Raw genomic sequence first — 111,808 nt, forward strand, 5'->3', positions numbered from 1 at the left:
CTCTCGCTGCCCCGGTACGTCGCCGCCACCCGCCCCGGCTCCCGGCAGGACGTGGTGGAGGCCGACCGGGGGCTGCTCGCGCTGGTGACCGAGCATCTGCCGCTGCCCGGGGACGGCGCCGGGATCTCCGTGTACGGGCAGGACGGGCGGGTCTGGCTGGAGCAGGCGGGCGATGCCTGCGCCGACGTGCTGATCACGGACGTCTTCGGCGGGTCGAGGGTGCCCGCGGCCTTCACCTCGGTCGGGTACGCCCGGGAGGCGGCACGGGTGGTGCGGCCGGGCGGGATCTACGCGGCAAACCTCGCGGACGGCGCGCCCTTCGACTTCCTGCGTTCCCAACTCGCGACGTTCCGTGACGAGTTCGCGGAGCTCGCGCTGATCGCGGAGCCCGGGGTGCTGCGCGGGCGGCGGTTCGGGAACGCGATCCTGGTCGCCTCGCAGGAACCCATCGACACCGGCGCGCTCGCCCGGCGCACCGCAGCGGACGCCTTTCCCGCGCGTGTCGAACACGGGGCGGCGCTCGGCCGGTTCGTCAAGGGCGCGACAGCGCTGTCCGACGCGGACGCGGTGGCGTCACCGGTGCCGCCCGACGGGACCTTCGGCGTGGGCTGAGACCGGAAACCGGCCGCGAACGGATCGCACGGGGGCCCGCCGCGACCGCGGCGGGGCCCCCGTGGGCCGGAGGAAAGCCTCCGAGGGGCGGCTATCCGGCGGCCAGACGGACGGTGCTGAGGATCTTCTTGACCGTCGCGTCGGGCACCTCGTCCGGGACTCCCTTGGCGCTGTGCAGGATCCACGTCCGGAAGTCGCCCTTGGCGTTCTTGAAGCTGAAGGCGTACGCCTTGCCGTCGGTGACGCACTTGGAGGTCTTCTTCACGCCGGTCGCGGTCGCCAGTGAGAGGCTTCCCTCAAGGCCCGAGGCCGTGGTGTAGGGCTCGCCCTTGCCCACCTTGACCTTGTCCCTGGCCTCCTGTGCGTACCCGCCGAACACCCAGTTGCCCGCCTGGCCCTGGGCCACATCGGCGGTGGTCTTGGCGCCCGTGATGGTGCCGGTGGTGCCGGACTGGGACAGGGTGGTGTCATCCTGCTTCCCGTCCTTGTCGCCGTCGTCGGTGCACCACTTGTCCTTGAGCTCCGCGACCGAGGACATGATGGCGAGCGTCTTGCCCGCCTTGTCCTCGAAGCCCATCATCGTGTCCGTCGATCCCACCTTCCACTCCGGCGGAACCTCGAACACGGAGCCGTGCTTGGGGTTGACGACGACCTTCCAGCCCGGAACGGTCGGTTTGACGTCGGCACCCGCGCGCGGGTTGGCCACGCTGCCGCCGGGGGCGGGCGCCGCCGGGTCGGAGGCGCCCGCGCCCGGCTGCTGCGAGGCGGCGGCGGTGGGCGACTGCGACGGGCCCCTGCCGTCGGCCCGGTCCTGCGTATCGTCCTTGTCCCCGAGGACGAAGATGCCGGTGGCGGCGAGGGCCGCCACCACCACGACGCCCGCCACCACCGCGGTGATCATGTTCTTCTTCTTGTCGTCCGGCGGGCCGCCGGGCCCGCCCGGGCCGACGGGGCCGGGCTGCATCGGGACCGTGTAGTGGTCCGCGTACGGGTTGGCCCCGGGCGGCGGCGTCGGCACGGAGCCCGGCGCGGGGTATCCGTAACCGGGTGCCGGAGCGGGCTGCTGGTAACTGCCGGGCATCGTCGGCGGCTGACCCGGCGGAGGGGTCGGCTGCGGGCCACCGGCCGGCGGCTGACCGGGCGGGTGCGGTGTCTGGTACCCCGGCTGCTGGTACGGATTCTGGTCCTGCGGGTTCTGCTCGCCCCCGGGCGGCTGCTGTCCTGGCCACATGGCGAGTAACCATAGAGGGGAGGGGGCGGCAGGGCCACCGCCGCCCCCGGCGCAGACCGGGGGGACCTCGGGGAGGGATGGCCAAGAACTGCTACCCGTGGGTAACATCCCTGTCCATGAGCGCAGATCAGATGTCCGTCGGCGAGATGCTCGCCGCCACGGTTCCCATGGCCGCCACGCTGGGCCTTGAGTTCCTGGAGACCACCCCTGAGCGGGCCGTCGTCCGGCTGCCGGACCGGCCCGCCTACCACAACCACGTCGGCGGACCCCACGCCGGAGCGATGTTCACCCTTGCCGAGTCGGCGAGCGGTGCGATCGTGATCGCTGCCTTCGGCGACCAGCTGACGCGCGCCGTGCCGCTCGCAGTCAAGGCCGAGATCGGCTACAAGAAACTCGCCATGGGCGTCGTCACGGCCACCGCGACCCTCGGCCGCCCGATCGCCGACGTCGTCGCCGAACTCGACGCGGGCGAGCGTCCGGAGTTCCCCGTCGAGATCGCGATCACCCGCGACGACGGCGCGGTGACCGGCGAGATGACGGTCGTCTGGACGCTGCGGCCCAACAAGTAGGCAGCAGCGGGATTTCTGCACGGGGCCGGCGTCCCGCCTCGGCGGAGGCGGGGCGCCGGCCCCGTGCCGTGTGCGCCCCGCGTCTGCGGGCGTTCGCCGGCCCAACGCTCCCGACGCCGAGGTCGGATCCGACCGCAGCGCGCCCTTCCGGGACGCCGCCGTGACGGCCCTGACCAGCGGGGTAGGCTGCCGGGCGCGCCGCGGGCCGGGCAGCCTGCCCGGCCACCCCGGGTCGGCGGTACGAGTACGCACGAGGGAGTACGCAATGACAGCACCAGCAGACCGCTCGGACCGCCCCCTGGTCATGGGTGTCGGCGGCAAGCAGCCCCGCCTGGCGCCCGGCGCCTTCGCCGCCCCCACCTCTGTCGTGGTCGGCGAAGTCACCATGGCCGAGGGGGCGAGCCTCTGGTACCACGCGGTACTGCGCGCCGACTGCGGCCCGATCGTCCTCGGTGCCGACTCCAACATCCAGGACAACTGCACCGTCCACGTCGACCCGGGCTTCCCGGTCACCGTCGGCGAGCGCGTGTCCGTCGGCCACAACGCTGTCCTGCACGGCTGCACCGTCGAGGACGACGTCCTGATCGGCATGGGGGCGACGGTTCTCAACGGGGCCCACATCGGCGCCGGTTCACTGGTGGCCGCCCAGGCGCTGGTCCCGCAGGGCATGCGGGTCCCGCCGGGCTCGCTGGTGGCCGGGGTGCCCGCGAAGGTGCGACGGGAGCTCACGGAGGAGGAGCGCGAGGGCCTCAAGGTCAACGCGCTCATGTACCGCGACCTGGCACAGCAGCACGCACAGGCGGTCCGGGAACAGGGTTGAGACGCTGGGCCGCGCCCACGACGATGAACGGAGCCGCGGGGAGCACCGCACGACTTTCGTACGCCCGCAACCGGGACTGCTGCGTACGGCCGCGCCGCGGATCCGAAGGGACGTAACGAGGACGGCTCCGTCATGGGGCGGGCGGCGCACGGTATGCCTACTTGCGTCCTATCACTCCTCGACAGGAGAGCAAATGCGCACCATAGTCGGACGTGCGGTGGCGGCTTCGGCCTTGGCTGTCATCGCGATCACGCCCCTCGCCGGGACGGCTTCGGCGAGCACGGTGCAGCAGAAGGCCCCATCGACGGCAGTGCTGGGACATTGCCGGAACGACCACGGCCCCCGGTGCTGCGAGGACCGTCCGTAGCCCCGGACCACGGGTTCCCGGCCTCGGTCCGGGTCCTCACCGCTGACCCGCGTGCCACCGCAGGGACTCCACCCCTCGTGCGCAGCACGACCGGAAACAGCCGAGGGCCGTAGGGCGCACCGTCCCAGTGCGCCCTACGGCCCTCGGCCTGTGCCGCACCGGTGGGGCAGATCACAGGTCGTCCCCGTGATCCGCTCCGCCCCGACGACTACCGTGTGCGCGTGCCGAAGAACAGAAACACGTTCTCCTTCTCCGCCTCCCGCGCCGCCCTCACCGCCTGGCGGCGCCGGACGACGACCCGCGCCGTGCACGACGGCTGGCGGCTGATCCAGCAGGCCGGAGCGGTGAGCGCGCAACGCCCGGGGAAGCTGCGGTTCGGGTCGATCGGGCACGGCACCAAGCTCGCCTTCCCTCAGGGCACCGTCTTCGGCGAACCCTGGATCCGCCTCGGTGACTACTGCATCATCGGCGAGAACGTCACCCTCACCGCCGGGATGATGCCCGACCTGGACCTCGGCCCCGACCCGATCCTCACCCTCGGCAACGGCGTCGTCCTCGGCCGCGGCAGCCATGTCATCGCCGACACCACCGTCACCATCGGCGACGACTGCTACTTCGGTCCGTACGTCTACGTCACGACCACCAACCACAGTTACGACGACCCCGACCAGCCCGTCGGCAAGCAGTGGCCGCGCATGGAGCCCGTGGAGATCGGTCCGGGCTGCTGGGTCGGCACCAACGCGGTGATCCTGCCGGGCGCCCGGCTCGGCCGCAACGTCGTCGTCGCGGCGGGCGCGGTCGTACGGGGCGACGTGCCCGACCATGCGGTGGTGGCGGGCGCTCCCGCGCGGATCGTACGCCGCTGGGAGGGGGAGGACGGCTGGCAGCCACCGCTGCGCACGCCCGCCCCGGTGCCGATCCCCGCGGACGTCACTCCGGAACAGCTCGTCGCGCTGGCGGAGTTGGACAAGGAAGCGTCCTGAGCGAGCCGACCCCGCTGGCACGGCCCAGTAAACTGAACCTTCCGTCCACCCTGCTGGACGGAGTGGGCCACCTCGCACAGCGGACGGACGGAACGTGTCGGACCTCGACCAGCTCACCCAGTCGCTCGCCCGCAACCTCAAGAGGTGGCGGTCGGAGCGCGGGTTCACCCTCGACGCCCTGGCCGCCCGCGCGGGCGTCAGCCGGGGCATGATCATCCAGGTCGAGCAGGCCCGCACCAACCCCAGTGTCGGCACCACGGTGAAACTCGCCGACGCCCTCGGCATCAGCATCGCCACCTTCCTGGACCAGGAACAGGGCGCCCGGGTACGCCTGGTGACGCCCGCTCAGACCGTGACGATGTGGTCCACCCCGGCGGGCAGCCGTGCCACGCTCCTCGTCGGCACCCAGAGCCGCGGCCCCCTCGAACTGTGGTCCTGGCTTCTGATGCCCGGCGACGCCTCCACCTCGGACCCGCACCCCACCGGCACCACGGAACTTCTGCACGTCACCGCGGGCGAACTCACCCTCGTCGTCGACGGCACCTCCCACCCGATGCCCGCCGGGACGTCGGCGACCTTCGAGGCCGACGTCCCGCACGCCTACCGCAACGACGGCCCGGAACCGGTCGAGATGACGGTCGCCACGGCCATCCCGCCCGCGAGGTGACCGCCACCGGCCGCCAACTGCCCCACACCCCCCGCGACGGTGACCTTCGCCGCTCCCAAAGGTGACCCGGACGCTCCCCATCCCTACGATGGCCGTCAGTGGTCGCGGAACTTGAACGGGGGACCCATGGACGAGAACACCCACCCGGTGCGGCCGGGAGCGCCGGCGCTCCCGGCACAGGTGCAGGGCCGGGCCCTGACACCGGCTCAGGCCCAGGCGATGGCCCAGGCCCAGGCCGGACCGCCGTGGGGCCCGCTGGACGACCATCTGCTCTACACCTGCGGCGTCGTGCACGACCTCACCCAGGGCCGCCTCCACCACCGGCCGCCGCTGCCCACCACCGCCCGGCTGCACCCCGGTGAGCTGTCCCTCGCCTCGGGCCCGGCCGCCCGCTCCACCTGGCGGGCCCTGGGCGACGGCTCGTACAACCGGTCCAGCACCATGGCCATGGGGTCCACCGGCTTCGTCGTCGGCGCCCTCGCCGTGAACGCGATGGGCAACGCCTCCCGCAGGAACCAGGCGATGGCCGCCGCCCAGCCCCGCTGGGTCGTGGAGGGGCAGGGCGAGGTCACCGTCACCGACCAGCGGGCGATCTTCTCGCACCCGCAGTCCTGGCTCGATCTGCCCTGGAACGGCCTGGCGACGATGGACCTGGCCGGACCCGACACCATCGAGTGCGCCTTCCACGACATCAACGGCAAGGGCTACACCACGGTCCGCCTGCACAGCCTCTGGGCGTCCCTGATCTTCGTCCTCGCCGCCCACGCGGCCTTCCCCGCCCACCCCCGGCTGCTCACGCACGGCTGGCTGCCACCGGGCTTCGAAGCCCGCGCGGCGGCATACGGCAGGCCCTGCCCGTCGGTGCGGTGACGGCCCGTTCCGTACGCTGACGGCGGGCCCCGCGCGTACGGCCGAGGCCGCCCCCGCCCTCAGCCCAGCCGCGGGATCTCGATCGCCGGGCAGCGGTCCATCACCATCTCCAGGCCCGCCTCCCGCGTCCGTTCGTACGCCGCCGTGTCGATCACCCCGAGCTGGAACCAGACCGCCTTCGCGCCGACGGCGACGGCCTCGTCGGCGACCTGGCCCGCGAGGTCGCTGTTCACGAAGACGTCCACGACGTCCACCGGGAAGGGGATCTCCGCCAGCGAGGCGTACCCGCCCTCGCCGTGCACCGTCTCCGCCTTGGGGTGGACGGGGACGATCCGCTTGCCGAAGCGCTGGAGGACGGCCGCGACGCCGTAGGCCGCCCGCGCCTGGTTGGCGGAGAGGCCGACCACCGCCCAGGTGTCGCCGCTCTCGGTGAGAATCTTGCCGACGGTCGCGCTGTCGCCGTACATGCGGTGCCTCCCATGGGTGCGTGTGCTGGGGAGAACGTACCGGTGGGGCGGGGGATTCCCCCTTCCGCTTAGGGTGGGTGAAATGGCAGAGCAGTACCGGACCGTCGCCCAGGAGGGCGTGCACGAGGCCGAGATCAACAGATCCCGTTTCCTGTGCGCCCTCGCGCCCGCCGCGACCGAGCAGGAGGCGCAGGACTTCCTCGCCCGCGTGCGCAAGGAACACCCGGCCGCCTCCCACCACTGCTACGCGTACGTGGTCGGGGCCGACGCCGGGATCCAGAGGGCCAGTGACGACGGCGAGCCCGGCGGCACCGCGGGAGCGCCGATGCTCCAGATGCTGATGCGCCGCGAGATGCGCTACGTGGTCGCCGTCGTCACCCGCTACTACGGCGGGGTCAAGCTCGGCGCGGGCGGACTGATCAGAGCGTACGGGGGTGTGGTCGGCGAGGCCCTGGACGAGCTGGGGACGATCACCCGGCAGCGCTTCCGGCTGGCGACCGTGACCGTGGACCACCAGCGGGCGGGAAAGCTGGAGAACGATCTGAGGGCGACGGGGCGGTCGGTGCGCGAGGTGTCGTACGGGGAGGTTGTGACCATCGGGATCGGGCTGCCCGACGCCGATGTGGCGGCGTTCCGCGGCTGGCTCGCGGATGCGACGGCGGGGACGGCGGCGTTCGAGCTGGGCGGGGAAGCGTACGGCGACGCCTGAGGAACCGCGTCAGCAGGGGTGCGCGGGATCTGAGGGGGAGCGGATTCCTCCGTTGCCGCCCTGGTTGTCGGACCCTGCCTTTACTCTCGTGAACCATGAGGCTTCTGCACACGTCCGACTGGCACCTGGGCCGGTCCTTCCACCGCGTGGGACTGCTCGACGCCCAGGCCGCGTACCTCGACCACTTGGTGGCGACGGTCCGCGCGCACGAGGTGGACGCCGTGCTGGTCGCCGGGGACGTGTACGACCGGGCGGTGCCGCCGCTCTCCGCCGTGGAACTCTTCGACCGGGCCCTGCACCGGCTCGCCGCGGAGAAGGTGCCCACGGTGATGATCTCCGGCAACCACGACTCGGCCCGCCGGCTGGGCGTCGGCGCGGGCCTCATCGAACGCGCGGGGATCCACCTGCGCACCGACCCGGCGAACTGCGCCACCCCCGTCGTGCTGTCCGACGCGCACGGCGAGGTCGCCTTCTACGGGCTGCCCTACCTGGAGCCCGCCCTCGTACGGGACCTGCTCGGCGCGAGCCGAGCGCGGCACGAGCAGGTGCTGGCCGCCGCCATGGACCAGGTCCGCGCCGACCTCGCCACCCGGCCCGCCGGCACCCGCTCCGTCGTCCTCGCGCACGCCTTCGTCGCCGGTGGCGAACCCAGTGACAGCGAGCGCGACATCACGGTGGGAGGCGTCGCCGCCGTTCCCGCCGGGGTCTTCGCCGGCGTCGACTACGTCGCCCTCGGCCACCTGCACGGCGCACAGACCGTCACCGAACGGGTCCGCTACTCCGGCTCGCCCCTCGCGTACTCCTTCTCCGAGGCCACCCATCGCAAGACGATGTGGCTGATCGACCTCGGCCCGGCGGGCGAGATCGCCGCCGAGCGCCTCGACTGCCCCGTTCCCCGTCCGCTCGCCCGGCTCCGCGGCACGCTGGCGGAACTGCTCGACGACCCCGCGCTGGCCAGGCACGAGGGCTCCTGGGTGGAGGCGACGCTCACCGACCCGGTGCGGCCCGACGACCCGATGGCCCGGCTCTGCGCGCGCTTCCCCCACACGGTCAGTCTGGTCTTCGCACCCGAACGTGCCCCCGAGAGCGAGCACCTCTCGTACGCCCAGCGCCTCAAGGGGCGCGACGACCGGCAGATCGCGGAGGACTTCGTGGCGCACGTACGCGGCGGCAGCGGGCCCGACGGCCCGGAACGGGCCGTGCTGCGGGGCGCGTTCGACGACGTGCGCGTCGACCAGGACGTGCGCGAGGTCGCCCGATGAGACTGCACTCCCTGCTCCTCACCGCCTTCGGGCCCTTCGGCGCGACCCAGAAGGTCGATTTCGACGCACTGTCCTCCGGCGGTCTGTTCCTGCTGCACGGGCCGACCGGTGCGGGCAAGACCTCCGTTCTGGACGCCGTCTGCTTCGCCCTGTACGGCTCGGTGCCGGGTGCCCGCGAGGGACGCGGCCTCACCCTGCGCAGCGACCACGCCCCGCCCGGCGTGCTCACCGAGGTCGTCCTCGAACTGACCGTCGGCGGACGGCGGTTGGCGGTCACCCGGCGTCCCGCGCAGCTCCGTCCCAAGAAGGGCCGGCGCACCGGGTTCGTCACCGAGAAGGCGCAGAGCTGGCTCAGCGAGTACGACGCGCAGACGGGGCAGTGGCAGGCGCTCAGCCGTTCCCACCAGGAGATCGGCGAGGAGATCACCCAGCTCGTCGGGATGAACCGGGAACAGTTCTGCCAGGTCGTGCTGCTTCCGCAGGGGGACTTCGCGCGCTTCCTGCGCGCGGACGCCGAAGCCCGCGGCAAGCTCCTCGGCAAACTCTTCGACACCCGCCGCTTCGCCGCCGTGGAGGAGCGCCTCGCGGACCTGCGGCGCACCGCGGAACAGCAGGTCAAGGCGGGCGACGACAGGCTGCTCGCGCTCGCCGAACGGACCGCGGAGGCAGCCGGACCGGCCGCCGCCGACTGGCCACGCCCCGAGGAGCGGCCCGGTGACCCCGGGCTGGCCGCCTCCGTGCTGACCTGGGCGGCCGTCGCCCGCAGCGGCGCGGTCGAGCGCCGCGACATCGCCGCCTGGGCGGTCGCCGCCGCCGAAAGCAGGCAGGCCGCCGCCCGCCGCGCCCTGGAGGAGCAGCGCGAACTGCTCCGGCTCCAGGAGCGGTACGCCGACACCCGGCGCCGCGCCGACGCCCTGGACTCCCGCCGGGAGGAGTACGAACGGTGGTGCGCCCGGCAAAAGCAGGCCCGCGCCGCCGACCGGGTCGCCCCCGCCCTGGCCGTGCGGGATGCCGCCGACCGGGAACACCGCGCCGCGGCACGGGCGTACGAAGACTCCCGCGCCCAGTTGCCGCCCGCCCTCATGGACGCCGGAGCCGACCAACTGGCCGAACGGGAACGGCGGATACGGCAGGAACTGGGCGGCCTCGACGCCGCCCGCCGGGCCGAGCGCCGCAGCGCCGACATCGCCGCCGAACGCGCCGCCCTGGACCGGGAGGCCCGCGCCGACGACGAACTCCGCCAGGACGCCGACGACTGGCTCGCCGAGTGGGACTCCGTACGGCAGCGTCACCAGGAGCGCATCGAGGCCGCGCAGGAGGCGGCCACCCGGGCCGGCCACCTGGAGTCGCAGCTGGAGCCCGCCCGCGCCCGGCTCGACGCGGCCCGCCGCCGCGACGGCCTCGCCGAGCAGGCCGACCTGGCGGCACAGGAGCTGCAGGCCGCCGGAACCGCGGCGGGCGACGCCCGCGAACGCTGGCTCGACCTGCGCGAACGCCGGCTGAGCGGCATCGCCGCCGAACTCGCCGCCCAACTGGCCGACGGCGAAGCCTGCAAGGTCTGCGGCGCCACCGAACACCCCGCGCCCGCCCGCGCCGGGGCCGGTCACGTCGACCGCACCGCCGAACAGGAGGCCGAGGCGGAGTACGGCCGAGCCGACGAGTCCAGGGCCCGCGCGGAGAGCGACCTGTCCCGGCTGCGGGAGAACCTCGCCGCCGCGCAGGCCGCGGCCGGTGACGCGAGCGTCGCCGAACTCGCCGCGCACGCACAGGAGTTGCAGCGCGATTACGCGACGGCGCACGCGCGCGCGGGCGACATGCACGCCGCGCGGGAAGCACTCGACCGGGCGGAGGGGGAGTACACCCGTCGGCTCGAAGACCGCGAACAGGCAGCACGCCGCAGCGCCGCACGGACCTCGCACCGCGAAGCCCTCGACCGCGAACTGGCCGCCCTCGCCCAGGAGCTGACCCGGGTCCGCGGCGAAGCCGGCAGCGTGGAGGAGCGCTTCGGGCTGCTGCGCCACCGGGCCGAACTGCTCGCCGGGGCCGCGGAGACGGTACGGGCCTACGAGGCGACGGCACAACGGCTCAAGGAGGCCGACGGCGTACTCGCGGACGCCGCGTTCAAGGCCGGCTTCGTCACCCCCCAGGACGCCGCGGACGCCCTCCTGGACGACGTCGGGCACCGCGACCTCCAGCACCGCATCGACGCCTGGCAGTCCGAACGGGCGGCCGTCGCCGAACGGCTGCGGGAGAGCGACGCCGCCGAAGCCGCCGCACGGCCGGCCGCCGACCCGCAGGAGGCACGGGTCGCACTCGACGCCGCCGAACGCGCCCAGCGCGACGCCACCTCCGCGTACGACTCGGCCCGCGAACGCTGCGCGGCTCTGACCCGCCTGGCCCGGCAGGCCGAAGCGGAGGCACACCGGCTCGGCCCGCTGCGCGAGGAGTACGAACGCGTGGCCCGCCTCGCCGGACTCACCGCCGGCACCTCCGCCGACAACGAACGCAGGATGCGCCTGGAGTCCTACGTCCTCGCGGCCCGCCTCGAACAGGTCGCCGCTGCCGCGACCGCCCGCCTGCACCGCATGTCCGACGGCCGCTACACCCTCGTCCACTCCGACGAGCGGACGGCCGGCAGCGGCACCCGCAGGGCCGGACTCGGACTGCACGTCGTCGACTCCTGGACAGGCCGCGAGCGCGACACCTCCACCCTGTCCGGCGGCGAGACCTTCTTCGCCTCGCTGGCACTCGCGCTGGGCCTCGCGGACGTGGTCACCGACGAGGCGGGCGGGGTGCGCCTGGACACCCTCTTCATCGACGAAGGGTTCGGCAGCCTCGACGAGGCGACCCTGGACGAGGTCATCGACGTCCTCGACGCCCTGCGTGAACGCAACCGCAGTGTGGGCATCGTCAGCCACGTGGCAGACCTGCGGCAACGCATCGGCACCCGGCTGGAGATCGTCAAAGAGCGCAACGGCTCGGCGGTGCGTCACCACCTCTGACGATATGTGGCCCCCCTCTCGCAGGGAGACCCAGCCGCGTCGTGCCGACTGTGTGAGCACACCGGACGGCCGGACGCGTACGCGTCCACCGGAGCGGTGCAGCGAAGACCACGCGCAGCTCCGTGGCGAGCAGGGGCCGACCCGCGTCAGGGGCTTATCGCGCGCCGCGGCAGCGGCGAGGAGTATACGACGCTCGTCGTCACCGAGCCGAGCGCGCCGATCCGGCCCGACACCTCCTCCAGGTGCTGCATGGAGCGGGCCGCGACCTTCAGCACGAAGCAGTCGTCGCCCGTGACGTGGTGCGCCTCCAGTACCTCGGTGGTCGCGTCCAGGAGATCGTGGAAGGGCTTGTAGTTCCCGTGCGGATAGCGGAGCCGGACGAATGCCAGGATCGGCATCCCGAGCCGCTCGGGCTCGACCACGGCCGAGTACCCGGAGATCACACCCGCCTCCTCCAGCCGGCGCACCCGCTCGGTCACGGCGCTCGACGACATCGAGACGGTACGCGCCAACTCGGCGAAAGTGGCACGCCCCTCCCGTTGCAGCGCTTCAAGAATGCGCCAGTCCGTGGCGTCAGGTGAATATCCGGTCATGCGCACAGACAACAGGGGAATCCACGGCAGATCAAGAGATGTTCCGGGGCAATCCACTTCAGCCCTGCGCTCATCGCTCGTAGATTTTCAGCCATGACCCACACCACGGCACAGCCTGCGGCTTCCGCTTCCCACCCCGTTCTCCGTGTCCCGCCGGCGTCTCCCGCTGCCGCCGCCGCGTACTTCGGGGCAAGCCTCGCCTTCTACGCCGACGTTTCGGACGTCGCCGCCGCACTCGCCCCGGGCACCGACCCCGGCTTCGTGCTCATCGACTCCCGGTCCCCGGAGTCCTGGGACCAGGGACACATCCCCGGCGCCCTCCACCTGTCCACCGCCCTGATCCCCGAGCAGGCCGGGCGTCTTCTCGACAGGGACGTCCCCGTCGTCACCTACTGCTGGGGCCCCGGCTGCAACGGCGCCACCCGCGCGGCCCTCGCCCTCGCGCAATTCGGTTACCAGGTGAAGGAGATGCTCGGCGGCATCGAGTACTGGATCCGCGAGGGCTTCGAGGTCGAGACGTGGCAGGGCCGCGAGCAGCGTGCGGCGGACCCGCTGACCGCACCGGTCGGCGCGGACGACTGCGGCTGCTGAGACCCCACCGGGAACGGTGCACGCCCCGCGCACCGGAGCGAAATTCCGCGGCGCCGGAGCGCCGCGCCTGCCAGGATGGCGGACCGTGCCCAGGTTTCCGCAACCCGCCCCCGAGGACCTGCGCCGCGATTCGCGGCCCCTCCTCGGCCGTACCGCACTGGTCACCGGCGCGAGCCGCCGCGACGGCATCGGATACGCGGTGGCCCGCCGCCTCGCCGCGTACGGTGCCGGTGTCTACCTCCACCACCACGTCCCGCACGACGTCGCACAGCCGTGGGGCGCGGACCCCGAAGGCGCCGAAGGAGTGGCCGCGGGCGTCCGCGAAGCACGCGCCGACCCGGAGGCCGTCGTCGCGCACGGCCCCGGCGACCTGACCGGCCCCACGGCCCCCGCCGAGCTGATCGCCACCGCGACCGGAGCACTCGGGACCGGCCGCCTCGACATCCTCGTCGCCAATCACGCCCTGAGCGGGCACGACGGACCCCTCGACCACATCGACGCGGCGATGCTCGACGCCCACTGGGCGACCGACACCCGCTCGGTGATCCTCCTCGTCCAGGCGTACGCACGCCTGCGGGCCGCCCTTGCGGACCGCCCCCCGGGCGGCCGGATCCTGATGATGACCTCGGGGCAGGACCTCGCGGGCGGCATGCCGGGGGAGGTCGCGTACGCCCTGGCCAAGGGTGCGCTCGCCTCCGCGACCCGCACCCTGGCCACCGCCCTGGCCGACCTCGCGGTGACCGTCAACACCGTCAACCCGGGTCCGGTGGACACCGGTTACCTCGACGGCGAGGCGCACGACGCCGTCGCCGCGAGGTTTCCGTCCGGGCGGTGGGGAACGCCCGACGACCCGGCCCGGCTGCTCAGCTGGCTCGCCACGGACGAGGCGCAGTGGGTGACGGGACAGGTCATTGACTCGGAAGGCGGCTTCCGCCGGGGCTGACAGCTGCGCGAACCGCGGTGGAGGAGCGGTGCGAGCCGCCGGTCAGGAGCGGACACCGGGCCCGGCCGAAGCGCGTCCGGACCCGGAACCCGCATCCCCCCGAAACGCGATCAGAGCCGCGACAGCTCGTCCACCAGGTCGTCCAGGCCCAACGACCCCTGTGACAGCGCCGCCATGTGCCACGCCTTCAGGTCGAAGGACGCGCCGTGCGCCTTGCGGGCGTTGTCCCGGCCCAGCAGCCAGGCACGCTCACCGAGCTTGTAGCCGATGGCCTGGCCCGGAATGGACAGATAGCGGGTGATCTCACTGTCCACGAAGTCCGCCGGACGCCCGCTGTGCATGCCGAAGAACTCCTGCGCCAGTTCCACCGTCCACCGCTCGCCCGGGTGGAACGGCGAATCCGCCGGGATCTCCAGCCCCAGGTGCATGCCGATGTCGACGATGACGCGCGTCGACCGCATCATCTGCGCGTCCAGGTAGCCGAGCCTGCGCTCGGCGTCCGGGAGGAAACCCAGTTCGTCCATCAGACGCTCGGCGTACAGCGCCCAGCCCTCGCAGTTGGCGCTGACCTGGCCCACCGACGCCTGGTACCGGGAGAGCCGGTCGGCCACGTGCGTCCACTGCGCGAGCTGGAGGTGATGGCCGGGAACGCCCTCGTGGTACCAGGTGGTCACCAGGTCGTACACCGGGAAGCGGGTCTCGCCCATGGTGGGCAGCCAGGTGATGCCGGGACGGGAGAAGTCCTCGGAGGGTGCCGTGTAGTACGGGGCCGCCGCGCCGCCCGGAGGGGCGATGCGGGACTCCACCTTGCGCACGCGCTCGGCGAGTTCGAAGTGGGTGCCGTCCAGCGCGTCGACCGCCTCGTCCATCACGGACTGGAGCCAGTCGCGGACCTCCTCGACGCCCTCGACGTGGGTGCCGTGTTCATCGAGCCAGGCGAGCGCCTTCCACGGGGTGGCGGCCCCCGGCAGTACCTTCTGCGCCTCCTCCTTCATCTCGGCGAGCAGGCGGTGGTACTCGGACCAGCCGTACGCGTACGCCTCGTCCAGGTCCAGGTCGGTGCCGTTGTAGGCGCGCGACCACAGCGCGTACCGCTCCCGGCCCACCGCGTCCGGCGCGCCCTCGACGGCGGGTGCGTACACGTCGCGCATCCAGTCGCGCAGCGCGGCGACCGCCGCGGTCGCCGCCCGGCCCGCTGCGTCCAGCTCCCCGCGCAGGGCCTCGGGGCCCGGCGCCACCAGTTCCTCGAACCAGCCCACCCCGTCACCCGCCCATTCGGTGAGCTGCTCGACGAAGGTGGCGGTCGGCCGCGGGCTGCCCAGCAGGCCCTTCGCCAGGCCGAGTTCCAGCGACGCGCGATAGCCCTCGAACGCCTTCGGGACGCCGCGGAGCCGCTCCGCCAGGTCCGCCCAGTCCTCCTCGGTCTCGGTCGGGGACAGCGCGAAGACCTCGCGGACGCTGTGCGCGGGTCCGCTGAGGTTGCTCACGGTCCGCAGGTCCTCCTGGGCCGCGTGCACCGCGAGTTCCGCGGTCAGCCGCTCGCGCAGCAGCCGCCCGCACCGACGCTCGGCGTCGCTGTCGGCGCCGGGCAGCTGCTCCGCGTCGGCCAGGGCGCCCAGCGTGCGGCGGGCCAGGTCGGCGACGGCCTGCCGGCCCTCGGGGGAGTAGTCGGGGAGGGCCCGGGCGCTCTCCTTCACCCCCAGATAGGTACCGAGGACGGGGTCGAGGGCGATGAGGTCGTCGACGTACGCGTCGGCGACCTGGCGGGGCAAGGGCTTGCTGATGTCTGACATGCGGACATCCTCGTACGGGAGGGGCCTCCGCGTCACTGGCGTTCCTGGCCGGAACCGCGGTCGCCGCGGGCACGGCGGCCCGGGGATCCGGGGATCCGGGACCGGAGGGGCGGACGCTGTTCAGTTTCCCGGCTCCGGCGGCAGCAGCGGCCCGCAGTCCCACTGCTGGAAGATCAGCCGGGTCTCCACCCGGGCGACCTCGCGCTGCGAGGTGAACTCGTCCAGCACGAGGCGCTGGAGGTCGGCGGTGTCCGCCACCGCCACCTGCACCAGGTAGTCGTCGGGGCCGGTGAGGTGGAACAGGGCCCGCGACTCCGGCAGTGCCCGGATCCGCTCCACGAACGGGCCGATCAACTCACGCCGGTGCGGGCGCACCTGTACGGACAGCAGCGCTTCGAGTCCGCGTCCGAGCTTCGCCGGGTCGAGCCTCAGCTGGTGTCCGAGGATCACCCCGGAGCGGCGCAGTCTGCCCACCCGGTCCAGGCAGGTGGAGGGCGCGATGCCGACCTCGGCGGCAAGCTCCCGGTACGTCGTCCGGGCGTCGTTCTGCAACAGCCGCAGAATGTGCAGGTCGACCGTGTCCAGCGCGACGGAATCAGCCATTTGTCGAACGTAGCACGGGTATCCTCCACCGCACCCCGATGGATGTTCAGACTGCGAACCATGAGAGACGCTTCCGCGCCCACACCCCGGGCCCCCCGCTCGCAGGCCGCACCCCAGGCCCGCGCCCCGCAGTCCTCGCCCCGCATCCCGGCCGCCCCGCACACCGTCCCGCACGCCCTGGCCACTCGGGCGGTGCACGCCGGCCGTGAGGACCTCGCCGCGCTGGGCGTGCACGCGGTGCCGCTCGACCTGTCGACGACCTACCCCTCGTACGACAGCCGGGCCGAGGCCGCGCGCATCGACGAGTTCGCCACCACCGGCGCCCGGCCGGACGGTCCGCCGGTGTACGCCCGGCTCGACAATCCGACCACCGCCCGCTTCGAGGACGCCCTCGCCCGCCTCGAAGGGACCGAGAGCGCGGTCGCCTTCGCCAGTGGAATGGCGGCGCTGACCGCCGTCCTGCTCGTACGGTCCTCCCAGGGCCTGCGGCACGTGGTGGCGGTCCGGCCGCTGTACGGATGCAGCGACCACCTGCTGACGGGCGGGCTGCTGGGCACCGAGGTGACCTGGGTGGACCGCGGCGATCCGGCCGCCGTCGCCGAGGCGATACGCCCCGACACCGGACTCGTCATGGTCGAGACCCCGGCCAACCCCACCCTCGCCGAGATCGACATCGCCGCCGTCGCGGACGCCTGCGGACCGGTGCCGCTGCTCGTCGACAGCACCTTCGCCACGCCCGTGCTCCAGCGGCCCGCGGAGGACGGGGCACGGCTGGTGCTGCACAGCGCGACCAAGTACCTGGGCGGTCACGGCGACGTGCTCGGCGGCGTGGTGGCCTGCGACGAGGAGTCCGCGGGGCAGCTGCGCCAGGTGCGGTTCGCCACCGGCGGTGTACTGCATCCGCTGGCCGGATACCTGCTGCTGCGGGGCCTTTCCACCCTGCCGGTACGGATGCGGGCCGCCTCGGCGACCGCCGCCGAACTCGTCCGCCGCCTGGCGGCCGACCCTCGCGTGTCCCGCGTGCACTATCCCGAACTCGGCGGGGCGATGATCGCCTTCGAGGTGTACGGCGACCCGCACGAGGTGATCGCCGGCGTCCGGCTGATCACCCCGGCGGTCAGTCTCGGCAGCGTGGACACCCTCATCCAGCACCCGGCCTCCATCAGCCACCGGATCGTGGCCGAGGGAGACCGGCGGTCGGCGGGCGTCAGCGACCGGTTGCTGCGGATGTCGGTCGGCCTGGAGGACGTCGAGGACCTGTGGCGGGACCTGTGCGAGGCGCTCGCGGCGGCCGGCGGGGCGGCGACCGGAAGCGTGACCGCCGCGAACACGTGCACCGCGGGTGCGACGGCCGCCGTCAGCTCCGGCCGGACCGGTGCTGACCGGTCGCCGTCGTCCGCTGCCCGTACGGAAGCGGCGGCACCTGCGCCCCTACCGGTGCCGGCTGCGGGCTGAGCCGGGCCGTGACGACGAGCGTCCCCTCCTCCACCTGGTAGTCCAGGGGCAGCCCGAGCCCGCGCATCGCGGCGACCATCCCGGTGTTGGAGGCCTGGGTGACGGCGTACACGCTGCCGCAGTGCGCCTCGACGGCGAGCGCCACCAGCCGGGACAGCAGTTCGGCGCCGATGCCGCGCCGCTGCCAGTCGTCCTCCACGATCAGCGCCACCTCCGTCTCGTCGCCGTCCCACAGCAGGTGGCCCAGGGCGACGAGACGGCCGGAGGCGGTCTGCACGGCGAGGGTGCGCCCGTAGCGGGGGCTGAGAAGGTGGTTGAGGTAGCGGTCCGCGTCGCCGACCGGGCCGTGGTAGCGGAGGTTGAGGGTCCGCTCGGAGCAGCGCTCGTGCATGGCGAGCGCCGCCTCGACGTCGTCGGGGCCGGCCCGGCGGATCGTGATCGCATTGCCCTCGGGCAGCGTCAGCACGTCCTGGCTGCGGGGGAGCCGGGGCCCGAGCCGGGCGTCCAGCTCCACGAGAGCCCGTGCCCGCGCGAACTCCGTCGGTGTGAACGGGAGGTAGGGGCGGTCCACGGTGATCGCCCCGCCGGACGGGTCGCGCAGCCGCATCACCGTCCCCTCCAGTACGCCTTCCACGGGTGCGTCCTGCCCGGTCGGCCGTCCGGTGAGGGTGGTCGCGGGCAGCGAGTGAATGGTGCAGCGACCGAGCAACTGGCGCAATGCGAGAGGGAGTTCGGCTGCGTCGAGCGCCGTGCGGGTGGCAAGTCCGAGCACCCTGGTCGGCGCGTCGACGAGGTCGTGCGCGTCGGCCCGCTCCAGCCAGGTGTCCCGCGCGCCGACGCCCGCGATCTCCCGCGAGAGGTCCCGTGCCTGGAGGGCGGCCGGCGCGCGGAGCAGGAGCTCGTCCACCGTGCCGTCGCCCAGCGGGTGCGTCTGGAGGGTCAGGATGTCGACCCGCAGCCCGGCCAGGACGGTGCACAGCGCGGCGAGCGACCCCGGCTCGTCCTTGACGGTCGTGCGCATCCGCCACAGGGAGGTCTCCCGGAGTTCGTCGTCCGCCAGGTCCGTTGCGGACGCCCCGGTATCCGCGGCGGAAGGCGGCGGGGGAGGTGCGTGGCTGTGCCTGCGTGCCCACCAGGTGTGGAAGCCGGCGGTGGCGGCCAGGGCCACCGCCGACACGATGAGCAGCACGGGGCCCTCCGGACCATGCACGATCATGTTCGCGACCGAGTCGGCGACCGCCACCGCCGTGAACAGGGCGGCGAGTTCGACGAGATCGCGGCGCCAGTGATGCCGGTGGTGGCGGGGACGAGCCGGCTTCTTGGTGGCGGCGGCGAGGTCATTCGTGTGGGTCATGACCCCACTGTGGCTGAGCGGTGTTGCGCGATCACGAACGGTTTGTGACTGACGGGTTAAGCGTGCTTCCGGTCGATTCGCTGCGATTTCCCGTCCGCAGGAACCGTTGCCGGCCGTTGCCGGCCGTTGCTTCCGTCTGCCGGCGCGGTGCAGTGCGCGGCGCGGGCAGTGCGCGGCGCGGGCAGTGCGCCTGGTTCAGGTACCCGCGATTGCCGATCACCGCCCCGTGCAGAATCCCGAAGCCCCGGCGGAGCGTGCGCTGGCGTGCCATGCAGACGCTCAGTGCGGCGATGACCACGGTGTTGACCCCGACGGCCAGGGCCGTACCCGCGTCAGGGTGCTGTCGCCGCCGTCGGCGGCCCCACTCCGGAGGTGGCGTCAGCGACCGGTGTTCAGAATGACCCGGGCCACCAGTGCCGGATCGTCGCTCATCGGAACGTGCCCGCAGCCGGGCAGCCTGACCAGCCGGGCGCCCGGTATGACGCCCTTCGCCCTGACCCCCTGCCGACGCAGCAGCAGCCTGTCGCGGGTTCCCCAGGCGATCGTCACGGGAATGTCGGTGATGTCGTCCCGGTACTGGACGGTCAGCCCGGCGCGCAGCGTCGGCTCGAACCCGGCGGCCCCCCGCAGGGCGAGGGTCTCCGCGACGACGGCCTCGGGGGAACGCCGCCCCGGCTTCGCGTAGATCGCGCTGGTCAGCGCGGACCGCCCGGCCCCGCTCCGGGCCAGCCGTTCGACCAACGGCAGCGGCATCCCCTTGGCCACCGCCCGCAGTCCGCGCAACGTCGCGTAGGCGTAACGCCGTTCGGACTGCGTCCAGAACCCGGCCGGCGACAGCGCCGTTACCGACCGTGCCAGCTTCTCGCGGGCCATCCCCAGGGCGAACAGCCCGCCCAGCGAGTTCCCCGCCACGTGCGGCCGCTCGACGCCCAGCGTCTCGCACAGTGCCCCCAGGACGGGCACCATCGCGTCCATGTCGTACGACATCCCCTCGGGCAGAGCGGGTGAGGCCCCGAAACCGGGCAGGTCCACGGCGATCACGTCGCGTTCGGCCGAAAGCGCCGACAGCACGGGCTCCCAGGCCTGCCAGTGGTGGCCTATGCCGTGCAGCAGGAGCAACGGCTCGCCGCGCCCCGCCCGCTCGTACACGGCGGAGACGGTGCGCGGTCCGCGCCGGGACGGGACGGTGAACTCGACGGTGGTGCTCATGGGGCTGCTCCTCGGGGTCGTGAACGGTCGGTCGGTCATCACTACCCGTCAGTAGCGCAGTGTTCAAGGGCGCGGACAGGAGTGCGCGCGCGGAGCCCGTCGGGGGTGGACATCGTCGGGACCGTGGGCTGGGATGGACCGGTGAAAGCCGACACCGCAGACACCCGCAACGACCTGGCCGCCGTCTTCGAGGAGCACCGCCCCGTGCTCACCGGTGTCGCCTACCGCATGCTCGGCCGGGTCGCCGACGCGGAGGACGTCGTGCAGGAGGCCTGGCTGCGCTGGTCCGCCGAGAGCCGCGAGGACGTCCGGACGCCGCGCGCCTTCCTCGTGCGGATCACCACCCGGCTCGCCATCGACCGGCTGCGGCACGTGCAGTCGCGCCGCGAGGCGTACGTCGGACCCTGGCTGCCCGAGCCGTACGAGACGGACTTCGGCGCCGGCGTCCCCGACACCGCCGAGCGTGCGGTGCTCGCGGACTCGGTCTCGCTCGCCGTCCTGGTCGTCCTCGAATCGCTGTCGCCGCTGGAGCGTGCGGTGTTCGTCCTGCGGGAGGCGTTCGGCTTCCCGTACGGGGAGATCGCCACGGTCCTCGACAGGGCCGAGCCGGCGGTCCGCCAGCTCGCCGGGCGGGCGCGCCGGCACGTGGAGGAGCGCAAACCGCGTTACGAGGTGGACCCGGCGCAGCAGCGCGACCTCACCGAACGGTTCCTCGCCGCGGCCGCCGGCGGGGACCTCGCCGAACTGCTCTCGCTGCTGGCCCCCGGAGTGCGCCTGGTCGGCGACGGCGGCGGCAAGGTGCGGCTGGCGCTGCGGGTGGTGGAGGGTGCGGACAAGGTGGCGCGCTTCCTGCTGGGCGTGGCGAAGAAGGCCGTCCCGGGCACGGAGCTGCGCCTCACCGAGCTCAACGGCGGGCCCGCCCTGCTCACCCTGGTGGACGGAAAGCCGGACAGCGCCTTCCAGCTGGACGTCGCCGACGGCCGCATCCAGTGCGTCTATATCATGCGCAACCCGGACAAACTCGCAGGAATCTCACGCTCATAGCACGAATCAACCCGCGAGTACCGCGAACCGCCCCGCATTCGATCCCGAACGCGGGGCGTTCTGCTGTCTCGTGGCGGATTGGTCTTGACCAACCAGATGTGCCGTCCTATGGTCGCAGGGTTAGTGAAAGAACCTTTAATAAACAAAGGCGCGGAACACGGGATGCCGCGGGCCACGCGGCGATGCGGAGGATCAGGGTGGGGACCACGCAGCTCGAAACGGTGCCGGAGCCGAAGTACTGGCACCTCAAGACCGTGCTCAGCCAGGCACTCGACTCCGATTTCTCGGTGGGCGAGGTCCTGCCCAACGAGCGCGACCTGGCCGCCCGTTTCGGCGTCGCCCGCGCCACGCTCCGTCAGGCGCTCGAACAACTGGAGCTGGAAGGCCGTCTCCAGCGCCGCCGAGGGGTGGGCACCACGGTCGCCCCGCCCCGGGTCGACGTCTCCACCGCGCAGTACGCCTGGCCCGGTACGTCCGGCGACACCTGGCAGCCGGTCGACTGCACGAGCGCCGTCGCTCCGGTCGCGGTGGGCCGCATGCTCGGCACCGACCCCCGGGACGAGCTGCACACGGTACGGCGCATCCGCACGACGCACGGCCAGCCGGTCGCCGCCGAGCTGCTGTACGTACCGGCCGCCTCGGTGCCCCAACTCCCGGCCGCGGAAGCCCCGTCCGGACCCGCCCGCGCCCGTATCGTGCTGCGCGAACTCCAGCGGCTCGGCCTGGAGGGTCAGGACCGCGCCGTCGAGCTGGGCTCCGCGCGCGCGGACGACGCCAGGGAACTCGACCGGCTGCCCGGCGCACCCGTCCTGGTCGTCACCACCCGCTACTTCGCGGCGGGCCGAACGGCCGCCGTCTCCGTCGCCACGTACCGGGCGGACACCTGTCGCCTGACCTTCGGCGACTCCGGCGACCTCGAAATCACCCACCCCGCCCCCGCCTGACCCGGCGAGGCATCCCCGTTTGATCCCCTGCAAGAGCGAAGTGGAGTGCTCGGGGGAGGGCGGGCAAGGGAACGGCCGCACGGGACGCGCACCCGTGGCCGCTGCCTCCCGCCCCGCCCCGTGCCCCACGCCCGGCCGAGCAGTCCCTCACCGCCGCGCCGTCACCGTGGTCTCCACCGCGAACATCTGCTCCTCCACGTGGTCCAGCGCCAGCCTCAGCGCCCCCGTCGCCACCGAAGCCTCGCCCAGCAGCGACAGCGCCACCCGCGGCGGCCGCAGGCAGTAACGCTCCAACTCGCTCCGCAGCGGCTCCAGTACGCCGTCGATCCCGGCCGCCCACCCGCCGATCACCACCAGTTCCGGGTCGAGCGCGAGCACCAGCGCCGCCACGTCGTGCACCAGCCGCTGCAGGAATCTCTCGACCGCGGCCTGCGCCTGCGCGTCGCCCCGCCTGGCCTCCGCGAACACCACGGCCACCGCCTGCTCGTCCAGCGGGTGCAGCGGTTCGCCCGTGGTGGACAGCAGCTTCTCGGGCGTGGCCTCGCGGCCCAGCAGGTGCAGCGCACCGATCTCGCCCGCCGCACCGCCGTATCCCCGGTGCAGTCGCCCGCCGATCAGCGAACCGGCTCCGGGGCTCAGTCCCGCCAGGACGAACACCAGGTCGTCGGTGTCCTGACCCACGCCCTTCCAGTGTTCGGCCACGGCCGCCGCGTTGGCGTCGTTCTCGACCAGCACCGGGCACCGGAACGAACGGCGCAGACGCTCGCCGAGCGGCAGCCCCGTCCAGCCGGGCAGCGCCGTACCGAGCCGTACGGTCCCGCCGGCCTCCACGATGCCGGGGGTGCCGACGCCGACCGCCCGCAGCGAACTGCGCGGCACGCCGGTCCTGCGCAGCACGTCGGCGACCACCTGGCGCACCCGCTCCAGGCGGTCGTCCGCACCCAGGCTCTCGTCGACCTCGCGCGACCCGGCCCCGACGATGCGGCCGTCGAGCCCGGACAGGAGTGCCGCGATCCGGTGCGGACTGATCTCGACACCGAGCAGGTGGCCCGCCTCGGCCCGGAACCGGAACCGTCGCGCCGGCCGTCCCTGCCGCTTCGCGCCGCCCTCTTCGGCCGCGCTCTCGACGACCACCAGGCCGGCTTCGATGAGCCCCTCGACCACGCCTTCGACGGTGGGCCGGGACAGCCCGGTGACCCGGGTGAGGTCGGTCAGCGTGGGGCAGTCCGTCGTGTCCGAGGAGAAGGAGGTGCCCGCCCCGCGCAGCGCGTGCAGGACCACCGAGGAGTTGATCCGCCGCAACAGAGAGGGGTCCCCGCCGGTCAGTCGCCCCAACGTGTCCTCCCAGCTCGTACGCGTGTCTGCGGATCGTACTCGGTGCCGACACGCCGGAGCGAGCCGCACCGAACGCGGCCCGCTTCCGTCCGCTCCGCGCGCCGGCCCGGGGTGTGCGCACGTGCGGCCCCGGTCGGTCCACCGCCGTGCGCGAGGCGGTGGACCAAGGGCGTCACGGCAGCTCGACGGACGACCGCAAGCGCCCGTACTCCTGCGCCATCGTCTCCAGCGTCCAGTGCGCGTTGAGGCCGCTGGGGCTGGGCAGCGCCCAGATCCGGGTGTCGCCGATCCTTCGCTCCTGCGGGCCGATCCGCGCCTTCTTCTCGCCGAAGGCCGCGCGGTACGCCGTCACACCGGCCACCGCGAGCCACTGCGGGCGCAGCCGCTCGACTCTGGCGGTCAGCTGCCGCCCGCCCTCCTCGTACTCCTCCGCCGTCAGTTCGTCGGCGCGGGCGCTGGCCCGGGTCACCACGTTGGTGATGCCGAGCCCGTACGTGAGCAGTTCGTCCTGCTCCTCGGGGCGCAACTGCCGGGGGGTGAAGCCCGAGCGGTGCAGCACGGGCCAGAACCGGTTGCCGGGCCGGGCGAAGTGGAGGCCTTTGGCAGCGGACATCAGGCCCGGGTTGATGCCGCAGAACAGGACGCGCAGACCGCCCGCGACCACGTCGGGGACGACGCGGTCACGGGCGGCCAGAAGTTCCTCGGGAGTCATCCGAAAACCGTACCCCCACGGCTTTTCGTACGACCCGCCGCACTCCTCCTCCAAGGATTCAGAGAATGGAGCCCGGTGTGTAGCCCGCCGCCTCGGGGTGCTGCTTGGCGATCTCCTCGATACGGGCGACGAGCGCGGCCACCTGCCGGCCGGCCGCACCGGTGAACGACAGCTTGTCCGCCATCAGTGCGTCCAGCTGCGCGCGGTCCAGCGGCATCCGGTCGTCGGCGGCGAGCTTGTCGAGGAGTTCGTTGCGCTCGGCACCCTGCTCGCGCATGGCGAGGGCGGCGGCGACGGCGTGCTCCTTGATGACCTCGTGCGCGGCCTCCCGGCCGACACCCGCCCGTACGGCCGCCATCAGGACCTTCGTCGTGGCGAGGAACGGCAGGTAGCGGTCCAGCTCGCGGGCGACGACGGCCGGGAACGCGCCGAACTCGTCGAGGACGGTCAGGAAGGTCTCCAGCAAACCGTCGAAGGCGAAGAAGGCGTCCGGCAGGGCCACGCGGCGGACCACGGAGCAGGACACGTCGCCCTCGTTCCACTGGTCGCCCGCCAGCTCGCCGGTCATCGACGCGTAGCCGCGCAGGATGACCATCAGACCGTTCACACGCTCGCAGGAACGGGTGTTCATCTTGTGCGGCATCGCGGAGGAGCCGACCTGGCCGGGCTTGAAGCCCTCGGTGACCAGCTCGTGACCCGCCATCAGGCGGATCGTCTTCGCGACGGAGGAGGGGGCGCCCGCGAGCTGCACGAGCGCGGTCACCACCTCGTAGTCGAGGGAGCGGGGGTAGACCTGGCCGACCGAGGTGAAGGCGTGCGCGAAGCCCAGGTGGCCCGCCACGCGCTGCTCCAGCTCGGCCAGCTTCCCGGCGTCGCCCCCGAGCAGGTCCAGCATGTCCTGAGCGGTGCCGACCGGGCCCTTGATGCCGCGCAGCGGGTAGCGGCCGAGCAGCTCCTCCAGACGGCCGTACGCGACGAGCAGCTCGTCGGCGGCGGTCGCGAAGCGCTTGCCGAGGGTGGTGGCCTGCGCGGCCACGTTGTGCGACCGGCCCGCCATGACCAGTTCGGCGTACTGCGCCGACAGCTTGCCCAGGCGCGCGAGCACCGAGACGGTGCGGTCGCGCATCAGCTCCAGGGAGAGCCTGATCTGCAGCTGCTCGACGTTCTCGGTGAGGTCGCGGGACGTCATGCCCTTGTGGACCTGCTCGTGCCCGGCGAGGGCGTTGAACTCCTCGATCCGCGCCTTCACGTCGTGGCGGGTGACCTTCTCGCGCTCGGCGATGGAGGCCAGGTCGACCTGGTCGAGCACGCGCTCGTAGTCGGCGAGTGCGGCTTCCGGCACCTCGATCCCGAGGTCCTTCTGCGCACGCAGCACGGCCAGCCACAGCCGGCGCTCCAGCTTGACCTTCTGCTCGGGGGACCACAGGTCGGCGAGCTCCGCGGAGGCGTAGCGGCCGGCCAGGACATTGGGGATGCGGGGCTTGGCAGTCACGTAAACGGATTCTACTGGCGGTTCGTGCAGGCCAGAGCCGCGGGGCGGTTCGTAGGTTGCTACGAGGCGGCGGCCGCGGGTGCCGCATGGGGAGTGGCCTTCCGTACTACGTGACCGGGCCGTCGCGGGTGACCTCCCGCATGCTCTCGTACGGGAGCAGCTCGGGCCGCTTCGCCGGGCGGCCGTCGCCGGAGGAGCGTCCCGTGAGCCTGCGTCCGATCCATGGCACCAGGTGCTCGCGTGCGAACCGTGCGTCGTGCACCCGGCGCGCGACCCACCTCGGCGGCAACGCGGCCGGCAGCGGGGACAGCCAGTCTTCCTCGGCCTCCAGTCCGAGTGCCTGCCAGACGGCCTCGGCGACCCTGCGGTGCCCCTCTGCGGTCAGGTGCAGCCGGTCCACGTCCCACATCCGACGGTCGCTCAGCACGGCCGCCCCGTACAGGTCCACGACCAGCGCGTCGTGCTTCGCCGCCAGGTCGTCGACGATCGTGAACAGCTCCTCCATGCGGGGCCGGAACCGTTCCATGACCGGGCCGCTGCGCCCGGGACTGCGCATCAGCACCAGCCGCTTGCAGGACGGGGCGATGTGCTCGACCGCCTCGGTGAGCTTCGCGCGTACGTGGCCCATGTCGACCTTGGGACGCAGCGTGTCGTTGAGGCCGCCCACCAGGGTCACCACGTCCGCCCGCATCGCCGCGGCGAGCGGTGCCTGCTCGTCGGCGATCTGGGCGATGAGCTTGCCGCGCACGGCGAGGTTCGCGTACCGGAAACCGGGTGTGCGCGTGGCCATCCGGGCGGCGAGCAGATCGGCCCAGCCGCGGTAGGAACCGTCGGGCAGGAGGTCGGACATTCCCTCGGTGAAGGAGTCGCCGACCGCGACAAGACTGGTGTAGGTGACATTCATCTCCATGGCGGAGCGATCGTACCCGGTCGCCGCACGACGTGCCCGGCCGGGAAACGACGACCGCCGGGCCGCTCCCCTTCGAGAGCGACCCGGCAGTGCGCGTGCCAGTGGCGGGCTACGGCATCAGGCCTGCTGCGGCGGTCCCACCAGCTCCCGCAGCACGTCCTCCATGGTCACCAGACCCGCGGGCCTGCCGCCCGCGTCCGCGACCGCCGCCAGGTGGGTACGGCTGCGGCGCATCGCGGTGAGCACGTCGTCCAGCGGGGTCTCCGCACGGACCCGGGCGATCGGCCGCATCGCCGACACCGGGAACGGCAGATCCCGCGGCGTCGCGTCCAGAGCGTCCTTGACGTGCAGGTAGCCCAGGATGCGACGGGTGGAGTCCAGGACGGGGAAGCGGGAGAACCCGGACTCGGCGGAGAGTTGTTCCAGCTCCTCCGGAGTGGTGCCGACCGCCGCGTACACGACCCGCTCGACCGGCATCACCACGTCCCCGACCGGGCGGCGGCCCAGCTCCAGGGCGTCCCGGAGCCGCTCGGCGGCCCGGTCGTCGATGAGGCCGGCGTCCCCCGCGTCCTTCACGAGCCGCGCCAGTTCGTCGTCGGAGAAGGTCGCCGACACCTCGTCCTTGGTCTCCACCTTCAGCAGCTTCAGCAGCAGGTTGGCGAAGGAGTTGATCGCGAAGATCACCGGGCGCAGCGCCCGGGCCAGGGCCACCAGCGGCGGGCCGAGGAGCAGCGCGGTCCTGGTCGGCTCCGCCAGGGCGATGTTCTTCGGCACCATCTCGCCCAGCAGCATGTGCAGGTACGTCGCCAGCGACAGCGCGATGACGAACGAGATCGGGTGCGTCAGCGCGTCGGGCACGCCCACCGCGTGGAACAGCGGCTCCAGCAGGTGTGCGATGGCCGGCTCGGCGACCACGCCGAGCACCAGGGTGCACAGGGTGATACCCAGCTGGGCGGCGGCCAGCAGCGCCGAGACGTGTTCCAGGCCCCAGATGACGCTGCGCGCCCTGCGGTTGCCGGCTTCGGCCTCGGGTTCGATCTGACTGCGCCGCACCGAGATCAGCGCGAATTCCGCACCGACGAAGAAGGCGTTGACGACCAGGGTGAGCAGGCCGATGAGGAGTTGTACGGCGATCATCGTCCAGCCTTCGCATCGTGGGACAGCACCGCTTCGGCGGTCGCGCTCTCGGACTGCAGGGGCGCGTGCATGAGCACCCGCGCCGCCCGGCGTCCGCTCGCGTCCACGACGTCCAGCTTCCAGCCCGACAGCTCCACGCAGTCACCCACCTCGGGGATCCGGCCCAGCTCGGTGGCGATCAGCCCGGCCAGGGTCTCGTACGGGCCTTCGGCGACCCGCAGCCCGATCCGCTCCAGCTGGTCGGTACGGGCAGCGCCGTCCGCCGACCACAGGTCGCGGCCGTCGGTGTCCTCGCCGGACCGGGCGAGGTCGGGGGTCTCGTGCGGGTCGTGCTCGTCGCGCACCTCGCCGACGACCTCCTCGACGATGTCCTCCAGCGTGACGACACCGGCCGTGCCGCCGTACTCGTCGATGACGACCGCCATGGTCCGCTTGCCGGACAGGCGGTCCAGCAGCCGGTCCACGGTGAGCGTCTCGGGGACGAGCAGCGGTTCGCGGATCAGTTCGGTCACCGGATGCCGGGGCCTGCGGGCGGCCGGTACGGCCAGTACGTCCTTGATGTGGACCAGGCCGACGACCGAGTCCAGGCTGCCCCGGTACACGGGGAACCGGGACAGGCCGGTCGCCCGGGTGGCGTTCGCGACGTCCTCGGCGGTTGCCTGTACGTCCAGCGCGGTGACCTGCACGCGCGGGGTCATCACGTTCTCCGCGGTCAGCTCGGCCAGGTTGAGCGTACGGACGAACAGCTCCGCCGTGTCGGCCTCCAGCGCGCCCGCCTTCGCGGAGTGGCGGGCCAGGGCGACCAGCTCCTGAGGGCTGCGCGCGGAGGCCAGCTCCTCGGTCGGCTCCATGCCGAAGCGCCGCAGGATGCGGTTGGCCGTGTTGTTGAGGTGGCTGATCAGGGGCTTGAACGCGGCGGTGAAGACGCGCTGCGGGGTCGCGACGACCTTGGCGACGGCCAGCGGTGAGGAGATCGCCCAGTTCTTGGGGACAAGCTCGCCGACGACCATCAGGACGACGGTCGACAGTGCCGTGCCGAGCGCCAGGGCCACCGAGGAGGCCACGGCGGACGGCAGACCGACCGCCTCGACCGGGCCCTTGAGCAGCTTGGCGATCGACGGCTCGGAGAGCATGCCGACGAGGAGATTGGTGACGGTGATGCCGAGCTGCGCGCCCGACAGCTGGAAGGTGAGTCCGCGGACGGCTTTCAGGGCGCTGTCCGCGCCCCGTTCGCCTCGCTCGACCGCCCGTTCCAGCTCGCCGCGCTCGATGGTCGTGAGCGAGAACTCCGCCGCGACGAAGGCGCCGCACATCAGCGAGAGCAGCAGCGCCACGAGGAGCAGAAGCACTTCAATCATCGGTTCACCTCCGTCCCATGGTCGGGCAGGGGCAGAAGGATCGCGCGATGTCGGGTACTGGGAGGCTCGCCCATGGGCGGACGCTCACACCTTTCAAGAGAGGGACGGAAAATCCTGGAAGTACCAGAATGAAGCACCCATGGTAAAGGACCGGCAAAACCGTTCGAGCGGGACGGGCCCGCGCACGCTGCGGATCACTGTCCGAGCGGCTTGACCCAACGGCTCCACTGCGGCTCCGGCGTGTACCCCGCCGACCGCCAGGCGGGGTGCGCGAGGGTGTTTCCGTCCAGCACCATGGCGTCCCCACGCCGCCCGCCCAACCGGACGAACCGGTCCTCGGCGGCGGCGAGCAGCGCGCCGGAGACACCCTGCCGCCGGTGCCCGGGGTGGACCGCGAGCCGGTAGAGCGAGCAACGCCAGCCGTCGAACCCGGCGATCACCGTGCCGACCAGCTCTCCGCCCCGCTCGGCCAGGATCAGGGCTTCGGGATCGCGCGCGAGCAGCCGTTCGACGCCGTCGCGGTCGTCGCTGATGCTTGTGCCCTCGGCCGCCGTCTTCCAGAAGGCGAGGACGGCGTCGAGGTCGGCCGCGACCGCACTCCTGAGCTGCATGTTTGCAAGATCGCTCATGAGTGCATCCCACCACCGCCCGGCGGCGGTGTCGAGAGGATTCCGCCATGCGGTCAGTCGGCGTTCTCCCGCGGCGTCGAGCTCGCGCACACCTGAGGTCTCCTGGTTCGATGTAGCCGCCAAGTGGCCTTTCTGCATTGGTGGTTCACGGAAAAAGAGACGGGCGGCCGGGACGGCGGCGCCCGGGTCGTGGCTCACCATCACCACCGTCTGGCCGAGTGAGTCGACCGAGTCGACTTGCCCGACCCGGACGGGCCCATCACCGCCGTGAACCGGCCGCGCGCGATGTCGACGTCCACGACGTCCAGAGCGAGCACGGTGGTCTCACCGCTGCCGTACGCCTTGGTGAGGTTGCGGGCGCGGGCGGCGGCGACGGCTGGAGCGACGGGTGCGGACACGGCGGCCTCCTGGTGGGACGTACCCAACTCCCTTGCCGGACAAGAGGTTAGGGCCCATCCCGTACGGCGCAAACCCCCCGGAAGGCCGGTCCGGCGCGGTCCCTGTAAGGGGCACGGGAACCGCCCTCGCCGGTCACGGCCGCTCGGTCACGTTCCCGGGCCGCTGTGCCACTCCCAGCACGCACGCCGACGTCGGCAGCCGGAGCCCCTTCTCGGGCACGGTCACCCGCCGGAACGACACGGCCGTGAATCCGGCCTGCCGGATCTCGTCCACCGGATCCCGCGAGGTGTGACAGTTGCCGAACAGCAGCGGCCACACCGTACGGTCGAGACCCCGCTGGAGGGTCGCCATGGAGCGCCGCTCATCCCGACCGTGTTCAAAGAACCGCAGCTCACCGCCGGGGCGCAGGACCCGCCTCGCTTCAGCCAGCGCCCGTTCCACGTTCCGCACGCTGCACAGCACCAGCGAGAACACCACCGCGTCGTACGCCTCGCTCTTCACCGGCAGTGCTTCCGCCGCACCCGGCACCACGTCCACCGGGACACCGGCCCTGACGGCGGCACGCAGCGCCGACTCCCGCAGCAGACGTTCCGGTTCGATGGCGACGACCTCGGAGACGGCCGACGGGTAGTGCGCGAAGTTCAGGCCGTTGCCCGCGCCGACCTCCAAAACCCGGCCGGACAGCCCCGACAGCAGGTCCTTCCGGTGCGCGGCGACCCCGCCGTGCAGGTCCGCCGACACGCTGAGCCGGGCGTAGGCACGGGCGAACAACGGGTGACTCACAGCGTCGCGCGCCATCCTGCCCCGGCGCGCACGGGGACGCGGACGCAGTCGGGACCGCAGAGGCCGGCGGGGACGCGGGCCGGGGCCCGGAAGCGGACCGGAAGGTGCTGTCATCGCGGAACTCCTCCGTGAAACGGACGGGTACCGCGATTGTGCCCCCGGAGCGGGCGGATCCGCCGCCCCCGGAGGGGGTGAACCGGGCGGCGTTGCGTCCCGCTCCGGCGGTCAGCGCCAGGACGCGGCGAACGCCGCCACCTCCCACGCCCCGCCCAGTTCCGGCGCGAGCCACTCGCCCGCCTGTGCCTGGAACCGCGCGGGCGCCAGACCGCCCGCGCCCTCCGGCACGGCGCCCAGCAGCGGAGCCCCCGCCATCTCGGCCAGCTCGTCCACGTTGCACCGCTCGGCCAGACCGGGTTCGCGGGGCCAGCTGCCGATGACCACGCCGAGCGTGCGCAACTCCCGCGCCCGCAGAGCCTCTCCGGTCAGCTGTACGCAGTTGAGGGTGCCGAGCGAGGGCGCGGCCACGACGAGGACGGGAGCGTCCAGCAGCCGGGCGGCGTCGGCGAGGGTGCCGCCCTCGTCGTCCAGCCGCACGAGCAGGCCGCCCGCGCCCTCGACGAGCACGAGGTCGTACTCGGTCGCCAGCTCGGCGGCGGCGTCGGCCACCCCGCGGGGCGTGACGGGAGTGAGTCCGGCGCGGCGGGCCGCCGTCGCGGGGGCCAGCGGTTCGGGGAAGCGGGCGAGCTCGACGGCGGCGACGCCGGGCCCGGCGAGGCGGACGGCGACGTGCGCGTCGCCGTCCTCACCGGGGGCGACGCCGGTCTGCGCGGGCTTCAGCACACAGACGCGCTTGCCGTGGGCGCGGGCCAGGGATGCGACGGCCGCGGTGACGACGGTCTTGCCGATGTCGGTGTTGGTGCCGGTGACGAAGAGGGGGGAGTGCATGAATCTCCTGGATGCGGATGCGGATGCGGATGCGGATGTGCGGTGCGGGCGCCGGGGGCGGGGAGGAGTGTGCGTGCGAGGGCTGGGGGGTGCCGGCGGTGAGGCGTACTGGCCGGCAGGGGACGCTGCGTTCGGGACCGTCCCCGCTGCCGCCCTTTCAGTTCCCGCTGGCCTGCCTGCCTCCGCCCCCCCTCAGCCCCCCGCCGCCCTCGCCGCCGCTCCGACCGCCGCACAGATACGGCCCAGATCCTCGTCCCCCGTGACGTAGGGCGGCATCGTGTAGATGAGGTCCCTGAACGGTCGCACCCACACGCCCGCGCGCACCGCTGCCTCCGTCGCCGCGGCCATGTCCACCGGCCGGTCCAGCTGGACGACGCCGATGCCGCCCAGCACCCGTACCTCCCGGACCCCGGGCAGCTCCGCGACCTCGGCCAGCCCGTCCCGCAGCCCGGCCTCCAGCCGCTTGACCTCGCCCGCCCAGTCCTGGCCGAGCAGCAGGTCGATGGAGGCACAGGCGACGGCCGCCGCGAGGGGGTTGCCCATGAAGGTCGGTCCGTGCGCCAGCACGGGGACCTCGCCCTGCGAGATGCCGTCCGCCACCCTCGCCGTGCACAGCGTCGCCGCCATCGACAGATAGCCGCCGGTGAGCGCCTTCCCGAGGCACATCACGTCCGGCGACACCCCTGCCAGGTCCGCCGCGAAGAGCGTTCCCGTACGGCCGAACCCGGTCGCGATCTCGTCGAAGACGAGCAGCACGTCGTGCGCGTCGCACGCCTCCCGCAGCACCCGCAGGTATTCCGGCGAGTGGAACCGCATACCGCCCGCACCCTGCACCACCGGCTCCACGATCACCGCGGCGAGCTCGTCCGCGTGCCGCGCGACGGCGGCCCGCAGCTGCTCCGCGTACGCCTCCTCGTACTCGGCGGGCGGTGCGTCCACGAAGACCTGCCGGGGCAGGACGCCCTGCCACAGGCCGTGCATGCCGCCCTCGGGGTCGCACACCGACATCGGCTGCCAGGTGTCCCCGTGGTAGCCGCCCCGCCAGGTCATCATCCGCTGCTTGGCCGGGCGTCCCACCGAGCGCCAGTACTGGAGGCACATCTTCACGGCGACCTCGACGGAAACCGACCCGGAGTCGCACAGGAAGACGTGCCGCAGCGGCTCCGGGGTGATCTCCACCAGCTTCGCGGCCAGTCGTACGGCGGGCTCGTGGGTGAGCCCGCCGAACATCACGTGGCTCATCTTCTCCAGCTGGCCGCGCGCCGCGTCGTCGAGAACGGGGTGGCGGTAACCGTGCACCGCCGACCACCACGACGACATGCCGTCGATCAGCTCGTGCTGCCCGTGGACGGGCTCGGCGAGCCGCAGCCGTACACCGGACGCGGACTCCACGATCAGCGGCTCGTCACGCCCCGGCATGGGCCCGTACGGATGCCAGACGTGCTCCCGGTCCAGGCGCAGCAGCTCGGCGGGGGAGAGGCCGTCAGGCATTGGGCGCCAGCTCCGTCCCGGCGCCCCGCCGCCGTACGGTCACCAGGTCCTGCCGGGCGCCGGGAACCGCCGGGACGTCGGAGGCCTCCTCGGCCGCCGGTGCGTCGTCGTGGCACCCGCCTGCGGAAGCGCCCTCGGATCCGCAGCCGCCCGCGGACCCGCACACGCCCGTGCTCCGGTGCTCCGGCAGCGTCGTCGTGTCCGTCCCCTCCACCTCGAAACCGGCGTCCGCGATCATCTCCAGGTCCGCCTGACCTGCCTGGCCCTCGCTGGTCAGGTAGTCGCCCAGGAAGATGGAATTGACCAGGTGCAGCGCGAGCGGCTGCATCGTCCTCAGGTGCACCTCGCGACCGCCCGCGAGCCGGACCTCCACGTCCGGACAGACGAACCGCACCATCGCCAGGATGCGCAGCGCCTTCTGCGGGGTGAGGTGCCATTCCTTGGCCAGCGGCGTCCCCTCGAACGGGATGAGGAAGTTGACCGGCACCGAGTCCGGATCGAGTGCGCGCAGCGAGAAGACCACGTCCACCAGGTCCTCGTCGGATTCGCCCATGCCCGCGATCAGCCCCGAGCACGCGGACAGACCGGCCGCCTGTGCCTGCTGCACCGTTTCGACCCGGTCCGCGTAGGTGTGGGTGGTCGTGATGTTCCCGTATGTCGCCTCGGACGTGTTGAGGTTGTGGTTGTAGGCGTCGGCCCCCGCGGCCTTCAGCCGCTCAGCCTGGCCGTCCGTCAGAAGCCCGAGGCAGGCGCAGACCTCAACGCCCTCGTTGTTTTCCTTGATCGCTTCGATGGTCTTCGTGACCCGGTCCACGTCCTTGTCCGTGGGGCCGCGCCCGCTCGCCACCAGGCAGACCCGCTTGGCCCCGCCCGCGACGCCCGCCGCGGCCGCCTTCGACGCCTCGTCGGCCTTGAGCCAGGTGTACTTGAGGATCCCGGCCTTCGAGCCGAGCCGCTGCGAGCAGTACGAGCAGTCCTCCGGGCACAGTCCGGACTTCAGGTTGACGAGGTAGTTGAGCTTCACCCGCCGGCCGAACCACTGGCGGCGCACCTTGCCGGCCGCGGCCACCACGTCGAGCAGTTCCTCGTCGGTCGTCGCCAGAACGGCGAGCGCTTCTTCGCGGGTCGGCAGCTCGCGCCGCAGCCCCTTCTCCACCAGTGTGTTCAGCAGGTCCATGCGCATGATCCTGACGCACAGGACCGCCCCCGGCCAAGGAGGATTCGGACAACGGCGCCCGTTCGAGGTGTGGGTATTGCCACACCCTGGCGCGGGATCCGTCCGGCTAGTGTCTGTGGGCTGCCTACAAAACCCCTCGCTCCCTCCCCACGTCGAAGGGCCCCCGCCATGCTCCAGCGCTCCGCTTTCGCGCACCCCTTCGAGTGGATCGAGGAGGAGGCCGCACGACGCGCCCGCGCCGGACTCGTACGGACCCTGCGCCCCCGCGCCGCGGACAGCCCGCTGCTCGACCTCGCGAGCAACGACTACCTCGGGCTGACCCGTCACCCGGAGGTCACCGCCGCGGCGGCCGACGCAGCGCGCAGGTGGGGGGCGGGCGCCACCGGCTCCCGCCTCGTCTCCGGCACGACCGAGCTGCACACACAGCTGGAGCGTGAACTCGCGGAGTTCACCGGCTTCGAGTCCGCGCTCGTCCTCTCCTCCGGGTATGCGGCGAACCTGGCCGTACTCACGGCGCTCACCGCCGGCGGTTCCCTGATCGTCTCCGACGCGGGCAACCATGCCTCGATCGTGGACGGTTGCCGTCTCTCCCGCGCCGAGACCGCCGTCACCCCGCACGCGGACCCCGCTGCCGTACGGAAGTCGCTCGACGGGCATCGAGGGCGTGCGCTCGTCGTCTCCGACTCGGTCTTCTCGGTGGACGGCGACGCGGCGCCCTTGCGCGAACTGGCTTCAGTGGCAAGGGAGTTCGGTGCGGCGCTCATCGTCGACGATGCCCATGGACTCGGAGTCCTCGGCCCCGGAGGCCGCGGCGCGCTGCATGCCGCCGGACTCGCCGGTGCGCCGGATGCGGTCGCCACTGTCACCCTGTCCAAGTCGTTGGGCAGCCAGGGTGGTGCGGTCCTCGGCCCGGCACATGTCATCGACCACCTGGTCAACGCGGCCCGTACGTTCATCTTCGACACCGGTCTCGCCCCGGCCGCCGCCGGCGCCGCCCTGGCGAGCCTGCGGCTGCTGCGCCGCGAACCGGCGCTGGCCGACCGTGTACGCGACGTATCGGCCACCCTGCACCGGCGCTTGACCGACGCGCACCTCGCCGCGGTGCGCCCGGACGCGGCGGTGGTCTCGGTGCGGGCGCCCTCCGCGGAGGCGGCTCTGCGCTGGGCGGCGGACTGCCGTACGGAGGGGCTCGCGGTCGGTTGCTTCCGGCCGCCGTCCGTACCGGACGGCATCTCCCGGCTGCGGCTGACCGCCCGCGCCGACCTCACCGACGCACAGATCGAAGGTGCGGTGGACGCCATTGTCCGTACCGCACCCCCATGCTGACGCTCCGTCACTCATATCGCCGACTCATACCGCTTCCTCGCGCAGGGCGCCGAGGAAGCGCGACCACGCCTCGGGGGAGAAGAGGAGGGCGGGACGGCTCACATGCTTCGAGTCGCGGACGGCCAGCAGGCCGCCGCGGGCCGACGCCGTCTCCACGCAGTTGTTCATGCCTGTGCTGCGGCTGCTGCGGCGCCACGCTGCGCCGGGCGGGAGAGGGCGGGAAGGTACGTTCGCGAGGTGTGGGGTCATGGTGCCTCCCTGCGCGTCGTCACCGATAGGAGGTGGTGGGGCGACGGTCTGCGACGCCACGGTCCGTAAGCCGTGGGCCGGTGGAACCGGGAATGCCGGGGCCGTGATCAGTGGGGCTGTGCCGGCGTCAGCGGAGGCCGGCGATCAGATCCCGGGAGTCCTGGTGCGACATCGCCTGTTCCTGGATCCGCTGGAACGCGGCGGCGTATGCCGTGAGGTCTTCTTTCCGTTCCAGATAGAGGCTACTCGCCAAGTGGTCGATAACAACCACATCCAGATCAGCCATGTTCGGAAAGGAGAAAATAACGAAAGCACCAGTCAGTCCAGCATGCGCACCCGCCGCAAAAGGCAACACCTGTAACCGGACATGGGGCAACTCCGTCATGTCCAGCAGGTGGCGCAACTGCTCCTGCATGACCCGCTCGCTGCACACCGTCCTTCGCAGCACGGCCTCGTCGAGCACCACGCTCAGAGCCAGCGGGCAGTCTTCCCGCAGCACCTTCTGCCGCGCCAGACGCACCTCCACCAGCGTGTCGAGCTGCTCCTCCGGCATGGCCGACAGCGTCGCCCCGGTCACCGCCCGCGCGTAGTGCGGCGTCTGCAACAGCCCCGGCACCACCGAGGTCTCCAGCGTGCGCGCCGCGCATGCCCGGGACTCCAGACTGATGAAGTCCCGGTACTGGGGCGGCAGCAGCCCCCGGTAGGCGTGCCACCACTGCGTGCCCGACTCGCCGGAGTCCTCCGCCAACGCCTCCAGCAGTGACCGGTGTTGCGCATCGCGCACGTCGTAGGCGGCGAGCAGCAGCGTCACGTCGGACGGCTTGACCCCGCTGCGTCCCGTCTCGATCCGGCTCACCTTCGACTGGTGCCAGCCGACGAGGCGAGCCGCTTGAGGGCTGGTGAGACCGGCCCTGTCGCGCAGTCTGCGCAGTTCCTCTCCCAGCTTGCGACGTCGTACCGCGGGACCGTGCCGCATCCCCGACTCCTTTCGGCGCAGCATCCGCCCCCGCCGGGGCCAGTGTGCCGGGCGAATCCGGTCTCTCGTAGCAGAGTTCATCACTTTGAGTGGCAGATATATGTATGTCTGGGGTGCACGGCCGCGGCGACTGCACCATGAGTGACACTCTGGCGCGGAATGACGGCGGAACCAGGCGGAAATGAAAAGTCCGGGGCCGCCCCGCACGTACCGCGTACGAGTCCGAGTCCAGCCCCGGCGGGAAAGGGACAACGTCGCCATGGCAGACCATCAGGAAGTAACCGTCACCCTGCCGAGCGATCCCGCCTCGGTCCCCACGGCCAGGAAGTTCGTGGCCGAAGCCCTCGTGGGCTGGGGGCTTCCGGCCGGTTCCGACACGGCGGACGCCATCCGCCTGATGGTCTCGGAACTCACCACCAACGCCGTGCAGCACACCTTCGGGCAGTCACCGACCTTCACGGTGGACGTCCAGCTGGAGCGCGACGAGCGGCTGTGCATCGGCGTCACCGACAGCCACCCGCGCTGGCCCCAGCGCCTGCCCGCCGCGGTGCAGCAGGACAACGGCCGCGGCATGGTGATCGTCCGGTCGCTGGCCGCGGAATGCGGCGGCCGACTGTCGGTCACCTCCACGCCGGAGGGCGGCAAGACGGTGTGGGTCGCGCTCCCGTGGAACGCCCCCGTGCAGAGATGACGGACCGCGGGGGACGGCCGCACGGAGACGACCGTGCGGAAGACCCCGGCGGTGAGGACGGTGCGGCGGCAGGGCACGGCCGGCAGCGGCGCGTCGCAGGCGCAACGCAACGCGCCGCCCGAGCGGTCCGGTTGATCAGCCGGTGCTCACCGCACCCGGCCGTACCACACGCTCTTCGACCAGATCCGCTCCAGTCGCACCACGGCGCCCTGCTTCGGCGAGTGCCAGATCTTGTTCCCGCCCGCATAGATGCCGACGTGGTAGACGCTGCGGCCACGATGGAAGAACACCAGGTCGCCCCGTTGCAGCTGGGACGCGCGGATGTGCCGGGTCTTGTTGTACTGCGCCTGCGCGGAACGCGGCAGGCTCTTTCCGACCCTCTTGTACGAGTAGAGCGTCAACCCCGAGCAGTCGAAGCGGTAGGGGCCGGCGGCCCCGCGCTTGTACGGCGCGCCCCGCTTGGACGCCGCGACGTTCAGCGCCTTCGCCGCCTGCGTCGCCGCATCGGCCTCGGAGGCGGCACCCGGTACCAGCACGCTGCCGCCCACGACGGCGAGCGTGAGGGCCGATGCCGTACCGGCCCTGGCGATCAGCGACGGAACACGGCGGTTTACGTGCGCAGTCATGCGCAACCCTTCGTCGACCAGACGTCCCGGCAGCGTCTGTACGGCGCTCGCCGGGACCGCCCCGCCACGACGACGGGGGCTTGTCGTTCACGGATCCTTGCCCGGACGACGACTGGTTTCCGAGCGGAAAGTGGGGTTTGTGAGGCTCATCACCCCTGACCCGTTCGGGTGGACAAAGGTCGTTCCGCACTTCCGCGTCGCGCGCTGACGACGCCCGCACCAGCAACGGAGCGTGTGATTCCGCATGTGCTCCGGTCGCGGTGCGCAACTCGACCGGTATGGATGACGGAGACGTGAATGGTCCGAACGGGGGAGACGCTGCCGGGCCGGAGCGCGCCTCCGGATGATCAGCTCGGCTGCTCCGGGGACACGGCGAGACGCCCCGTGCGCCGCTCGCCGTCCAGCACGCGCAATGCCCGCGACAGCGTTGCCGGACACATCCCGGTTTCACCCCGTTCGTGCATCAGCGTCAGTGCGTCGCGCAGCGCGGCGGCCCCGCCGACGAGGGCCTGTGCGGCACGCAGGGCCCCGTAGGTGTCCGTCGCGCGGGACGGGTTGATCCGGCCCAGGAGGTCGACGGCCGCCAAGTAGCTGTCCACCAGGTCGCACTCGGCGCGGGTCAGCGCGGGCAACGGCGGCAGCTCCGGCAGCATACGGCCGCTCACCGCGCGGAGGAGGGCAGGGCGCCGCGGCGGTTCGCGACGATGCGGTCCACCAGCCCGTAGCCAAGTGCTTCCCCGGCGTCGAGCACCTTCGTACGGTCGAAGTCCGCCTCGACCTGCTCGGCGGACCGACCCGTGTGCCGGGCCAGCATCCGCGCCGTCATCGAGCGCAGCCGTACGAGCTCCCGGGCGTGGATCTCCAGGTCCGAGGGCTGCCCCTGGGCCGGCTCGTCCAGGGCGGGCTGGCTGAGCGCGATCCGTGCGCCGGGCAGTGCGAGCCGCTTGCCGGCGGTGCCGCAGGCCAGCAGTACTGCGGCGGCGTCGAGGGCCTGCCCGAGGCAGATCGTCTCCACGTCGCAGGTGACGAACTGGAGAGTGTCGTAGATCGCGGCCATCGCCGTGTACGAGCCGCCGGGGGAGTTGATGTAGAGCGAGATGTCACGGTCCGGGGCGTCGTGTTCGAGGTACATGAACTGCGCCGCGATGTCGTTGGCGGCGGTGTCGTCGACGGGTGTCCCCAAAAAGACGATCCGCTCGCCGAGCATCTTCGAGTACGGATCGAGTGTGCGGGTGCCGGTGCTGGTGCGCTCGTGGAACTGGGGCAGGACGTGGCGGGCGTACGGCTGGATCATGGCGTGCTCCCTTGTGTGCGGCACGGCGGCGTCGGATGCGCGGCGCGTACTGCTGCCTCTGTCAAAAATGTACAGGACGTACGTTAAGTACGATGAGGAGCATGACCTACGAGATTCCGGTGACGCAAGCCCGCGCTGAGCTCGCCGACCTGATCAACCGCGTCGTGTACGGCGGGGAGCGCGTGGTCGTGACCCGTCACGGGAAGCCGCTCGTCGCCCTGGTCTCCGCCGCTGACCTGGAACGTCTGGAGCGGGTGCCGGAGGTCGTCGAGGACGAGGTGGTCAGCTCCGTCTCGTCGATCGGCTCCTTGACGTCCGCTCCGGGCGAACGCGGCCGGTACGGATTCGCCGCCGAGTACCGCGGGGAACAGGGGGCCGAGCGCGGGGACGAGCGGCCCGGAAGCTGAGTGCCGGAGGCCGTTTCGGGGCCGCTCCGCGAGTTAACGCAACGGAAACTCCGCGCAACTAGCCTCGCCATGAGGGCGCCTGACGGAAAGCCCTGGTGACGACCCTGCCGTGTCTTTGCATCCGCTTTGCTACGTGGGTGATACACCTATGTCCGTCGTGGTGGCCGCGGCAGCCGGGCCGGGTGGTCCGGCGCGAGGACTGTGAGGTGTGACCCGTGCAGCTGACCCCGCACGAGCAGGAACGACTGCTCATCCATGTGGCCGCCGACGTGGCCGAGAAGCGCAGGGCACGCGGGGTGAGGCTCAATCACCCCGAGGCCGTCGCCCTCATCACCGCGCACGTCCTCGAAGGCGCCCGGGACGGCAACACCGTCGCCCAGCTCATGTCCTCGGGCCGCAAGGTGCTGCACCGCGACGACGTCATGGAAGGCATCCCGGAGATGATCCACGACGTGCAGGTCGAAGCCACCTTCCCCGACGGCACCAAGCTCGTCACCGTCCACGAGCCCATCCAGTGAGCGCCGCACCGCGGGCCGGGACCCGCACGGCGGTTGTCCCCGGCGAAATCCTCCACGCCGACGCGCCGGTCCTCCTCAACGAGGGCCGTCCCGTCACCCGGCTCACCGTGCTCAACGCCGCCGACCGGCCCGTCCAGGTCGGTTCCCACTACCACTTCGCCGAGGCCAACCCGGGCCTCGACTTCGACCGCGCCGCCGCCCGCGGCCTGCGCCTGAACATCGCCGCCGGAACCGCCGTGCGCTTCGAGCCCGGTGTCCCCGTCGACGTCGAACTCGTCCCCCTCCCAGGCCGCCGCGTGGTCATCGGCCTGCGCGGGGAGACCGGAGGCCCCCTCGATGCCTGAGTCCCCCCGTACGGAAGCCGCGTCGCACCCGGGGATCTCCCGCGCCGTGTACGCCGACCTCTTCGGCCCCACCACCGGCGACCGCATCCGCCTCGCCGACACCGACCTGCTCGTGGAGATCGAGGAGGACCGCTCCGGCGGGCCCGGTCGCGCGGGCGACGAGGCGGTGTTCGGCGGCGGCAAGGTCATCCGCGAGTCGATGGGCCAGGCCCGTACCACCCGTGCCGAGGGCGCGCCGGACACCGTCATCACCGGCGTCGTCGTCCTCGACCACTGGGGCATCGTCAAGGCCGACCTCGGCATCCGCGACGGCCGCATCACCGGCATCGGCAAGGCCGGCAACCCCGACACCATGGACGGCGTCCACCCCGACCTCGTCATCGGCCCCGAAACCGAGATCATCGCGGGCAACGGCCGCATCGTCACGGCGGGCGCCATCGACGCGCACGTCCACTTCATCTCGCCGACCGTCGTCGAGGCGGCCCTCGCCTCCGGCATCACCACGCTCGTCGGCGGCGGCACCGGCCCCGCCGAGGGCTCGAAGGCGACCACGGTCACGCCCGGCGGCTGGCACCTCGCCCGGATGTTCGCCGCCCTGGAGCACTACCCCGTCAACATCGGGCTGCTCGGCAAGGGCAACACCATGTCGCGCGAGGCCATGCACGCCCAACTCCGCGGCGGAGCACTCGGGTTCAAGATCCACGAGGACTGGGGCGCCACCCCCGCCGTCATCGATGCCTGCCTCAGTGTGTGCGAGGAGACCGGCGCCCAACTCGCCATCCACACCGACACCTTGAACGAGGCCGGGTTCGTCGGCGACACCCTCGCCGCCATCGCGGGCCGCACCATCCACGCGTACCACACGGAGGGCGCCGGCGGCGGGCACGCACCCGACATCATCACGGTGGTCTCCGAGCCGTACGTCCTGCCCAGCTCCACCAACCCCACCCGCCCGCACACCCTCAACACGCTCGACGAACACCTCGACATGCTGATGGTCTGCCACCACCTCAACCCGGCGGTACCGGAGGACCTGGCGTTCGCCGAATCCCGCATCAGGCCCTCCACCATCGCGGCCGAGGACATCCTGCACGACCTCGGGGCGATCTCGATCATCTCCTCGGACTCCCAGGCGATGGGCCGGGTCGGCGAAGTGATCCTGCGCACCTGGCAGACCGCCCATGTGATGAAGAAGCGCCGCGGCTCCCTGCCAGGAGACGGCCGCGCCGACAACCACCGGGTGCGTCGCTACGTCGCCAAGTACACGATCAACCCGGCCGTCGCGCAGGGACTGGACCGCGAAATCGGTTCGGTCGAGAGCGGAAAGCTCGCCGACCTCGTCCTCTGGGAACCCGCCTTCTTCGGAGTGAAGCCGCTGCTCGTCCTCAAGGCCGGTCAGATCGCGTATGCGCAGATGGGCGACGCGAACGCGTCCATTCCCACGCCCCAGCCCGTGCTGCCCCGCCCGATGTTCGGAGCGATCGGCCGCGCCCCGGCCGCGAATTCCTTCAACTTCGTCGCCGAGGCCGCCATCGAGGACCACCTCGCCGAACGCCTCTCCCTGGGCAAGGAGTTCGTCCCGATCACGAGCACCCGGGGCGTGACCAAGGCCGACATGCGCGAGAACAACGCGATGCCACGGGTCGAGGTGGACGCCGACACCTTCACCGTGACCATCGACGGCGATCCGGTCGACCCGGCCCCGGCGGCGGAACTGCCCATGGCCCAGCGCTACTTCCTCTTCTGACGGGGCGAGACGGGCGATGGACGACGTCACTGGGGGCATGCGGGGCATGCGGGGCATGCGGGGCATGCGGGGCACGGAGGGGACGATGGGCACGGCGAACAAGGAAACCTCGCGGTCCGCCGCGGACGTGGCTCCCGGACCGGAGCCGTCCCGGCCCTCGTCGGGTCGGCCACCGTCCGGAGGCCCGGGGCCCGGCCGTCCGGGCGGCACGGCAGGAGCGGTCGCGGAGGCCGTGAGCGTGGTGCGAGGCAGTGTCGAAGTGGCGCGAGGCAGTGTCGAAGGCGATACGCGTGCGGGCAGGACGACGGACGCACCGACACCGCGGGCAGGAGTGCCCGAGGCCCCGCGGCGTGACCCGGCCGCCCCCGGGACGGCACCCGCCGACTCCGTGACCCCCGGTCTCCCCGGCGTCCGCTCCGACCCGGCCACCGACCCCACATGCCCGCCCACCGCCCCGGAAGACGCCGTACGCCGTCCCCGCCCGCTCCCGGGTGCCCGTGCTGCTCTCCTCGTGCTCGCCGACGGGCGGTTCCCGGCCGGCGGACATGCGCACTCCGGCGGTGCCGAGGCTGCCGTCAAGGCCGGGCGCATCCGCGACCACCACGATCTCGCCGAGTTCTGCCGGGGCCGGTTGCACACGAGTGGCCTCACCGCCGCGGGGCTCGCCGCCGGGGCCGCGTACGGGCTCCACGTGCTGGAGCTGGACGAGGCCGCCGACGCGCGTACCCCATCGCCCGCGCTGCGTGCCACCGCACGCAAGCTCGGCCGCCAGATGATGCGGGCCGCTCGCGCCACCTGGCCGTCGCCGGAGCTGGACGCGCTCGCCGCCGCCCGGCCCCGCGGGGCGCACCAGCCCGTCGTGCTCGGGCTCGCGGCGCGTTCGGCCGGACTCGGCGCCGAGGACGCGGCGCACTGTGCCGCGTACGAGAGCGTCAGCGGCCCGGCCACCGCCGTCGTACGGCTGCTCGGTCTCGACCCGTACCTGGCGACGGCCGTCCTCGCGCGGCTCACGCCCGAGCTGGACCAGGTCGCGCAGCGTGCGGCCGAAGCGGCGTGCGAGGGCATCGGCACCCTGCCCGCCGCCTCGGCACCGCTGCTCGACATCACGGCGGAAGCGCACGCGGCCTGGCCCGTACGTCTCTTCGCCTCGTAACGCCGACCCGCCCCTCATGCACTCCTCGTTCCCGCACGCACCTGTCGTCCCGCACCACCCACGAGCACCGAAGACCCGGGAGTCCGCCATGCACCTCGACCACGACCACTCGCACGCCACCGCCGTCAGCGCCGACGCCGCCCGCCCCGACGGCGCCCGTCGCGCCCTGCGCGTCGGGCTCGGCGGACCGGTCGGCTCCGGCAAGACCGCGACCGTCGCCGCCCTCTGCCGCGAGCTCCGCGACACCCTTTCCCTCGCCGTCGTCACCAACGACATCTACACCCGCGAGGACGCCGAATTCCTGCTCCGCAACGCGGTGTTGCCGCCCGAGCGGATCCAGGCCGTCGAGACGGGCGCCTGCCCGCACACCGCCATCCGCGACGACATCTCGGCCAACCTCGAAGCGGTGGAGGAACTGGAGGACACGGTCGGCCCGCTCGACCTGATCCTCGTCGAGTCCGGCGGCGACAACCTCACCGCCACCTTCTCCAAGGGCCTCGTCGACGCACAGGTCTTCGTCATCGACGTGGCGGGCGGTGACGACATTCCGCGCAAGGGCGGCCCCGGCGTCACCACGGCCGACCTCCTTGTGATCAACAAGACCGACCTGGCGCCGTACGTCGGTTCCGACCTCGACCGGATGGCCCGCGACGCCAAGGAGCAGCGCGGCGAACTCCCCGTTCTGTTCACCTCGTTGACCTCGGGGGAGGGCGTCACACCGGTAGCGGCCTGGGTACGCGCACAACTCGCCGACTGGACCCGCCCCGCAACCGGCACGGTCGCCGGTACCGGTTCCGCGCGCGACGCCGCCGCATGAGCCTGCGCGCCACCGCCCGGATCGTCGCGGCCCCCGGCGGCCGGCTGCCCGTCCTGGAGAGCGACGGGCCGCTCGCCCTGCGCCGCACCCGAGCCTCCGGTGGTGGACCCGGTGACAGCCGGGTCACCGTCGTCGGCGCGATGAGCGCACCGCTGGGCGGTGACCGCCTCGCGATCGAGGCGGAGGTCCAGGACGGTGCCCACCTGACCGTCGACGCGGCGGCAGCCACCGTCGCCCTGCCGGGACGCGCCGCGGAACCCGCGCACTACGACGTCCGTTTGACGGTGGGGCAGCACGCGGCGCTGCACTGGCTGCCGGAACAGCTCATCTCCGCCCGGGGCAGCGACCTGCGCATGCGGACACACGTCGAACTTGCCCCGACCGCCCGTCTGGTGCTCCGTGAGGAGCAGGTGCTCGGCCGTCACCAGGAGCCCACCGGCACCCTCGTCACCCGCCTGACCGTCCGCCGGGGCGGCCGTCCGCTGTTCGACCAGGAGCTGTCGTACGGCCCCGGCGCACCCGGTGGCTGGGACGGCGGCGCGGTCCTCGGCGGCCACCGCGCCGTCGGGCAGCTCCTCGTCGTCCACGAGGGTTCGGCGAACGCACCACCGCGGCCCCGCCTGCTCGGCGAGACCGCGGTGCTCACTCCGCTCGCGGGTCCCGGCGTACTCGTCACGGCGGTGGCGCCGGATGCGCGGGGACTGCGGAGAGTGCTGGACGATGCGCTGGCCCTCGTACGGGAAGAGGCGCGGGGCCGCGTCACCGTACCGGCCGGATGAGTCGGGGGGCGGTCAGCCGCCCACGTACCAGGTGAAGCCGCCGGAGGACGCCATGAGCGTCATCAGGAGAGCGAAGACGATCAGGTCGGCGATGCCCAGACCGATGGCGGCCTTCGACATGCCCGAACCGCCCGTCTGCCGGTAGGCGACGATACCGAAGATGATCGCCAGCGGGCCGAAAAGGAACTGGAAGAAGAGGAGCCCCACGATGCCGCAGACGAGACCGGCGACTGCCAGGCCGTTCGTCCCCGACCGGGTGGGGCTGTGCGTGCGACTGCTCGATCCGAAACTCGACCTCTCTGAACTCCCTTTGTCCTAGGGCTCCTTGGGGATTCTCGGGTATCCCGGTCGGCCGGGTTCATGCGCCCCGGCATCTCGGCGCACCGCTCATCGGGACTTCGTGACCGGTTATTGGTTCGGTAAAGAAACATCAGTGCGGTCTGGCCCCCGCGCCCCTCCTGCCGCAAGGATTCCGTCGGGCCCCCGACTCAGGGGCTCCGGCATTCACAGGGGGAGGTCCCACTTGCGACGCACCGCAGTGCTCGGCTCGGCCGGCACCTTGCTCGCGGGCACGCTCATAGCGGGCGCGATGTCAGCGCCCACCGCGGCGGCCGACAACACCGCAGGCAGCCAGAACGCCGCCGACAGCCGTTCGGTCCTGTCCACCGCCGGGACGCAGGGCGGCGCCGAGGCCCACGGTGTGCGGATCGCCGCGGAGCGTGCGTCCCGGAAGGGCGTCGACTGGCAGGACTGCCCGGCCGACTGGGGCCTGGAGAAGCCCATCAAGTGCGGCTACGTCTGGGTCCCGCTGGACTACCGCAAGCCCTACGGGAAGCAGATCGAGCTCGCCGTCGACAGAATCGGCAACACCGGTTCCAAGGAGGACCGGCAGGGCTCTCTCGTCTACAACCCGGGGGGACCCGGAGGTTCGGGTCTCGGGTTCCCGCGTCGGGTGGTCACGAAGAACCCGATCTGGGCGGGTGCCGCCAAGGCGTACGACCTGGTCGGCTTCGACCCCCGCGGAGTCGGCAAGTCGACACCCATTTCCTGCGTCGACCCGCAGGAGTTCGTCAAGGCGCCCAAGCTCGACCCGGTGCCCGACAGCGAGGCCGACAAGCGGGCCCAGCGCAAGCTGGCCGCGGAGTACGCGGCGGGCTGCAAGGAGCGCAGCGGCTGGATGCTGCCGCACATGACCACCCCGAACACCGCTCGCGACCTGGACGTCATCCGGGCCGCACTCGGCGACAAGAAGCTCAACTACGTGGGTGTCTCGTACGGCACCTACCTGGGCGCCGTCTACAGCACCCTCTTCCCGGCACACGTGCGCCGGATGGTGCTCGACAGCGTCGTCAACCCGTCCACGAAGAAGATCTGGTACGAGGCCAATCTCGATCAGGACATCGCCTTTGAGGGCCGGTTGAAGGACTGGATGACGTGGGTCGCCCGGCACGACGCGGCCTACCACCTCGGCAACACCGCCGAGAAGGTCCACCAGCAGTGGCAGAAGCTGCGCGCCACCGCCAAGAAGAAGCCCATCGGCGGGGTCGTCGGCCCGGCCGAACTGATCGGCTTCTTCCAGAGCGCGCCGTACTACGACAGTTCCTGGGCGCCGGTCGCCGAGGTCTGGAGCAAGTACGTGGCCGGAGACCCGAAGCCGCTGATCGAGGAAGCGGGCCCGGACGTGAAGGACACCGCGGGCAACATCGCCGCCGAGAACGGCAACGCCGTCTACACGGCGGTGGAGTGCACGGACGCCAAGTGGCCGACCAGCTGGCAGAGGTGGAACCGGGACAACACCCGGCTGCACGCGAAGTACCCCTTCCTGACGTGGTCCAACGCGTGGATGAACCTGCCCTGTGCCACCTGGGGAGTCGAGCAGCAGCACGCCATGGAGGTGAGGACCGGCAAGCGCCTGCCGCCGGTCCTGATCACCCAGGCGGCCCGGGACGCGGCGACGCCGTACACGGGCGCTGTGGAACTGCACAAGCGGCTGAAGGGCTCGCGCCTGATCACCGAACGCGACGCCGGCTCGCACGGCATTACCAACCTGGGCAACCCGTGCATCGACGATCGGGTCCGGAACTACCTGGTGAACGGCACGCTGGACGGCCGCGACGTGACGTGCGCGCCGCACGCCGCACCGAAGCCGCAATAGCCCCGGCGACCGAGGCCGGAACCGCTCGAACGGCTCGGGCCGGAACAGTGCCAACGGCCCGGGCCGGAACAGTTCCGGCGAGCGAGGCCGGAGCGGCTGGGGCAGAAGCCGGGGCCGCTCCGGCGCTGTGAACGAAGGGCCGGTCGGTGCTCTCCCACCGGCCGGCCCTTCCTGCACGTCGCCGCGCAGCGACGCGGGGACTCAGTGCCGCAGCCGCGGGAACTTGCGTCCCTCCGTCGCCTGTTCGGCCTTCACGTCGGCCGCGTACCGGTCGACGTACTCCTGCCCGGACAGGGCGAGGATCGCGGACATGATCTCGTCGGTGACCGCGCGCAGCACCGCCTTCTCCTTCTCCATTCCCGCGAACCGGGAGAAGTCCAGGGGCGTGCTGAACCGAATGGTGACCCGCTTGATCCTGGGGATCTTCCGTCCGGGCGGCTGGATCTCGAACGTCCCCACCATGGCGCACGGCACCACCGGCACCCCGGCCGTGATCGCCATCACGGCGACGCCGACCTTCCCCTTGTACAGCCGCCCGTCGTGCGACCGGGTCCCCTCCGGATAGATCCCGAGCAACTCGTCCTTCGCGAGGACCCCCAGCCCCTCCCGGACGGCGGCCTTCCCGGCCTCCTTGCCCGACCGGTCCACCGGGATCTGCCCCGCGCTGCGGAAGAACGCCGCCGTCAGCCGCCCCTTGAGCCCCGGCCCGGTGAAGTACTCCGCCTTCGCCAGGAACGTGATCCGCCGCTTCAGCACCGCGGGCATCAGGAAGTGGTCGGAGAACGACAGGTGGTTTCCCGCGACGATCGCCGCCCCGTCCTCGGGAACGTACGCCAGCCCCTCGATCCTCGGCCGGAAGAGCAGCTTCAGCAACGGCCCGAGAACGACGTACTTGAGCACGTAATAGAACACCCGGTTGCTCCCTATGTGACGGAATGCTGTGGGGACGGACTTTTTGCTGGTCAGGGCTTGTTTCGGGGGCGCTCAGTGTAGGTGCGGGTGTGCCCTCGTGTAACCACCTCGGTCCGTACCGACGCTGATCGCAGCCGACGCGCTCGCAGGTGCCCGTGCACGGCGCGAGCACCTGGGAAGGCTTTACCCGCACGGGGAGCCGGGATGCCTGCCGTCCGGCGGCGAGGCCGCTCCAGTGTGTGCGGTGTGGGACTGCCGTGCACGGGCCGGTCAGGCCAGCCCGGACAGCGAGCCCAGCAGGACGAGCAGCGCGCACACGGAGAAGTTGACAGCCTTGTGCTCCATGAAGATCGCGGCGAACTCGCGGATCACGGCGCTCGGCCAGAAGTAGCGGGCCGTGGGGGAGCCGATCACCTGGCCGTTGACGCCCGTCTTGCGGGCCATCAGTGCGGCACGGAACGCGTGATAGTTGTTCGTGACGATCGCGCAGCGGTAGCCCGGCATGTGCTCGCTCATGAGCGTGCCGCTGAAGGTGAGGTTCTCCTCGGTGGTCCGCGACGCGTTCTCGGTCAGGATCCGGTCCGCGGGCACGCCCGTGCCGATCAGGTACTCGGCCATCGCCACGGCCTCCGGACGGTCCTCGTCGGGTCCCTGCCCGCCGGAGGTGACCATCATCGGGTTCCCGCCGGCGGCGATCTGTGCCTCGTACAGCTCACGGCCCTTGTGCAGGCGGCCGGCCAGCAACGGCGGGACCTGGTTGCGGATCAGGCCCGCGCCGAGGACCACCACGAAGTCGAGACCGCCGCGCGGCCTGAACCGGCCGTACAGCGCCGCATAGAGGAGGAAGCAGGTGAAGAGGAACGAGACGTAGCCGACGACCAGGACCGCGACCACGGTGACCGTGCCGAGCGCCCGCGAGCCCGTCTGCAGCGTCGTCGCGACCATCACCGCGAGTCCGACGATGCCCAGGCCCGCGAGCAGCGACAGCAGGTTGGCCGGACTCCTGCCCTCCTTGCGGACCATCTGCAGACCGTTGCGGATCAGGAAGAAGGCGAGGGTGAAGGGGGCCAGGGCCGCGGCCACGAAGACGGCGACGGCGAGACCTCCGACCAGGGTGCGGCCCGTCTGGTTCGCCGTCGCCGTCAGCCGGGCCGCGGTCACGAGCAGCCCCAGGACCGTGAAGAACAGGGCGAGGACCAGGAAGACGCCGTTCCGCAGGCGTCTGCGGTCCCGCAGCATGCTGATGACGAGGGCCAGGAAGCAGAGACCGGCCGGCACAAAAACGATCATGCGGGTACGTTACGTCACTTCCGTGCGGCGTCGCCGGGGTTCGGTCAGGGCCGAACGGACCAGTCGGGCCGACCCGAACGGACGACCCCGCGGCCCCGTACGGTGTGGCCGGTTGCCGGACGCGACGGCGCCGGATGCCCTGGCCCCACCCCGACCGCGCCGTACGGGCCCGTACGCACATTCCGTCCCGGAGGACCCCCATGCGACTCCCGCTCCGTCGTGCCGCCGTCGCGGCGACCGCCCTGCTCGCCCTCACCTCCGCGGCAACGGCCGTAAGCCACCCCGTCCCCACGGACACCACGCCGGCCGACGGTCATCCTGCCGCGACGGACACGACCGCGGCAACCGACCATCCCGTCCTGCGGCACGGGCTGCTGCTCACCGTCTCCGGCGCCGAGGACTCCTCGGTGCGGGTCGTGGGCCTGACGTGCCGGCCGGAGCCCGGCGGCGGTCACCCGAGCGCCTTGGACGCCTGCGACACCCTCGTACGGGCGCGCGGCGACTTCGACGCGCTGGTCGGCAACCGGCACGCCTGTACCAAGCAGTACGACCCGGTGACGGCGACCGCCCACGGCATCTGGCGCGGCCGCACGATCCACTGGAAGAAGACCTACGGCAACGCGTGCATGCTCGACGCGGGAACCGGAGCGCTCTTCCGCTTCTGACCCCGCCCGCAGGGCCCGGCCCCCGTCGGCGGGGGGCGCGACGCGCGGCCGGTCAGCGGCCGCCCGACGTGGTCGCCGCACCCGCCGTCGCCAGCAACAGCACCACCCAGCCGAACCACAGCCAGCCGCTGCTGCCCAGCGCCGCCGTGTACGCCGTGACGAGCACCAGCATCCCGACGGTCAGCACTCCCATCGACCTCGGTGAACCGGTCATCCGCGCCACCTCCTTCGCGTGGAGTGACATCGTCACCCGGCGGACCGCCCCACCGCTACCTGTGTGCGGTCCCGTTACCCGCGGCCTGCGGTCCCGCACGGCCACACCTCCTAGGCACCGCTGCGCGCACGCAGCGAGGCCAGGTACGCGTTGTAGTCCTCCAGCTGCTTGTCGCCGTCCCGGTCCGCGGCCCGGTCCGAGCGGCGGGCCACCCGCTGCTCGGACCGGTACCACTGGAAGACGAGTGCGATCAGCACCAGGACGGACGGGATCTCGCTGAACGCCCAGGCGATGCCGCCCGCCGCGTTCTGATCGGCGAGCGCGTCGATGCCCAGCGAGGCGGGCGGGTTCTTGTACGCCTCGACCATCGGCTGCGACGCCATCATCAGCGCGATGCCGAAGAACGCGTGGAAGGGCATCCCCGCGAAAAGCTCCAGCATCCGCATCACGTAACCGGGGCGGTGCGGCCCCGGGTCGACGCCCATGATCGGCCAGAAGAAGACCAGGCCGACGGCGAGGAAGTGCACCATCATCGTGATGTGCCCGACCCTGCTGCCCATGAGGAAGTCGAACAGCGGCGTGAAGTAGAAGCCGTACAGGCTTGCGATGAACAGCGGGATCGTGAACGCCGGATGCGTGACGATCTTGATGTACCGGCTGTGCAGCAGGGCGAGCAGCAGCTCACGCGGCCCCTTGCGGCCCTTGCGCCCGCGTCCCGAGACGGGCAGCGCGCGCAGGGTGAGCGTCACCGGCGCGCCGAGCAGGATCAGGATGGGCGACAGCATGGAGACGATCATGTGCTGCACCATGTGCACGCTGAACATGACCATGCCGTAGTCGTTGAGCATGGTGCACATCACGAGGAGCACCGTCAGCACACCGACGACGAAGAAGACCGTCCGGCCGACCGGCCAGGAGTCGCCGCGCCGCCGCAGCCGCACCACACCCCACCCGTACAGGGCGAGAGCGGCCAGACACGCGATCAGGAAAAAGGGATCGGGGGAAAGCTCCAGACCCCGTCCCAGCGTGAACGGCGGCAGGTCCATGTTCATGCCGTGCCCGCTGTGATCCATCCACTGACTCCTGTTTCGTGCCGGTTGTCCGGTCCAGAGTAGAACTGCCCCCGGTCGCCGATGCGACCGGGGGCAGTTCGTCAGGCCCGCAACCGGGTCCTCACAGGACGCATTCCGCTTCCTCGTAGCGCTGGGCCGGAACCGTCTTCAGCTCCGCGACCGCGTCGGCGAGCGGCACCATCACGATGTCCGTGCCGCGCAGCGCCGTCAGCATGCCGAACCGGCCGTGATGCGCCGCTTCCACCGCGTGCCATCCGAAGCGGGTCGCGAGCACGCGGTCGTAGGCGGTCGGGGTGCCGCCGCGCTGCACATGGCCCAGGATCACCGGGCGGGCCTCCTTGCCCAGGCGTTCCTCCAGCTCGATGGCGAGCTGGTTGGCGACGCCCGCGAAGCGCTCGTGCCCGTACTGGTCCTTCTTGCCGACGTTGAACTCCATCGACCCCTCGCGCGGCTTGGCGCCCTCCGCCACGACGACGATGGCGAACTTCTTGCCCGCCGAGAAACGCTTGCCGACCAGCTCGGTGAGCTCACCGATGTCGAAGGGCCGCTCGGGCACCACGATGGCGTGCGCGCCCGCCGCCATCCCCGAGTGCAGCGCGATCCAGCCGGTGTGCCGGCCCATGACCTCGACGATCAGCACGCGCTGGTGGGACTCCGCGGTCGTCTTCAGGCGGTCGAGGGCTTCGGTGGCGACGCCCACCGCCGTGTCGAACCCGAAGGTGACGTCGGTCGAGGCGATGTCGTTGTCGATGGTCTTGGGCACGCCGACGATGGGCAGACCCGCCTCGGACAGGAGGTGGGCCGCCTTCAGGGTGCCTTCCCCGCCGATCGGGATGATCGCGTCGAGGCCGAGGTCGGCGACGTGACCGCGAGCGGTCTCGACGCCGCCGCGCAGGTGCGCCGGCTGGACGCGGGAGGATCCGAGGATGGTGCCGCCGCGGGCCAGGATGCCGCTGACGGCGTCCAGGTCGAGAGGGCGGTAGTCGCACTCCAGGAGACCCCGCCAGCCGTCGTGGAAGCCGATGACCTCGTCGCCGTGGTCGACGACGGCACGGTGGACGACGGAGCGGATGACGGCGTTCAGGCCGGGGCAGTCGCCGCCGGAGGTGAGGACACCAATACGCATGGCGCGAAGACCTTTGCAACGTGGGCCGGGGGACCGGACCACGTCGTCCGGTGGGGTCCCCGTCACCCTACAAGCGCCGGGTGACGGGGCCGAACCGGGCGTCCAACGGGTGGACGTTCCTCGTGACGCAACGCCGGGGGCCGCGAAGCCGTGCGACGTGTGGGGTGAGACGGCGTCAGGCGGGCTGCGTGGCGCTCGCGATGCGCTCGGAGCGCAGCGCCTCGTACCACCGGTCGTCGGTCGGCGGCAGCGCGTTCACGTCGAGGGCCAGCTTCAGCAGCAGATCCGCGATCTGCGGATTGCGGGCCAGGACCGGACCGTGCATGTACGTACCGAAGACGGTGTCGTTGTACGCGCCCTCCGTGCCGTCGCCGGTGCCGTTGCCCTTGCCGAGGCGGATCCGGGCGAAAGGGCGGGCGGTGGGGCCGAGGTGGGTGATGCCCTGGTGGTTTTCGAAGCCGGTGAGCTGCGGGAGGTTCAACGGGGCGTCGATGTCGCCGAGGACGTCGCCGACGCAGCGCTCGCCCTCGCCGCGGGTGGAGATCACGTCGAGCAGGCCCAGGCCCTGCTCGCGCTGGCCGAGGTCGTTGATGAACTCGTGGCCGAGGATCTGGTACCCGGCGCAGACGGAGAAGACGATCGCGCCGTTGGACACGGCCCGGCTCAACCCGCCGTCCTTGCGCAGCCGTTCGGCCGCCAGCCGCTGCGGGCGGTCCTCACCGCCGCCGATCAGGTAGATGTCGCCCGAAGTGGGGACGGGCTGGTCGCTGCGTACGTCGACACGCTGCACGTCGAGGCCGCGCTGGCGGGCCCGCCGCTCGACGACCAGGGCGTTGCCCTGGTCGCCGTACGTGCTGAGGAGGTCCGGGTAGATCCAGACCAGCCGCAGACTGCTGTCGTTCATTCGAGTCATGGTCCCTGCGGTTTCTGTCAGTTGCCGACGCGGCGGCGGAGGTCCTGGAACGCGGTGTAGTTGGCGATCGTCTCGATCAGTCCGGGCGGCGCGAGCTGCACGGCCTCGTCGAGGTTCTCGCAGACCCGGAACTCCAGGTTCGCGACTTCGAGTCGTACGGCCAGGTCCAGCTTGCGGTCGCCGAGGACGAAGATCGGGTGACCGGCGAGCCGGGTGTAGTCGACGTCCCACAGCCAGGAGGTGTCGGTGCCGTCGGCGCCACGGGCGTTGACGGCCAGGATCACCGGCGTCGGCGGCGGGTTGATCAGCGAGAAGGTCTCCAGCCAGCCGGCCGGGTTCTTCGCCAGCAGCAGGCGCAGCTCACGGTTGTGGAACTGGACGACGTCATAGCGTCCCGCCACCGCCTGCACCTGGTACATCCGCTCCAGCGCGACCTGCGGCGGCACGCCGAAGGTGGCCGCGACGGCCGCCGAGGTGGCCGCGTTGGCCTTGTTGGCGCGGCCCGGCAGCTGGAGGTGGATGGGCCACGCTGAGCCGTGCGGGTCCAGCACGTGGTCCCCGGAGAGCACCCAGCTCGGCGTCGGACGCCGGAAGCCGCAGTCGCCGCAGAACCAGTCGTCCCCCGGACGCTGCATCACACCGCCGCAGGAGGGGCACGACCAGGCGTCGTCCTTCCACTCCTGACCGGCCGCCACCCACACCACGTTGGGCGACGAGGACGCCGCCCACACGATCAGCGGGTCGTCGGCGTTCGCGATGACGACGGCCTTCGAACCGGCCAGCCCCTCGCGCCACTTCTCGGCCAGCATCCGCGTCTCGGCGGCCCGGTCGAGCTGGTCGCGGGAGAGGTTGAGGAGCGCGATCGCCTTCGGCGTCACGTCGCGGGCCACGCCCGCCAGGTACTTCTCGTCGACCTCGATCACGCCGTACTTCGCGTCCGAACCGCCCGCCAACGCGGACGTGATGCCCGCCGGCATGTTGGCGCCGAGCGCGTTGGAGACGACCGGACCGCTGGCCCGCAGGGCCTCGGCGATCAGCCGGGTCGTCGTCGTCTTGCCGTTGGTCGCCGAGACAAGCACCACGTCCAGATGCTGTGCGAGCCGTCCCAGCAGGTCCGGGTCGAGCCTGAGCGCGACCTTTCCGCCGATCACCGAACCGCTTCCGCGTCCCGCGGCACGGGACACCGCCGCCGCGGCCTTGCCTGCCGTCACGGCCAGCTTGGCCCGCGGCGACAACGGCTCCGTGTTGCCTGCCATCGTCACTTGTCCTCCTTGCATCCGGCGCCGCACTTGCCCCAGGTCCACCGGTCAACAGTCCGGGCTCAGCCTATCGAGGTCCCGCCGGGTGCCCGAACCGCGGCACCCGTGGGGAAGGGCGCGGACCAGGGTCGACGGTACGGGACGCGCTGCGAAAAGCGTGCAGGCGTCGGCTCCCGCCGCGGTGACGCCGCCGGCCGGGGCCCGGCGGCGGGGCGGCTCCGGCGTGCGGGAACGTAGGCTTGCGGTCATGCGCCACCGCCCCATTCCCGGCAGTTCCGGCACCGTACGAGCGATGACTCTCCTCGGCGAGAAGGTCCTGCACGCCCCGTGCGAGCCCGTCACCGAGTTCGGGCCTGAGCTCGCGCGCCTCGTCGAGGACCTGTTCGCGACGATGTACGCCGCCGAGGGCGTCGGTCTCGCCGCCAATCAGATCGGCGAGGGCGTACGGGTCTTCGTCTACGACTGCCCCGACGACGAGGACGTCCGCCACCTCGGGCACGTCGTCAACCCGCGTCTCGTCGAGGCCGACGGCCCGGCCGTCCGGGGCCCCGAGGGCTGTCTGTCGCTGCCCGGTCTGGAAGCCGGCACGCCGCGCTTCGACCACGCGGTCGTGGAGGGCTTCACGGCGACGGGCGAGCCGGTCACCGTCTCCGGCACCGGCTTCTTCGCCCGCTGCCTCCAGCACGAGTGCGACCACCTCGACGGGCTGGTCTACACCGACCGGCTCACCGGCTGGCGCAAGGCGAAGGCACAGCGGGACGCACGCCGCGCGCCGTGGGGGCGTACTTCCTGACGCTGCCCGAGACTTCCCGGCGCGCGGGCGGTGCGGGCGGAGTGTGCCTGGCGTGCGGGCAGCCGTGCGTGCGGCACGGAGGGTTCGTACGCACTCCGCCACTCACCCGCCGCCCTTCCCGCTAGAACCCCGGCTCCCGCTAGAACCCCGGCCCGCCCGGACGGTCGCCCGCGGCGGCGAGCCGCCCCCACAGCAGGTCGGCGAGACTGCCCACCAACTCGGCGCGGGAGCAGGGGCGTTCGCCCAGCCACCAGTCGCCGGCCGCGTGCATCATGCCGACGATGCCGTGCCCCCAGACGCGGGCCAGCTGCTCGGAGTTCGGGCCGAGGTCGACGCGCTCGGCGATCACCTCGGCCAGCTCCTCGCCCATCCTGCGCAGCAGCGGCGCCGAGTGCCGGCCGACGTCGAATCCTCGCTCGGACTGTGCGGCGGCGGGAGCGGTGGCCGCCGCGGCGTCGTCCGCCGGGTGCATCAGGAAGCGGTACACCTGCGGGCGCGCCTCGATCGCCGCGAGATAGGTGTCCAATGTGCGTTCCACGCGTTCGCGACGCTCGGCGGGGGCGTCCAGAGCCGCGCGCAGGGCGGCCAGGAGGGCGTCGGTGTGACGCTTGGCCAGGGCGCGGTAGAGGCCCCCCTTGTCGCCGAAGTGCCGGTAGAGGATCGGCTTGGTGATGCCCGCCTCGGCGGCGATGGCGTTCATGGACGCCTGCGGGCCGTCCCGCAGGACCACGCGGTCCGCGGCTTCGAGCAGTTCGCGGCGTCGCGCCTCGGCCGACGACCGTTGCGTGGTGGCCTGCTGTGTGGTCTCCATCGTGTGCTCTCCCCGCCCAGGTGGTTGCGTTCCGTGACCCCCGCGCAACGTAACACTGCCCGCCGGCTTGGACTGTTGACAGGGGCTACTCGTGGGTAACACACTCTGGTTACCGCAAGTAACGTGCAGGCGCTGGAGGGGACATGGCCGAGTTCACACTCGATCTCAACGACGACCAGAAGCAGGTTCGCGACTGGATCCACGGGTTCGCCGCGGATGTGATGCGCCCGGCCGCCGCGGAGTGGGACGAGCGTGAGGAGACGCCCTGGCCGGTGATCCAGGAGGCGGCCAAGATCGGCATCTACTCGCTCGACTTCTACGCCCAGCAGTACTTCGACCCTACGGGGCTGGGCATCCCCATGGCTATGGAAGAGCTGTTCTGGGGTGATGCGGGCATCGGCCTGTCGATCGTGGGGACCGGTCTGGCCGCGGTGGGAGTCCTCGCGAACGGCACCGAGGAACAGATCGGCACCTGGATACCCCAGATGTACGGCGACGCCGACGACGTGAAGGTCGCCGCCTTCTGCTCCTCCGAACCGGACGCCGGATCGGACGTCGCGTCCATGCGCACGCGCGCCGTGTACGACGAAGCGAAGGACGAGTGGGTCCTCGACGGCACGAAGACGTGGGCGACCAACGGCGGCATCGCCAACGTGCACGTGGTCGTCGCCTGTGTGGACCCCGCACTGGGATCCAAGGGCCACGCCTCCTTCATCGTGCCGCCGAGCACCCCCGGTCTGACCCAGGGCCAGAAGTTCAAGAAGCACGGCATCCGCGCCTCGCACACCGCCGAAGTCGTCCTGGAGAACGTGCGGATCCCCGGCAGCTGCCTGCTCGGCGGCAAGGAGAAACTCGACGAGCGCCTCGCCCGCGCCCGGGAACGGGCCGCGAAGAGCGGCGGCGAGCGCGTGAAGAACGCGGCGATGGCCACCTTCGAGGCGTCCCGGCCGGCCGTCGGCGCGATGGCCGTCGGCACCGCACGGGCCGCGTACGAGGTCGCCCTCGACTACGCGATGACCCGGGAACAGTTCGGCCGCCCCATCATCGACAACCAGGGCATCGCCTTCCAGCTCGCCGACATGCGCACCCAGATCGACGCGGCCCGGCTGCTGGTGTGGCGGGCGTCCTGGATGGCGGTCTCGGGCAAGCCGTTCACAGCGGCGGAGGGCTCCATGTCGAAGCTGTACGCCAGCGAGGTCTCGAAGAAGGTGACGGCCCAGGCGATCCAGATACTCGGCGGGAACGGCTACACCCGGGAGTACCCGGTGGAACGGATGCACCGGGACGCAGCCATCTACACGATCTTCGAGGGGACGAGCGAGATCCAGCGCCTGGTGATCGCCAGGACGCTCTCCGGCATGCCGATCCGCTAGCAGGCGCCGCGGACGCCGGGCGGCGGCGTCCTCGCCGCCCCGGTCGTGGAGATGTGGCTCGGCCCACCACACCTCCACGACCCGGCTCCCCACCAGGACACCGGCCTCCGCGCCCCCGCGGCGATGACAGCCGTACCCGCTGTCACGGAACGCCCCGCTGCCGCCGGGCCCCGGCCCCTGCGCCGGCCGCGGCCGCGATCCGCCGGACGTCAGGCGGGCAGGTGGGAATCCACGGCCGCGACGAGCGCGGCGTCGTTCGGCTCGGTACGCGGGCGGAAGCGGCCCACGATGTCGCCGGTGGGGGAGATGAGGAACTTCTCGAAGTTCCACTGGACGTCCCCGGCCTTGCCGTCGGCGTCCGCGACCTTCGTCAGTTCCTTGTAGAGCGGGTGCCGGTGCTCGCCGTTGACCTCGATCTTTTCGAGGAGGGGGAAGGTCACGCCGTAGCTCGCCGAGCAGAAGGTGGCGATCTCCTCCGCGCTTCCCGGTTCCTGGCCCGCGAACTGGTTGCACGGCACACCCAGGACCGTGAAGCCGCGGTCCGCGTACGACTTCTGGAGTTCCTCCAGGCCCGCGTACTGCGGCGTCAGGCCGCACTTCGACGCGACGTTGACCACCAGGACGGCCTTGCCCTTGTGGGCGGCCAGGCTCGTGGGGGCGCCGTCCAGGGTGTTCAGCGGGATGTCGTACAGGCTCATCTGCCGTCTCCTCGTCAGTCAGCTCTGCGCTGTTTAGTCCGAAAGACGCAGGCTAGCCGCTGGCACCGGCATCCAGGCCGCGTCAGCGTTGCGGATACGCCGTCCGCCGGCCCGGGCAGTGGTCCGCGGACCGTCCGCCCCGGGCGGGACGGTCGAGCTGGGGGCGGCGGGTGCCAGGTCGCGGGAGCGTTTCTCCGTACCGGCCGCGGGGCGTTGTCAGTGGCGCCTCCTACGCTCGTGACCATGAGCAGCGACGCGATGACGGTGAGCAGATGGCTCAGGGACCCGAGGGTGCTGGCGGTGCAGGCCGCCGAGTACCGGGATCTCGCCGCGCGCGGCGACCTGTCCGGGCTGGCCCGCGCGGTGATGATGGCGGCCTGCCGCGATGGCCCGGTGATCGGCCCCGGCGGGAGGAACACGGAGCTGCTGCGCACGCTCCCCGATGCCGATCGGTCGCGCCGGAGGTGGCGGAGGCATCGGTCGAAGCCTTGGCACGACGCGGGGACGAGACCGCAGAGGCGGAACTCGCAGCCCTGGCCGACCGGGTCACCCACCGGCGGGTCGCGCGGACGCTGGCGGAGGCGCGGGGGACGGTACGCGAGCGGCAGCGGGGCGGGGGAGAGGCGGCCTCGCGGGGGCCGGCGCAACGTCAACGAGCATCGCGCCGGGGGGCGTCTGGCAATCCGGGTGCTACCCGGGCTGCGGCACCGGGTCCTCGCCGAACACCCACGGCGCCAGGACGACGAGCCAGCCGTCCGGGTCGGCGAAGAGCACCGCCCCCCGCTCCGGCCAGTACGCGTTGGCCGCCGCCACGGGCTCGTGCCCGCGCTCGCGCAGCCGGGCCGCCGCGGTCTCGACGGCCGCGGGCCCGCGCAGGTACAGAACGAGCAGGTTCTCCGGGTGCGGCTCCGGTATCCGCGGCGGATTGCCGTGCTGGGTGATCTCCATGTGCACAGGGGCGCCCGGCAGCCCGAGCACCACACCGTCGTACCCCTTGTGGCCGTCCTCGCCGCGCCAGGCGGCCAGCACGGGCAGCCCCAAGTCGTCGCGGTAGAAGGCCAGGACCTCGTCATAGCGTGCGGTGGGCCGAGCGAAGCGCACGGCGCCCACGTCGAGGTGGGCCGGCCAGGAAGTGATCATGCGGGGCAGTGTAAGCAGGGCGCCGGAACCCCGCAGCCTGAACCCCGCAGCCGGAAAGCCGGAGCCGAGGCCTCGTCGTGCGACGGAGTGGTGCCAGGGCTGCCTCGGTCGTCGCCCACCGGCCCGGGGACGCGCCCGGCGGTCGGCCCCTACCGCCCCGCCGGCACGCGCCCGGCGGTCCGGCCGTACGCGCGGTGCACCCCGTACGCGCAGGCCGCGCCCACGACGTACCAGAAGAGGTCCGGCGCGTGGAAGGTAGAACCGAACACCAGCCGCAACAGGCCGTTACGGGCGCTCAATTCACCCGGCAAGCGGGACAGTTGCGCGAACTCCACGGCCCAGCTCAGCCCCAGGGCGACCGCTCCCGCGACCATGGGCCGCACCAGGGGCCGTACGGCGACGACGAGTGCGTACAGCAGCACCGTGTACAGCGCGACCCCCGCGTACTTCGCGAATGCCCCGTCCCCCGTGGTCCGGATGCCGAGCGCGGCGGCGGTCGTGACCGCCGCCGCTGCCAGTAAGTGGATCCGTACCCGCCTCACTCCGCGGTCTCGGACTCGTCGATCAGGTACGACGACTCGTCGAAGAGTTCGAGGAGGACCACGACGAACGCCTCACGCACCACCACGTACTCCAGCACGATCCCCGGCGCGACGTAGGCCTTGCGGTACGTCTCGTTGGGACCGATCTGTGCCGTGGCCAGCTTGTGGAACGGGTCCCGGGACAGCACCCGCACCGCGTGGTCCACGGTCGCCCGCCGGTCCGCGGTCAGGCTGTCGTGGACGGCCTTCGCCTCGACCGTGTACTTGACCTGGGAACGCCGCCCGGTCATCCCTCGTCGCCCAGCTTCCGGAACAGCCCCTCCTGCACCACCGACACCAGCAGTCGCCCGTCACGGTCGTAGATCCGGCCGCGTGCCAGGCCCCGTCCGCCGGTCGCGATCGGGGACTCCTGGTCGTAGAGGAACCACTCGTCCGCGCGGAAGGGGCGGTGGAACCACATCGCGTGGTCGAGCGACGCGATGTCGAAGTTCCACGAGCCCCACAGCGGCTCCACCGGCAGTCGCACCGCGTCCAGCAGCGTCATGTCACTGGCGTAGGCGAGCGCGCAGGTGTGCACGAGCTGGTCGTCGCCGAGCGGGCCGACCGCGCGCATCCACACCGCGCTGCGCGGCTCCGCGCCCTCGATCTGTTCCCGCGTCCAGCGCAGCCCGTCCACGTACCGGATGTCAAAGGGCTGCCGGCGTGCCATCCGCTCCAGCTCCTCCGGCAGAGCACCGAGGTGTTCGCGGATCTCCTCGGCGACCGTCGGCAGCGACTCCGGGTCCGGGACCTCCCGGCGCGGCGGCAGCTGGTGCTCGATGCCGCCCTCCTCAGGCTTGTGGAAGGAGGCCGTCAGGTTGAAGATCGTGCGGCCCTGCTGCACGGCGGTGACCCGCCGGGTGGTGAAGGACCTCCCGTCCCGCACCCGCTCCACCTGGTAGACGATCGGGACGCCGGGCCGCCCCGGCCGCAGGAAGTAGGCGTGCAGCGAGTGCACGGGACGCTCGCCGTCCGTCGTGCGTCCCGCCGCGACCAGCGCCTGTCCCGCGACCTGACCGCCGAAGACCCGCTGAAGGTGCTCCTGCGGGCTGACGCCGCGGAAGATGTTGAGCTCGATCTGCTCCAGGTCGAGCAGATCGACGAGTCTCTCGGCCGGATTCGTCATCGGTTTTCGTCCTCTTCCATGAGTGTGCGGGGCGGGGCTAGAGCTGACCGACGGACGTGACGCGGACGACCGCCCGCGCCTCCTCGTCCGAGGCCGCAAGGTCGACCTCGGCGCTGATGCCCCAGTCGTGGTCGTCGTTCGGGTCGTCGAAGATCTGCCGCACCCGCCACAGACCGTGCGGTGCGTCCTCCTCGATGAGCAGCAGCTTGGGGCCGCGCGCGTCCGGTCCGGTGCCGAGGTCGTCGTGCTCGTCCCAGTAGGCGTCCATGGCCTCGCCCCACTTGTCCTCGTCCCAGCCGCTGTCGGCGTCCAGCTCGCCGAGGGCGCGGACGTTGTCCAGGGCGGCCAGCTCGACCCGGCGGAACATGGCGTTGCGCACCAGCACCCGGAAGGCCCTCGCGTTGGCCGTCACCGGCTTGACCTGGTCGGCCTTCTCCTGTGCCTGCTCGGCCGTCTCCACCTCGGGGTTCGCCAGCTGCTCCCACTCGTCGAGGAGCGAGGAGTCCACCTGGCGGACCAGCTCGCCGAGCCAGGCGATCAGGTCTTCGAGGTCCTCCGACTTGAGGTCGTCGGGGATGGTGTGCTCCAGCGCCTTGTACGCGCCCGCCAGGTACCGCAGCACGATGCCCTCGGTGCGCGCCAGCTCGTAGTGCGAGGTGAACTCCGCGAAGTTCATGGCCCGCTCGTACATGTCCCGCACGACGGACTTCGGCGAGACCGGGTGGTCGCCCACCCACGGGTGGCTCTTGCGGTACACGTTGTACGCGTGCCACAGCAGCTCCTCCAGCGGCTTGGGGTACGACACCTCCTGGAGCCGCTCCATCCGCTCCTCGTACTCCATGCCGTCGGCCTTCATCTGCCCGATGGCCTCGCCGCGGGCCTTGTTCTGCTGCGCGCCCAGGATCTGCCGGGGGTCGTCCAGCGTCGACTCCACGACGGACACCATGTCCAGCGCGTACGACGGCGAGTCGGGGTCCAGCAGGTCGAAGGCGGCCAGGGCGAACGTCGACAGCGGCTGGTTCAGCGCGAAGTCCTGCTGCAGGTCGACCGTCAGCCGTACGACCCGGCCCTCTGCGTCGGGAGTGGCCAGCTGCTCGACCACACCGCCGTCGAGCAGTGAACGGTAGATGGCGATGGCGCGGCGGATGTGCCGCAGCTGCGCCTTGCGCGGCTCGTGGTTGTCCTCCAGCAGATGGCGCATCGCCTCGAAGGCGTTTCCGGGACGCGCGATCACGGACAGCAGCATGGTGTGCGTGACCCTGAAACGGCTGGACAGCGGCTCGGGGTCGGAACCGATCAGCTTGTCGAAGGTGGACTCCGACCAGGCGACGAAGCCCTCCGGGGCCTTCTTCCTGACCACCTTGCGGCGCTTCTTCGGGTCGTCGCCCGCCTTGGCGAGCGCCTTCTCGTTCTCCACGACGTGCTCGGGGGCCTGCGCCACCACGAAACCGGCCGTGTCGAAACCGGCCCGCCCGGCACGGCCCGCGATCTGGTGGAACTCCCGCGCGCGCAGGGTCCGCACCCGTGTCCCGTCGTACTTCGTCAGCGCCGTGAACAGCACCGTGCGGATCGGCACGTTCACGCCGACGCCCAGGGTGTCCGTACCGCAGATGACCTTCAGCAGACCGGCCTGCGCCAGCTTCTCCACCAGCCGCCGGTACTTCGGCAGCATGCCGGCGTGGTGGACGCCGATGCCGTGCCGGACGTACCGGGAGAGGTTCTGGCCGAACTTCGTGGTGAAGCGGAAGTTGCCGATCAGCTCGGCGATCTTCTCCTTCTCCTCCTTGGAGCACATGTTGATGCTCATCAGCGACTGCGCCCGCTCGACGGCCGCCGCCTGGGTGAAGTGCACGATGTAGACCGGCGACTGCCTGGTCTCCAGGAGCTCCGTCAGGGTCTCCGTGATGGGCGTCAGCCGGTACTCGTACGACAGCGGAACCGGTCGTGTCGCGGACCGCACGACCGCCGTCGGACGGCCCGTCCTGCGCGTCAGGTCCTTCTCGAACATCGAGACGTCCCCGAGCGTCGCCGACATCAGGATGAACTGCGCCTGCGGCAGCTCCAGGATCGGGATCTGCCATGCCCACCCGCGGTCCGCCTCCGCGTAGAAGTGGAACTCGTCCATCACGACCTGGCCGATGTCCGCGTGCTTGCCGTCGCGCAGCGCGATCGAGGCGAGGACCTCGGCGGTGCAGGCGATGACCGGGGCGTCGGAGTTCACGGACGCGTCGCCGGTGAGCATGCCCACGTTCTCATGACCGAAGAGCTTGGCCAGCTCGAAGAACTTCTCCGACACCAGCGCCTTGATCGGAGCCGTGTAGAAGGTGACCTTGTCCTGGGCCAGCGCCGTGAAGTGCGCACCTGCCGCGACCAGGCTCTTTCCGGAACCGGTCGGCGTGGACAAGATCACGTTCGCGCCGGTGACCACCTCCATCAGCGCTTCCTCCTGCGCCGGATACAGGGCGATGCCCCGGCCCTCGGCCCAGGACTGGAAGGCCTCGAAGAGGGCGTCGGGGTCGGCGTTCGGCGGGAGCTGATCAATAAGGGTCACGCCCCCCATCTTGCCTGGCCCACCCCCGGATCGGGGAACCGGAGGGCGCAGTGAAGATCATCCTGGATAGGGTGACGGGTCAGCCCATCGGCGGTCCGCTCACAACTCGGCCGCGCCACGGAAGAGATGGGGGCACCACAGCATTGGGGCGGAACAACCATGATGGGACCGGCGCACTCTCTGTCGGGGGCAGCGGCCTGGCTGGGGGTGGGCGCCGCGGCCGCCGCATGGGGCTACTCCATGCCCTGGCCGGTGCTCGTCGTCGGCGCGCTGATCTGCGCGGGCGCGGCACTCGCCCCCGATCTCGACCACAAGTCGGCGACCATCTCGCGCGCCTTCGGACCGGTCTCGCGACTGCTCTGCGAGATCGTCGACAAACTGTCGTACGCCGTCTACCAAGCGACCCGCTCGGCCGGCGACCCCCGGCGTTCGGGAGGCCACCGCACCCTCACGCACACCTGGGTGTGGGCGGTCCTCGTGGGCGCCGGCTGCTCGGCCGCGGCGATATGGGGCGGCCGCTGGGCGGTGCTCGCCATCCTCTTCGTGCACCTGGTGCTGGCGGTGGAGGGTCTCCTGTGGCGGGCGGCCCGCGTCTCCAGCGACGTCCTGGTGTGGCTGCTGGGCGCGACCAGCGCGTGGATCCTCGCCGGGGTGCTCGACCAGCCGGGCAACGGATCGAACTGGCTCTTCACGGAACCGGGCCAGGAGTACCTGTGGCTCGGGCTGCCGATCGTGCTGGGCGCGCTCGTGCACGACATCGGGGACGCGCTCACCATCTCCGGCTGCCCGATCCTGTGGCCCATCCCGATCGGGCGCAAGCGCTGGTACCCGATCGGACCGCCGAAGTTCATGCGGTTCCGGGCCGGGAGCTGGGTGGAGATGAAGGTCCTGATGCCGGTGTTCATGCTGGCCGGAGGAGTGGGCGGAGCGGCGGCCCTGGGGTTCATCTGAAGACCGTGCCGGGGCCGGGCCGGACCTTGCGTACGACCCGACGACAGGGGAGCAGCGCGAGGTCTACGGTGGGCCGGTCCCGGTCCCGGTCCCGGTCCCGATTCCGGACCGCAGCTCTGCGCGCTCCCAGGAGGTCCAGACCCATGCCCGCTCCGTACCCGACGCTCCCGCCGTACGACGAAGGCCTTCTCGACGTGGGCGACGGCAACCGCATCCACTGGGAGGTCTCCGGAAATCCCGACGGCAAGCCCGCGGTCGTCGTGCACGGGGGCCCGGGATCCGGGAGTTCGCCCGGCAGCCGCACGTTCTTCGACCCCGACCGCTACCGTCTCGTCCTCTCCGACCAGCGCGGTTGCGGACGCAGCGTCCCGCACGTCGCGGACCCGACGACGAGCCTGGAACACAACACGACCGGTCACCTGGTCGCCGACCTTGAGAAACTGCGCCAACACCTCGGCGTGGAAAGCTGGTTGATGTTCGGCGGGTCGTGGGGCTCGACGCTGATCCTCGCGTATGCGCAGCAGTACCCGCAGAGGGTGAGCGAGATCGTCCTGGCCGGGGTCACGACGACGCGACGGTCCGAGACCGACTGGCTGTACGGGGGAGCGGGACGCTTCTTCCCCGAGGCGTACGAGAGGTTCCGTTCCGGAGTGCCGCAGGAGGAGCGGGAGGACCTCGTGGCGGCCTACGCGCGGCGGGCCTCCAGCGCCGACCTGGCGGTACGGGACAAGGCCGTCGCCGACTGGTGCGCCTGGGAGGACGCGGTGCTGTCCCTGGAGACGTACGGGGCGGCGAACCCGTACCGGAGCCGCCCGTCGGCCGGCCGGATCTCGCTCGTGCGGATCGCCTCGCACTTCTTCGCGCACGGGGCGTGGCTGGAGGAGGGCGCGCTGTTGCGGGACGCGCACCGGCTGGCGGGAATTCCCGGGGTCCTGTTGCAGGGGCGCGACGACATGGCGGGACCACCGCACACCGCCTGGGAGCTGGCGAGGGCGTGGCCGGACGCGGAGTTGCGGATCTTCGAGGGGACGGGCCACCGGGGGAGCGGGGAGATGGGGGAGGCGATCGCGGCGGCGCTCGAAGGCTTTGCGGGACCGGCGGCCGGAGCCGGAGAGTGAGGGCAGCCCGGCCGTCGGGGCGGGGCGACCGCGGGGTGCACCCGGCCCGGCGCGCCTCGGCCGCCCCCGCACCCACCTCCCGCTATCCGTGCCAGGACCTCCACAGCGCCGCATAGGCGCCGTCCGCGGCCACCAGCTCCGCGTGACTGCCCAGCTCGGTGATGCGTCCCTCCTCCACCACGGCGATGACGTCCGCGTCGTGCGCCGTGTGCAGCCGGTGCGCGATGGCGATGACCGTGCGGCCCTCCAGGACGCGGGCGAGCGAGCGCTCCAGGTGCCGGGCCGCCCGCGGGTCGAGCAGGGACGTCGCCTCGTCCAGGACCAGTGTGTGCGGGTCCGCCAGGACCAGGCGGGCCAGTGCCACCTGCTGCGCCTGCGCCGGGGTCAGGGCGAGCGAGCCGGAGCCGACCTCGGTGTCGAGGCCGTCGTCCAGAGCCCGCGCCCAGCCGTCCGCGTCGACCGCGCCCAGCGCCGCCCAGAGCTCGGCGTCGCCGGCTTCCGTGCGGGCGAGTCGCAGGTTGTCCCGGAGCGAACCCACGAAGACGTGGTGCTCCTGGTTGACCAGAGCGACGTGCGAGCGCACCCGCTCGGCAGGCATGCGGGACAACTCGGCTCTGCCCAGCGTGAGTTCGCCCGTGCGAGGCGCGTAGATCCCCGCCATCAGGCGGCCCAGCGTCGACTTTCCCGCGCCGGAGGGGCCGACCAGGGCCACCCGGGTTCCGGGTGCCACGTCCAGCGACACCTGGTGCAGGACGTCGACGCCCTCCCGGTACCCGAAGTGCACGTCGTCCGAACGGAGTCGGCGTCCGTCGGGGACGACCGTCCCGTCCCCGGCGTCCGGCTCGATCTCCCGTACGCCCACCAGACGGGCCAGCGACACCTGTGCGACCTGCAGTTCGTCGTACCACCGCAGGATCAGGTTCACCGGGTCGACCAGCATCTGCGCGAGCAGTGCGCCCGTCGTCAACTGGCCCACGCCCAGCCAGCCCTGAAGCACGAAGACGCCTCCGATGACGACCGAGGCGCCGAGGATGGTGATGTGGGTGATGCTGACGACGGGGAAGAGCACGGTACGCAGCCACAGCGTGTAGTTCTCCCACGCGGTCCACTCCTTGACCCGCCGGTCCGACAGCGCCACCCGTCGGGCGCCCAGCCGGTGCGCCTCGATGGTGCGGCCCGCGTCGACCGTCTCGGCGAGCATCGCCGCGACCGCCGCGTACCCGGCCGACTCCGAGCGGTACGCCGACGCCGCCCGCCTGAAGTACCAGCGACAGCCGACGATCAGCACGGGGAGGGCAACCAGGACCGCGAGGGCGAGCGGAGGAGCGACCGCGGTCAGGCCGGCGAGCAGCAGCGCCGCCCACACCACGCCGATCGCGAGCTGCGGCACCGCCTCGCGCATCGCGTTGGCGAGGCGGTCGATGTCCGTGGTGATGCGGGAGAGCAGGTCGCCGGTGCCGGCCCGCTCCAGCACGCCCGGGGGCAGACCCACCGAGCGGACCAGGAAGTCCTCGCGCAGGTCGGCGAGCATCTCCTCGCCGAGCATCGCGCCGCGCAGCCGGGTCTGCCCGACGAAGAGGGCCTGGACGAGCAGGGCGGCGGCGAACAGGCCCGCGGTGAGGCCGAGCCGTACGTCCTCCGTGCCTGCCGTCAGGTCCTCGATCACGCCGCCCAGCAGGTACGGCCCGACCATCGAGGCGACCACCGCGAGGGTGTTCAGGGTGATGAGCGCGACGAACGCCCCACGGTGGCGGCGCAGCAGTCCGCCCACGTACGACCGTACGGTGGCCGTGCTGCCCACGGGCAGGGTGGTGGCCGACTCGGGGGCCGCCGGGTCGTACTCGGGGGGCGGCACCCCGATGCGGGGGGCCCGGGGTGCGCCCTTGGTGGCGGTGGCGCTCATGCCGTTTCCTCGACTTCCTCGCGTACCTGCAACTCACGTACCTCCGCGGCGCGTTCGTCCCCGGCGCCCTCCTCGTCCGTCTCGCGGGTGACGACCGCCCGGTAGCGCGGCTCGGTGTGCAGCAGTTCGCGGTGTTCGCCGACCGCCACCACCTCCCCCTGGTGGACGAGGACCACGCGATCCGCCTGGTCGAGCAGCAGCGGGGAGGAGGCCAGGACCACGGTCGTACGACCGGACCTGAGCCGTTTGACACCCGCTGCCACCCGGGCTTCGGTGTGCGAGTCGACGGCGGACGTCGGCTCGTCGAGTACCAGTACCTCGGGGTCGGTGACCAACGACCGTGCCAGCGCCAGGCGTTGCCGCTGACCGCCGGAGAGCGACCGTCCGCGCTCGGTGATCCTGGTGTTCATCGGGTCGCCGTCCGGGTCGACCGACGCCTGGGCGAGCGCGGCAAGCACGTCGGCGCACTGCGCGGCGGCCAGCGCGTCCTCGGCGGACACCTGTCCGGACGCCGGTACGTCGAGCAGCTCGCTCAGCGTTCCCGACAGCAGCACCGGGTCCTTGTCCTGAACGAGGACCGAGGCGCGCGCGGCCTCCAGGGGGAGATCGTCGAGGGCCACGCCGCCGAGCAGGACGGAGGCGGGCTTCGCGGAGGCACCGGTCCCCGCGCCCTCCTCGCGGTCCTCCTCCGCCGCGTGCCCGCCGAGACGGTCCGCCAGCCGTCCCGCCACGTCCGGGTCGCCGCACACCACGGCCGTGAACCGGCCCGCCGGGGCCAGCAGCCCCGTCACCGGGTCGTACAGGTCGCCCGTCGGAGCCTGCGACGCACCGAGTCCGTCGCCGGGCGCGATACGGCGCAGGCCCAGGACACGGGCGGCGCGCTTCGCGGACGGCTTCGAGAAGGAGTACGCCATGGCGATCTCCTCGAAGTGCCGCAGCGGGTACATCAGCAGGGTCACCGCGCTGTACACGGTGACCAGCTCGCCGACGGACACGGTGCCCGCGCGGGCCAGGGTCGCCCCGTACCAGACCACGCCCACCAGGAGCAGGCCCGGCAGCAGCACCTGGACGGCCGCGATCACGGCCCACATGCGGGCACTGCGGACGGCCGCCTTCCGCACCTCCTGCGACGCCTCGCGGTAGCGGCCCAGGAAGAGTTCCTCGCCGCCGATGCCCCGCAGCACCCGCAGGCCCGCGACGGTGTCGGACGCCAGCTCCGTCGCCCTGCCCGCCTTCTCGCGCTGGACGTCGGCGCGTCCGGTCGCCTTCGGGAGCAGCGGCAGCACGGCGAGCGCCAGGGCGGGCACGCCGATCGCGACGACGACGCCGAGCGCGGGCTGGTAGACCACCAGGCCGACGCAGACGATCACCAGCGCCGCCACGGCCGCCGCGAACCGCGACAGCGCCTCGACGAACCAGCCGATCTTCTCCACGTCGCCCGTCGATACCGCGACCACCTCGCCGGCCGCCACCCGGCGGGTCAGCGCCGAGCCCAGCTCGGCCGTCCGCCGGGCGAGCAGCTGCTGGACACGGGCGGCGGCGGTGATCCAGTTGGTGACTGCGGTGCGGTGCAGCATGGTGTCACCGACGGTGACGGCCACGCCGAACACGGCCAGTACCGCGCCGGCCAGCGCGAGCCGTCCGCCGGAACGGTCCACCACCGCCTGAACGGCCAGGCCCACGCCCAGCGGCAGCCCGGCCACGCCGATCTGGTGCAGCAGTCCCCAGCTCAGGGACTTGAGCTGGCCGCCGAGCTGGTTGCGGCCCAGCCAGTACAGGAAACGGCCCCCGGAACGGACATCGGGTTCGCCGGGGTCTTTGTACGGAAGATCTTGGATGTGCATAAGGCCCCACGGCTCGGTGTCGGTTCGGGAGTCGGGCTGAGTCGATGGCGCAAACCGTGCAAGGTTCGCGCCCCGGACCCCGCCGGGGCAATCGATTTATGCCCGCGGGTGTCCGGAACGCGCCAATCCCGACGACCGTTCTCCGCAGCCCTGCGCCGGCCGCGGAAGGGGGCCGGTACGGAGTCGGCGGAGGGCCGGGCCCCGGGCGGGCCCCGGCTCTCCGCCACGCCCGTCCGTCAGGCGGCCGGCTTCTTCGAGTCGACTCCCGGGCGGGCCTTCTTCCACTCGCCCCGGGTGAAGTCCGGGATCGGCTGCGGTGCGCCCTTCGCCCGTATCGACACATGGCTCAGCGGCACCGGCGCCGTCCAGGTCGCCGCGTCGTACACGTCGAAGTCGGGGACCAGGCCCAGCTGCATGCACTGCATCAGCCGGAAGAGCATGAGGTAGTCCATCCCGCCGTGGCCGCCGGGCGGGTTGGCGTGCTCCTTCCACAGCCAGTGGTCCCACTCGGCGTACTTGCCGAAGTCGTCCCACCTGTGGTCGGTGTTGCCGGGCTCCAGGTAGATGCGCGGCGGGTAGTCCTCGAAGACGCCGAGGGTGCCGCCGAGGCTGTTGATCCTGCTGTACGGGTGCGGGGTGGACACGTCGTGTTCGAGGCGGATGACGCGCCCCCTGGCGGTCTGCACGAGGCTGATCGTACGGTCGCTGCCGACGTACGACTCCTTCCAGCTCGGGTCGCCCGGCGGCATGTGCTTCGCGCGGTACTCGGCGAGGCCGAGGGCGGGGGAACCGAGGCTGACGACGCTCACCGCGCGGTCGCCGCGGTTGACGTCCATGTAGTTGCCGACCGGACCGAAGCCGTGATTGGGGTACAGGTCGCCGCGCAGCCGGGTGTGCCACAGGCGGCGCCACGGCCCCTCGTAGTAGTCGGGGTCGAACATCAGCTCGCGCAGGTCGTGGTTGTAGGCGCCCGCGCCGTGCAGCAGGTCGCCGAACAGGCCCGCGTGCGCCATCCGCAGGACGCGCATCTCGTTCCTGCCGTAACAGCAGTTCTCCAGCTGCATGCAGTGGCGTCTGGTGCGTTCCGAGATGTTGACCAGGTCCCAGATCTCGTCCATCCGCATGGCCAGCGGGCACTCCACGCCGACGTGCTTGCCGTTCAGCATGGCGGCCTTGCACATCTCGTGGTGGGCGTCCCACGGGGTGGCGACGTACACGAAGTCGATGTCGCCGCGTGCGCAGAGCCGGCGGTAGTCGTCCTCGTCCTTGGCGTAGAGCGCGGGGGCCGCCTGACCAGCCTTGACGACCTTGGCGGCGGCCTTCTCCGCCTTGGCCCGTACCGGGTCGCAGACGGCGACGACCTTGACGCCGGGGAGGGCGAGGAACAGGTCGATCATGGCGTCGCCGCGATTGCCGAGGCCGATCATGCCGACACGGACGGTGGAGCGCCGTTCGAAGGGAACGCCCGCCATGGTCCTGCCCTGGCGTGCGGGCCACGCGTCGGCCTCCGCGACGGAGGGCCGCGCGGCGTTCCCGGCGGCGGCCGCGGGCCCCGCCGCGCCCAGCGCGCCACCGAGACCGAGCCCGGCGCCCGCCGCGCCCGCGGCCCACAGGGCGGAACGGCGGGAGACGCCGTCGAGGGTTTCGTCCGTGCCGGGAGTCGCCTTGTCGTCGTCGTACATCGAACCTCCGTGAAGGGTGATCGGGTACCGACCGATCACCCTTCACGGAGGTGCTGCTGTGGCGCAAGAGGGCCAGGGGCAGGGCGAGTTGGGACAACAGGCGCGGAGGCGCGCGAGCGTCCCCTCACGGCCTGGTCGCCCGTTCCAGTTCCAGCAGCACGGAGCGGTAGGAGCGGCCCGTGGCGTGGTCCATGCCGACCTCGCACATCCGGTTCGCCGACAGATGGAGGTCGTACTCGCGACGGGTCACCTCGGCGGCCTCGCGCGCCGTCGCGGACTCCGTCAGTTCCTTGTGGAGCATCCCGCGGTCCCCGGCGAACGCGCAGCACCGCACGTCGTCCGGCACGTCCACCTCCTCCGCGCACGCCTCGGCGACCCTACGCAAGTGGCCGGCGTCGCCCAGGTGCTCCATGGAACAGGTGGGGTGCAGGACGGCGGAACCGGCCCGGCGCAGCACGACGAGGTCCGCCAGCAGCTCGTCCGCCGCCCACACGATCGAGTCGACGACGGTCAGCTCCGCGTGCAGTCGCCGGTTGTCGTCGGTGAGGTACGGCACCACCTCGCGCGCGATGCCCAGCGTGCACGACGACGCGTCGACGACCAGGGGCAGGAGGCCACCGGCGGTCCAGGTCCAGGCGGCCTCGACGACGCGGTTCGCCATGACCGTGTTGCCCGCCACGTACCCCTTGGAGTGCCAGATGGTGGCGCAACAGGTTCCGGTCACGTCGTCCGGGATCCACACCGGCCTTCCGGCGCGTGCGCCGAGGGTGACGACGGCCTCCGGGAGGGTCGGGCCGCGGTCCCCGTCCGGTCCGCCGAAGATCCTGTTGACGCAGGCCGGGTAGTAGACGGCGGTGGCGCCCGCGCGCGAGGTGGCCGGCAGCCGCCGCGCCGCCGGGCCCGGCATCTCCGGCAGCCACTGCGGTACGAGGTCGGGCCGCACCGCCTTGCGGACGAGCCCCGTCAGGGAGGCCGTCGGCCGGCCGCCGACCCTGTCGGCGGCTGCCACCGCGAGCCGGGCCGAGACCTCGACCGCCGCGAAGTTGCGTGCGGTCAGGGCGGCGACGCGTTCCTCCCGGGCGGAGTGCCTGCGGTGGCGGAGGCCCTTCATCAGCGCCCCGGTGTCGATGCCGACCGGGCAGGCGATCTTGCAGGTGGAGTCGCCCGCGCAGGTGTCGACGGCGTCGTACCCGTACGCGGCGAGGAGGTTCTCGCCGACGAGCGAGCCCGTCGGCTGACGCGTCATCTCCCGGCGCAGCGCGATGCGTTGGCGGGGCGTAGTGGTCAAGTCGCCGCTGGGGCACGTCGGTTCGCAGAATCCGCACTCGATGCACGGGTCCGCCTCCGCCTCCACTCGCGGGATGGTCTTCAGGCCGTGCAGATGCGCCTCGGGGTCCCGGTTGAGGACGACGCGCGGGGCGAGCACGCCGTCCGGATCGATCAACTGCTTGGTCCGCCACATCAGTTCGGTCGCCTTCGGGCCCCACTCCATCTCCAGGAACGGCGTGATGTTGCGGCCTGTCGCGTGCTCGGCCTTGAGCGAGCCGTCGAAGCGGTCGACGGTCATCCGGCAGAAGTCGTCCATGAACGCGGCGTACCGCCGGACGTCGGCCCGCTCGGCTGCGTCGAAGGCCAGCAGGAAGTGCAGATTGCCGTGCGCGGCGTGCCCGGCGACGGCGGCGTCGAACCCGTGTGCCTTCTGGAGTTCGAGCAGCGCCTCGCAGGCCTCGGCCAGCCGGGCAGGGGGTACCGCGAAGTCCTCGGTGATCAGCGTCGTGCCGGGCGGGCGCGCTCCGCCGACGGCGGTGACGAACGCCTTGCGGGCCTTCCAGTACCCGCCGATCGTCCTCGCGTCGCGGGTGAACTCGTTGGTGACGGAGGGGACCGGCTGGACCAGTTCCAGGTCCTTGAGGGCCTCGGCAGCCGCCCGCTCGAAGGCCTCCTGCCCTGCCTCGTCGGGGGCCCGGAACTCCACCAGCAGCGCCGTCGTCTCCCGGGGCAGGCCCGCCCAGTCCTGCGGCACGCCCTCGACGCTGACCGAGGCGCGCAGGGTGTTGCCGTCCATCAGCTCCACGGCGCGCGCACCCGCCTCGTTGAACAGCGGCACCGCCGCCGCGGCGGCGGACAGGGACGGGAAGAACAGCAGGGCGCTGGACAGCCGGCGGTCGAGCGGGAGGGTGTCGAAGACGACCTCCGAGATGAATCCGAAAGTGCCTTGGGAGCCGACCATCAGGCCGCGCAGGATCTCCACCGGCGTCGCACCGTCGAGGAAGGCGTCCAGGCGGTAACCGTTGGTGTTCTTGATCTCGTACTTGTCCCGGATGCGGGCCACGAGGGCGGGATCCGCCTCGATCTCCGCCTTGAGCGCCAGCAGGCCCTCGCAGAGTGCGGGTTCGGCGTGCCGGAGTTCTTCGTCGGCGCGCGGGTCCGCGGTGTCGACGACGGTGCCGGTCGGCAGGACGAAGGTGAGGGAGGCGAGGGTGCGGTAACTGTTGCGGGTGGTGCCCGCCGCCATCCCGGAAGCGTTGTTGGCGACGACGCCGCCGAGCGTGCAGGCGATGGCGCTGGCCGGGTCGGGGCCCAGCACCCGGCCGTACGGCGCGAGCGCGGCGTTGGCCCGTACGACGGTGGTGCCGGGCCGGATGCGGGCGCGGGCCCCGCCGTCCAGCACCGTCACGCCGGACCAGTGGCGGCGCACGTCCACCAGGATGTCCTCGCCCTGCGCCTGTCCGTTCAGCGAGGTGCCCGCGGCCCGGAACACCACCTCGCGGCCCCGGCCGTGCGCGTACGAGAGAACGGCCGAGACGTCGTCGATGTCCTCGGCCACCACCACGACCTGCGGCACGAACCGGTACGGACTTGCGTCCGCCGCGTACCGCACCAGGTCCGAAATCCGCCACAGCACCTTCTCCGCGCCGAGCAGTGCGGACAGCTCGCGGCGCAGCGGTCCCGGCGTGCCCTCGGCCAGGGCGGCGGGAACCCGGTCGGGAGCGGGCTCCTGCGCGATGAGCGGGGCCAGGGCCCGGGGTTTCGGTTCCAGAAGCGGCATGACGGCGTTCCTCCCACCGGCTCGGTCCCGCTCAGCAGGGGCGGGTGCCCCCGTCGACCAGGGTGGACAGCAGCCCGCCGAGTACCTGGCGGTCCGCGGCGGACAATGGAGCCAGGATGTCCTCTGCGGCGTCGCGGCGCGCGTTGCGCAACGCGCGCAGGGTGGTGCGGCCGTCCTCGGTGAGTTCGATGCGCATCACACGGCGGTTGGCCGGATCGGGCACCCGGCGGACCCGTCCCTGCTCCTCCAGGGCGTCGACCAGGGTGGTGACCGCGCGGGGGACGACCTCCAGGCCGTGCGCCAGGTCGGCCATCCGGGGGGCCGGCCCGGGGTGCAGGGACAGGCGGGCGAGGACCCGCAGCAGCCGGGCCTGGCCCGGGGTGATGCCGATCGGCTCCATCTGGCGCTTCTGGCTGCGGTGCAGACGACGGGTGAGCCGCAGCAGCTGTTCGGCCAGGACTCCGTCGGCGGTGTCGGCCTCTGCGCGGGAATCCGGAAGGTTGCTCATGCCGGGAACAATAACAGGACCTTGTGCATTGTGAGTACAGGTAACAATGATCTAAGCTCTGGAAGCCGCGCTTCCCCCGACCTCTCCGAAGGAGCCCATGCACCCCGACCGAACCACGGACCAGTGGACGCCCCCGGCGCTCGAACCGGGGAAGAAACAGCCGCCCGCGGAGGTCCGCCGCATCCTGCGCCTGTTCCACCCCTACCGGGCCCGCCTCGCCCTGGTCGGACTGCTCGTCGGCGCCTCCTCGCTCGTCGGTGTCGCCTCGCCCTTCCTGCTGCGCGAGATCCTCGACGTGGCCATCCCGCAGGGCCGTACGGGCCTGCTGACGCTGCTCGCGCTCGGCATGATCGCCACCGCCGTCGTCACCAGCGTCTTCGGTGTCCTGCAGACCCTCATCTCCACCACCGTCGGCCAGCGCGTCATGCACGACCTGCGCACTGCCGTCTACACCCAGCTCCAGCGGATGCCGCTCGCCTTCTTCACCCGCACCCGCACCGGCGAGGTCCAGTCGCGGATAGCCAACGACATCGGCGGCATGCAGGCCACCGTCACCTCCACCGCGACGTCCCTGGTCTCCAACCTGACCGCCGTCGTCGCCACCGTCGTCGCCATGCTCGCACTCGACTGGCGGCTCACGGTGGTCTCGCTGCTGCTGCTGCCGGTCTTCGTGTGGATCAGCCGCCGGGTCGGCAACGAGCGCAAGAAGATCACCACACAGCGGCAGCGGCAGATGGCCGCCATGTCCGCCACCGTCACCGAGTCCCTCTCGGTCAGCGGCATCCTGCTGGGCCGCACCATGGGCCGCTCAGCATCGCTCACCAAGAACTTCGCCGAGGAGTCCGAGCGCCTCGTCGACCTCGAAGTACGGTCCAACATGGCGGGCCGCTGGCGGATGTCGACCATCGGCATCGTCATGGCTGCCATGCCCGCCGTGATCTACTGGGCGGCCGGCCTCACCATGAACGCCGGAGCCGCCGCGGTATCCCTCGGCACGCTCGTCGCCTTCGTCTCCCTCCAGCAGGGTCTGCTGCGCCCCGCCGTGAGCCTGCTGTCCACCGGTGTCCAGATGCAGACCTCGCTCGCCCTCTTCCAGCGGATCTTCGAGTACCTCGACCTCACCGTCGACATCGACGAACCCGACGAGCCGGTGCGCCTCACCGCTGCCAAGGGCGAAGTCCGCTTCGAGGGCGTCGACTTCAGCTACGAAGGGACGGCCGACCCGGCCCGGCAGGGCGTCAAGAACGGGTCCGGCGAACCGGGCGCCCCCACCCTCTCCGGCATCGACCTCACCGTCCCCGCGGGCACCAGCCTCGCGGTCGTCGGCGCGACCGGCTCAGGAAAGAGCACGCTGAGCTACCTGGTTCCCCGGCTGTACGACGTCACGGGCGGCTGTGTCACCCTCGACGGCGTCGACGTCCGGGACCTGGACTTCGACTCCCTCGCCCGCACGGTCGGCGTCGTCTCCCAGGAGACGTACCTCTTCCACGCCTCCGTCGCCGACAACCTGCGCTTCGCCAAGCCCGACGCCACCGACGACGAGCTGCGCGCGGCGGCCGAAGCCGCCCAGATCCACGACCACATCGCCTCGCTGCCCGACGGCTACGACACGCTCGTCGGCGAACGCGGCTACCGCTTCTCCGGTGGCGAGAAGCAGCGCCTCGCCCTCGCCCGCACCATCCTGCGGGACCCGCCCGTCCTCATCCTGGACGAGGCCACCAGCGCCCTGGACACCCGCACCGAGCACGCCGTGCAACAGGCCATCGACAGCCTGTCGGCCGGACGTACGACGATCACCATCGCCCACCGCCTCTCCACGGTCCGCGACGCCGACCAGATCGTGGTGCTGGACGCGGGCCGCGTCGCGGAGCGCGGCACGCACACCGAACTGCTCGCCCTGAACGGCCGGTACGCCGCGCTCGTGCGCCGGGACTCCGAACTCGCGCCGACGGCCGTGTCCTGAGCGTCGTGGGACACCGCACGCGGCAGCGCCGCCCCTCCCCTGGGACGGGGGAGGAACGGCGCCGCGCAGAGACCTCGGTCAGACCAGCCAGCCCAGGAAGTGGAAGGCGCCGGCGAGAAGGTCGGTGATGAGGTTCATGATCTTGGGTTCTCCTTGTGCCTGGTGCATCAACGTGCACGTGTGGGACCACCTGCACGTTCGGGACCGCGCATCCGAGGTCTGCAGCCCGTCGCTTGCGCACCTCAAGTCTCAGGTGTCGCAACGGGGTTGAGCAACGAAATCCGGTGCGATCACGCGTTCCAGCGAACACCCGATCCCGTGTTCGTCTGTTCGCGGAGCTGTGGCCGCCGATTTGCGGTACGGGCAACCGCCGCGCGGTACGGGAAACCGCACTCCCGGACGGTTAGCGTTTCCGCATGGTCGAGCCCTCGCAGTCATCGCCCCGGCAGAAGCGCCGCGTCCGCCGCGTTCTCCTGGTGTGCACCCTCCTCGCCCTGCTCGGGGCGGTAGTGGCGCTCCTGCTGCTGTGGCGGGAGGAGAAGAGTCCCCAGCCCAAGTCCCTCACCGTCCCCGAGGGGCGGCGTGCCTCGCAGGTGTACGACGCGATCGACAAGGCGCTCGGTGCTTCCTCCGGCACGGCGATGAAGGCCGCCGCCACGACGGAGCTGGCCCTGCCCGCCGCCTCCGAGGGCAACCCGGAGGGCTTCCTCTTCCCGGCGACGTATCCGGTGAAGGACACCACAACGGCGTCGAGCCTGCTCACCTACATGGTCAGGACCGCGAACGAGCGCTTCGGCACCGGCCCCGAGGTCCACCGTGACGTGGTCGTCGCGAGCATCGTCCAGGCGGAGGCCGACACCACGGCCGACATGGGCAAGGTCGCCCGGGTCATCGAGAACCGGCTGGCCCGGGGGATGCGCCTCCAGATGGACTCCACCCTCAACTACGCGCTGAACCGCAGCACCCTGGACACCACGAACGAGGACACCCGGCTGGACAGCCCGTACAACACGTACGCGCGCAAGGGTCTCCCGCCGACCCCCATCGGCAACCCCGGCCTGGACGCGATGCGGGCGGTCCGCAATCCGACGCCGGGGAACTGGCTGTATTTCGTGACGGTGAAGCCGGGGGACACCAGGTTCACGGACGACTACGAGGTCCAGAAACGGAACGTCAAGGAATTCAACGCGAACCGGCGGAGCGCGGGCGGATAGCCGGGGAGTCTGCCGGGGCGCGGGGTACGGGGCGCGCGGGGATCCGCTGGGCATGGGGTACTTCCCGGCCGCCGCCCGTGAGAGAGTCCGGGCGGCGTCAGCCGACGGTGCCGCAGGGACGGACCGTTCCCGCGCGTCAGGCGGGGGCCGCCGCCGTCGTCCGCGCCGCCGCACGTGCCTCCGTGGCCTCGGTACCCGCGCTCCGTCCCCTCGCCAGCACCCGCAGCACCTCCCGTACCGCGGTTCTCCCCGCCCGGTTCGCGCCGATCGTGCTGGCGGACGGGCCGTACCCCACCAGGTGGATGCGCGCGTCTTGTGTCACCCGCGTCCCGTCCAGCCGGATTCCCCCGCCGGGCTCCCGCAGCCGCAACGGCGCCAGGTGCTCGATCGCCGGCCGGAAGCCGGTCGCCCAGAGGATCACGTCCGCGGGCACCGGGGGCCGTCCGTCGTTCCAGGCCACTCCGTCCGGCGTGACCCGGTCGAACATCGGCAGTCTGTCCAGTACGCCGCTCTCCCGTGCCTCCCGGATCGCGTCGTTCACCGGCAGAGCCGTCACCGACACGACGCTCTCCGGCGGCAGCCCGCGCCGCACCCGTTCCTCCACCCGGGCGACGGCGGCGCGCCCCCAGTCCTCGGTGAACTCGCCCTCGCGGAAGACCGGTGGACGCCGTGTCACCCACGTCGTCTGCGCCGCGACCCGGGCGATCTCCATCAGGTGCTGGGTGCCGGACGCCCCACCGCCCACCACCACAACGCGTTGACCCGCGAACTCCTCGGGTCCCGGATAGTTCGCGGTGTGCAGTTGGCGTCCGCGGAAGGTCTCCTGCCCGGGGTAGCGGGGCCAGAACGGCCGGTCCCAGGTGCCGGTCGCGCTGATCAGTGCCCGCGCGTTCCACACCCTCTCCGACGTCTCGATCCGCAGTCGGCCCGCCTGGCCCTCCCGTACGGCGGACACCTCCACCGGCCGGTGCACGCGCAGGCCGAACGCGGCCTCGTAGGCGGTGAAGTACTCCCCGATGACCTCGGCGGAGGGCCGGTCGGGGTCGGCGCCCGTCAGCTCCATGCCGGGAAGCGCGTGCATGCCGTGCACTTTTCCGTACGTCAGCGACGGCCACCGGAACTGCCAGGCGCCGCCCGGCCGCGGGGCCCGGTCGAGCAGGACGAAGTCCCGGTCCGGAATCAGCCCCGACCTGCGCAGATGGTAGGCGGCGGAGAGCCCGGCCTGTCCTGCGCCGATGACGACGACGTCCACGTCCGTGCCGGGCGGCTTCCCCGCCGGGTTGTTGTTCATGGTTCTACTAACAGGGCGTGGCCCGTGGATCTTCCCGGAACGGTCCCGCGGTGCGCGAACATGGACATATGGCCGACACCTTCAGCACCCATGTCCTGAACGTCACGACCGGTTCGCGGGAGACCGTCACCGACCTCACCTCAGCCTGTGAAGACTTCCTCGCCCAAGCAGCCCGGGGCCGCGACGGACTCCTCAACATCTTCGTTCCGCACGCCACCGCGGGCGTCGCCGTCCTCGAAACCGGCGCGGGCAGCGACGACGACCTACTGGCCGCCCTCCGCACCCTGCTGCCCTCCGACGACCGCTGGCAGCACCGCCATGGAACCCCCGGCCACGGCCGCGACCACGTCCTGCCCGCCCTCGTCCCCCCGCACGCCACGCTGCCGGTCGTCGGGGGCCGTCTGGAACTGGGCACCTGGCAGTCGGTCTGCCTGGTCGACACCAACGTCGACAACCCGGAGCGGAAGGTCCGGCTGAGCTTCCTCGCCTGAACCGCCCCCGGAGCCCGGCTGCGCTCCCTCGGCCGAAGCGGGCGTGCCCGCCGGGACCCCTCACATGCGCAGGAGCTGTTCCGTGGCCTCCTGGTACTGGCGCAGGGCGCGGCGCAGGTCCTCCGTCGGCACGGTGTCCTCGCCGGGGGTTCCGGTCTTCTCGTTCTGCCAGACCGCGCGCAGTGTGCGGCGCTGCTCCGCGAGGATCTCCGTCACCCGGGTGACGGCCTCGTCGTGGACGCGGTCGATCTCCGACACGGCCTTGCCCGGTTCCGCGATGAAGAGGTTCAGGGCCTGCTGGAGCCGCGCCGTGAGGTCGTCCCGGTCGCCCTGCGGGAGCAGTACGGGGGTCTGGCCGCCGTCTGAGCGGGGAGGGGTGCCGGCTCGGGCGGTCGGGGTGCGCTGGGTGCGCTGCTGCACGGCGCCGGGAGGGCCGGACGGGGGCTGCTGGGCGCGCTGCTGGTCGTAGTGCATCAGATGTCGCCTTCCGTGGGTGGTGCGTGTCCGTCGGTGCGGTTCCGCGCCGTCCGGTGACGGAAAGGGGGAGCGGCGCAGGGGAGAAGCCGCCTCGCCGCCGGCCCCTCCGTGCGCGGAGGGAGCCTTCGCAGGGGTCTTGTTTCCACGGGGCCCGGGCGAAGCGGGAAAGCGGAATTGTCCGCCCGGTCCTTGGGGCCGTGCTGCTGACGCCGTGCCGCCAGTCAATGCCCGGCGTCCCCCGTTGTCAACGACCCCCGGCGGTACGAGGGGCTGCCGGTACGGGAACGCATCCCCGGGAGCCGGGAGTTGGCCGGTACGGCACCCGTCCTTGCCGTGCCGGCCGGCCCGCCGACGCAGCACAGCTACCGGGAGCGGCCCGGCAGCACTCGGCGGGGCCCGCGGACAGAACGCGATCCCAAAGCAGTCCTGACGGTTCCCATAAGGCAGCCTTATGACCTCATAGAGCGGACCCGGCTACTGACTTAGGGCTGCCTTAGTTTACGCTTCGGGTTGATTCATTTGCCGCCCCTCGAAGGGAACCTGAACATGCCTCGCCCCCTGCGGGTAGCAATTGTCGGCGCCGGTCCGGCCGGTATCTATGCTGCCGACGCGCTGCTGAAATCCGCGGTGGCGGCCGAGCCCGGCGTCTCCATCGACCTCTTCGAGCGGATGCCCGCCCCCTTCGGCCTGATCCGCTACGGGGTCGCCCCCGACCACCCGCGGATCAAGGGCATCATCACCGCCCTCCACCAGGTGCTCGACAAGCCGCAGGTCCGGCTCTTCGGCAACGTCGACTACCCGACGGACATCAGCCTCGACGACCTCCGCGCCTTCTACGACGCGGTCGTCTTCTCGACCGGCGCGACCGCCGACCGGGCGCTCGACATCCCCGGCATCGACCTCGACGGCTCGTACGGCGCGGCCGACTTCGTCTCCTGGTACGACGGTCACCCCGACGTGCCGCGCACCTGGCCGCTGGACGCGGAGAAGGTCGCCGTCCTCGGCGTCGGCAACGTCGCCCTCGACGTGGCCCGCATCCTCGCCAAGACGGCGGAGGAACTCCTGCCGACCGAGATCCCGCCGAACGTCCACGAGGGCCTCAAGGCGAACAAGGCCCTGGAGGTGCACGTCTTCGGGCGTCGCGGCCCCGCGCAGGCCAAGTTCAGCCCGATGGAGCTGCGCGAGCTCGACCACTCGCCGAACATCGAGGTCATCGTCGACCCCGAGGACATCGACTACGACGAGGGTTCGATCGCCACCCGGCGTGGCAACAAGCAGGCCGACATGGTCGCCAAGACCCTGGAGAACTGGGCGATCCGCGACGTCGGCGACCGCCCGCACAAGCTGTTCCTGCACTTCTTCGAGAACCCGACCGAGATCCTCGGCCACGACGGCAAGGTCGTCGGGCTGCGTACCGAACGCACCGCCCTCGACGGCACCGGCAACGTCAAGGGCACCGGCGAGTTCAAGGACTGGGACCTCGGCGCCGTCTACCGCGCGGTGGGCTACCTCTCCGACGAGCTGCCCAAGCTGCCCTGGGACGTCGCGTCGGGCACCGTTCCCGACGAGGGCGGCCGGGTCATCGAGGAGACCGGCGAGCACCTCCGGTCGACGTACGTCACGGGCTGGATCCGGCGCGGTCCGGTCGGCCTCATCGGTCACACCAAGGGCGATGCCAACGAGACCGTCGCCAACCTGCTCGACGACTTCCAGAACGGCCGTCTGCACGAGCCCGCCTCGCCCGCCCCGGAGAGCGTCGAAGCCTTCCTCGGCGAGCGGAACGTCCGCTTCACCACCTGGCAGGGCTGGTACAAGCTGGACGCCGCGGAGAAGGCGCTCGGTGAACCGCAGGGCCGCGCCCGGGTGAAGCTCGTCGAACGCGAGGACATGCTGCGGGAGAGCGGCGCCTGACCCCTGGCGGATGCGGTGTGCTGCGAAGGGGCCCGACGCGATCATGCGTCGGGCCCCTTCGCAGCACACCTCCGAGCCCTCCCCAGGCGGGCCGGTGGCGGTGCTGATGCGGCGTCATGAGGGCAGCATGAAAGGCCGGTTCCGGGGCCCGGGCGGGGAGGCTTGAGTCCGGGACCGGCCTTGCGGACCGGGCTGCGCCCCGGTCAGCGCCCGACGCGGATGCGGTGCGCCTGGTCCTGGCGCTCCGGGCCGACGGCCGACTTGTCCATGACGAACGCGGTGCCGCGCACGATCGTGACGTGGTTCGGGTTGGCACCGGTGGCCAGAGTCTCGACGACCGCGCCCTTGCGCGGGTCGACGACCGTGACGTGGCCGGCCGCCCGGTTGGCGACCAGAACGTTGCCCGAGCGCCGGTCGGCGGCGACGGACAGGGCGCCCGCGCCGGTCGGGACGGTCCTGGTGACGGCGCCCTTCCGCAGGTCGACGACGGAAAGCGCGCCCGCCGCCTGGTCCGCGGTGTACGCGGTGCGCCCGTCGGCGGACAGCGCGACCGAGATCGGGCCGTCACCGGTCGGGATGAGGCGCGGTTCCTTCGCGTACGGGGAGACCTCGACGATCCGGTCGCCGCCCAGGTCGGCGGCGTAGACGGTGCCGGTGCGCTCGTTGAGCGCGAGTCCGGCGGGCTGGGTGCCCGCGACGGTCACGCGCTTCTTCTCCTTGTAGGTACGGGTGTCGAAGGCGACCACGGTGCCGTCGCCGAAGCTGCTCGCCCAGGCCAGGTTCCGCCGCTCGTCGACCACGATCTCGCGGGCGTGCGCGACGCCGGGCAGGGTCGCCAGGTGCCGGCCGTCCCGCTGGCTGTAGACGGCCACGGTGTCGTTGCGGGTGTTCGTCGTCCAGACCGTGTTGTGCTCGTCGTCGACGGCGATGCCGTAGACCGCCTCGACGGCGCCCGTGGCGGCATCGGTGACCGGCGGGGTGTACGCCGCCTGCACCTGCAGCGTGCCCGGGTCGACCTTCAGCAGCGACGACCTGGTGACCGGCGGCCGGCCCACGGCGGACGTCGCCCACAGGACGCGGTTCCGCTCGGAGTACGCGGACTGGTAGAGCCCGGCGGTGAGTTGGGCGGAGGTGACCGTGGAGGAAGTGGCGGCGCGGGGGCCGGTGTGTGCGTGGGCCGGAGCGGTCCCGGTGAGGGTCAGGGCGCTGCCTGCGGCGACGGCGACGGCGACGGCGGTGGCCGCCGTGCGGCGGATGCGGCGGGTGAGTGTGGGCATGCCGGGTAGGCCTCCTGGACGGAAGTGCCTCCTGGGGGAGGCGGTCAGGATTCAACTTAGCTTAGGCTTGCCTAACTAAATGACGCTGCGGGTGTGGCGCCAGTCACATCAACGACAACTCCCGTTCCGAGGAGCCGAGTTGCCACGGCCGGTGGAGATGGTGCGCCGCCCGTCCCTCCCGCCGGCGCCCTCACAGTCCCAGCCAGGCGCACGCCCCGTCCGCCGTGAACTCGACCTGGCCGCCCGGGAACAGCAACTCCGCCGTGCCGAACGCCGGATCGTTCTCGCTGCCCCGTACGTACGGAATCGCCACGCACCGCATCCCCGCCGCAAAGGCGGCCGCCACCCCCGGTGCCGCGTCCTCGAAGACCACGCAGTGTCCGGGCTCCGCCGCGAGAGCGGCAGCGGCGGCGAGGAAGACGTCGGGGGCGGGCTTGCCCCGCGCAACCTCCTCGGCCGAGACGACGACCCGGCCCAGGTATGCGTCGAGCCCCGTTCCCGCCAGCACCGCCTCGATCGCCTCCCGCGACGAGCCGGACGCCACCGCCATCGCCACGTCGCCGGCGTGCAGCCGTTCCACCAGCTTGCGCATCTCGGGGAAGACCTCGGTGGAGGCGCGTGCCGACTCCAGGTAGAGCCGGTTGTTCTCGGCCAGCAACTCGTCGACGCCCGCGGCGATTCCGTACCTCCCCCGCAGGGCCTCCAGCGTCTCGCGGGTCCCGATCCCGATGAAGCGGGCGTGCTCCTCCCAGCCGAAGTCCGGTACGCCGTGCCGCGCGAGGAGCCTGCGCTCCGCCGCGTAGTAGTTCGGCTCGCTGTCCACCAGGGTGCCGTCGAGATCGAAGATGACCGAAAGGGGCCGCGGAGTGCTCATGGCTCCAGCATGGGTCACTCACCGGGCGCGCGCGGCCCTCCCCACCGCCTCCACGAGCGGCAGCATCCGATGCGGCACCCGCTCCCGCAGGGCCACCTCCGTCCGCGTCCTGACCACCCCCGGCACCTGGATCAGCCGCTGGATCACGTCCTCCAGATGCATGGCGTCCCGCGCCACCACCCGCGTCATCATGTCCCCGCCGCCGGTGATCGAGAACGCCTCCACGATTTCCGGCACCCGCGCCAGCGCCTCCCCGACCTCGTCCAGATGTCCTTGCGTCACCTCCACGTGGACGAACGCCAGCACCGGGTGCCCGAGCGCGGCGGGGGAGAGGGTGGGCCCCGTGCCGGTGATCACCCCGTCCCGCTCCAGCCGGTCCAGCCTGGCCTGGAGCGTGCCGCGCGCCACGCCCAGGAGCCGGGCGTACTCACGGACGCTTGTACGCGGCTGCTCGATCAGCAGTCGCAGAATGCGGGTGTCCAGCTCATCCACAGGCATGTGCCACCTCCATGGTCCGTTGGCTCCCTCCTGGCCCACCAGTACGCCGCGGCACTGGTCCATTGGCACAGTGTTCAAAGGTCGAGTTGAGCCAGTGTCCCACTTGATGCTTATCTCTCTCTACTGATGGCGCCGCACAGCGGCCGGACCGGCGACGACGCCGCACCGGACCAGCGGCGCCTTTTCCATGTGCTCTGCACGGGGAAACCACGGGCGAAGTCGACACGAGGGGGCGGGGCTGCCGCTGTGAAGAGGATCTTCCACGCACCGGATCCGGGCCTGATGCGCTTGCGCAGCGGGCTCCGGGCCGTTCTGGGCATCGGGCTGGCGGTGTCGCTCTCCGGCCTGGTCGGCCATTCGCTGGCCGCGGCGATCACGGCCGGGCTGGCCGCGCTGCTGGCGCTCTTCACGGTCACCGACTCCACCGTCCGCAAGCAGGCGGTCACCACCGCGCTGCTGCCCGTCGTCGGCTTCCCGGTCCTGGCGCTGGCGACGATGCTGCACGACTACTCGTGGCTGCGTGACGGAGCGTTCCTCGCCGTGGTGTGCGCGGGTGTCTACGCCAGGCGCTGGGGTCCGCGCGGACACGCCCTGGGAATCTTCGCGTTCATGTCCTTCTTCATGACGCAGTTCCTGCATGCCGTACCGGCTCAGCTGCCCGAGCTGTACGCGGCCGTCCTCCTCGCCCTGGCCGCTTCCTCGACGGTGCGGTTCGGATTCTGGTGCTACGAGAAGCGTGTACCCCCGCCGGTCGTTCCCGCCGCCGAACCCGCCCGCGGCCTGGCCCGGGTCACCACCCGGCAGGCTGTCCAGGCGACCGTGGCCTCCGCGTTCGCCCTTGGAGCGGGCCAGTTCCTGTCCGAGGAGCGCTGGTACTGGGCCGTCGGCACCGTCTGGTGGATCTTCGTGAACACCACCTCGCGCGGAGAGACCCTCGTCCGGGGCTTCCGCCGGGTGGCCGGCACGCTCACCGGCATCGCCATCGGCCTGGTCGTGGCGGTGGAACTGGACGGGGCGCCGGTGCCCACCGCCGTCCTGGTGGCGGTCTGCGTCTTCGGGATCTTCTACACCGCCGCAGTCTCGTACACCTGGATGATGCTCGCGGTGACCCTGATGGCCGGCCTGCTGTACGGGCTGCTCGGCGTCCTGGACCACGACCTCCTGGTCCTGCGCCTCGCGGAGACGGGGGTCGGCGCCCTCGGGGTGGCGCTGGCGGTGCTGATCGTGCTGCCCGTCTCCACCCATGCGACGACCCACGCGTGGGTCCATCGTGCCGTGCAGTGCGTGCACACCTGCACCGCCGACGCCGCGGCCCGGCTCGCGGGGGACCCCGTCGCGGACCCCGCCCGGAGCGTGGCCGAACTCGAACTCCTGCTGGGACGCGTCCGGCTCTCGCTCGCCCCGCTCGTCCACCCCCTGAGCCCGCTGCGCGGCAGGAAGGACCGGGCACGCCAGGTGCTGGCCCTGCTGGACGACTGCGTACGGGACGTACGTGCGCTCGCCCGGATCGCCGCGGACGCGGAAGCGTCCCACGACGCACGCCTCACCGCCGCGTGCTGGCGGGTGGAACGCGCGGTGGAAGCCCTGACGACCCCGGGGCGCACGTACGAGAAGGACGAGCCGGTCACCGGCGAGGAGCACGCCGCCGAGGTGACGGCCCTGGTCCACGTCCACGCGATCGTGCGCGCACTGGAACAACTGGCCGCGCCTCTGGGCGCGCGACCGGAATCCTCCTCGGCCGGGAACTGCTGACCCGACGGACGACGGGCACCCGGCCCCCCGACTGCGCAGGGCCCCGCGAGCGTCCGCACCCGGGTGCGCCGGGCCCCGTGCAGGCCCGGCGCCGCCTCGGACTCAGCCCGCCCAGGTCCAGTCGGCGACCTCGGGGAGATCCACCCCGTGTGCCCGGACCCAGGAGCGGTGGCGGGTACGGGTGTCCGCCATGGTCTGCCGGAGGGCGGCCGCCCGCACGGCGAGTCCCGGCACGCGGTCGATGACGTCCATGACGAGCCGGTAGCGGTCGAGGTCGTTGCGTACGACCATGTCGAAGGGCGTCGTCGTGCTGCCCGACTCCTTGTACCCGCGGACGTGCAGGTGCGGGTGGCCGGTGCGGCGGTAGGCCAGGCGATGCACCAGCCAGGGGTAGCCGTGGTACGCGAAGATCACCGGTTTGTCGGTGGTGAACAGGGCGTCGTACTCGGAATCCGGCATGCCGTGCGGGTGCTCCTCGTGCGGCAGCAGTCGCGTCATGTCGACCACGTTGACCACCCGGACGGCGAGTGTGGGCAGGTGGCGGCGCAGCAGCTGGGCCGCCACCAGGACTTCCAGGGTGGGCACGTCGCCCGCGCACGCGAGGACGACGTCCGGCTCGCCGGCCGGGCCCTCCGTACCCGCCCATTCCCAGACGCCCGCACCGCGCGCGCAGTGGGCACGGGCCTCGTCCAGCGAGAGCCAGTCGAAGCCGGGCTGCTTGCCCGCCACGACGACGTTGACGTAGTCCCGGCTGCGCAGGACGTGGTCGGCGACGGACAGCAGGGTGTTGGTGTCCGGCGGCAGGTAGACGCGGACCGCCTCGGGACTCTTGTTGAGGACGTGGTCCACGAAGCCGGGGTCCTGGTGGCTGAAACCGTTGTGGTCCTGCTGCCACACGTGCGACGTGAGGAGGTAGTTGAGGGACGGCACGGGGACCCGCCAGGACAGTGCGCGCGAGGTCTTCAGCCACTTGATGTGCTGGTTGACCATGGAGTCGACGATGTGCACGAACGCCTCGTAGCAGGAGAACAGGCCGTGCCTGCCGGTGAGGTGGTAGCCCTCCAGCCAGCCCTGGCAGGTGTGCTCGGAGAGGATCTCCATCACCCGGCCGTTCCCGGAGAGGTGCTCGTCGGTCGGCAGGACCCCCGCCTGCCAGGCCTTCGCGGTGGCGTCGAAGAGTGCGCCGAGCCGGTTGGAGTGCGTCTCGTCGGGGCCCACCACTCGGAAGTTCCTGGACTCGGCGGTGTCCCGCATGATCCTGGCGAGCAGCCCGCCGAGGACCCGGGTCGGTTCGTGCACGGACGCGCCCGGTTTGTCGACGGCGACGGCGAACTCCTCCAGCGGTGGCACCGGCAGGTCGCGGGTGAGCAGGCCGCCATTGGCGTGCGGGGTCGCGCCCAGACGACGGGTTCCCTCCGGCACGCAGGACAGGACCTGGGCAGTGGGACGGCCGTCCGCGTCGAAGAGCTCCTCGGGACGGTACGAGCGCAGCCACGCCTCCAACTGCCGCAGATGCTCCGGATTCTCGCGTACGGAGGACAGCGGTACCTGGTGCGAGCGCCAGGTGTTCTCCACCGGTTCGCCGTCGACGGTCGCGGGGCCGGTCCAGCCCTTGGGCGTACGGAGCACGATCATCGGCCACCGGGGGCGGTCCGGTGCGCCCCCTGCCGTACGGGCCGCCCGCTGAACGGCGGTGATGCGCTCCAGCGCCTGGTCCATGGCCGTGGCCATCGCGCGGTGGACGGTGGCCGGGTCGTCGCCCGTGACGTACAGCGGGTCGTGTCCGTAGCCCCTGAGCAGGGAGTCGAGTTCGGCCTCGGGGATGCGGGCGAGAACGGCCGGGTTGGCGATCTTGTAGCCGTTGAGGTGCAGGATCGGAAGGACGGCGCCGTCGTGGACGGGGTCGAGGAACTTGTTGGAGTGCCAGGACGCGGCGAGAGGTCCTGTCTCGGCCTCGCCGTCCCCGATCACGCAGGCGACCAACAGGTCCGGGTTGTCGAGGGCGGCGCCGTAGGCGTGGGAGAGGGAGTAGCCGAGCTCACCGCCCTCGTGGATCGAACCGGGCGTCTCGGGCGCCACGTGGCTGGGCACGCCGCCGGGGAACGAGAACTGCCGGAACAGCTTCGCCATGCCTTCCGCGTCCCGTGTGACGTCGGGGTAGATCTCGCTGTAGGTGCCCTCCAGCCAGGAGTTGGCGAGGACGGCCGGGCCGCCGTGACCGGGACCCCAGATGCACAGGGCGTCCCGTCCGTGCTGCGCGATGACGCGGTTGAGGTGGGTGTGGACGAGGTTGAGGCCGGGCGAGGTGCCCCAGTGGCCGAGCAGACGGGGCTTGATGTGCTCGGGGCGCAGCGGTTCGGTGAGGAGGGGGTTGTCCAGGAGGTAGATCTGGCCGACGGCCAGGTAGTTGGCGGCCCGCCAGTGGGCGTTCAGTTCGGCGAATTCGTCGCGTGCCACGTGTGCTTCTCCGTATCGGTGCAGAGGGTGCGCGGGCGTGCGTGCGCGAGGAGGAAGGGGCGCGGATGTGCTCAGGGCCGGGGGACGGCGGCTCCGGGACCGGCGCCGCGTGGTGCGCTGCGGGGGCGTACGGGGCCGGGCCGGGCCCCGGCCGGTCTCTCGCGGTGCCTCGTCCCGGCCGGGAGGCGCGTGGCGGGGGCGGCGTCCGCCGACGCGGACGGTACGGAACCTCGCGCCGCCCGGCCGCGTACGGTCACGGTGCTGGGGCCGGGACGGACGGCCGCCGCGGCCATGGGGCGCCCGGTCTGCTCCCGGCGGGTGTCGGAAGACGTCCGGGAACGCCCCGGGGCCCGCTGGGCGGGGCAGCGTCGCCACTCGTCGACGGCAGTCACTCCTCCACCGTGCACCAGAGCCTCGCGGAGTGCGAGCTTCCAGGGCCCGGCGGTTCCGGTCCGGGCCACGCGGGCGCCGGCCGTGCACCGAACTGCCGGCCGTTCGGCCGCGTGATTCTCCGATGCGGGGGGAAGCGAGCAGCATGCGCAACGATCTTCGGCGAGCCGCCGGGCCGATATCCGGACCCGGTGGCCCGCCCGCTGCCGGAGTCCCGTTGGCCTCAGCGTCCGGAACAACCGCTGCGGGCACGGCATCCGGGGCGGACGCGACGCCGCCCGGCACGCGGACGTACGACAACACCGGGCTGCGGCCCTTGTTTCCGCACCACGAGGACGCGCTGTTTGGCGTGCGGGGCGGGGCACAGTCCCGGCCGGGCGGATCGAGAACGCCCAAGCGGTTGGTCTAGACCGCCCTGCTACGGTCGCCGGGCACGGACACGGACAGGCAGGACAGGCACGGACAGGCGGAAAGGGACTGCACATGAGCGGTGACACGGCAGCAGAGAGCAGCACCGGACAGGGGCTCGACGAAGAGCCGCAGCGGGAGCGGACGAGGGCCTATATCGGCTCGTTCACCTCGGCCGGCGGGCGCGGCATCACGGCCGCGGCCGTCGATCCGGGGACCGGTGCGCTCACCGTGCTCGGCGCGACCGACGCCGTCGTCGACCCCTCGTACCTGGCACTCGCATCCGGCGGGCGGCTTCTCTACGCGGTGAGCGAGACGGACGCGGGCGCGGTCGCCGCGTTCGACACCTCGGACGCGGTGCCGCGGCTGCTGGGGGAGCCGGTGCAGGTCGGCGGCGCCTCGCCCACCCACCTCGCGCTCGCATCGGGGTACGCGGTCACCGCCAACTACGGCTCCGGCAGCGTCTCCGTACTGCCGCTGCACCCGCGGGACGGCAGCCCGCAGACGCTGTCCTGCGTGCTGGAACACCGGGGCGGCGGCCCCGACAAGGACCGGCAGGAGAGCCCGCACGCCCACCAGGTGCAGCCCGACCCCACCGGGCGCTGGGTGCTCAGTGTCGACCTCGGCAGCGACTCGGTCCGGATCTGCACGCTCATCGGCACCGGGGCCCTGAGCGTCCACGAGGAAACGGCGCTGCGCCCCGGCAGCGGCCCGCGCCACCTCGCCTTCCACCCGCGCGGCTCGCACGTGTACGTCGTGAACGAGTTGGCGCCGACTCTCACCGTGTGCGGCTGGGACGCCGTCACGGGAGCCCTCACGCCGCTGGACGAGGTCGCCCTGCTCCCGGAGGGCGCCCAGGGCCCCAGCTACGGCTCGGAGGCCGTCGTCGCTCCCGACGGACGCTTCCTGTGGGTCGCCAACCGCGGCCACGACAGCATCTCGGTGTTCACGCTCTCCCCGGACGGTGCGAGCGCCGTGCTGCGCACCACCGTGCCGTGCGGCGGGCACTGGCCGCGCGACCTCGCGCTGGACCCGACGGGCCGCCGCCTGTACGCGGCCAACGAGCGCTCGGGCGACGTCAGCTGGTTCGACGTGGACCCGGAGACCGGGGTTCCGCGCCTCACGGGCTCGGTGGCGGCACCGGCGGCGTCCTGCGTGGTCTTCGGCTGAGCTGTACGCGGCACGCAGACGGTTCCGTACGCGGAAGGGCCCGCACCCCGGTGATCCGGCGGGCGGGCCCTTCCGCGTGCGGGCGATCCCATGGTCAGTGGACCGGGGCGCCCTGCGCCTGCTGCGGCGTGAGCCCGAGCGCCGCCGCGTACTGCGACAGCACGAGCTTGCCGATCGCCGGGTACGCGCCGAGCGGCTCGGCGAACGCGCAGCCCGCCTCCTTCGCCGCGGTCTCCAGCAGGTCGGGGGCGACCTCCGGGCCGATCAGGTACGGCGCGAGCGCCAGGTTCGCCGAACCGGAACCGCGCAGCTGCTCGGCGATGGAGGCGATCGAGCCCTCCTCGTCGAGGGCGGCGGCCATCACCGGGACGGCGAGACGCGCGGCCAGCAGCATGCCGGTGATCCCGGCGGCCCGGACGGCCTCCTCGCCGCCGACGGTGGCCAGCACGATGCCGTCGGCCGCCGTGGTGACCGTGAACAGCCGGGCACGGTCCGCGCGCGACAGACCGGCCTCCGACAGACGCACGTGCAGTGCTTCGGCGAGCAACGGGTGCGGGCCCAGGACGTCGGTCAGTTCGGCGGCGGCGTGGCTGTCCACCAGTGCCTGCCGTATCCGGCGCATCGTGGAACCCTCGGGCCCGGCCAGCAACGGCACGACGACGGCGACCGGACCCGCCGGGGCCGCCACCTCGCGGCCGGCGGCCACGGCCAGCTCGTAACGGGCGGTGCGCTCGGCGGCGGTGTGCGCGAGCACGGCGTCCAGCGTCGGGTACTCGCCCTGGCCGTCACCGTCGAGGTAGCCGATGCGGGCGTCGAGTCCGGGCAGCTCGGAGCGGGCGATGCTGAGAAGTTCTTCCGCCAGGCTGCGCGTGACGGTGGACGGCTCGCCGGGAACGGCGAGAACAAGGGCGGGCGCACCCTCGGGAGCGGCCACGGGCTCCGGACGGCGGTGGCGTCCGGGCTGGCGGGGGCGTGGCATTCGTACAGGCAGGCCGGAAGCGGGCCCAGTGGGGGAGCTCATGGCGCCGCATGCTACTGGCTTTGCAGGTCCGGCTGTTCGGGGAGGGTGTATTCGAGAGGTATCTGTCCTGTTTTATCCGGTGAATGCCCTTCAAATCAACGGGCTTGACAACCCGATACGTGCAACATATGCGCATCGTCGGGAAATGCCAGAGTGTCCGAGGCGAGCGCGGCGGCGATCGACAGGGCCCCGGCCAGCGGATCCCCGGCGGCGGGCACCAGCCGGGCGTGCGGCACCTGCCGGGACACTTCCGCGCGAAGCGGGCCGAGCAGCGGTTCGCCCAGCTTCAGCAGTCCGCCGGTGAGGGCGACCAGGGCCTCGGTGCCGTCCGGCGGTGGACACGCCGCGAGCGCCGTCTGGGCGATGTGCCGGGCGGCCTCGCGCAGGATGCCGTCCGCCACCGGGTCCGCCGGGGCGCACGCGGCCACCTCGGGTGCGAACGAGGCGAGCACCGCAGGGCGGTCGGACCGCGGATAGAGCAGCCCCGGCAGTCCCGCCGCGGGTCCGAACACCGCCTCCAGCCTCTCCAGCAGCGCGGGCGAACCCCCGGGGCGGCCGTCGTGGGCGCGCAGAGCCGCCTCCAGCCCCGCCCTGCCGATCCACGCACCGCCGCCGCAGTCCCCGAGGAGATGGCCCCAGCCGTCCGCCCGCCGCCACGCCCGCAGATCCGTGCCCAGCGCGATCAGCCCGGTGCCCGCGGCGACCACCGCCCCGGCCCGCGGCCCCAGCGCGCCCGCATACGCGGTGACAGCGTCGGTGGCCAGCGCCAGGCGCCGTACCCCCAGGGCGTCGGCCAGCGCCCGCGGCAGCCTGGCCCGCAGACCAACGCCCAGCGTGGCCATCCCCGCGGCGCCCACGCACACGGCGACCGGAGCACCACCCCCGACCCGGCCCGTCAACTCGGCGGCGGCGGGCAGCAGCTGCTCCAGCAGATGCCCGGCGTCGATGCCGCCGGGACCGGTGCGCACCGGAGAAGTGGACACCACCGGGGAAGTCACCGGTGTACCACTGGTGGCACCGGCGAGACCGAAGCGGACCCCGGAACCGCCGGAGTCCACGCCCAGTACGTACTGCTCCAACGGCATGGACGGCTCCGGGGACGAGAAGAACGGAAGGCGAACGGGTCCGTACCCGCGGGACGGCGGCAGATTACCGCGGTCCCGCGGGGGAGGGGCGGGGCGGGACGGACTACGCCAGTAGAGTGACGCTCCGTGGCAGCGAAACCATTGAACGAAGTCGTAGAGCCCGGCTGGGCGCAAGCACTGGAGCCCGTGGCGGAACGGATCGCCGCGATGGGCGACTTCCTGCGCGCGGAGGTCGCGGCCGGCCGCACCTATCTCCCCTCCGGGGCGAATGTGCTGCGTGCCTTCCAGCAGCCCTTCGAGGACGTACGGGTCCTGATCGTGGGTCAGGACCCGTATCCGACACCGGGGATGGCCATCGGGCTCAGCTTCGCGGTGGCCCCCGAGGTGCGCCCCCTGCCGGGCAGCCTGGAGAACATCTTCCGGGAACTGCACGCCGACCTCGGCCTGCCCCGGCCCTCCAACGGTGACCTCACCCCGTGGACGCGACAGGGCGTACTGCTGCTCAACAGGGCGCTCACCACCGCCCCGCGCAAGCCCGCCGCCCACCGGGGCAAGGGCTGGGAGGAGGTGACCGAGCAGGCCATCCGGGCGCTGGTCGCGCGCCGCAAGCCGCTCGTCGCCGTGCTGTGGGGGAGGGACGCCCGCAACCTGCGGCCCGTCCTCGGCGACGTACCGGCGATCGAATCGGCACATCCCTCGCCCATGTCGGCCGACCGCGGCTTCTTCGGCTCCCGCCCCTTCAGCCGGATCAACGACCTGCTGGCCAGGCAAGGGGTCCAGCCCGTGGACTGGCGACTGCCTTAGCGCACAACCGGGGACCGGGTCCGGGCGTCCGCCGGGGCCCGGACCCCCGTGTGCTGTGCCCGCGCGGCAGGAAAACCGCCCGGCCGCCTCCGGTCCCCCTCAGCCGATCACCGCCGCCCGTACGCACAGCACGTCCGGCAGGTGCGAGGCGAGCTGCTGCCAGCTGTCGCCGTCGTCGGCGCTGGCGAACACCTCACCGTTGCGGTTGCCGAAGTACACCCCGGCCGCCGGGCCGGCGTCGTCCGTGCACAGCCCGTCGCGCAGCACCGTCCCGTAATGCTCCTCCTGCGGCAGTCCGGCCGTCAGCGGCTCCCAGCTCTTGCCCGCGTCCGAGGTCCGGTAGACCCGGCACCTGCGGTCAGCGGGCACCCGGTCGGAGTCCGCCGTGATGGGAAAGACGTAGGCCGTGTCCCCGCGGTGCGGGTGCGCCGCCACAGCGAAACCGAAGGTGGACGGCAGCCCTTCACCGATGTCCGTCCAGTTCGCGCCGGCGTCGTCGCTGCGGAAGACCCCCCAGTGGTTCTGCAGGTACAGCCGGTCGGGATCGGCGGAGTCCTGCGCGACCTTGTGCACGCACTGGCCGAACTCCGGGTCGGGGTCCGGCAAAAAGACCGCCGAGACCCCCTTGTTGGACGGCGCCCAGCTCGTCCCGCCGTCCTTCGTGCGGAACACCCCGGCCGTCGACACCGCCACCGTCACCGCGTCCGCGTCGCGCGGATCCGTGACGACGGTGTGCACGGCCTCGCCGCCCCCGCCAGGCTGCCACTGCGAGCGTGTCGGGTGCTCCCACAGCGGCCGTACGAGCGTGAAGGTCTCCCCCCGGTCCTCGGAGCGGTACAGCGCGGCGGGCTCCGTTCCCGCGTACACCACGCCCGGCGCGGCCGGCCCCGCCGGATGGAGCTGCCAGACCCGTTCCAGTGAAGCCCCGGTGTCCTTGGGGAACTTCACGGACGGTTTCTCCGGCTCGGTCCAGGTCGCCCCCAGGTCGTCGGAGTGGAACACCGACGGGCCCCAGTGCGCGCTGTCCCCGCCCACCAGCAGCCGGGGCGAGGACGCGCTCCGGTCGATCCCCACCGCGTACACGGCCTGCGCGTTGAAGTGCGGGCCGTCGAACTCCCACTCACCGCCGCCGCGCCTGCGGCCGAGAAAGAGTCCCTTGCGTGTGCCTACAGCGAGCAGTACGTCGGACATCGCCGACACCTCCCAGACCTCGTTGTCTCCAGGTATCGGCCAGTCTGCACCCCGGCACTGACAATGGCCCTGAGATGAGCTGTTCGCCCAGGTCAGGGCGGTAAGCCGGGACCGCTCCGGCGGCCCGTGCCCCGGCGGGGGCCTGCGTGGCCGAAGCGATCCCGACCGAATTCCTTGACAGGCCGGACCCCCTCGGAAACCATCCAGTCGGCACGACGATCACCGGCCGCCCGACGAGGAGAGTCACCATGACGTCCCCCACCACGGAACAGGTCACCGCCGCCTCCCCCCGGCCCGGCCTGTCCGGCTGAGGGGCGGGTGGACGGAACGGACGGACAACTCCCTTGGGAATAGCCGGAGTTCTGCTCCCCTTCGCCCTCGGCATCATCATGTTCGGCCTCGGACTGGGCCTCGTCCCGGCGGACTTCCGCCGGGTGCTGTCCCACCCGAAGGTCACCCTCGTCGCCCTGTCCTGCCAGGTCGTGCTCCTGCCGGTGATCTGCTTCGGCCTGGTGCTCGCCTTCGGGCTGCCGCCCGTCCTCGCCGTCGGCATGATGCTGCTCGTCGCCTCCCCGGGAGGCACCACGGCGAATCTCTTCAGCCACCTCTACGGCGGGGACGTAGCCCTCAATGTGACGCTCACCGCCGTCAATTCGATGATCTCCGTCGTCACCCTCCCCCTGGTCTTCAACCTCTCCGCGGCGCACTTCTTCGCCTCGGGGTCGGAGAACGCGGAACTCGGCCTCCAGTTCACCAAAACGCTCCAGGTGTTCGCGATCGTGCTGATCCCGGTGCTCGCCGGTATGTACGTCCGCTCCCGTGCACCGCAGTTCGCGCTGCGCACGGACCGGCCGGTGCGGATCTTCTCGGTGGTCGTGCTGGCGCTGATCATCGTCGGAGCCCTCGTCCAGGAACGCGAGAACCTCGCCGAGTACCTCGCCGCCACCGGCCCGGTCTCGCTCGCGCTGCTCGTCGTCAGCCTCGGCGTCGGATACTGGATCCCCCGCCTCCTGAGGGTCGGCCGACGACAGGCCATCGCCTGCTGCATGGAGGTCGGCCTGCACAACACCACCCTGGCCATCACCATCGCCCTGAGCATCGTCGGCAGCACCGAGATGGCCGTTCCTGGAGCGACGTACGGGGTGCTGATGTACTTCGCCGCCGCAGGGGCTGGCTGGCTGCTGCGCCGCGGCCACGCGCGTACCACGAGCCCCGCCACCACCACCGGGAGCGAGAACGCATGACCCGGTTGGCCGGCCGAGGCATCGCCGACATCACCGGGGAGGCCGCCGAGTGCGGCATGCTCGGCTACGGCAAGGCCGAGCAGCAGACCACCGGCATCCACACCCGCCTGCACGCCCGTGCCTTCGCCTTTGCTCAGGACACCGCGGAGGACGACCGCCGCGTGCTGCTGGTGGTCTGCGACCTGCCGCTGATCTCCGGCGGTCTCGTCGCGGAGGTCCTGCGCCGCCTCCCCGACGGCTGGACCGAGTCCAACGTCATGATCACCGCGACGCACACCCACTGCGGCCCCGGCGGCTACTTCCACCACGCGCTCTACAACAGCAACACCGGCGGCTTCCGCCCGCAGACGTACGCGGCCATAGTCGACGGCATCACCGAGGCCGCCCTCGCCGCCCTCGCAGACCTGGCCCCCGCCGAACTCGCCCTTGCCCACGGCGAACTGCACGACGTCAGCGCCAACCGCTCCCGCCGCGCCTTCGACCGCAACCCCGAACGGGACCGCGCGCACTTCCCCGCGGCGGTCGACCCGCACACCACCCTGCTGAGCATCCACCGGGACGGCCGGCTGACCGGTGCCGTGCACTGGTTCCCCGTGCACAACACCAGCATGACCAACACCAACACCCTCATCAGCAGCGACAACAAGGGGTACGCCGCCTACACCTGGGAGCGCCTGGAGGGCGGCACCGACTACCTGGACCCCGAACCCCCCTCCCTCGTCACCGCGTTCGCGCAGACCAACGCCGGCGACATGTCCCCGAACCTCAACCTGCGCCCCGGCAGCGGCCCCACCGAGAACGAGTACGAGAACACCCGCCTCGCCGGCACCCGCCAGCAGCAGTCGGCCGGCGCGCTCCTCGCCGCCGCCACCCCGCTCACCGGCCCCCTCGACCACCGCATCACCCATCTGTGCCTCTCCCGTACCGAGGTGCGCCCCGAGTTCACCGGCGACGGCCGCGCCCACCGCACCGGCACGCCCGTCGGCGGGGCCGCGGCCCTCGCCGGTGCCTGGGCCGACGGCAAGGGTTTCCGAGGCTTCCGCGAAGGCCGCAACCCCCTCTGGGACACCCTTTCCCAGCGCGTCGTCTACGCCCTCTCGCCGGCCCTGCGCGACGCCCACGCACCCAAGGCGCTGGTCCTCCCCGCGGGCCCGCTCAACACCCTGCGCCCCATGGTCCAGGAGCGCGTGCCCGTCCAGCTCCTGCGCATCGGCCGCCTGCACCTCCTCGGCATCCCCGGCGAGGTCACCGTCGTCGCCGGCCTGCGACTGCGCCGTACCGTCGCGGACATCATCGGCGCGGACCTTGGCGACGTACTCGTCGCGAGCTACAGCAACGGCTACTTCCACTACGTCACCACGCCCGAGGAGTACGACGCCCAGGAGTACGAGGGCGGCAGCACCCTCTTCGGCCGGTGGCAGCTGGCCGCGCTGTGCCAGACCGCCGCCGACCTCGCCACCGCCCTGCGCGACGGCCGCCCCGTCCGCCGCGGCGTCCCCGAACCGCTGCCCGCCGTGCGCCCCCGGCGGCACACCCCGCCCACCGACACCCCGCCCCCGGGCCGGGCCTTCGGCGACGTGCTCTCCTTCGCGCGCATCGGCGACAAGGTCACCGCCGCCTTCGTCGCCGCCCACCCGAACAACGACCTGAAGCGCGGCGCGACCCACCTCTCCGTCGAACGCCGCGGGACCGGGACCACCGGGACCGGCGGGACCTGGACCCGCGTAGCCGACGACAACGACTGGTCCACCACCTTCCGCTGGGCCCGCACCGGCCCGAGCACCTCGACGGCCACCGTGACGTGGACCCTTCCGAAGGACACCGCACCAGGTGTGCACCGGATCCGGTACCACGGTCGCAGCACCGTGACGGGTCCCTTCACGGGGACGACCGAGCCCTTCGACGTACCGTGAGGGGCCTGGGGGCTCCGCCGTCCCGCTCCCAGTGCGGCACTTGGCCCGCGAACGCCCGGACGGCAGGACTCAGACCCGGCCGTCCCCTGCCGCGTCCAGCAGCCCCGCCCAGTCCGCGATCTTCACCGACCGGCGTCCCAGCGAAGCACCGAGCGCCGTCTCCGCCGCCTCGATCGCCAGCCAGCCCGGCCACTGAACAGGGCGCAGCCCCGACTGCCGCAGTACGTCCAGAGGTTCGCCCGCCACCTCCCGCCGCGCCAGCGCACCGGCGTCCGCCAGCAGGGACGCCACCGTCTCCTTCGCGCACGGCCGGTTCGTGCCGATCACCCCTGTGGGCCCGCGCTTGATCCACCCGGCGACGTACTCGCCGTGCGACGGGCGGCCGTCCCGCAGCACCCGCCCGCCCGCGTGCGGCACCGTACCGCGCGCAGGGTCGAACGGCAGCCCGGGGACGGGGGTCCCCCGATAGCCGACCGAGCGCAGCACCAACTGCGCCTCGATGTCCTCGTACGAGCCCGTCCCGCGCACCCCGCCGGCCCCGTCCGGCACCGTCCGCTCGAACCGTACGGCCGCCACCCGCCCCGCCTCGGCGAGCAGTTCCACCGGACGCAGATGGAAGCGCAGCCGGATCACCCGGCCCCGTGCGGACGGTGGCGCCGAGGCCCAGCCGCGCACCACCTCCACGTTGCGGCGCAGGGCCGTCGGCAGCTCCGACGGGTCCTCGTACGCCGGATCCAGCGCCAGTTCGGCGGGGTCGACCGAAACCCGGGCGTCCGGCAGGGAACCCAGTTCCCGCAGCTCCTTGGTGGTGAACTTGGCCTGCGAGGGGCCGCGCCGCCCCACCATGTGCACCTCGCGCAGCGTGGACCCCGACAGGAGGTCCAGCGCACCCTGCGGTACGTCCGTGGGGAGCAGCTCGGCGGCCCCGCGTGCCAGGATCCGCGCCACGTCGACCGCCACGTTGCCGACGCCGATCACCACCGCCGACCGCACGCCCAGCGCGAAGCCGTCGGGAGCGGCATCGGGGTGGGCGCTGTACCAGGACACGAACTCGGTGGCGGAGAAGCTGCCCGGCAGGTCCTCGCCGGGGACACCCAGTCTGCGGTCGGCCGCCGCGCCGGTGCAGTAGACCACCGCGTGGTAGAGCTCCAGGAGGCGCCGGGCGGGCAGTTCCGGAGTCCCCGCCTCGACATTGCCGACGAAGGCGACCCGCTCGTGCTCCAGCACCGTACGCAGCGTGCCCTGGAGGGACTTGATCTTCTCGTGGTCCGGCGCGACGCCGTACCGGACAAGTCCGTACGGGCAGGGCAGCCGGTCCAGGACGTGTACGCGGACATCGGGCACGGCGGTCTGCTGAACGAGGGCCTGGGCCGTGTAGACCCCGCTGGGGCCCGACCCGACGACTGCGACGCGGAACACGGCTCAGCTCCCTCCCACGGGGTCCCTCCAGCATCGCACCGGAGAGCGGGCAGCGGCAGGGGGCTGCGTGCACCGAAGCGCCCGGAGGACGGAACGGCAGACGGACGCGGAGGGAACGCGGGAGCGCCGGGACCGGGGCGGCGCCCGGGAGCTACCCGGCCCTGAGCATCCGCGCCGTGCGGTGGATCTCGGCGGACCGCTGGGCGACCAGTTCCGTGGCCCGCTCCTCGATCGTCACGTGGTTGCCGTCGGACAGCGCGTCGCCGGCCATGGTCAGTGCCCCCTTGGGTGCGTGATCATCAGCTCCAGGAACGGGGGGAGGGTCCTGGCCGGCTCGCCGGGCCTGCCGGGGCCACGACCGCCGAGTCGCTGATCAGCGTGCGGCCGGGCCGGTAGCCGGCCCTCCACGCACCTCCGTGCCGCCGGGCGGCTCCCCGCCCGGCGGCACTCCCATCTCCCAGTCCAGTCCGTACCGCTGGAACAGCTCCGCCCGCAGCCGTACGAGGGGCATCGGCGCGCCCGGCAGCAGCAGCGCGAAGACCGCGCCCATCAGCAGCGCACGCAGCAGGCGGTAGTCGGCCTCCGGGTCCTGCGCCGGGTCGCCGGCGCCGTACTGCTCCACCGCGCCTCGCAGTACCTGCGCCAGCAACTGCTGCTCCGGGCACTGAACGAAGCCCTCGGCCTGGAGAATGCCCGCCATGTGCGTGCGCATCAGCACCGGCCGCTCGTGCGCCAGTCCGAGTACGGCGTCCACCGCCCTGGCGAGCAACTCCCGGCCCGGCGGCTGAGCGGGCTGCGGCGCGCGCTCCAGCGCCTCGCGGATGGTGCGGTGCATCAGCCGGTGCACGGCGGACTGGAGCAGCTGCCGCTTGCCGGGGAAGTAGTACGAGACCAGCCCGCGTGCCGTACCGGCCCGGTCGGCGATGTGGCCCAGCGTCGTCGCCTCGTAACCGCGCTCGTCGACCACGTCGACGGTCGCCTGGAGAATCCGCTCGCGCGAACGCCGACGCAATTCCTCATTGACCGACGGGCTGCGCGGGGACATCCTGTAACTCCTGCGTTGACTGGCTCTGAGCCAATATACTCAGCGCGCGTTCCGCACCCCCTCTGCGAAGGGGGGCGAGGGGACGGCTGTCCGCCTTGGGCGACGCGGGGGATCGTCCAGGGCGGACAGCGGGTGAAGGCCCCCGGAAGGTTTCCTTCCGGGGGCCTTCGTACGTGGTGCGGCGGTACGCATCGGGGCGGCGGCACGGTCAGTGGAGAAGGCCGAGCACCGGCAGCAGCCCGTCCGGGCGGTCCGCCGCCGGGAGCGCATCGACGAAGTGGACCGCGCACCCCAGTGCCGCCGCCCCGCCGTCGGCGTGCCGGTCGTCGCCCACCATCAGGGTGTGCGCGGGCTCCTGGCCCAACGCCTCGCACGCCGTGCGGAACAGCCGGGGGTCCGGCTTCTGGACGCCGTGCTCGTACGACAGGACGTAGGCGTCGACGTACGGGTCCAGGCCGTGCTGGCGCAGCACCGGCCGCAGATCCCAGCCGATGTTGCTCACCACGGCGACGCCGACACCACGCGCGCGCAGTTCCCGCAGCACCCGCTCGGCGTCCGGGTACGGCTGCCAGGCGGCCGGGGACATGTGGCGCTCGTACAGCGCGTCGTGCAGGGCGTCGTCCGGGAGGTCCACCTGCCGTGAGAGACCCGTGTACGCGGCCCGGTGCCGCGCCGCGCTCACGTCGCGGGTCGCCCACAGCCCGGTCAGTGCGGGCGGCACCCGCAGCGGTGGGGCGCCGCCGGGCAGCGCGCCCGCACTATCCAGGAGGGTCGCGTACCGGTCCAGTTCCTCCGCGGGGGCGGACGGCAGGCGGTCGCCCAGCACCGCACCCACCCAGGCGCGAGTGGACTCGATGCGCAGCAGCGTGCCGGAGAAGTCGAACAGCACCGCTTTCGTCGTCATGGCGTCGATCATGCCCGCGGTGCGGTCCGGTACGCGTGGAGAGCCACCGAGAACAGCACCAGGGCAGCCCCCATCAGCCAGCCCGCGAGTACGTCGGTGAGCCAGTGCACGCCCAGGAACACCCGGGTGAAGCCGACGCCCACCACCGACACCACCCCCGCGGTCAGCAGCCAGGCACGCGTCCCGCGTCCCGCCCCGTACAGCCGCAGGAGCCACAGCAGCAGACCGAAAGTGACCGCCGCTGTCATCGCGTGACCGGAAGGGAAGGCAGCGTAATGAGCGGAATCGACCGGATCCGGCCACTGGGGACGCTCGCGCCCGACCACGAACTTGAGGAGCTGCTGGACACACGCGGCGACCAGGCTCGTCCCCGCCAGCCACAGAGCGAGCACCCGTTCGCCATGCCGCAGAAGCCACACGAAGACCCCCGCCACCACCGCGCGCATCGCCCACGGGTCCCACACCCAGTCGGAGAGGAGCCGGTTGGCGCGGGTCGCTCCCGGCGCCTCCACCGCGACGCGATGCAGACCGTCGGCGATCCGGCCGTCGAGAGCGAGGAGCGGACCCCAGTCGAGGGCCACCAGGGTGAGCAGCACGGCGGACAGAGCGGCGAGCAGGGCGCCCGCGAGGAGCACCGGTGAGCGGGCGGGCGGCAGGGGTCCGTGGGAGGGCATGGGGTGATCCTTGCCGACCCGCGGCCGGTCAAGCCCTTCGAACGCGCCGAGCCCTGAGGGCAAGGGCCGAGCCGTGCCCGAGCCCCTTACTCGAGGGCGCTGAGCCCTGGCACGAAGGCCACCACCAGCGGAACGACAGGCACCAGCGCCCAGGCCGCCGTGAGCCGCAGCCGCCGGGCCGGGCTCAGCCTGGGCACGGGGGCCAGCAGCCGGTTCACCCGCTGCGGCAGCCCGTTGTCCGAGGTCGCGCACGGCCCGAACACCCCCCGGTCCTCGTTGAGTTCGACCAGCGCCAGCGCCGTCGTCAGCCGGCCGAAACGCTTGGACGCCATGTCGTCGGCGGCCAGCTCGACCAGCCGGTGCATCTCGTCGCGGAAGACGGCGAACACCGGGATCTGCGGGAAGCCGCCCGCCAGCGCGCCCGCACAGTGCAGCAGCCAGTCGTGCCGGGCCCGGGCGTGGCCCTGCTCGTGCGCCACCACCGCGTCCAGCTGACGACCCTTGAGCCTGCGCAGTGCCGCCGTGGTGATGACCAGCCTCGGCTTCGGGCCGGGCAGCCACCGGACGTCGGGCCGCTCGCCCTCCAGGACCACCAGACGGTCCCCGCCCGGGTTCTCACCGGGCAGAGCGGGCGCACGGACCAGGAGCTCCGCACGGTGCTGCCTGCGCCGTACGCGCGCCCGGTGGATCTCCCGGGTCAGCATCGCGCCCGTCCACGCACCGCAGCCCGCCAGCACGACGGCCAGTACGGCCGACCACGGGCCGTAGGCACCGAGCGCGTACGCCTCGACCACCCCGTGCGGCGCCGACGCGAAGACGTGGCCCCGCACCAGCTGCCAGGCGGCCGCCGCGCTGAACGTCATCGCGAGCGCGAAGCACAGGAGCACCGCGCCCACCACGCACTGCCACATCCACAGCGCGACCACGGGCTCCCGCTCCCGCCAGTCGGTCGCCGCGAGCAGGCGCGGAGCCGTGACGGCGGTCAGCAGACCGAGCAGCAACAGCGCCAGGGAGACCATCATGGGCTCAGCCTATGAGGAGCCCGTGGCCCACGGGTATGGCCCCGGCCGGGTAAGTGACGTACGACTCATCCGGGGCGTCGGCCCTACAGGGACAGCAGCATGGTCAGCATCGCCAGGGCCATGGACAGACGGCAGGCGAGCGCCAGTTCGGGGCGGGCGCCCCAGTACAGGGCTCCGGCGGACGCGGCCGGTCCGCTGCCCGTCGCGCTCGTCACCGTGACCACCGGGACCAGCCGCGCGCCCACCCGCAGCACGTACACCGCGTAGTACGCCAGCAGAGCCCCCGTGAGCAGGGGGACGCCGCCGGCCGACGTGGCTCCGTGCCCCGCGTGGCCCGGGGAGCCGGTCACGCCCGGGGCCATGGCGAGCGCCATGTAGACCATCGCCGCAGAACCGATCAGATGGTGCAGGTGAGGGGTGTGCCGCAGCCCGCCGCGCGTCCGCCACACGGCCCGCAGCGCCGCGGCCCCGAACACCGCGGCGTACACCGCCCAGCTCCAGGCGGGCGGCGCGAACACGGCGGCGGGCACCGCCATCACCGCCATCCCGAACCCCATCAGAGCCTCGCCGCGGGCCGTCCCGCGCTCTTCCACGGGCCCACTGCGCATCCAGAGCAGGCAGTACGCACTCGTCACCCCGCACAGTGCCACCAGCAGCCAGCCGGACATCGCCGGTCCGTGCACGGCGTACCTCCCCGTTCACTTCCACCACGACATGTCGACAGGTCGAGGAGTCGATGCCCGCGATGGCCGGGGGCGCACGCACGCGCAACGGCACACAGGGGGAGCACGGGACCGCGCTAGGGTCGGACGGATCCACCGGCCGCCCCGCGCGGCCGGCCGCAGAGCCGCAGCACAGGCACAGACAGAGGGGCACCTCCGCCATGGACACCACTTCGCGCCCGGCCGCCGGGGAACTTCTCTTCCGCGACGCCGTGGAGGCCGACGTCACCGCGCTCGTCGCGCTCATCGAGTCGGCCTACCGCGGGGACAGCAGCCGTGCGGGATGGACCACCGAGGCCGACCTCCTGAAAGGCCGGCGCACCGACCCCGAGAGTGTCCGCGCAGTCGTCGAGGACCCGCGCAGCCGGCTGCTCACCGTCGCGCGCCACGGTGAGCTCATCGCCTGCTGCCAGCTCGAACACCGGGGCGAGGCGGCCTACTTCGGGATGTTCGCCGTACGGCCCGGCCTCCAGGGCGGTGGCGTCGGCAAGGCCGTCATCGCGGAGGCCGAACGTCTCGCCGTGCGGACCTGGGGCGTGCGCGAGATGCACATGACGGTGATCTCGGTGCGCGAGGACCTCATCGCCTGGTACGAGCGCCGCGGCTACCGCCGTACGGGAAGGATGACGCCCTTCCCGTACGGCGACGAGCGTTTCGGTGTGCCGCAGCGCGACGACCTCGCGTTCGAGCTGCTGCTCAAGGACCTCTGAGACGCCCCACGGCTCCGGCTCCCGGCCGTGGAACCCCTGGGCCCCGCGGGGATCAGGCCATGAAGCGGCCGGTGCTGCGGATCTCCGGGAAGTCCGTGGTCACCCCGTCCAGCTCCAGTGCGTGTGCGAGGCGCAGCTCGTCCAAGGTGTTCACCACCCAGCCGATCACCGCGAGCTTCTCGGTGCGGGCCCGTCGCACTGTCTCCAGGGTGAGCCGCCGGATGTCCAGGACGACGGCGCCCGCGCCTGCCGTCAGCGCCCGGTCGATCACCTCGGGACCGTAGAACTCGGCGACCAGCCCGGTCCGCACCCCGGGCACCAGCGACGATATGTGCGTCAGCGCCTCGTCGTGGAACGACAGGACCTCGACGCGCTCCACCAGGGCGCGCCGGTGCATCACCTCCGCCAGCACCCGGGCGGCGGCCACATCCTTGATCTCCGCCTGGAGCGGCGCGGAGACGGCGTCCAGGACCTCCTCGAAGAGGGGAACGCGCTGGCCGCCGCCCGCATCGAGGGCGCGCAGCTCGGCGAGGGTGAGCCCGGCGATCGCACCGTGCCCGTCCGTGGTCCGGTCCACGTCGGCGTCGTGCATGACGACGAGAGCGCCGTCCTTGCTCAGATGCAGATCGAGTTCGATGACGTCCATGCCCGCCTGCTGGGCACGGACGAAGGAGCTGAGGGTGTTCTCCGGCTCGACACCCATGACTCCGCGATGACCGATGGTGAGGAACTGCACGGCGATCTCGCTTCCGTCGACGGCGGCTGGCGGCTCACAGCGAGATTAGCGGCCCGCCTCCGCAACGGAACCCGTGCGGCGGACGGAACCGGAGTCGTCGAACTGGGTGCCCGCGATTCCCAGGATGAGGCCGGTGGCGAGGGCGGCGAACAGGACGGCACGCATACTCACGGGAACAGCTCCAGGCGCAGGGGGCGGGCGTACACGCAACAGCGTGCGACCGTCCTACCCCTGCCCGGCGCCGGGACGGCTCTCCCTCACCCGTCCGTGGGCGCGGATCCGACGGGCGTTGACGCCCTGCGACCGGAGGTGCGCGGGGCGTGAGGCGTATGCCGCCGCTGCGCGGGGAAGCAGAACCGAGGATGTGCCGCGCGGTGACGACACCGCAGTCATCGCCGCGCCCGCGACGTCCCGCAGGAAAACTTACTGCGATCTGGGGGGTGGCGCAGGATAATTTGTCCCGGGCCCTCTTGTGTGGAAGAACCACGCACGGATACGGTTTCTTGACGCGAGGTTCTCCCGTGAAGGAAGTGACATGACGCAAAATCTGATGCAGGACATTGCTGGTGGAGGCATAGCGGAGGCCTCGCGGGTGATCGACCACCCGGCCTGGAGCGTGCTCAAGGGTGCGGTCGAGGAGTTCCGGCCCTGGCAGTCCGCCGACGGATCCGTCGACTTCGACGCCGAGGGCGCCCCGGCCCGCGCCACCGCCGAGGCCGTGCTCGGCCGGGTGACCGACGCCGTCGAGGAGCTGTCGCCGCTGCTGCCGCACGACGCCGCCTACCACCGGGCCCTCGTCGCCGACCTGCGTGCATGGGCGGACGCCGGCTTCGTCGTCCCCGACTTCCTGGACTCGCTGCTCGCCTTCCAGCCCGCCCGCTCGCGTGCCGACGGCCGCCAGCACCTCGTGGTCTTCCCCATGTACACGCAGAACGGCAACCCGGACCGCAACCTCGAAGCCGTCGTGCTGCGCATGGTGTGGCCGGAGTGGCTGGCGGAGCTGGAGCGCACCCGCTACGACAACCCGCTCTTCTGCGGCATCACCTTCGAGGACTTCACCTCGGGATACGACACCAACTCGGCCGTGCTCTTCCCCGAGACGATCGCCGTGCGCGAAGCGCCGGAACGTTTCACCTGGGGCGGCATCTTCTGCGACCGCGAGGCGGCCCGCTTCCGCAGGGTGACCGAGGAGGCCGTGCGCGTCCTGGGTCTCGAACTGCCCGGCGACATCCGCGAGATGGTCGCCGACCAGGACCGCTGCCAGCAGGCGTTCGTCCTGTGGGACATGGTGCACGACCGCACGCACAGCCACGGCGACCTGCCCTTCGACCCCTTCATGATCAAGCAGCGGCAGCCGTTCTGGATGTACGGGCTCGAAGAGCTGCGCTGCGACCTCACCGCCTTCAAGGAGGCCGTCAAGCTGGAGGCCGACGGTGTCTCCCAGGGCCGCGACGTGCAGTACGCGGTGCTCTTCGACCGGATGTTCCGCTTCCCGGTCACCGGCGAGCGCGTCCGCAACTACGACGGACTCGGCGGCCAGCTCCTCTTCGCGTATCTGCACAAGCACGACGTGCTGCGCTGGACCGACAACACCCTCAAGATCGACTGGGAGCGGGCCCCGCAGGTCACCAACCAGCTCTGCGGCGAGATCGAGGACCTGTACCGGGCAGGCATCGACCGCCCGAAGCTGGTGCACTGGTTCGCCGCGTACGACCTGGTCTCCACCTACCTCGCACCGCACCCGGGATCGCGCTGGGCCAAGGGCCCGGACGCGCTGGACCTGTCGCTGCCGCCGCGGAAACTGGTCGACGACGTGCTTCCTGACGAGTTTCCGCTGAGCATGTTCTATGAGGCGCTTTCCAAGAAGCTCAAGTCCGTGATCGCCTCGACCAAGGGGATTCGCGCGGCAAGCGCCGAGCGGGTGGCCGCATGAGCCCCCGCGCCGAGGAGGCGACTGTCATGACCCCGATCGACACCCCCGAGGGCGCCCTGGACGGAGCCGTCATCGCGGTCGCCGGAGCGGCCGGACCGGCCGGGCGCGCCACGCTGCTGCGGCTCGCGGAGGCCGGTGCCACCGTCGTCGGCGCGGACGCCGACGTGGCACGCCTCGCGGAGGCCGTGGACGCCGCGCGGTACGCGCACGGCGGTGCCACGGTCATCGGCGAGACCGTCGACCTGCTCGACCTGGACGCCACCCGCGCGTGGGCGGCGAAGACGGAGAAGGAGTTCGGCCGGATCGACGGCATGGTCCACCTCGTCGGCGGCTGGCGCGGCTCCGCCACCTTCGCGGAGACCGACCTCGCCGACTGGGACCTCCTGGAGAAGCTGCTGATCCGCACCGTGCAGCACACCTCGCTCGCGTTCCAGGACGGACTCCAGCGCAGCGACCGCGGCCGCTACCTGCTGATCAGTGCCGCCGGCGCGTCCAAGCCGACCGCGGGCAACGCCGCCTACGCGGCGTCCAAGGCCGCCGCCGAGGCGTGGACGCTCGCCATGGCGGACGCCTTCCGCAAGGCGGGGGGCGAGGACGGGCCGCACAGTGCGGCTGCCATCCTGGTGATCAAGGCACTGGTGCACGACGCGATGCGCGCCGAGCGCCCGAATGCGAAGTTCGCGGGCTTCACGGACGTCACGGAACTGGCCGAGGCCGTCGCCGGCGTCTGGATGCGGCCCGCCGCCGAAGTGAATGGACAGCGCCTGTGGCTGACCCCCAAGCCGTGACCGTGACGGACACGGATGCCGTGACCACAACGACCACCACGGTGACGACCACGACCACCACCTCCGTGACCGGCCCGGCGACCCCGCCCAGGACCGATGCCCGCCGCCACCACGACCCGTCCGTACGGGGCTTCGCCAGCGACAACTACGCGGGCGCGCACCCCGAGGTGCTGGCGGCCCTCGCCCTCGCCAACGGCGGCCACCAGGTCGCGTACGGCGAGGACGACTACACCGCGCACCTCCAGCAGGTGGTGCGCGGCCACTTCGGCCCGTCGGCGGAGGCCTTCCCGGTCTTCAACGGTACCGGCGCGAACGTGGTGTGCCTCCAGGCGCTCACCGACCGCTGGGGTGCGGTGATCGCCGCCGAGAGCGCGCACATCAACGTCGACGAGGGCGCGGCACCGGAGCGGATGGGCGGGCTCAAGCTGCTGACCGTCGCCACCCCGGACGGCAAGCTCACCCCCGAACTCATCGACCGGCAGGCCTGGGGCTTCGACGACGAGCACCGCGCCATGCCGCAGGTCGTCTCGATCACCCAGAACACCGAGCTCGGCACGGTCTACACGCCGGACGAGATACGGGCGATCTGCGACCACGCGCACCAGCACGGCATGAAGGTCCACCTCGACGGCGCGCGGATCGCCAACGCCGCCGCTTCCCTCGACGTGCCCATGCGCGCCTTCACCAACGCCGTCGGCGTCGACATGCTGTCGTACGGCGGCACCAAGAACGGCATGCTCTTCGGCGAGGCCGTGATCGTGCTGGACCCGGACGCCGTGCGCCCGACGGCGATGAAGCGGCTGCGGAAGTCCTCGATGCAGCTCGCCTCGAAGATGCGCTTCGTGTCGGTGCAGCTGGAGGCGCTGCTCGCCAAGGACCTGTGGCTGCGCAACGCGCGGCACGCCAACGCGATGGCCCAGCGGCTCGCCGCGGGTGTCCGCGGCGTCGACGGCGTCGAGATCCTCCACGAGGTGCAGGCGAACGCCGTGTTCGCCCGGCTGCCGCACGAGGTGAGCGAGCGGCTGCTGAAGCGCTTCCGGTTCTACTTCTGGGACGAGGCCGCGGGCGACGTGCGCTGGATGTGCGCGTACGACACGACGGAGCAGGACGTGGACGCGTTCATTCAGGCCCTCAAGGAGGAGGCCGGGCGCTGAGCGCCCACCTCACATATTGCATAGGTATGCGATCGACCGAAAATATATTGACCCGCGGTCGGTCGCATTCCTATGCTCCCGCGCATGGAACTGATCCAGGAAGTCCCTGACCTGTCCGCCTACTTGGCGTCCGACGAGGCCATCGACCACCACCACCCGCTCGTACGCGACACGGCCGCCCGCCTCGCGGGGCAGGTCGCGGATTCGTATGCCTACGCCCACGCGGCCTTCGAGTTCGTGCGGGACGGGATTGCGCACTCCGCCGACTCCGGGGACCCGCGCGTCACCTGGCGCGCCTCGGACGTCCTGGCGAAGGGCACCGGCATCTGTCACGCCAAGGCCCACGCCCTGACCGCGCTGCTGCGCGCCGAGGACATCCCCACCGCGCTGTGCTACCAGCGGCTGGAGTACGACGGGGCGGGCGGCAGCTGTCTGCACGGACTGGTCGCCGTACGGTTCGGCGGAGCCTGGCACCGGCAGGACTGCCGCGGGAACAAGGAGGGCGTCGACGCGCGGTTCTCGCTCGACGGGGAGCGGCTGGCGTTCCTGCCGGACGAGGAACGCGGCGAGCGGGACTATCCGACCCTGTACGCCGCACCCCACGCGGGTGTGCTCCGCGTCCTCCAGGAGGCGCCGGACCGCTCGCACCTGTGGGAGGCGCTGCCCGGCGCGCTCTGAGGCCCGGCGGCGGACGCCGGGCCTCGGAGCGCGCCGGGCCGGGAGCCTCAGCTCGCCTCGCGCACCTGTGCCGGGGTCGGCGCGCTGCCGCCCAGGTGGGCAGGGATCCACCAGGTGTCCTTCTCGTCCTTGGGGCGCACCGGGTAGGCGCGCTGTGCGGCCTCCAGGAGTTCCTGGACGCGCTCCCGCAGCCGCCGCGTGATGGCGCCGGCGTACTCCTCCGGGGGGGCCTCCACGGGCTTGCCCACGCGGATGGTGACCGGGATGTGGTTGCGGCCGAAGTTACGCGGCCTGCCCTTGGTCCAGATCCGCTGGGTGCCCCAGACGGCCATCGGGATCAGCGGCACTCCGGCCTCCTGCGCCAGGCGGGCGGCACCGGACTTGAAGCTCTTCAGCGTGAAGGACTCGGAGATCGTCGCCTCCGGGAAGACGCCGATGATCTCGCCGGAGCGCAGCGAGTCCAGTGCGTGCTTGTACGCGTTCTCACCCTGCTTGCGGTCCACCGGGATGTGCTTCATGCCGCGCATCAGCGGCCCCGACACCTTGTGCCGGAAGACCGACTCCTTTGCCATGAAGCGCACCAGGCGCTTCTGCGGCAGCGCGGCGAGGCCGTTGAACACGAAGTCGAGGTAACTGATGTGGTTGCTGACCAGCACTGCCCCGCCCGAGCGGGGGATGTTCTCAGAACCCTGGGTGTCGATCTTCAGGTCGAGCGCCTTGAACAGTGTGCGCGCGGCGCCGACGACCGGCCGATAGACGAGTTCTGCCATGACGGGACCCTTCTCTGACCGGGGAGGGCTCGCCCGGTACGAAAGTTACGCTGCCGTAGGTTTTCGGCGTTGGGCAGATCGTGCCCCATGAGCGGCCCAGTAGCCAGTCCCCGTGTACCCAATCTGCGAGATTCTCATCACGTCCCGCGCGCCCCGGCGCGTGCCCTGACCTGCTGCGGGCTGTTCGAAAGCGGGACGGCGACCGGGAATGGCGGCACGGGCGCCGCACGCTGCACACTGTGACAAGCCATGAGTAAGGGGAGGGTGAAATATGCCGGAACGGGATGCCGTCAAACAGCTCGGCAGTGCCGAACTGGGCGTCGAGCCGGGGGAGCGGGCGACCCTCGTCCAGTTCTCCAGCGCGTTCTGCCAGCCCTGCCGGGCCACCCGCAGGATCCTCGCCGACGTCGCCGCGATGGTCGACGGCGTCACCCATGTCGAGATCGACGCGGAGGAACGGCTCGCCCTCGTGCGGGAACTGGACGTGCGGCAGACCCCGACCGTGCTCGTACTCGACCGGAACGGCCGGATCGTGCAACGCGCGGCGGGGCAGCCCCGTCGCGCGGATGTCGTCGCGGCGCTCGGCCGGGCCGTCGATGCCGCACGCCCCGGCCCCCGACGGCACACAGGTGACGCAACGTGATCAATCTCCCAGTGGGTGCCGCCCCCCGTGCACTTGACGGTGCACGCCCCCGATCGTCAGG

The 111,808-nt window shown here is 72.0% G+C and carries 105 protein-coding genes and 1 pseudogene (1 of these 106 running past the window's edge); 44 read left to right on the forward strand and 62 right to left on the reverse strand.

The window, feature by feature from the left end; genetic code table 11:
• On the forward strand, positions 1 to 612 hold the 3' portion of the coding sequence (locus tag HNQ79_RS20935; RefSeq protein WP_185033335.1) for a spermidine synthase. 237 nt of this gene lie to the left of the window's left edge; 612 of the gene's 849 nt are visible here — the last part of the coding sequence; its start codon lies beyond the left edge, outside the window; the stop codon is at positions 610 to 612.
• A 91-nt stretch (positions 613 to 703) separates the two neighbouring features.
• On the opposite strand, the gene HNQ79_RS20940 is transcribed toward HNQ79_RS20935, so the two are convergent.
• On the reverse strand, positions 704 to 1,843 hold the full coding sequence (locus tag HNQ79_RS20940; protein WP_185033336.1) for a DUF8017 domain-containing protein: 1,140 nt from the start codon (positions 1,841 to 1,843) through the stop codon (positions 704 to 706).
• Positions 1,844 to 1,974: 131 nt separating this feature from the next.
• On the opposite strand from HNQ79_RS20940, the gene HNQ79_RS20945 reads away from it, so the two are divergent.
• The 5 genes from HNQ79_RS20945 (at position 1,975) to HNQ79_RS20965 (ending at position 6,119) form a co-directional block, all read left to right on the forward strand.
• Positions 1,975 to 2,412 carry a DUF4442 domain-containing protein gene (locus HNQ79_RS20945; protein ID WP_185033703.1) on the forward strand — a complete coding sequence of 146 codons (438 nt, stop codon included), beginning with the start codon at positions 1,975 to 1,977 and terminating at the stop codon, positions 2,410 to 2,412.
• 265 nt (positions 2,413 to 2,677) lie between these two features.
• Positions 2,678 to 3,232, forward strand: coding sequence for a gamma carbonic anhydrase family protein (locus tag HNQ79_RS20950; RefSeq protein ID WP_185033337.1), 555 nt, complete (start codon positions 2,678 to 2,680; stop codon positions 3,230 to 3,232).
• A gap of 588 nt (positions 3,233 to 3,820) precedes the next feature.
• The gene (locus tag HNQ79_RS20955) at positions 3,821 to 4,582 is read left to right on the forward strand and encodes an acyltransferase (RefSeq protein WP_185033339.1); all 762 of its coding nucleotides are present in this window, start codon (positions 3,821 to 3,823) and stop codon (positions 4,580 to 4,582) included.
• A 94-nt stretch (positions 4,583 to 4,676) separates the two neighbouring features.
• On the forward strand, positions 4,677 to 5,249 hold the full coding sequence (locus HNQ79_RS20960) for a helix-turn-helix domain-containing protein (RefSeq protein ID WP_185033341.1): 573 nt from the start codon (positions 4,677 to 4,679) through the stop codon (positions 5,247 to 5,249).
• 126 nt (positions 5,250 to 5,375) lie between these two features.
• Positions 5,376 to 6,119: a hypothetical protein gene (locus tag HNQ79_RS20965; protein ID WP_185033343.1), complete on the forward strand. Its 744-nt coding sequence runs from the start codon at positions 5,376 to 5,378 to the stop codon at positions 6,117 to 6,119.
• A 59-nt stretch (positions 6,120 to 6,178) separates the two neighbouring features.
• On the opposite strand, the gene HNQ79_RS20970 is transcribed toward HNQ79_RS20965, so the two are convergent.
• Entirely contained in the window at positions 6,179 to 6,586 is a 408-nt protein-coding gene (locus HNQ79_RS20970; protein WP_185033345.1) for a CoA-binding protein, read from the reverse strand.
• Positions 6,587 to 6,668: 82 nt separating this feature from the next.
• Here HNQ79_RS20970 and HNQ79_RS20975 point away from each other — a divergent pair, with 82 nt between their 5' ends.
• From HNQ79_RS20975 to HNQ79_RS20985, 3 genes are all read left to right on the forward strand, one after another.
• Positions 6,669 to 7,295 carry a YigZ family protein gene (locus HNQ79_RS20975; protein ID WP_185033347.1) on the forward strand — a complete coding sequence of 209 codons (627 nt, stop codon included), beginning with the start codon at positions 6,669 to 6,671 and terminating at the stop codon, positions 7,293 to 7,295.
• A 95-nt stretch (positions 7,296 to 7,390) separates the two neighbouring features.
• Positions 7,391 to 8,557: an exonuclease SbcCD subunit D gene (locus HNQ79_RS20980; RefSeq protein ID WP_185033349.1), complete on the forward strand. Its 1,167-nt coding sequence runs from the start codon at positions 7,391 to 7,393 to the stop codon at positions 8,555 to 8,557.
• Positions 8,554 to 11,559 carry an AAA family ATPase gene (locus tag HNQ79_RS20985; protein WP_185033351.1) on the forward strand — a complete coding sequence of 1,002 codons (3,006 nt, stop codon included), beginning with the start codon at positions 8,554 to 8,556 and terminating at the stop codon, positions 11,557 to 11,559. The genes HNQ79_RS20980 and HNQ79_RS20985 overlap by 4 nt, the downstream gene beginning before the upstream one ends.
• A gap of 146 nt (positions 11,560 to 11,705) precedes the next feature.
• On the opposite strand, the gene HNQ79_RS20990 is transcribed toward HNQ79_RS20985, so the two are convergent.
• Entirely contained in the window at positions 11,706 to 12,152 is a 447-nt protein-coding gene (locus HNQ79_RS20990; RefSeq protein WP_185033352.1) for an Lrp/AsnC family transcriptional regulator, read from the reverse strand.
• A gap of 93 nt (positions 12,153 to 12,245) precedes the next feature.
• Between HNQ79_RS20990 and HNQ79_RS20995 the strand changes: the two genes are divergently transcribed.
• On the forward strand, positions 12,246 to 12,743 hold the full coding sequence (locus HNQ79_RS20995; RefSeq protein WP_185033355.1) for a rhodanese-like domain-containing protein: 498 nt from the start codon (positions 12,246 to 12,248) through the stop codon (positions 12,741 to 12,743).
• Between the two features lie 85 nt (positions 12,744 to 12,828).
• Positions 12,829 to 13,686: an SDR family oxidoreductase gene (locus HNQ79_RS21000; protein WP_185033356.1), complete on the forward strand. Its 858-nt coding sequence runs from the start codon at positions 12,829 to 12,831 to the stop codon at positions 13,684 to 13,686.
• A gap of 110 nt (positions 13,687 to 13,796) precedes the next feature.
• On the opposite strand, the gene HNQ79_RS21005 is transcribed toward HNQ79_RS21000, so the two are convergent.
• Both HNQ79_RS21005 and HNQ79_RS21010 read right to left on the reverse strand, forming a co-directional pair.
• The gene (locus HNQ79_RS21005) at positions 13,797 to 15,479 is read right to left on the reverse strand and encodes a DUF885 domain-containing protein (protein ID WP_185033357.1); all 1,683 of its coding nucleotides are present in this window, start codon (positions 15,477 to 15,479) and stop codon (positions 13,797 to 13,799) included.
• Between the two features lie 120 nt (positions 15,480 to 15,599).
• Entirely contained in the window at positions 15,600 to 16,082 is a 483-nt protein-coding gene (locus HNQ79_RS21010) for an Lrp/AsnC family transcriptional regulator (RefSeq protein ID WP_185033359.1), read from the reverse strand.
• 60 nt (positions 16,083 to 16,142) lie between these two features.
• On the opposite strand from HNQ79_RS21010, the gene HNQ79_RS21015 reads away from it, so the two are divergent.
• Entirely contained in the window at positions 16,143 to 17,537 is a 1,395-nt protein-coding gene (locus HNQ79_RS21015) for a trans-sulfuration enzyme family protein (protein WP_185033363.1), read from the forward strand.
• Here HNQ79_RS21015 and HNQ79_RS21020 read toward each other — a convergent pair.
• Complete coding sequence (locus tag HNQ79_RS21020; protein ID WP_185033365.1) at positions 17,440 to 18,891, reverse strand: GNAT family N-acetyltransferase; 1,452 nt, start codon at positions 18,889 to 18,891, stop codon at positions 17,440 to 17,442. The two genes, HNQ79_RS21015 and HNQ79_RS21020, sit on opposite strands and share 98 nt — an antisense overlap.
• Before the next feature lie 378 nt (positions 18,892 to 19,269).
• The gene (locus HNQ79_RS21025; protein ID WP_185033366.1) at positions 19,270 to 20,100 is read right to left on the reverse strand and encodes an alpha/beta fold hydrolase; all 831 of its coding nucleotides are present in this window, start codon (positions 20,098 to 20,100) and stop codon (positions 19,270 to 19,272) included.
• A 141-nt stretch (positions 20,101 to 20,241) separates the two neighbouring features.
• On the opposite strand from HNQ79_RS21025, the gene HNQ79_RS21030 reads away from it, so the two are divergent.
• A complete protein-coding gene (locus HNQ79_RS21030) occupies positions 20,242 to 21,144 on the forward strand; it encodes an RNA polymerase sigma-70 factor (protein WP_268253573.1) in 903 nt (300 codons plus the stop codon).
• 197 nt (positions 21,145 to 21,341) lie between these two features.
• Positions 21,342 to 22,088 (forward strand): GntR family transcriptional regulator, encoded by a 747-nt coding sequence (locus tag HNQ79_RS21035; RefSeq protein WP_185033368.1) that lies wholly within the window; start codon positions 21,342 to 21,344, stop codon positions 22,086 to 22,088.
• A 147-nt stretch (positions 22,089 to 22,235) separates the two neighbouring features.
• On the opposite strand, the gene HNQ79_RS21040 is transcribed toward HNQ79_RS21035, so the two are convergent.
• The 12 genes and pseudogenes from HNQ79_RS21040 to bioB form a co-directional block, all read right to left on the reverse strand.
• The gene (locus tag HNQ79_RS21040) at positions 22,236 to 23,423 is read right to left on the reverse strand and encodes an ROK family protein (RefSeq protein WP_185033370.1); all 1,188 of its coding nucleotides are present in this window, start codon (positions 23,421 to 23,423) and stop codon (positions 22,236 to 22,238) included.
• A 172-nt stretch (positions 23,424 to 23,595) separates the two neighbouring features.
• Entirely contained in the window at positions 23,596 to 24,135 is a 540-nt protein-coding gene (gene mug, locus HNQ79_RS21045) for a G/U mismatch-specific DNA glycosylase (protein WP_185033371.1), read from the reverse strand.
• Positions 24,136 to 24,193: 58 nt separating this feature from the next.
• Complete coding sequence (gene purB / locus HNQ79_RS21050; protein ID WP_185033373.1) at positions 24,194 to 25,627, reverse strand: adenylosuccinate lyase; 1,434 nt, start codon at positions 25,625 to 25,627, stop codon at positions 24,194 to 24,196.
• A gap of 106 nt (positions 25,628 to 25,733) precedes the next feature.
• On the reverse strand, positions 25,734 to 26,537 hold the full coding sequence (locus HNQ79_RS21055) for an SGNH/GDSL hydrolase family protein (protein ID WP_185033375.1): 804 nt from the start codon (positions 26,535 to 26,537) through the stop codon (positions 25,734 to 25,736).
• A 117-nt stretch (positions 26,538 to 26,654) separates the two neighbouring features.
• A complete protein-coding gene (locus tag HNQ79_RS21060; RefSeq protein WP_185033377.1) occupies positions 26,655 to 27,674 on the reverse strand; it encodes a hemolysin family protein in 1,020 nt (339 codons plus the stop codon).
• Complete coding sequence (locus HNQ79_RS21065) at positions 27,671 to 29,032, reverse strand: hemolysin family protein (RefSeq protein ID WP_185033379.1); 1,362 nt, start codon at positions 29,030 to 29,032, stop codon at positions 27,671 to 27,673. The genes HNQ79_RS21060 and HNQ79_RS21065 overlap by 4 nt, the downstream gene beginning before the upstream one ends.
• A 194-nt stretch (positions 29,033 to 29,226) precedes the next feature.
• On the reverse strand, positions 29,227 to 29,661 hold the full coding sequence (locus tag HNQ79_RS21070; RefSeq protein WP_185033381.1) for a GNAT family N-acetyltransferase: 435 nt from the start codon (positions 29,659 to 29,661) through the stop codon (positions 29,227 to 29,229).
• A gap of 230 nt (positions 29,662 to 29,891) precedes the next feature.
• Positions 29,892 to 30,086, reverse strand: a pseudogene (locus tag HNQ79_RS21075) (ABC transporter ATP-binding protein); the annotation flags it as partial.
• 106 nt (positions 30,087 to 30,192) lie between these two features.
• Positions 30,193 to 30,858: a class I SAM-dependent methyltransferase gene (locus HNQ79_RS21080; RefSeq protein ID WP_229923606.1), complete on the reverse strand. Its 666-nt coding sequence runs from the start codon at positions 30,856 to 30,858 to the stop codon at positions 30,193 to 30,195.
• A 210-nt stretch (positions 30,859 to 31,068) separates the two neighbouring features.
• Entirely contained in the window at positions 31,069 to 31,788 is a 720-nt protein-coding gene (bioD, locus tag HNQ79_RS21085) for a dethiobiotin synthase (RefSeq protein ID WP_185033385.1), read from the reverse strand.
• 192 nt (positions 31,789 to 31,980) lie between these two features.
• On the reverse strand, positions 31,981 to 33,279 hold the full coding sequence (locus tag HNQ79_RS21090) for an adenosylmethionine--8-amino-7-oxononanoate transaminase (RefSeq protein WP_185033388.1): 1,299 nt from the start codon (positions 33,277 to 33,279) through the stop codon (positions 31,981 to 31,983).
• Positions 33,272 to 34,456, reverse strand: a complete 1,185-nt coding sequence (gene bioB, locus HNQ79_RS21095) for a biotin synthase BioB (protein ID WP_185033390.1) — start codon at positions 34,454 to 34,456, stop codon at positions 33,272 to 33,274. The genes HNQ79_RS21090 and bioB overlap by 8 nt, the downstream gene beginning before the upstream one ends.
• Before the next feature lie 168 nt (positions 34,457 to 34,624).
• Between bioB and HNQ79_RS21100 the strand changes: the two genes are divergently transcribed.
• On the forward strand, positions 34,625 to 35,782 hold the full coding sequence (locus tag HNQ79_RS21100) for an 8-amino-7-oxononanoate synthase (RefSeq protein WP_185033393.1): 1,158 nt from the start codon (positions 34,625 to 34,627) through the stop codon (positions 35,780 to 35,782).
• Between the two features lie 24 nt (positions 35,783 to 35,806).
• Here the strand turns inward: HNQ79_RS21100 and HNQ79_RS21105 are convergent, their stop codons facing one another.
• Both HNQ79_RS21105 and HNQ79_RS21110 read right to left on the reverse strand, forming a co-directional pair.
• Positions 35,807 to 36,031, reverse strand: a complete 225-nt coding sequence (locus tag HNQ79_RS21105; RefSeq protein ID WP_185033395.1) for a DUF397 domain-containing protein — start codon at positions 36,029 to 36,031, stop codon at positions 35,807 to 35,809.
• A gap of 127 nt (positions 36,032 to 36,158) precedes the next feature.
• Positions 36,159 to 37,007, reverse strand: a complete 849-nt coding sequence (locus HNQ79_RS21110; RefSeq protein WP_185033397.1) for a helix-turn-helix domain-containing protein — start codon at positions 37,005 to 37,007, stop codon at positions 36,159 to 36,161.
• Between the two features lie 259 nt (positions 37,008 to 37,266).
• On the opposite strand from HNQ79_RS21110, the gene HNQ79_RS21115 reads away from it, so the two are divergent.
• Positions 37,267 to 37,698 carry an ATP-binding protein gene (locus HNQ79_RS21115; RefSeq protein ID WP_185033399.1) on the forward strand — a complete coding sequence of 144 codons (432 nt, stop codon included), beginning with the start codon at positions 37,267 to 37,269 and terminating at the stop codon, positions 37,696 to 37,698.
• A 146-nt stretch (positions 37,699 to 37,844) separates the two neighbouring features.
• On the opposite strand, the gene HNQ79_RS21120 is transcribed toward HNQ79_RS21115, so the two are convergent.
• The 3 genes from HNQ79_RS21120 to HNQ79_RS21130 all read right to left on the reverse strand — a co-directional run bounded on the left by HNQ79_RS21120 (position 37,845) and on the right by HNQ79_RS21130 (position 39,618).
• Positions 37,845 to 38,324 (reverse strand): C40 family peptidase, encoded by a 480-nt coding sequence (locus HNQ79_RS21120; RefSeq protein ID WP_185033401.1) that lies wholly within the window; start codon positions 38,322 to 38,324, stop codon positions 37,845 to 37,847.
• A 347-nt stretch (positions 38,325 to 38,671) separates the two neighbouring features.
• A complete protein-coding gene (locus HNQ79_RS21125; RefSeq protein ID WP_185033707.1) occupies positions 38,672 to 38,977 on the reverse strand; it encodes a hypothetical protein in 306 nt (101 codons plus the stop codon).
• 8 nt (positions 38,978 to 38,985) lie between these two features.
• Entirely contained in the window at positions 38,986 to 39,618 is a 633-nt protein-coding gene (locus tag HNQ79_RS21130; protein WP_185033403.1) for an ATP-dependent Clp protease proteolytic subunit, read from the reverse strand.
• A gap of 101 nt (positions 39,619 to 39,719) precedes the next feature.
• On the opposite strand from HNQ79_RS21130, the gene HNQ79_RS21135 reads away from it, so the two are divergent.
• From HNQ79_RS21135 to HNQ79_RS21165, 7 genes are all read left to right on the forward strand, one after another.
• On the forward strand, positions 39,720 to 40,025 hold the full coding sequence (locus tag HNQ79_RS21135) for a type II toxin-antitoxin system Phd/YefM family antitoxin (protein ID WP_185033405.1): 306 nt from the start codon (positions 39,720 to 39,722) through the stop codon (positions 40,023 to 40,025).
• 215 nt (positions 40,026 to 40,240) lie between these two features.
• Entirely contained in the window at positions 40,241 to 40,543 is a 303-nt protein-coding gene (locus HNQ79_RS21140) for an urease subunit gamma (RefSeq protein WP_185033407.1), read from the forward strand.
• The gene (locus tag HNQ79_RS21145) at positions 40,540 to 40,887 is read left to right on the forward strand and encodes an urease subunit beta (protein WP_185033409.1); all 348 of its coding nucleotides are present in this window, start codon (positions 40,540 to 40,542) and stop codon (positions 40,885 to 40,887) included. Before HNQ79_RS21140 ends, HNQ79_RS21145 begins: the two co-directional genes overlap by 4 nt.
• On the forward strand, positions 40,880 to 42,634 hold the full coding sequence (locus HNQ79_RS21150) for an urease subunit alpha (RefSeq protein WP_185033410.1): 1,755 nt from the start codon (positions 40,880 to 40,882) through the stop codon (positions 42,632 to 42,634). The genes HNQ79_RS21145 and HNQ79_RS21150 overlap by 8 nt, the downstream gene beginning before the upstream one ends.
• A gap of 511 nt (positions 42,635 to 43,145) precedes the next feature.
• On the forward strand, positions 43,146 to 43,787 hold the full coding sequence (locus HNQ79_RS21155) for an urease accessory protein UreF (RefSeq protein ID WP_229923618.1): 642 nt from the start codon (positions 43,146 to 43,148) through the stop codon (positions 43,785 to 43,787).
• 88 nt (positions 43,788 to 43,875) lie between these two features.
• The gene (gene ureG, locus HNQ79_RS21160) at positions 43,876 to 44,604 is read left to right on the forward strand and encodes an urease accessory protein UreG (protein ID WP_185033412.1); all 729 of its coding nucleotides are present in this window, start codon (positions 43,876 to 43,878) and stop codon (positions 44,602 to 44,604) included.
• Positions 44,601 to 45,383 (forward strand): urease accessory protein UreD, encoded by a 783-nt coding sequence (locus HNQ79_RS21165; RefSeq protein WP_185033413.1) that lies wholly within the window; start codon positions 44,601 to 44,603, stop codon positions 45,381 to 45,383. Before ureG ends, HNQ79_RS21165 begins: the two co-directional genes overlap by 4 nt.
• Positions 45,384 to 45,395: 12 nt before the next feature.
• Here the strand turns inward: HNQ79_RS21165 and HNQ79_RS21170 are convergent, their stop codons facing one another.
• Positions 45,396 to 45,620 (reverse strand): DUF4190 domain-containing protein, encoded by a 225-nt coding sequence (locus HNQ79_RS21170; protein WP_185033709.1) that lies wholly within the window; start codon positions 45,618 to 45,620, stop codon positions 45,396 to 45,398.
• 286 nt (positions 45,621 to 45,906) lie between these two features.
• On the opposite strand from HNQ79_RS21170, the gene HNQ79_RS21175 reads away from it, so the two are divergent.
• A complete protein-coding gene (locus HNQ79_RS21175) occupies positions 45,907 to 47,538 on the forward strand; it encodes an alpha/beta hydrolase (RefSeq protein WP_229923605.1) in 1,632 nt (543 codons plus the stop codon).
• Between the two features lie 201 nt (positions 47,539 to 47,739).
• Here HNQ79_RS21175 and HNQ79_RS21180 read toward each other — a convergent pair whose 3' ends face one another.
• Together HNQ79_RS21180 and HNQ79_RS21185 are read right to left on the reverse strand one after the other, a co-directional pair.
• A complete protein-coding gene (locus tag HNQ79_RS21180) occupies positions 47,740 to 48,450 on the reverse strand; it encodes a lysophospholipid acyltransferase family protein (protein ID WP_185033414.1) in 711 nt (236 codons plus the stop codon).
• 270 nt (positions 48,451 to 48,720) lie between these two features.
• On the reverse strand, positions 48,721 to 49,740 hold the full coding sequence (locus HNQ79_RS21185; protein WP_185033415.1) for a YdcF family protein: 1,020 nt from the start codon (positions 49,738 to 49,740) through the stop codon (positions 48,721 to 48,723).
• Between the two features lie 200 nt (positions 49,741 to 49,940).
• Between HNQ79_RS21185 and HNQ79_RS21190 the strand changes: the two genes are divergently transcribed.
• Positions 49,941 to 50,405: an SSI family serine proteinase inhibitor gene (locus tag HNQ79_RS21190; protein ID WP_185033416.1), complete on the forward strand. Its 465-nt coding sequence runs from the start codon at positions 49,941 to 49,943 to the stop codon at positions 50,403 to 50,405.
• A gap of 52 nt (positions 50,406 to 50,457) precedes the next feature.
• Here HNQ79_RS21190 and HNQ79_RS21195 read toward each other — a convergent pair whose 3' ends face one another.
• From HNQ79_RS21195 to HNQ79_RS21215, 5 genes are all read right to left on the reverse strand, one after another.
• Entirely contained in the window at positions 50,458 to 50,619 is a 162-nt protein-coding gene (locus tag HNQ79_RS21195; protein ID WP_185033418.1) for a hypothetical protein, read from the reverse strand.
• A 110-nt stretch (positions 50,620 to 50,729) separates the two neighbouring features.
• On the reverse strand, positions 50,730 to 51,692 hold the full coding sequence (locus tag HNQ79_RS21200; protein WP_185033419.1) for a cytochrome c oxidase assembly protein: 963 nt from the start codon (positions 51,690 to 51,692) through the stop codon (positions 50,730 to 50,732).
• Between the two features lie 100 nt (positions 51,693 to 51,792).
• A complete protein-coding gene (locus HNQ79_RS21205; protein ID WP_185033421.1) occupies positions 51,793 to 52,818 on the reverse strand; it encodes a 6-phosphofructokinase in 1,026 nt (341 codons plus the stop codon).
• Positions 52,819 to 52,993: 175 nt separating this feature from the next.
• Positions 52,994 to 53,722: a type 1 glutamine amidotransferase gene (locus HNQ79_RS21210; protein ID WP_185033423.1), complete on the reverse strand. Its 729-nt coding sequence runs from the start codon at positions 53,720 to 53,722 to the stop codon at positions 52,994 to 52,996.
• Positions 53,723 to 53,748: 26 nt separating this feature from the next.
• Complete coding sequence (locus HNQ79_RS21215) at positions 53,749 to 54,987, reverse strand: MurT ligase domain-containing protein (RefSeq protein ID WP_185033425.1); 1,239 nt, start codon at positions 54,985 to 54,987, stop codon at positions 53,749 to 53,751.
• Between the two features lie 250 nt (positions 54,988 to 55,237).
• On the opposite strand from HNQ79_RS21215, the gene def reads away from it, so the two are divergent.
• Entirely contained in the window at positions 55,238 to 55,783 is a 546-nt protein-coding gene (gene def / locus HNQ79_RS21220) for a peptide deformylase (RefSeq protein WP_185033427.1), read from the forward strand.
• A gap of 139 nt (positions 55,784 to 55,922) precedes the next feature.
• On the opposite strand, the gene HNQ79_RS21225 is transcribed toward def, so the two are convergent.
• A complete protein-coding gene (locus HNQ79_RS21225; RefSeq protein WP_185033429.1) occupies positions 55,923 to 56,594 on the reverse strand; it encodes a TetR/AcrR family transcriptional regulator in 672 nt (223 codons plus the stop codon).
• A gap of 143 nt (positions 56,595 to 56,737) precedes the next feature.
• On the opposite strand from HNQ79_RS21225, the gene HNQ79_RS21230 reads away from it, so the two are divergent.
• The gene (locus HNQ79_RS21230; RefSeq protein WP_185033431.1) at positions 56,738 to 57,967 is read left to right on the forward strand and encodes an acyl-CoA dehydrogenase family protein; all 1,230 of its coding nucleotides are present in this window, start codon (positions 56,738 to 56,740) and stop codon (positions 57,965 to 57,967) included.
• A 209-nt stretch (positions 57,968 to 58,176) separates the two neighbouring features.
• Here the strand turns inward: HNQ79_RS21230 and HNQ79_RS21235 are convergent, their stop codons facing one another.
• The 6 genes from HNQ79_RS21235 to HNQ79_RS21260 form a co-directional block, all read right to left on the reverse strand.
• A complete protein-coding gene (locus tag HNQ79_RS21235) occupies positions 58,177 to 58,665 on the reverse strand; it encodes a glutathione peroxidase (RefSeq protein WP_185033433.1) in 489 nt (162 codons plus the stop codon).
• 690 nt (positions 58,666 to 59,355) lie between these two features.
• On the reverse strand, positions 59,356 to 59,805 hold the full coding sequence (locus HNQ79_RS21240) for a VOC family protein (protein WP_185033435.1): 450 nt from the start codon (positions 59,803 to 59,805) through the stop codon (positions 59,356 to 59,358).
• 149 nt (positions 59,806 to 59,954) lie between these two features.
• The gene (locus HNQ79_RS21245) at positions 59,955 to 60,347 is read right to left on the reverse strand and encodes a ribosomal maturation YjgA family protein (protein WP_229923604.1); all 393 of its coding nucleotides are present in this window, start codon (positions 60,345 to 60,347) and stop codon (positions 59,955 to 59,957) included.
• Entirely contained in the window at positions 60,344 to 60,637 is a 294-nt protein-coding gene (locus HNQ79_RS21250) for a hypothetical protein (protein ID WP_185033438.1), read from the reverse strand. Before HNQ79_RS21250 ends, HNQ79_RS21245 begins: the two co-directional genes overlap by 4 nt.
• Entirely contained in the window at positions 60,634 to 61,512 is an 879-nt protein-coding gene (locus tag HNQ79_RS21255; RefSeq protein WP_185033440.1) for an acyl-CoA thioesterase, read from the reverse strand. Before HNQ79_RS21255 ends, HNQ79_RS21250 begins: the two co-directional genes overlap by 4 nt.
• 37 nt (positions 61,513 to 61,549) lie before the next feature.
• A complete protein-coding gene (locus tag HNQ79_RS21260) occupies positions 61,550 to 64,063 on the reverse strand; it encodes a DEAD/DEAH box helicase (RefSeq protein WP_185033442.1) in 2,514 nt (837 codons plus the stop codon).
• A 159-nt stretch (positions 64,064 to 64,222) separates the two neighbouring features.
• On the opposite strand from HNQ79_RS21260, the gene HNQ79_RS21265 reads away from it, so the two are divergent.
• Together HNQ79_RS21265 and pip are read left to right on the forward strand one after the other, a co-directional pair.
• A complete protein-coding gene (locus HNQ79_RS21265) occupies positions 64,223 to 65,014 on the forward strand; it encodes a metal-dependent hydrolase (protein WP_185033444.1) in 792 nt (263 codons plus the stop codon).
• A 143-nt stretch (positions 65,015 to 65,157) separates the two neighbouring features.
• On the forward strand, positions 65,158 to 66,132 hold the full coding sequence (pip, locus tag HNQ79_RS21270) for a prolyl aminopeptidase (protein WP_185033446.1): 975 nt from the start codon (positions 65,158 to 65,160) through the stop codon (positions 66,130 to 66,132).
• Positions 66,133 to 66,214: 82 nt separating this feature from the next.
• Here pip and HNQ79_RS21275 read toward each other — a convergent pair whose 3' ends face one another.
• From HNQ79_RS21275 to HNQ79_RS21295, 5 genes are all read right to left on the reverse strand, one after another.
• Positions 66,215 to 68,035, reverse strand: a complete 1,821-nt coding sequence (locus HNQ79_RS21275; protein WP_185033448.1) for an ABC transporter ATP-binding protein — start codon at positions 68,033 to 68,035, stop codon at positions 66,215 to 66,217.
• Positions 68,032 to 69,879 (reverse strand): ABC transporter transmembrane domain-containing protein, encoded by a 1,848-nt coding sequence (locus HNQ79_RS21280; protein WP_185033449.1) that lies wholly within the window; start codon positions 69,877 to 69,879, stop codon positions 68,032 to 68,034. The genes HNQ79_RS21275 and HNQ79_RS21280 overlap by 4 nt, the downstream gene beginning before the upstream one ends.
• 236 nt (positions 69,880 to 70,115) lie before the next feature.
• The gene (locus HNQ79_RS21285) at positions 70,116 to 71,561 is read right to left on the reverse strand and encodes a Gfo/Idh/MocA family protein (protein ID WP_185033451.1); all 1,446 of its coding nucleotides are present in this window, start codon (positions 71,559 to 71,561) and stop codon (positions 70,116 to 70,118) included.
• Between the two features lie 124 nt (positions 71,562 to 71,685).
• Positions 71,686 to 74,610: an FAD-binding and (Fe-S)-binding domain-containing protein gene (locus HNQ79_RS21290; RefSeq protein WP_185033453.1), complete on the reverse strand. Its 2,925-nt coding sequence runs from the start codon at positions 74,608 to 74,610 to the stop codon at positions 71,686 to 71,688.
• A gap of 31 nt (positions 74,611 to 74,641) precedes the next feature.
• The gene (locus HNQ79_RS21295; RefSeq protein WP_185033455.1) at positions 74,642 to 75,118 is read right to left on the reverse strand and encodes a MarR family winged helix-turn-helix transcriptional regulator; all 477 of its coding nucleotides are present in this window, start codon (positions 75,116 to 75,118) and stop codon (positions 74,642 to 74,644) included.
• 97 nt (positions 75,119 to 75,215) lie between these two features.
• Between HNQ79_RS21295 and HNQ79_RS21300 the strand changes: the two genes are divergently transcribed.
• Positions 75,216 to 77,081 (forward strand): ABC transporter ATP-binding protein, encoded by a 1,866-nt coding sequence (locus HNQ79_RS21300; protein WP_185033456.1) that lies wholly within the window; start codon positions 75,216 to 75,218, stop codon positions 77,079 to 77,081.
• A 416-nt stretch (positions 77,082 to 77,497) separates the two neighbouring features.
• Positions 77,498 to 78,295: an endolytic transglycosylase MltG gene (mltG, locus tag HNQ79_RS21305; protein ID WP_185033458.1), complete on the forward strand. Its 798-nt coding sequence runs from the start codon at positions 77,498 to 77,500 to the stop codon at positions 78,293 to 78,295.
• Positions 78,296 to 78,431: 136 nt separating this feature from the next.
• Here the strand turns inward: mltG and HNQ79_RS21310 are convergent, their stop codons facing one another.
• A complete protein-coding gene (locus HNQ79_RS21310; RefSeq protein ID WP_185033460.1) occupies positions 78,432 to 79,586 on the reverse strand; it encodes an FAD-dependent oxidoreductase in 1,155 nt (384 codons plus the stop codon).
• A gap of 68 nt (positions 79,587 to 79,654) precedes the next feature.
• On the opposite strand from HNQ79_RS21310, the gene HNQ79_RS21315 reads away from it, so the two are divergent.
• Entirely contained in the window at positions 79,655 to 80,077 is a 423-nt protein-coding gene (locus tag HNQ79_RS21315; protein WP_185033462.1) for a secondary thiamine-phosphate synthase enzyme YjbQ, read from the forward strand.
• 60 nt (positions 80,078 to 80,137) lie between these two features.
• Here the strand turns inward: HNQ79_RS21315 and HNQ79_RS21320 are convergent, their stop codons facing one another.
• Positions 80,138 to 80,551 (reverse strand): hypothetical protein, encoded by a 414-nt coding sequence (locus HNQ79_RS21320; RefSeq protein ID WP_185033464.1) that lies wholly within the window; start codon positions 80,549 to 80,551, stop codon positions 80,138 to 80,140.
• A gap of 549 nt (positions 80,552 to 81,100) precedes the next feature.
• Between HNQ79_RS21320 and HNQ79_RS21325 the strand changes: the two genes are divergently transcribed.
• Positions 81,101 to 82,465, forward strand: coding sequence for an FAD-dependent oxidoreductase (locus HNQ79_RS21325; RefSeq protein WP_185033466.1), 1,365 nt, complete (start codon positions 81,101 to 81,103; stop codon positions 82,463 to 82,465).
• 203 nt (positions 82,466 to 82,668) lie between these two features.
• Here HNQ79_RS21325 and HNQ79_RS21330 read toward each other — a convergent pair whose 3' ends face one another.
• From HNQ79_RS21330 to HNQ79_RS21340, 3 genes are all read right to left on the reverse strand, one after another.
• On the reverse strand, positions 82,669 to 83,742 hold the full coding sequence (locus HNQ79_RS21330) for a YncE family protein (RefSeq protein ID WP_185033468.1): 1,074 nt from the start codon (positions 83,740 to 83,742) through the stop codon (positions 82,669 to 82,671).
• A 190-nt stretch (positions 83,743 to 83,932) separates the two neighbouring features.
• On the reverse strand, positions 83,933 to 84,616 hold the full coding sequence (locus tag HNQ79_RS21335) for an HAD family hydrolase (RefSeq protein WP_185033469.1): 684 nt from the start codon (positions 84,614 to 84,616) through the stop codon (positions 83,933 to 83,935).
• Positions 84,617 to 84,634: 18 nt separating this feature from the next.
• Positions 84,635 to 85,114 (reverse strand): Lrp/AsnC family transcriptional regulator, encoded by a 480-nt coding sequence (locus tag HNQ79_RS21340; RefSeq protein WP_185033471.1) that lies wholly within the window; start codon positions 85,112 to 85,114, stop codon positions 84,635 to 84,637.
• A gap of 282 nt (positions 85,115 to 85,396) precedes the next feature.
• On the opposite strand from HNQ79_RS21340, the gene HNQ79_RS21345 reads away from it, so the two are divergent.
• The gene (locus tag HNQ79_RS21345; protein WP_229923603.1) at positions 85,397 to 86,866 is read left to right on the forward strand and encodes an FUSC family protein; all 1,470 of its coding nucleotides are present in this window, start codon (positions 85,397 to 85,399) and stop codon (positions 86,864 to 86,866) included.
• Positions 86,867 to 86,968: 102 nt separating this feature from the next.
• Here HNQ79_RS21345 and HNQ79_RS21350 read toward each other — a convergent pair whose 3' ends face one another.
• Positions 86,969 to 89,323: a phosphoketolase family protein gene (locus tag HNQ79_RS21350; RefSeq protein WP_268253572.1), complete on the reverse strand. Its 2,355-nt coding sequence runs from the start codon at positions 89,321 to 89,323 to the stop codon at positions 86,969 to 86,971.
• An 873-nt stretch (positions 89,324 to 90,196) separates the two neighbouring features.
• Here HNQ79_RS21350 and HNQ79_RS21355 point away from each other — a divergent pair.
• The gene (locus tag HNQ79_RS21355) at positions 90,197 to 91,291 is read left to right on the forward strand and encodes a lactonase family protein (protein WP_185033475.1); all 1,095 of its coding nucleotides are present in this window, start codon (positions 90,197 to 90,199) and stop codon (positions 91,289 to 91,291) included.
• Positions 91,292 to 91,385: 94 nt separating this feature from the next.
• Here the strand turns inward: HNQ79_RS21355 and HNQ79_RS21360 are convergent, their stop codons facing one another.
• Together HNQ79_RS21360 and HNQ79_RS21365 are read right to left on the reverse strand one after the other, a co-directional pair.
• The gene (locus tag HNQ79_RS21360; RefSeq protein ID WP_185033477.1) at positions 91,386 to 92,312 is read right to left on the reverse strand and encodes a sirohydrochlorin chelatase; all 927 of its coding nucleotides are present in this window, start codon (positions 92,310 to 92,312) and stop codon (positions 91,386 to 91,388) included.
• Positions 92,313 to 92,407: 95 nt separating this feature from the next.
• A complete protein-coding gene (locus HNQ79_RS21365) occupies positions 92,408 to 93,397 on the reverse strand; it encodes an N-acetylglucosamine kinase (protein ID WP_185033479.1) in 990 nt (329 codons plus the stop codon).
• 126 nt (positions 93,398 to 93,523) lie between these two features.
• Here HNQ79_RS21365 and HNQ79_RS21370 point away from each other — a divergent pair, with 126 nt between their 5' ends.
• Positions 93,524 to 94,201: a uracil-DNA glycosylase gene (locus HNQ79_RS21370; RefSeq protein WP_185033481.1), complete on the forward strand. Its 678-nt coding sequence runs from the start codon at positions 93,524 to 93,526 to the stop codon at positions 94,199 to 94,201.
• Positions 94,202 to 94,300: 99 nt separating this feature from the next.
• On the opposite strand, the gene HNQ79_RS21375 is transcribed toward HNQ79_RS21370, so the two are convergent.
• Entirely contained in the window at positions 94,301 to 95,392 is a 1,092-nt protein-coding gene (locus tag HNQ79_RS21375; protein WP_185033483.1) for a WD40/YVTN/BNR-like repeat-containing protein, read from the reverse strand.
• 344 nt (positions 95,393 to 95,736) lie between these two features.
• Between HNQ79_RS21375 and HNQ79_RS21380 the strand changes: the two genes are divergently transcribed.
• Together HNQ79_RS21380 and HNQ79_RS21385 are read left to right on the forward strand one after the other, a co-directional pair.
• Complete coding sequence (locus HNQ79_RS21380) at positions 95,737 to 96,636, forward strand: bile acid:sodium symporter family protein (protein ID WP_185033485.1); 900 nt, start codon at positions 95,737 to 95,739, stop codon at positions 96,634 to 96,636.
• On the forward strand, positions 96,633 to 98,549 hold the full coding sequence (locus tag HNQ79_RS21385) for a neutral/alkaline non-lysosomal ceramidase N-terminal domain-containing protein (RefSeq protein WP_185033487.1): 1,917 nt from the start codon (positions 96,633 to 96,635) through the stop codon (positions 98,547 to 98,549). Before HNQ79_RS21380 ends, HNQ79_RS21385 begins: the two co-directional genes overlap by 4 nt.
• Before the next feature lie 69 nt (positions 98,550 to 98,618).
• Here HNQ79_RS21385 and HNQ79_RS21390 read toward each other — a convergent pair whose 3' ends face one another.
• The 6 genes from HNQ79_RS21390 to HNQ79_RS21415 form a co-directional block, all read right to left on the reverse strand.
• Entirely contained in the window at positions 98,619 to 99,968 is a 1,350-nt protein-coding gene (locus tag HNQ79_RS21390) for an FAD-dependent oxidoreductase (RefSeq protein WP_185033489.1), read from the reverse strand.
• Positions 99,969 to 100,341: 373 nt separating this feature from the next.
• Complete coding sequence (locus HNQ79_RS21395) at positions 100,342 to 101,013, reverse strand: TetR/AcrR family transcriptional regulator (RefSeq protein ID WP_185033491.1); 672 nt, start codon at positions 101,011 to 101,013, stop codon at positions 100,342 to 100,344.
• 208 nt (positions 101,014 to 101,221) lie between these two features.
• Entirely contained in the window at positions 101,222 to 101,917 is a 696-nt protein-coding gene (locus HNQ79_RS21400; RefSeq protein ID WP_185033493.1) for an HAD family hydrolase, read from the reverse strand.
• 8 nt (positions 101,918 to 101,925) lie between these two features.
• Positions 101,926 to 102,591 carry a phosphatase PAP2 family protein gene (locus HNQ79_RS21405; protein WP_185033495.1) on the reverse strand — a complete coding sequence of 222 codons (666 nt, stop codon included), beginning with the start codon at positions 102,589 to 102,591 and terminating at the stop codon, positions 101,926 to 101,928.
• 86 nt (positions 102,592 to 102,677) lie between these two features.
• Positions 102,678 to 103,613 carry a M56 family metallopeptidase gene (locus tag HNQ79_RS21410; RefSeq protein WP_185033497.1) on the reverse strand — a complete coding sequence of 312 codons (936 nt, stop codon included), beginning with the start codon at positions 103,611 to 103,613 and terminating at the stop codon, positions 102,678 to 102,680.
• 83 nt (positions 103,614 to 103,696) lie between these two features.
• Entirely contained in the window at positions 103,697 to 104,296 is a 600-nt protein-coding gene (locus HNQ79_RS21415; RefSeq protein WP_185033499.1) for a DUF5134 domain-containing protein, read from the reverse strand.
• A 200-nt stretch (positions 104,297 to 104,496) separates the two neighbouring features.
• Here HNQ79_RS21415 and HNQ79_RS21420 point away from each other — a divergent pair, with 200 nt between their 5' ends.
• Positions 104,497 to 105,045 carry a GNAT family N-acetyltransferase gene (locus HNQ79_RS21420; RefSeq protein ID WP_185033501.1) on the forward strand — a complete coding sequence of 183 codons (549 nt, stop codon included), beginning with the start codon at positions 104,497 to 104,499 and terminating at the stop codon, positions 105,043 to 105,045.
• Positions 105,046 to 105,097: 52 nt separating this feature from the next.
• On the opposite strand, the gene HNQ79_RS21425 is transcribed toward HNQ79_RS21420, so the two are convergent.
• Complete coding sequence (locus HNQ79_RS21425; protein WP_185033503.1) at positions 105,098 to 105,781, reverse strand: glycerophosphodiester phosphodiesterase; 684 nt, start codon at positions 105,779 to 105,781, stop codon at positions 105,098 to 105,100.
• A 45-nt stretch (positions 105,782 to 105,826) separates the two neighbouring features.
• Positions 105,827 to 105,952, reverse strand: coding sequence for a hypothetical protein (locus HNQ79_RS33845; protein WP_260421731.1), 126 nt, complete (start codon positions 105,950 to 105,952; stop codon positions 105,827 to 105,829).
• A 364-nt stretch (positions 105,953 to 106,316) separates the two neighbouring features.
• Here HNQ79_RS33845 and HNQ79_RS21430 point away from each other — a divergent pair, with 364 nt between their 5' ends.
• From HNQ79_RS21430 to HNQ79_RS21445, 4 genes are all read left to right on the forward strand, one after another.
• Positions 106,317 to 107,714 (forward strand): DUF6421 family protein, encoded by a 1,398-nt coding sequence (locus HNQ79_RS21430; protein ID WP_185033505.1) that lies wholly within the window; start codon positions 106,317 to 106,319, stop codon positions 107,712 to 107,714.
• Positions 107,715 to 107,740: 26 nt separating this feature from the next.
• On the forward strand, positions 107,741 to 108,502 hold the full coding sequence (locus HNQ79_RS21435; RefSeq protein ID WP_229923602.1) for an SDR family NAD(P)-dependent oxidoreductase: 762 nt from the start codon (positions 107,741 to 107,743) through the stop codon (positions 108,500 to 108,502).
• 65 nt (positions 108,503 to 108,567) lie between these two features.
• Positions 108,568 to 109,656 carry a threonine aldolase family protein gene (locus HNQ79_RS21440; protein WP_185033717.1) on the forward strand — a complete coding sequence of 363 codons (1,089 nt, stop codon included), beginning with the start codon at positions 108,568 to 108,570 and terminating at the stop codon, positions 109,654 to 109,656.
• A gap of 84 nt (positions 109,657 to 109,740) precedes the next feature.
• Positions 109,741 to 110,334, forward strand: coding sequence for a transglutaminase-like domain-containing protein (locus HNQ79_RS21445; protein WP_185033509.1), 594 nt, complete (start codon positions 109,741 to 109,743; stop codon positions 110,332 to 110,334).
• Between the two features lie 47 nt (positions 110,335 to 110,381).
• Here HNQ79_RS21445 and HNQ79_RS21450 read toward each other — a convergent pair whose 3' ends face one another.
• Entirely contained in the window at positions 110,382 to 111,104 is a 723-nt protein-coding gene (locus HNQ79_RS21450) for a lysophospholipid acyltransferase family protein (protein ID WP_185033511.1), read from the reverse strand.
• A gap of 271 nt (positions 111,105 to 111,375) precedes the next feature.
• Here HNQ79_RS21450 and HNQ79_RS21455 point away from each other — a divergent pair, with 271 nt between their 5' ends.
• Positions 111,376 to 111,747: a TlpA family protein disulfide reductase gene (locus tag HNQ79_RS21455; RefSeq protein WP_185033512.1), complete on the forward strand. Its 372-nt coding sequence runs from the start codon at positions 111,376 to 111,378 to the stop codon at positions 111,745 to 111,747.
• Positions 111,748 to 111,808 lie beyond the last annotated feature (61 nt).

The sequence above is a fragment of the Streptomyces candidus genome (assembly GCF_014207445.1).
GTDB lineage: Bacteria > Actinomycetota > Actinomycetes > Streptomycetales > Streptomycetaceae > Streptomyces > Streptomyces candidus.

Bases quoted from the DNA above. Each gene is read 5' to 3' on its own strand.
- HNQ79_RS21230 (WP_185033431.1), top strand. From the start codon at position 56,738: ATGGCCGAGTTCACACTCGATCTCAACGACGACCAGAAGCAGGTTCGC.
- bioD (WP_185033385.1), bottom strand. From the start codon at position 31,788: ATGCACTCCCCCCTCTTCGTCACCGGCACCAACACCGACATCGGCAAG.
- HNQ79_RS20980 (WP_185033349.1), top strand. From the start codon at position 7,391: ATGAGGCTTCTGCACACGTCCGACTGGCACCTGGGCCGGTCCTTCCAC.
- ureG (WP_185033412.1), top strand. From the start codon at position 43,876: ATGCACCTCGACCACGACCACTCGCACGCCACCGCCGTCAGCGCCGAC.
- HNQ79_RS20940 (WP_185033336.1), bottom strand. From the start codon at position 1,843: ATGTGGCCAGGACAGCAGCCGCCCGGGGGCGAGCAGAACCCGCAGGAC.
- HNQ79_RS21020 (WP_185033365.1), bottom strand. From the start codon at position 18,891: ATGACCCACACGAATGACCTCGCCGCCGCCACCAAGAAGCCGGCTCGT.
- mltG (WP_185033458.1), top strand. From the start codon at position 77,498: ATGGTCGAGCCCTCGCAGTCATCGCCCCGGCAGAAGCGCCGCGTCCGC.
- HNQ79_RS21335 (WP_185033469.1), bottom strand. From the start codon at position 84,616: ATGAGCACTCCGCGGCCCCTTTCGGTCATCTTCGATCTCGACGGCACC.
- HNQ79_RS21340 (WP_185033471.1), bottom strand. From the start codon at position 85,114: ATGCCTGTGGATGAGCTGGACACCCGCATTCTGCGACTGCTGATCGAG.
- HNQ79_RS21225 (WP_185033429.1), bottom strand. From the start codon at position 56,594: ATGGAGACCACACAGCAGGCCACCACGCAACGGTCGTCGGCCGAGGCG.
- HNQ79_RS21375 (WP_185033483.1), bottom strand. From the start codon at position 95,392: ATGTCCGACGTACTGCTCGCTGTAGGCACACGCAAGGGACTCTTTCTC.
- HNQ79_RS21120 (WP_185033401.1), bottom strand. From the start codon at position 38,324: ATGACTGCGCACGTAAACCGCCGTGTTCCGTCGCTGATCGCCAGGGCC.
- HNQ79_RS20990 (WP_185033352.1), bottom strand. From the start codon at position 12,152: ATGACCGGATATTCACCTGACGCCACGGACTGGCGCATTCTTGAAGCG.
- HNQ79_RS21360 (WP_185033477.1), bottom strand. From the start codon at position 92,312: ATGAGCTCCCCCACTGGGCCCGCTTCCGGCCTGCCTGTACGAATGCCA.
- HNQ79_RS21445 (WP_185033509.1), top strand. From the start codon at position 109,741: ATGGAACTGATCCAGGAAGTCCCTGACCTGTCCGCCTACTTGGCGTCC.
- HNQ79_RS21455 (WP_185033512.1), top strand. From the start codon at position 111,376: ATGCCGGAACGGGATGCCGTCAAACAGCTCGGCAGTGCCGAACTGGGC.
- HNQ79_RS21300 (WP_185033456.1), top strand. From the start codon at position 75,216: ATGCACCCCGACCGAACCACGGACCAGTGGACGCCCCCGGCGCTCGAA.
- HNQ79_RS21215 (WP_185033425.1), bottom strand. From the start codon at position 54,987: ATGGCAGGCAACACGGAGCCGTTGTCGCCGCGGGCCAAGCTGGCCGTG.
- HNQ79_RS21280 (WP_185033449.1), bottom strand. From the start codon at position 69,879: ATGCACATCCAAGATCTTCCGTACAAAGACCCCGGCGAACCCGATGTC.
- HNQ79_RS21410 (WP_185033497.1), bottom strand. From the start codon at position 103,613: ATGATGGTCTCCCTGGCGCTGTTGCTGCTCGGTCTGCTGACCGCCGTC.
- HNQ79_RS21320 (WP_185033464.1), bottom strand. From the start codon at position 80,551: ATGCACTACGACCAGCAGCGCGCCCAGCAGCCCCCGTCCGGCCCTCCC.
- bioB (WP_185033390.1), bottom strand. From the start codon at position 34,456: ATGGACCTGCTGAACACACTGGTGGAGAAGGGGCTGCGGCGCGAGCTG.
- HNQ79_RS21005 (WP_185033357.1), bottom strand. From the start codon at position 15,479: ATGTCAGACATCAGCAAGCCCTTGCCCCGCCAGGTCGCCGACGCGTAC.
- HNQ79_RS21165 (WP_185033413.1), top strand. From the start codon at position 44,601: ATGAGCCTGCGCGCCACCGCCCGGATCGTCGCGGCCCCCGGCGGCCGG.
- HNQ79_RS20965 (WP_185033343.1), top strand. From the start codon at position 5,376: ATGGACGAGAACACCCACCCGGTGCGGCCGGGAGCGCCGGCGCTCCCG.
- HNQ79_RS21185 (WP_185033415.1), bottom strand. From the start codon at position 49,740: ATGATCGTTTTTGTGCCGGCCGGTCTCTGCTTCCTGGCCCTCGTCATC.
- HNQ79_RS21395 (WP_185033491.1), bottom strand. From the start codon at position 101,013: ATGTCCCCGCGCAGCCCGTCGGTCAATGAGGAATTGCGTCGGCGTTCG.
- HNQ79_RS21310 (WP_185033460.1), bottom strand. From the start codon at position 79,586: ATGAACAACAACCCGGCGGGGAAGCCGCCCGGCACGGACGTGGACGTC.
- HNQ79_RS21190 (WP_185033416.1), top strand. From the start codon at position 49,941: ATGCGACTCCCGCTCCGTCGTGCCGCCGTCGCGGCGACCGCCCTGCTC.
- HNQ79_RS20985 (WP_185033351.1), top strand. From the start codon at position 8,554: ATGAGACTGCACTCCCTGCTCCTCACCGCCTTCGGGCCCTTCGGCGCG.
- HNQ79_RS21420 (WP_185033501.1), top strand. From the start codon at position 104,497: ATGGACACCACTTCGCGCCCGGCCGCCGGGGAACTTCTCTTCCGCGAC.
- HNQ79_RS21430 (WP_185033505.1), top strand. From the start codon at position 106,317: ATGACGCAAAATCTGATGCAGGACATTGCTGGTGGAGGCATAGCGGAG.
- HNQ79_RS21065 (WP_185033379.1), bottom strand. From the start codon at position 29,032: ATGATTGAAGTGCTTCTGCTCCTCGTGGCGCTGCTGCTCTCGCTGATG.
- HNQ79_RS21235 (WP_185033433.1), bottom strand. From the start codon at position 58,665: ATGAGCCTGTACGACATCCCGCTGAACACCCTGGACGGCGCCCCCACG.
- HNQ79_RS21265 (WP_185033444.1), top strand. From the start codon at position 64,223: ATGATGGGACCGGCGCACTCTCTGTCGGGGGCAGCGGCCTGGCTGGGG.
- HNQ79_RS20945 (WP_185033703.1), top strand. From the start codon at position 1,975: ATGTCCGTCGGCGAGATGCTCGCCGCCACGGTTCCCATGGCCGCCACG.
- HNQ79_RS21015 (WP_185033363.1), top strand. From the start codon at position 16,143: ATGAGAGACGCTTCCGCGCCCACACCCCGGGCCCCCCGCTCGCAGGCC.
- HNQ79_RS20975 (WP_185033347.1), top strand. From the start codon at position 6,669: ATGGCAGAGCAGTACCGGACCGTCGCCCAGGAGGGCGTGCACGAGGCC.
- HNQ79_RS21055 (WP_185033375.1), bottom strand. From the start codon at position 26,537: ATGGAGATGAATGTCACCTACACCAGTCTTGTCGCGGTCGGCGACTCC.
- HNQ79_RS21080 (WP_229923606.1), bottom strand. From the start codon at position 30,858: ATGGCGCGCGACGCTGTGAGTCACCCGTTGTTCGCCCGTGCCTACGCC.
- HNQ79_RS20950 (WP_185033337.1), top strand. From the start codon at position 2,678: ATGACAGCACCAGCAGACCGCTCGGACCGCCCCCTGGTCATGGGTGTC.
- HNQ79_RS21100 (WP_185033393.1), top strand. From the start codon at position 34,625: ATGCTCCAGCGCTCCGCTTTCGCGCACCCCTTCGAGTGGATCGAGGAG.
- HNQ79_RS21110 (WP_185033397.1), bottom strand. From the start codon at position 37,007: ATGCGGCACGGTCCCGCGGTACGACGTCGCAAGCTGGGAGAGGAACTG.
- HNQ79_RS21105 (WP_185033395.1), bottom strand. From the start codon at position 36,031: ATGACCCCACACCTCGCGAACGTACCTTCCCGCCCTCTCCCGCCCGGC.
- HNQ79_RS21290 (WP_185033453.1), bottom strand. From the start codon at position 74,610: ATGCCGCTTCTGGAACCGAAACCCCGGGCCCTGGCCCCGCTCATCGCG.
- mug (WP_185033371.1), bottom strand. From the start codon at position 24,135: ATGACTCCCGAGGAACTTCTGGCCGCCCGTGACCGCGTCGTCCCCGAC.
- HNQ79_RS21010 (WP_185033359.1), bottom strand. From the start codon at position 16,082: ATGGCTGATTCCGTCGCGCTGGACACGGTCGACCTGCACATTCTGCGG.
- HNQ79_RS21435 (WP_229923602.1), top strand. From the start codon at position 107,741: ATGACCCCGATCGACACCCCCGAGGGCGCCCTGGACGGAGCCGTCATC.
- HNQ79_RS21345 (WP_229923603.1), top strand. From the start codon at position 85,397: ATGCGCTTGCGCAGCGGGCTCCGGGCCGTTCTGGGCATCGGGCTGGCG.
- HNQ79_RS21365 (WP_185033479.1), bottom strand. From the start codon at position 93,397: ATGCCGTTGGAGCAGTACGTACTGGGCGTGGACTCCGGCGGTTCCGGG.
- HNQ79_RS21450 (WP_185033511.1), bottom strand. From the start codon at position 111,104: ATGGCAGAACTCGTCTATCGGCCGGTCGTCGGCGCCGCGCGCACACTG.
- HNQ79_RS21295 (WP_185033455.1), bottom strand. From the start codon at position 75,118: ATGAGCAACCTTCCGGATTCCCGCGCAGAGGCCGACACCGCCGACGGA.
- HNQ79_RS21325 (WP_185033466.1), top strand. From the start codon at position 81,101: ATGCCTCGCCCCCTGCGGGTAGCAATTGTCGGCGCCGGTCCGGCCGGT.
- HNQ79_RS21070 (WP_185033381.1), bottom strand. From the start codon at position 29,661: ATGAGCGATCTTGCAAACATGCAGCTCAGGAGTGCGGTCGCGGCCGAC.
- HNQ79_RS21330 (WP_185033468.1), bottom strand. From the start codon at position 83,742: ATGCCCACACTCACCCGCCGCATCCGCCGCACGGCGGCCACCGCCGTC.
- HNQ79_RS21025 (WP_185033366.1), bottom strand. From the start codon at position 20,100: ATGAGCACCACCGTCGAGTTCACCGTCCCGTCCCGGCGCGGACCGCGC.
- HNQ79_RS21255 (WP_185033440.1), bottom strand. From the start codon at position 61,512: ATGACGAATCCGGCCGAGAGACTCGTCGATCTGCTCGACCTGGAGCAG.
- HNQ79_RS21205 (WP_185033421.1), bottom strand. From the start codon at position 52,818: ATGCGTATTGGTGTCCTCACCTCCGGCGGCGACTGCCCCGGCCTGAAC.
- HNQ79_RS21400 (WP_185033493.1), bottom strand. From the start codon at position 101,917: ATGACGACGAAAGCGGTGCTGTTCGACTTCTCCGGCACGCTGCTGCGC.
- HNQ79_RS21115 (WP_185033399.1), top strand. From the start codon at position 37,267: ATGGCAGACCATCAGGAAGTAACCGTCACCCTGCCGAGCGATCCCGCC.
- HNQ79_RS21195 (WP_185033418.1), bottom strand. From the start codon at position 50,619: ATGACCGGTTCACCGAGGTCGATGGGAGTGCTGACCGTCGGGATGCTG.
- HNQ79_RS21060 (WP_185033377.1), bottom strand. From the start codon at position 27,674: ATGATCGCCGTACAACTCCTCATCGGCCTGCTCACCCTGGTCGTCAAC.
- HNQ79_RS21355 (WP_185033475.1), top strand. From the start codon at position 90,197: ATGAGCGGTGACACGGCAGCAGAGAGCAGCACCGGACAGGGGCTCGAC.
- HNQ79_RS21385 (WP_185033487.1), top strand. From the start codon at position 96,633: ATGACCCGGTTGGCCGGCCGAGGCATCGCCGACATCACCGGGGAGGCC.
- def (WP_185033427.1), top strand. From the start codon at position 55,238: ATGCGCCACCGCCCCATTCCCGGCAGTTCCGGCACCGTACGAGCGATG.
- HNQ79_RS21090 (WP_185033388.1), bottom strand. From the start codon at position 33,279: ATGCCTGACGGCCTCTCCCCCGCCGAGCTGCTGCGCCTGGACCGGGAG.
- HNQ79_RS21285 (WP_185033451.1), bottom strand. From the start codon at position 71,561: ATGTACGACGACGACAAGGCGACTCCCGGCACGGACGAAACCCTCGAC.
- HNQ79_RS21150 (WP_185033410.1), top strand. From the start codon at position 40,880: ATGCCTGAGTCCCCCCGTACGGAAGCCGCGTCGCACCCGGGGATCTCC.
- pip (WP_185033446.1), top strand. From the start codon at position 65,158: ATGCCCGCTCCGTACCCGACGCTCCCGCCGTACGACGAAGGCCTTCTC.
- HNQ79_RS21240 (WP_185033435.1), bottom strand. From the start codon at position 59,805: ATGATCACTTCCTGGCCGGCCCACCTCGACGTGGGCGCCGTGCGCTTC.
- HNQ79_RS21315 (WP_185033462.1), top strand. From the start codon at position 79,655: ATGGCCGACACCTTCAGCACCCATGTCCTGAACGTCACGACCGGTTCG.
- HNQ79_RS20995 (WP_185033355.1), top strand. From the start codon at position 12,246: ATGACCCACACCACGGCACAGCCTGCGGCTTCCGCTTCCCACCCCGTT.
- HNQ79_RS20970 (WP_185033345.1), bottom strand. From the start codon at position 6,586: ATGTACGGCGACAGCGCGACCGTCGGCAAGATTCTCACCGAGAGCGGC.
- HNQ79_RS21210 (WP_185033423.1), bottom strand. From the start codon at position 53,722: ATGAACGACAGCAGTCTGCGGCTGGTCTGGATCTACCCGGACCTCCTC.
- HNQ79_RS21130 (WP_185033403.1), bottom strand. From the start codon at position 39,618: ATGATCCAGCCGTACGCCCGCCACGTCCTGCCCCAGTTCCACGAGCGC.
- HNQ79_RS21200 (WP_185033419.1), bottom strand. From the start codon at position 51,692: ATGGATCACAGCGGGCACGGCATGAACATGGACCTGCCGCCGTTCACG.
- HNQ79_RS21405 (WP_185033495.1), bottom strand. From the start codon at position 102,591: ATGCCCTCCCACGGACCCCTGCCGCCCGCCCGCTCACCGGTGCTCCTC.
- HNQ79_RS21125 (WP_185033707.1), bottom strand. From the start codon at position 38,977: ATGCTGCCGGAGCTGCCGCCGTTGCCCGCGCTGACCCGCGCCGAGTGC.
- HNQ79_RS21275 (WP_185033448.1), bottom strand. From the start codon at position 68,035: ATGAGCGCCACCGCCACCAAGGGCGCACCCCGGGCCCCCCGCATCGGG.
- HNQ79_RS21250 (WP_185033438.1), bottom strand. From the start codon at position 60,637: ATGACCGGGCGGCGTTCCCAGGTCAAGTACACGGTCGAGGCGAAGGCC.
- HNQ79_RS21135 (WP_185033405.1), top strand. From the start codon at position 39,720: ATGACCTACGAGATTCCGGTGACGCAAGCCCGCGCTGAGCTCGCCGAC.